The following is a 105,615-nucleotide window of genomic DNA, read 5'->3' on the forward strand; positions in this document are numbered from 1 at the left end:
TGGCAGCGCCAGCATTGGGGAAAGGTGAACGACCTGAAATGAATATTTTGAAGAAACTGTTTGGCACCAGCTCCGCCAAGGAGCTCAAGGCCATTCAGCCCCTTGTGGACAAAATCGAAAATCTGGAGCCGGAGTACGCCGCCCTCAGCGAGGAGGAGCTCAAGGGCAAGACCGCCCAGTTCAAGGCCCGCCTCAGCGCCGGGGAGACGTTGGACGACATCCTGCCGGAGGCCTTTGCCACCTGCCGGGAGGCGGCGTGGCGGGTGCTGGGCATGAAGCCCTACCGGGTGCAGCTCATCGGCGGCATCATCCTCCATCAGGGGCGCATTGCCGAGATGCGCACCGGCGAGGGCAAGACGCTGGTGGCAACCCTGCCTGCCTACCTCAACGCCCTGGCGGGGGAGGGCGTCCACGTCATCACCGTCAACGACTACCTGGCCAAGCGGGACAGCGAGTGGATGGGCAAGGTATACCGCTACCTGGGCCTGACCGTGGGCCTGGTGATCCACGACATCCCGCCCCAGATGCGCAAGGCCTCCTATGAGGCGGACATCACCTACGGCACCAACAACGAGTTCGGCTTTGACTACCTGCGGGACAATATGGCCATCTACTCCGCGGAGATGGTCCAGCGGGGCCACTCCTTCGCCATTGTGGACGAGGTGGACTCCATCCTCATCGACGAGGCCCGCACCCCCCTTATCATCTCCGGCCAGGGGGATCAGTCCACCCAGCTGTACACCATTGTGGACAACTTTGTGGCCAAGCTCACAGGCAAGCGGGTGGCCAGCGTGGACGCCAAGGAGGAGGAGGACCCGGACGAGGACGCCGACTACATTGTGGACGAGAAAGCCCGTACCGTCACCCTCACCGCCCGGGGCATCCGCAAGGCGGAGGAAGCCTTCCAGCTGGAAAACCTCTCCGACGTGGAGAATACCACCCTGTCCCACCACATCAACCAGGCCATCCGGGCCCGGGGCCTGATGAAGCGGGACATTGACTACGTGGTGAAGGACGGGCAGGTCATCATCGTGGACGAGTTCACCGGCCGGCTCATGTTCGGCCGCCGGTACAACGAGGGCCTGCACCAGGCTATCGAGGCCAAGGAGAAGGTGGCGGTCGCCCGGGAGTCCAAGACCCTGGCCACCATTACCTTCCAGAACTACTTCCGCCTGTATGACAAGCTGTCCGGCATGACCGGCACCGCCATGACCGAGGAGGAGGAGTTCGGCACCATCTACTCCCTGGACATTGTGGAGATCCCCACCAACAAGCCCCTGGCCCGGAAGGACCACCCCGACGTGGTATACAAGACCGAGGCGGGCAAGCTGCGGGCCATTGTGAGCCAGATTGAGGAGTGCTACAAGAAGGGACAGCCCGTGCTGGTGGGCACCGTGTCCATCGAGAAGTCGGAGCAGCTGTCCGATATGCTCAAGCGCAAGGGAGTCAAACACAACGTGCTCAACGCCAAGTTCCACGAGAAGGAGGCGGAGATCGTGGCCCAGGCCGGCAAGTTCGGCGCCGTCACCGTGGCCACCAATATGGCCGGCCGCGGCACCGACATCATGCTGGGGGGCAACGCGGAGTATCTGGCCAAGGCGGATCTGAAGAAGGCGGGCCTGTCCGACGAGCTCATCGCCGAGTCCACCGGCTTTGCCGAGACGGACAACCAGGAAATTCTGGACGCGCGGCGTATGTTCAGCCAGGCGGAGGCAAACTATAAGGACGCCATCAAGAGCGAGGCGGAGAAGGTCCGCGAGGCGGGGGGACTGTTTATCCTGGGCACCGAGCGCCACGAGTCCCGCCGCATCGACAACCAGCTCCGGGGCCGCGCCGGCCGTCAGGGCGACCCGGGGGAGAGCCGGTTCTACCTGTCTTTGGAGGACGATATTATGCGCCTGTTCGGCTCCGAGCGGGTGATGGGCATGATGGACCGCCTGGGCGTGGACGAGGATACCCCCATCGACGCCAAGATGCTCTCCGGCGCCATTGAGAACGCCCAGAAGCAGGTGGAGTCCCGGAACTTCCAGACCCGTAAGACGGTGCTGGAGTACGATGACGTGATGAACACCCAGCGCAAGGTCATCTATGAGCAGCGCCGCCAGGTGCTGGACGGGGAGAACCTCTCCGGCGCCATCCAGAAGATGCTCCACACCGTCCTCTCCGGCGCCATTCACGGCCACATGGGGGAGCAGAAGCACCTGGACGCGGAGACCTGGCGGGAGATCTGCGCCCCCTATCGGGGGATGTTCCTCACCGCAGACGAGCTGAAGTTCACCGACGGCGAGCTGGAGCAGTACTCCGCCGACGACCTGTGCCAGCTGCTGCTGGAGCGGGCGGAGCGGGTGTACCGCGCCAAGGAGAAGGAGCTGGGCGAGCCGCTGATGCGGGAGCTGGAGCGGGTCATGATGCTGCGCGTGGTGGACGAGTATTGGATGGACAACATCGACGCCATGACCGAGCTGCGCCAGGGCATCGGCCTGCGGGCCTATGGCCAGAACGACCCCGTGGTGGAGTACAAGCGGGAAGGCTACGAAATGTTTGAGAACATGATCGCCGCCATCCAGGAGGAGACCATCCGCCGGGTATTCCTGGCCCGGGTTCAGGTGGGCGGCGCCGTCAAGCGGGAGCGGGTGGCCCGGGTCACCGGCGAGTCCGGCGGCAGCGACCAGACCGTGAAAAAGCAGCCCGCCAAGAAGGGCAAGCGCATCGGCCGCAACGACCCCTGCCCCTGCGGCAGCGGGAAGAAGTGGAAAAAGTGCGACTGTGAGCAGTATCACGGCCCGGACTATCAATAATCAATCAGAAATGTACTGAAAAGGCAGAATGGAGGGACAAAAACCAGACGTTCTGCCTTTTCTGTTCAGATGAGGACTGTTGAATGAATATTATTGAGTGTGAACACGGCGGCGTCCCTTTTCTCTCCTGTGAGGGCTTTGCCGCCGCCGGCGGAGTGGCCCACGGCTTTTCCACCCGGGCGGGGGGCGTAAGCGAGGGGATCTACGCCTCGCTGAACCTGGGCTTCTGCCGTGGGGACGACCGGGAGAAGGTGCTGGAGAACTACCGCCGGTTCTGCGCCGCCATCGGGGCGGACTATGAGGGGCTGGTCCTGTCCAACCAGGTCCACGGGGATGTGGTGCGCCCCGTCACCACCGCCGACCGGGGCAAGGGCATCCACTCCAAGGGCAATTACGAGGCCGACGGCCTCATTACCGACATCCCCGGCCTCTGCCTGACCATCTTCGGAGCAGACTGCCTGCCCATCCTGCTCTACGACCCGGCGCGCCGGGTGATTGCCGCAGTCCACGCGGGCTGGCGGGGCACCGCCAACGGCATCGCCGCCAAGGCGGTGGAGCGCATGGCGGACAGCTATGGCTGCCGGCCGGGGGACATTCTGGCGGCGGTGGGACCGGGGATCTCCAAGTGCTGCTTTGAAACCGACGAGGACGTGCCCAACGCCCTGAGCGAAGCCATGGGGGCCGCCGCCCTGCACCATATCGAGGTGCGGGGAAACAACAAATTCTATGTGGACCTGAAGGCCCTCAACGCCCTGCGCCTGGAGAAAGCGGGGCTGGCGGCGGAGCACATCGCCGTATCCGATCTGTGTACCATGTGCCAGCATGACCGGTTCTGGTCCCACCGCTACACCAAGGGGGAGCGGGGAAGCCAGGCCGCCATGCTCCAGCTTCTGTAGGCATGGGGCGGCGCGGCGCGTGTTTCGTTCTGGCACTGGCGCTGGCGCTGGGCCTGTGCGCCTGCGGGGAGGAGCCGGAGTACGTCCTCCCCCCGGAGACGCCCCCGCCCCCCGCGCCCACCCAGAGCGCCCAGCCCATGCCCTTTGCCCTGGCCTGCTACCCCGGGCAGGGGCTCCACCCCATCCTGGGGACCAACCGGGCCAATCTGAATTTGGCCGGCCTGATCTACGACGGGCTGTACGAGCTGGACCGGAATTTCGCCCCCCAGAGCGCCTTGGCGGTGGCCCACACCGTGTCAGAGGACGGGCTTACCTGGCAGTTCACCCTGCGGCAAGGAGTGACCTTCTCTGACGGGAGTCCTCTTACCGCGGCGGACGCGGCCTATTCCCTCAACCTGGCCCGGGAGAGCCCCCTGTACGCCCAGCGGCTGGGGGCGGTAACCGCCGTCCGCGCGGAGGGAGAGCAGGTGGCGGTCACCCTGTCCGCCCCCAACGGGGCCCTGCCCGCCCTGCTGGATATCCCTGTCATCCGTCCCAACGGGGAGGAGGGCGCCCCTCTGGGCACCGGGCGGTATGTCCTGGCAGGGAGCGGGACGGAGCTGTCTCTGAACCGCCGGACCGGCGGCTGGCGGGAGGCGCCCCCCAGTCTGGAGCGCATCCCCCTGCGCTCCATGGAGCAGAACGAGGATTTGATCTACGCCTTTGACACCCGGTCCGTAACGCTGGTGGGGACCGACTTCACCAGCCCCGGGACGCTGGGCTTTTCCGGCAGCTTTGAGACGGTGGATTATTCTACGGCAGATATGCTCTATCTCGGCTTCAACTGTTCCTCCGGCCCCTGCCGCAGTCCGGAGGTGCGCCGGGCCCTCAGCCGGGGGCTGGACCGGGACGCCCTGTGCGCCGGGGTGTTTTCCCTCCACGCGGCGCCGGCGGCCCTGCCCGCCCATCCGGCCAGCGGCGTCTACGACAAGGAGACGGCGGATCGGCTGTCCTATGACCCCCAGTCCATGGCGGATCTTCTGCGCCAGGGGGGCTGGACCAACGAGGGGGAGGGCTGGCGCAGCGGACGGCAGACCCTGGCGCTGAGGCTGGTGGTCAATCAGGACAACAGCTATAAAACCAGCGCGGCGGACGAGCTGGGGCGGACCTTTACCGAGGCGGGAATCGCCGTCACCGTAGAAAAGCTGCCCTGGGAGGACTACCTCACCGCCCTGGAAACCGGCGACTTTGACCTCTATCTGGGGGAGACGCGCCTCACCGGGGACTTTGATCCGGCCCTCCTGCTCAACGGCGGGGCGCTGAACTATGGCCGCTACACCGGCGGCGGCACCGACGTTCCTCTGGCGGCGTTTCAGGCCGCCCAGGGTCCCGCCCGGACCGCCGCTGCCAAGGTCTTTTACGGGGCGTGGGCGCAGGAGGCTCCCTTTGCCGTCCTGTGCTTTAAAAACTGGTCGGTCCTCACCCAGTGGGGGCAGGTCTCCGGCCTGACGCCCACCCAGCAGAACTTGTTTTACGGCTTTGAACAGTGGACCATCCGGGGTGGATAGAGGTCCTGAAGCATGTCTGAATACAGAGAAAACAGGCCCTAGGGGGGCCGGTACAGATAAGGGGTTTTGAACATGGGAAAAGTATTCCGCTGCTACGCGGAGAAGAAGCCGGGCTTTGACGTGGAGGCCCGGGGCTTGCTCAATGAGCTGAAAAACGAGCTGGGCCTGGACGGGCTGGAGGGGGTGCGCATTCTCCGCCGGTACGATGTGGAGGGCATCGACGCCGCCACCTATCAGGCCATCCGCACCACGGTGCTCAGCGAGCCCCAGGTGGACGACGTGTACGACGAGACGTTCCCCGACGTGCCGGGGGTCCCCTGCCGCACCTTCGCGGTGGAGGCCCTGCCGGGCCAGTTTGACCAGCGGGCGGACTCCGCCGCCCAGTGCGTCCAGCTCCTCACCGGGGGGGAGCGCCCCCTTACCGCCGCGGCCAGCGTCTACCTCCTGCTGGGCCGGGTGGAGGAGGAGCAGCTGGAACGGGTGAAGCGCTACCTTATCAATCCGGTGGAGAGCCGGGAGGCCCCCCTGGACCGGGTGGACACTTTGGCGCGGGACTACCCCGTCCCCGCCGCCGTGGCCGTGCTGGAGGGGTTCCGAGACAGGGACCAGGCCGGCCTGGCCGAGCTGCTGTCCAGCTATGGCCTGGCCATGGATCTGGCGGATCTCACCTTCCTTCAGACCTATTTCCGGGACGAGGAAGGGCGGGACCCCACCCTCACCGAGCTGCGGGTCGTGGATACCTACTGGTCCGACCACTGCCGGCACACCACCTTCTCCACCCACATCGACAAGGTGGACATCGCCGACGAGGACGTAAAGGCCGCCTATCAGATGTATCTGTCCGCCCGGGAGGAGGTCTACGGCAAAGAGGGGGCCGCCCGCCGGCCCCAGACCCTGATGGACCTGGCCACCATCGCGGCCAAGGTGCTGAAAAAGCGGGGGGTGCTCCAGAACCTGGACGAGAGCGAGGAGATCAACGCCTGCTCCGTCCGCCTCACCGCCCGGGTGGACGGCCGGGACGAGGACTGGCTGCTCATGTTCAAAAACGAGACCCACAACCACCCCACGGAGATTGAGCCCTTCGGCGGCGCGGCCACCTGCATCGGCGGCGCTATCCGGGACCCCCTGTCCGGCCGCTCCTATGTGTACCAGGCGCTGCGCCTCACTGGCTGCGGCGACCCCCGGGCCCCCCTGAGCCAGACCATGGAGGGCAAGCTCCCCCAGCGCAAGCTGGCCCAGACCGCCGCGGCGGGGTACTCCTCCTACGGCAACCAGATCGGCCTGGCCACCGGCCACGTGGCGGAGGTCTACCACAGCGGATACATCGCCAAGCACATGGAGGTGGGGGCCGTGGTGGGGGCCGCGCCGGCGGCCAACGTCCGGCGGGAACGCCCCGCTCCCGGGGACGTGGTCATCCTCCTGGGGGGCCGTACCGGCCGGGACGGCATCGGCGGCGCCACCGGCTCCTCCAAGAGCCATAACAAGGCGTCCCTGGCCACCATGGCCTCCGAGGTGCAGAAGGGCAACGCCCCGGAGGAGCGGAAGATCCAGCGCCTGTTCCGGGACAGCCGGGTCACCCGGCTCATCAAGCGGTGCAACGACTTCGGCGCCGGCGGGGTGTCCGTGGCCATCGGCGAGCTGGCTGACGGCCTGTCCATCGACCTGGACGCGGTGCGCAAGAAGTACGACGGCCTGGACGGCACTGAGCTGGCCATCTCCGAGAGCCAGGAGCGCATGGCCGTGGTGGTGGCCCCGGAGGACGCGGACGCCTTCATCGCCGCCGCCGGGGCGGAAAACCTGGAGGCGTATATTGTGGCCCGGGTTACGGAGGATCCCCGCATGGTGATGACCTGGCGGGGGGAGAAGGTGGCGGATCTGTCCCGGGCCTTTTTGAACACCAACGGCGCGGCCAAGCACACCGCCGTTTCTGTTCCCGACTACTTCACGCCGGAGAGCCTCTTCCACAAGGGGAGCCTGCGCTCCACCGCCGCCAGCCTGAAGACCGCCAGCCGCCGGGGCCTCACCGAACGGTTTGACGGGTCCATCGGCGGGGCGTCGGTGCTCATGCCCTTCGGCGGAAAGACCCAGCGCACCCCCGCCCAGGTCATGGCCGCCCTCCTCCCCGTGGGGCCGGGGCATACCACCGATACCTGCTCCGTCATGTCCTGGGGCTTCGACCCCCACCTGATGGAGCGCAACCCCTATACCGGCGCCTTTTTGTCGGTGCTCACCTCCATCGCCAAGCTCACCGCCGCCGGGTGCGACCCGAAAAAGGCGTACTGCTCCTTCCAGGAGTACTTTGAGAAGCTGCGGGAGGACCCCGCCCGCTGGGGCAAGCCCTTCGCCGCGCTGCTGGGGGCGCTGTCCGCCCAGCTGGGCCTGGGGGTGGCCGCCATCGGGGGGAAGGACTCCATGTCCGGCTCCTTCCTGGACCTGGACGTGCCCCCCACCCTCGTCTCCTTCGCCATTGCCCCCGCCAGGGCGGAGGACGTGCTCTCCCCGGAGTTCAAGGGGGCGGACCACCCGGTCTACCTCTTCCAGGCGGAAAATCCCCTGGACTGCGGGGAGGTCAGCGCCTGCTTTGACCGGTTCCACGCCCTGTGCCAGGCGGGAACGGTGCTGTCCGCCTGGGCGGTGGAGGAAAATGTGGCCGAGGGCATTATGAAGATGTCCTTCGGCAATGCGATCGGCTTTACCGCCCGGGCGGACGCGCCCAACCTGTGGTACGGCCTGCGCCAGGGGGCCATTTTGGCCGAGTGTACCGGAGAAGTGGAGGGCAGCCTGTTGCTGGGCCATACCGCCGCCGATCCTGTCATCTCCCTGGGGGGCGAGGCAGAGGAGATCTCCGCCCTGCTGGCCCTGTCCGAGCAGGTGCTGGAGGAGGTCTACCCCACCCGCGCCGGCGACGCCGGTACGGTGGAAGCCATTTCCTGGGACAGGCGCTCCCCCGCGGTGGCCCAGCATCCGGTGGCCCGCCCCAAGGCGGTGATCCCCGTCTTCCCCGGCACCAACTGCGAGTACGACACCGCCGCCGCCTGTGAGCGGGCGGGGATCGCGCCGGAGATCGTGGTGGTGCGCAATCTGGACAGCGCCGGCCTCACCCAGTCCGCCCAGGCTCTGGAGGGGGCCATCCGGGGGGCCCAGATGGTGATTCTCCCCGGCGGCTTCTCCGGCGGGGACGAGCCAGACGGCTCCGCCAAGTTCATTTGCTCCTTCCTGCGCAATCCCCGGCTCACCGACGCCATCCACGACCTGCTCCACCAGCGGGACGGCCTGATGCTGGGTATCTGCAACGGCTTCCAGGCTTTGCTCAAGCTGGGCCTGCTGCCCTACGGGGCCATCCGTCCCATGGATGAGGACTGCGCTACCCTGACCTATAACAACATCGGCCGCCACCAGAGCCGCTATGTCACCACCCGGGTGGCCTCCGTCCAGTCCCCCTGGATGCTGGAGTGCCAGGTGGGCGACCTCCACGCAATCCCCATCTCCCACGGGGAGGGCCGCTTCGTGGCCCCACAGGCCCTGCTGGATCAGCTCACCGCCGGCGGCCAGGTGGCCACCCAGTACACCGACGCTGCCGGACAGCCCTCCATGGACATCGACGTGAACCCCAACGGCTCCCTGTGGGCCATTGAGGGCATCTTCTCCCCCGACGGTCGGGTCTTTGGCAAGATGGGCCACTCCGAGCGCCAGGGCCCCCTGGTGGGCAAAAACATCCCCGGCAGCAAGCATCAGCCCCTCTTCGAGAGCGGCGCGAAGTATTTCCGATAAGCAAAAAATCGGCAGGGACCGGCAAAATGCCGGCCCCTGCCGATTTGTCTTATTCGGGGGGTTCCCGCCGCCCGGATGGGGTCAATGTAGGCGTGGTTCAGCGCCCCGATCTGGAGGAGGGCATCCTGGGCCGCGCGGTCAAAGGAGGCGCTGAGATACCCCCTGTTGTTCACAAAGAAGGCAGGGTCGGAGGCCTGCACCGTGAGCTCCGAGCCGTCGGCCATGTGGAGGAGAAACCGCTCCGTGCCCCGGCCGGCGGAGGGGGGGTAATCGGGGAGCCGGGTGAGGCGGACCTGCCCCAGAAGGGTGACAAGGGTCTGCTGATCCGCCTGGGTCAGGGTGACGGGGGGATAGGTGCCGAACAGGGCGTCCACCCGGGCCACGTCCTCCTGCCGGAGATGGGAAAAGGGAGCCCAGGGGGCCAGCAGCCAGATGCCGGTGCCGATGAGAAGGCAGATAATTGCCGCGCCAATGCGCCGAAGGGACATAACATCACCACCTATGGCAGGTTGCGCAATCAAGTGTTAGGGCAGCACCAGAATATGAGCTTACATACTTGCTTTTTCATGTACAAGCTCCTTTCTTCTGTTTCCAATAGATGGTTAAAATTATAAGAAAAAATTTCGATTTTGTCAAGTAAATTTAAAAAATAATTTAAATAATAAAAAATTTGTCCTTGCCGGCAGTACGTTCCCAAGTTTACATATTATTCACAAACCCTTTAAAAACTGTCCAATTATAAACAAGCATTCCGTGGTATCCTATAAATGCAGTCAGGGAGTACCCAAATACCGCTGCCCCAGGCTGCGGGGGCAGACAAACAACAACACAGATTGTTCTGTGATTGCATATAGATACGTGTTTTTCATTTTACCTCCTCTCTCTTTTCAAAGCAAAAAGCCCCATCCTTTCGGATGGGGCTTTTTGCCGCGTCTTTTTCCGCCGGTCAGCCTCCCGCCAGGTCGGCCAGGAACTGCTCCCAGGCCTCTGGGTTTTGTACATAATACCGGGGGCACTCCTTGCCGGTGACATCGTAGTGGCGGAGGATCTGGCCGCCGTCCAGGTCGAACTCCTCCTGGAGCCAGCGCACCAGCCGGAGGAGGGACTCATAGGTGGCGGGGGTAAATTCCCCGGTTTCGTCCGGGTGGCAGCACTCAATGGAGATGGTGTCCTTGTTCCGGGCGCTGGTGCAGTAGGACCACTCGTCCAGGGGGATGCACTGGATGATCTCCCCGTCCATGCCGATGACAAAGTGGCTGCTGGCATATGTATTGGGGTCGGGCTCCCCCTCCTCCGCCGGGGTCTGGTCCGCAAGGCTGGCGAAGAAGTCCCGGTTCTGCTTGGCGGAGGTGTTGGGATTCCCCACATAGTGGATCGCCACGCCGTTGACCTCCTCCAGGGCCGTCCCCGGCCGGGAGAAGGGATTTTCAGGGAGGTACTGCCGGGTCACCCACTCCGGCACGGCGATGCTGCTGTCAGATGGCTCCGGCTCCTGGGGCCCTTCCTCCCGGCGGAGCAGAAAGAGCATTACCAGCAGGATGAGCACAATCACGGCCAGCACAATGGGAACAAAGAAGGAATTCCGCCTTTCGCGCCGCCGCTGGCTGTTTGAGGACAGCCGCTTTCCGCCCTGGGGCCTCTGGTCCTGCTGGAGTTCCTGGGACGCCTGCTGTCCCAGGGTCTCTTGGGTCTCCTGCCGCTGTTCCATATCCATCCACTCCTCCATAATCTTAGAGCCTGCATTCACAGCCGCAGAACACTGTCCAGCCGGACCCTTTGCCGCCCCGCGTGTGAATACAGATTCTCTATCGTCTTGCCCCGGCCCCTGCCGGATATTTTCTATTATATCAGTATACCAGTTTTTTCGACAGGGATCCTTAAAATTTTTTGAATTTGTGCCCGTCTGGGTCCCCTTCCATCCTTTTGCACTTTTCACCTCCCGAGAAACGTGATATGATGTAGGAAACGAAGCCGAAACGTGCAAGCTGTACTTTTTCCATGCCCTTCTCTTCGGATCTCCCGTTTTTTGATACTCGGCGGCCCTTTTCCCTCCAAGAAAAAGAGCCGGCAAAGGAATGTGAGACAAATGCCAAACTATTTCGCCCATCTTGTCTTCGGCGCCAAGGTGCTCAAGGAGCTGCCGGAGGAGATGGCTGGCTCCTTCCGGCGGGACCGGGCGGCCTTTAATCTGGGCTGTCTGGGGCCGGACCCTCTGTTTTTCTACCACCCAGCCCTGCCCAACCAGTGCCGCCGGGAGGGAATGAGGATGCACAAGCGCAGCGCCCTGCCGGTGTTCCGCCGGCTGGCCCATGCGGTGGGGGAGGGCGTCCCCCAGGCGGACAGCTACGCCGCCGGTTTTATCTGCCACTTCGCCTTGGACGCCGCCTGCCATACCTTCATTGACAAGCTGGTCAACGCGGGGAAGGTGGCCCATCTGGCGCTGGAGGCGGAGCTGGACCGCCGCCTCATCGAACGGCGGGGCCTGCTCTCCGCAGGGCAGATCTACATGCCGCCCATCACTGAGGAGGCGGTGTACCTGGCGGCCTCTTCGGCCTATCTGTGCGCCGGCCCCCGGGAGATCCGCAAAGGCTACGCCGCCATGCGGCGGGACAGCCTGGTCTTCGCCAAGTGCTACGGCACCCGGGGGGGCTGGCTGGCGGACAAGGTCATGGGGGCCATCCCCGCCTGCCGGGAGCTGGCAGGCGTTATTCTGGGCCCCGCCCCCGCTCCGGGGAGCGAGGCCCACAGCCGCCATATCCTCAAGCTGCTGGAGACGGAGGTGGAGGGCGCCGCCGGCCATATCCAGGACTTCTTCACCGCCGGCGTGGCCCATGGCCAGTTCGCCACCTGGTTCCAGCGTGACTTCAGCGGCAGGCTCACCCTGGACCCGGCCTGAACCCGCCGCGCCCTTCCCCTTTCCTTGTTTCACCGCTGGCAAAAGGCCCAGCGCGGATTTGAAATCGTCCGCGCCGGGCCCTATTTTTGCTGTCAAAACCCCGTCCCCGCCCTCATCCCGGGATTGGGCCGGCGTGTGGTTGTAAGAGGTAAGTGTTCTCGAAGAACGAAGGTGTCACATGTGAACGTCTCGGGCCTGCTATGTTATCTGCGGAGTCGAACCGCCGGACTGCCCTCCGCCCACCATACAAAAGCGGCGTCCAAGGACGCCCGTTCACGCCCGCTCCCGCGCCCCGGGGCTACCGTCAAACAGCAAATGACATTGGTTATTCCACCAGATCCTGGGTCCAGTTCACCCCTTGGATGGCGGTGTCCAGCTCCCGGAACTGCTTGGACAGGGCGTCGATCTCCCGCTGCAGGCCGCCCAGGTCCAAGGTCACCTGCATTTTGACCTCGCTGTGGGTGAGGCGGTAGTCCCGGCTCTGGGCGGACTCCGTCAGCCGGGTGAGGAGCAGGCGCTTTTTGCGCAGCATATCCCGCCGGGCCAGGGCATCGGCCAAAGTCTCCCCGCCCTCCAGCCGGAGCGCCTGATTGGTGCGGTTGATCCGTTGCACCAGAAGACATAGGGTCTCGTTGACCTCCATGGCCTCCCGGAGGAGGGCGGCGGGGTCTTCGTGGGGGGCGTCCCCCTCCTGGACTTTCAGATTCGCCTGGATGCGGCGCTCCAGGGCGTCCAGCTTCTGCTGGCACTCGGCACGCTCCAGCAGCGCCTGGGCCAATTTCATAGATACCTCCCCTTTCGGTTACAGGCGCTTGTCCAGCTCGGCGGCGATGGCCTGCAAAAAGGCCCGGCTGTCCACGGTTTTGGCGGGGACCTCCCCCTCCCACAGGCCGGCCAGGTCCTGGGTCATGGTGCCCCCCTCGATGACGGCGATGGTGGCCCGCTCCAGCGCCTGGGCGAAGGACTGCAAATCCTCCAGGCCGTCCAGCTCCCCCCGCTTGTTCAGCGCGCCGGTCCAGGCGAAGATGGTGGCCACCGGGTTGGTGGAGGTCTTCTCTCCCTTCCGGTGGCGGTAATAGTGCCGGGTGACGGTGCCGTGGGCGGCCTCGTACTCGTACTTCCCGTCGGGGGAGACCAGCACGGAGGTCATCATGGCCAGACTGCCGAAGGCGGTGGACACCATGTCGCTCATCACGTCCCCGTCATAGTTCTTGCAGGCCCAGATGTACCCCCCCTGGGAGCGGATGACCCGGGCCACCGCATCGTCAATGAGCGTATAGAAATAGGTCAGGCCCAGTTCCTCAAACCGGGCGCGGTATTCCCCGTCGTAGATCTCCTGAAAAATGTCCTTGAAGGTGTGGTCGTACTTTTTGGAGATGGTGTCTTTGGTAGAAAACCACAAATCCTGTCTGGTGTCCACCGCGTACTGGAAGCAGGAGCGGGCGAAGGAGCGGATGGAGCTGTCCTTGTTGTACTGCCCCTGGAGCACCCCGGCGCACTCAAAGTCGTAGATGGTCTGGCACATCTGGGCGCCGTCCTCCCCGTGATAGACCAGCTCCGCCCGGCCGGGACCGGGGACGCGGAACTCCGTGGCCTTGTACACGTCGCCGTAGGCGTGGCGGGCGATGGTAATGGGCTTTTTCCAGTTCTTCACCACCGGAGAGATCCCCTTGACCATAACGGGGGCCCGGAAGACGGTGCCGTCCAGAATGGCCCGGATGGTGCCGTTGGGGGATTTCCACATCTCGTGGAGCTTGTACTCCTCCATCCGCTGGCCGTTGGGGGTGATGGTGGCGCACTTTACCGCCACGCCGTATTTCTTTGTGGCCTCCGCCGCGTCCACCGTCACCTGGTCTCCGGTGCGGTCCCGCTCCGGCAGGCCCAGGTCGTAGTACTCCGTCTTTAAGTCCACATAGGGGGTGAGGAGAATGTCCTTGATGTCCTGCCACAGAATGCGGGTCATCTCGTCCCCGTCCATCTCCACCAGGGGGGTCTTCATCTGAATTTTTGCCATGGGAAAGCACCTCCGCCGCCGGAATCCACCGGCTGATTGATTTGTCTGGACTATTATACCGGAGCCCGGCCCGTTTTGCAAGGCGTCACCGCCGGGTGGTGAAACAGACGGCGTTCCCTCCAAGGTCTGGGCGGGTTCTAAACCCGCCTGCGGCCCGCGATTGCGCACACGCCTCGTAATACGTGTGTAGGGCGGGACGACTCGGCCCGCCGCTCCCCCGATCCCCGGCGGGGAACGGACAAAACCGGCCTGCACCAATGTGCAGGCCGGTCAGTTTGGATAGGGCTCCTTTTGGCGGGTCCGCCCCAGCAGGTAGTCCACGCTTACCCCGTAGAAGTCCGCCAGGGCGCACAGCACCTCCGGCGGCAGCGTGCGCTGTCCGCTCTCGTAGTAGGAATAGGTCCGCTGGCCCACCCGGAGGACGGCCCCCAGCTCCCGCTGGGTCAGATCCCGATCCTCCCGCAACCCTCGAATTCGCTCGTAGATCAAGTCATCTCACCGCTTTCCAGAACATCCGTAGGGGCGGGTTCCAGGGCCGGTCAGTGTGTGCCCCTACAAAGTTTAGCAGACCCCTTGTAGGGGCTGTAGATCCGGGCGGCCCTTTCCGCGTGGATAACGAAAACTGATATTATAGAATATAGTCAATAATAGACTGCTATATATCTTGCTTTTAAATACAGATTGACAATTAGAAAATACATGGTATAATTAGAGAAACTGATTAGTTTAATTTTCCACGAAAGGCGGTGAAAGAGTACAGGACGCTGTGATAGAGTAAGAGAGTGTGTATCATAGTTAATAGTTAAAGGAGGACAATATGAAAAGGTTAGTAGAATTTCTTTTGACGCTTTGTCTTTGTGTCTCCCCCTTTGCGGCGCCGACTCATGCGGACACGGTTCACGTTTCCACGGAAAAGCTGCAACCCCTATCTGCTGGCTCCGAAAAAGTGTCGGTCAGCAATCCTATGACTTTTGAGGAAATGGTTGCTGAATATGCCAAGAGTTCTGGCCTGACCTATGAGGAAGCGCTTGAACTGCTTCCTGCTCCGATTGAAACCCGGGCGCCGGTCACTTATCGCACTTTAAAGGCAACATTGGATGTCACGGATTCTTACAAACCTACATTGGATTTCTATTGTCAGACCTCTGAATCCGGGAACTATTGGGGCATTCTGTCCGTCTATTCCGTCCAGCTCAGTCGTAGCTATGATACCGGGATTTTGTCTTGGGTCATAACAAAGCAATTCAACGGTACGGTCGATTTCTGGCTTCGCAGTCCATATGAAATTGAGTACATTATCAATGGTGACTTCTTCAATAACGGAACAACCAGCAATAGCAAAAATACAGGCCTCAATATTGGCGTTAGCGGTGGCTTTTCCATTAACTTTACCCTAAACGGCGGAGATGGGAGCAGCTCTAACCACTACTCCTATTTTTATGAGCGCGAGTGGCTGTCTTTTCAAAGCTGATCTCTTTCTTGACTCTTCGTTCCAATAGGCTCTAAAACAGTCAGGGGGCACACGGAAGTTCCGTGTGCCCCCTGGTTTATGCTTAAAATTCGCTTATTTCACGCTCTCGCCGGCGGCCTGCTTGGCCTTGATCTCCTTGAGGGCGTCCTTATAGGACAGGTTCACCCGGCCCTTTTCGTCGATCTCAGTAACCTTGACCCAGATCATATCGCCGATGTTCACCACGTCCTCCACCTTTTCCACCCGGCGTTCCGCCAGCTTGGAGATGTGGACCATGCCGTCCTTGCCGGGGGCCAGCTCCACGAAAGCGCCGAACTGGAGGATACGCACCACCTTGCCATAGTACAGCTGTCCCACCTCGGGGACGAAGACGATGGTCTCAATGATCTTCTTGGCGGCATCGCAGCTCTCCGCATTCTCGCCGGCAATATAGATGGTGCCGTCGTCCTCGATGTCGATCTTGGCGCCGGTGTCGGCGCAGATCTTCTGGATCACCTTGCCGCCAGAGCCGATGACCTCCCGGATCTTATCCACGTCGATCTTCATCTTCACCATTTTGGGGGCGGTGGGGGCCACCTCCGGACGGGGGGCGGCGATGCAGGGGAGCATAATCTCGTCCAGAATGGCAAACCGGGCGTCCCGGGTGATCTCCAGGGCCTCTTTGATGATGGCGTGGCTCAGGCCGTCGTTCTTCAGGTCCATCTGAATGGCGGTGATGCCCTTCTTGGTGCCCGCCACCTTGAAGTCCATCTCGCCGTGGAAGTCCTCCACGCCCTGGATGTCAATAAAGGTGGTGAAGGATCCGTCGTCGTCCTGGATCAGGCCGGAGGAAATGCCCGCCACCGGGGCCTTGATGGGCACGCCGGCGTCCATGAGGGCCAGCGTAGACCCGCAGATGGAGCCCTGGGAGGTGGAGCCGTTGGAGCTCAGCACCTCGGACACCACCCGGATGGCATAGGGGAACTCCTCCACGCTGGGGATGACGGGTTCCAAAGCCCGCTCCGCCAGGGCGCCGTGGCCGTACTCCCGGCGGTTGGTGGACCGGGCGCCCCGGGCCTCGCCCACGGAGTAGGAGGGGAAGTTGTAGTGGTGCATATACCGCTTCTCCGTCTCCGGCCAGATGGTGTCCAGCTTCTGGGCGGCGGAGAGGGTGTTCAGCGTGGCCACGGACAGCACCTGGGTCTGCCCCCGGGTGAACAGGCCGGAGCCGTGGACCCGGGGCAGCACCCCAACCTCGGCGGCCAGGGGCCGGATCTCGTTTTTGGCCCGTCCGTCCACCCGGTGGCCCTCCAGCAGCCAGGCCTTGACGATCTTTTTCTGGAACTTGTAGGTGATCTCGTCCAGATACTTGTCCATCTCGGGGAACTCCTCCAGGAAGAGCTCGTGCCAGTGGTCCACCAGCTTGTTCCACCGCTCCTCCCGGACGTTCTTGTCGTCCGTGTCCATGGCGGCCTTGGCCTCGTCCATGGTGGCGGCGACGATTTTGTCAAAGAGATCCTGGTCGAAGTCGGCGTGGTCGTACTCCATCTTGGGCTTGCCGATCTCTGCGGTGATCTGGTTGATAAGGGCAACCTGCTTGCGGATCTCCTCGTGGGCCTTCACAATGCCCTCGTACATGATCTCGTCGGGGATCTCCTTGGCGCCGGCCTCGATCATCACCACCTTGCCCTCGGTAGCGGCCACGGTCACATCCATCTGAGAGGTCTCCCGCTGGGCGGCGTTGGGGTTGAAGACGATCGCCCCGTCGCAGTAGCCCACCTCCAGACAGCCGATGGGGCCGGCCCAGGGGATGTCGGAGAAACTCAGGCAGGCGGACACGCCGATCATGGCGGCCACCTCGGGGGAGCAGTCAGCGTCCACGCTCATCACGGTGCAGGTGACGCACACGTCGTTGCGGAAGCCGGAGGGGAACAGGGGCCGGATGGGCCGATCGATGAGCCGGCTGGCCAGCACGGCGGGGAGGGAAGGCCGGCCCTCCCGGCGCATGAAGGAGCCGGGGATGCGGCCCACGGCGTACAGCTTCTCCTCAAAGTCCACGCTCAGGGGGAAGAAGTCCACCCCGTCCCGGGGCCGGGCGGAGGCGGTGACCGCCACCATGACCGTGGTCTCACCGTACTTGACCATGCATGCGGCGTTGGCCAGCTCGGCCACCTTGCCAATCTCCAGCACCAACGGCCGGCCGGCCAGATCCATGGAGTAGGTCTTGTAGTTGGGGAACTGTCTGTGCTTGATGATAGTTGACATAAGTTGTCCTCCCTTTTCTCCGCGCACAGCGCCCGGCGGCCTTTTAGCACTTGAATGGAGGACGGGGCCGCGCCGGCCGGAGTCCGTCCCCTATTCAACTGCTAAAAAAGCGTTTGGGCGCCTGCGTCTGGTTTGTAGAATTTTTTCTGGACGGGAACAAAGGTGGCGCGGAAAACCACGCCACCTTTGATTGGTTGGCTTACTTACGAATGCCCAGCTTGGCGATAATGGCGCGGTAACGCTCAATATCTTTGGCGGCCAGATAGTCCAGCATCTTGCGGCGCTTGCCGACCATCTTCAGCAGGCCCCGGCGGCTGTGGTTGTCGTGGATGTGAACCTTCAGATGCTCGGTCAGCTCCTGAATGCGGGCGGTGAGAATGGCGATCTGCACCTCAGGGGAGCCGGTATCGGTCTCATGGGTGCGGTTGGCCTCGATTACGGCCGTCTTTTCGTCCTTGCGGATCATGGGAAATTCCACCTTTCTGAATCATCTGCCCGGCGGCTGAGTGGAGGGCGGGTGAACCCCCGCGTAGAGCGGCAAAACCCCCTGGACCAAGCCGCGGGCCAGTACACTTGACGTGCTGGTACACTATACCACAGTTTACCCTGTCTGTAAAGAAAAAAATCAGGATTTTGTGCTTTGACGGCATAATTCCGCGGTCGAAATATTCGAAAAATAACGTTTTGCCCCATGCGCGGGAACAAAGTATTTTACACAGCCCGTGGGATACGGTAAAATAGAATTCCAGCACCTGCATTCATAACCGGGGAATGCTGGATTCCCGTGGGATGCTGCTGTCCCGCAAGACAAAAAGCCCGTTTTATATCCTATCATAAATACAAATTAGGAGGACAGCGGTATGCAAAGGAACACGTTCCCCCGCGCCCTCAGGGGGAGCCGGGGTAGATGATGAGCCGTACACATACTTCTCTGCTGAAGACACTGGTATTTTTATCTCTTCCCACCATGCTGGAGGAGATTCTGGCCACGCTGCTGCAATATGTGGACACCGCCATGGTGGGCCAGCTGGGGGAGCAGGCCACGGCGGCGGTGAGCGTTACCACCACCGTCACTTGGCTGGTGAACAGTATTTCCGGGGCGGTGGGAATGGCGGTGCTGGCCCTCATCGCCCGGTCCGTGGGGGCGGGGGAGAGAGACCGGGTGGCCAGGCTGTCCCAGCAGGCCCTCTTTCTGGCGGCGGCCTGCGGGCTGATCTGCGGCGGGGCGTCCATGGCCCTGAGCCCCTTCATCCCCGGCTGGATGGGGGCGGAGGAGGCCGTCCGGGGGCAGGCGTCCCTGTACTTTTTTATCGTCAGCCTGCCCATGGTCTTCCGCTCCGCCAACACCATTTTGGGGGCCGCCATCCGGGCCACCCAGGACACCCGCACCCCCATGCTCATCAGTATGGGGGCCAACTGCCTCAACGCCGGGCTGAATTACGTGCTGATCTACGGCTGCGAGCTGGGGGTCACCGGGGCGGCGCTGGCGTCGGCGGCGTCCTACACCCTCTCCGGCATGCTGATGTTCCTGGCCTACCGGAAGAAAGCCGCCCTGAGCTGGGCGTGGCGGGACTTTTCCATTGACCGCCCCCTGCTGCGCCAGTGCGCCCGGGTGGGCCTGCCGGTGCTGGGCACCAGCGTGACCTCCTGCCTGGGCTATGTGGTCTTCGCGGGGATGGTATCCGGCGGCATGGGGACCACCGTCTTTGCCGCCCACTCCATCGCCGTGACCGCGGAGACCATCTTCTATGTTCCGGGGTACGGCCTGCGCACCGCCACCTCCGCCCTGGTGGGGGCCGCCCTGGGGGAGGGGGACAGGAAAAAGCTGGCTGCGGTGAGCCGTTTGAGCATCGCCCTGACGGTGGGGATGATGTGCCTGAGCGGTCTGGCCCTCTACTGCACCGCCCGGCCCCTGATGGCCCTGTTCTCCCCGGTGGACGCTGTGGTCTCCCTGGGGGCGGAGATGCTCCGGCTGGTGGCCTTCTCCGAGCCCTTTTTCGGCCTGATGGTGGTGCTGGAGGGCATTTTTTACGGCCTGGGCCGCACCCGCAGCGCCTTTGTCATCGAGACGTTCAGCATGTGGGGGGTACGGATCCTGTTTACCTTCCTGTGTGTGTCTGTATGGCGGCTGGACCTGCGGGCGGTGTGGCTGTGCATGATCGCCGACAATGTGTGCAAGGCCCTCCTCTTCTCTCTGGTCTTCCTGCGCGCCCGCCGGCCGCTGGTCTGAATCTAAGAATAATTGGCTATAATCGGTTGACAACCAAATACTTTTATAGTATAATGATAATAAAAAACAGGCTTGTTTCTTGAGGAACAGTTAGAAGTTCACACGAAGAAAGGAGTACAAAATGAAACAACTTTGGTCCTTATGTCTCGCGGCTGCAGTAATGTTGTCTTGTGTGTCAGCAACGGTTTGGGCAGCTGAGCAGGCAGAGGCAGAAACTGTCCAGGAACAGCTCTATGAGATCGATACACCCTATGAGTACCCAATTACACCTGCTTCTCCAGAGTGGAAGACATATCAATCTAGGGCGGAACGGCTTGCCGCCTGTCATGTCGATGACGCGCTCCTTCAGAAGATGACAACCCCAGCCCTGGTAGAGACAGTTCTGACCTACCCCATGCTGCCGGATTGTTATGCCTACGATACCCTTGAGGCCGGTATGCGGTCAGTTTCGACGTATTTTTCCGGAATTGATGAATTGGCCGCACGTCCTGATGCCATTGAGTGTTTAGAGGCTTATGCCGCGGCACAAGGCAGAAGCGGCGGAATCTATTCCATGAACGCCAAGTATGTACAGATTTATCTTGAAGATGAGCTTCAGGAAGATACAGAGGCAGTTCAACCCTATTATATCTAAAAACACCAAATGGCTCTGCTGTGAAGGCAGCAACAAACCAAACCTGGGATGACGTAGGTTTCTCAATCTCGGAGGTGGTAAATGCGCAGGAGTATTATGAAGCAGCATACCCCAATGCAGTGCGTCTTTCCAGAGCAACCCCCTCGTATAACTGTCATTCTTACGCATGGTACAGCCAGTCAATAAGTAATAACTACTGGATCAATGACCCAAAACCTTATATGAACGATGGCAGTTACTCAAAATATGCAAGTCCTAAAATGGCGATATTGCTTATTGGAACGGTGGTTCGCACTCTGGCGTTGTAGCGTCGGTAGGCGGTGGTACAGTAGATCCGGTTCAGGTAAAATCCAAATGGGGAGCCCTTTTTCTTTATCAGTATCACATATTGGACTGTCCATACTCTGGAGTGATGTCATTCTGGAGATAATCAGCAACAAACGACTAATAAGCCAGGGCATTTTTGTCCTACTTAAAACCCCGGAGCGCCTCGCATTGTGAGGCGCTCCGGGGTTTTGTTATTCTCTGCTCAGATAGGTCTTGGCGGCGGTGAGGTCGTGCAGGCGCAGGAGGAAGGGGGGGAAGGCCCCGGCCAGCCGCTCCAGCAGGGGGGAGTCTCCCCGCACCCACAGGTCGCACACGCCGTAAGCGGCGGCGGTGTCCGGGGACAGCAGATTCACCGGGCAGCAGGACCAGCCCCACTGGATCTCCTCCGGGGCTACGCCGCTGTCCAGCAGGAAGCGGACGGCGGCGGGGATGAGGCCCGCCGCCCGGACCGCTGCGGCGCACAGGCTCTCCGGCCCGGCAGTGACCAGATTTCCCTCCGTCTCTGCCTCGCCCTCACAGAAGGCGATGGCATAGGCCCCGTCCCCGTCCTTCTGCCCCAGAACACAAGCGCCGGCGGGAAAGGCTCCCGCGGCCAGCAGAGGGTCGTCGCACAGAATTTCCACCGTGGGCAGCTGGCTGTTCCCCAGCAGCTGCTGGGACAGGTTGACAATGGCCTTCCCGCCGTATAACCCCTCAATCAGACGGCGGGCGCTGCTCCACCCGCCGGGGCTGGCGTGGACCCGGCCGGGGGAGAGGGCCTGGCAGTGGTTGGCGGGGCAGTCCTCCCAGATATCCTGAAAAGCCTGACGGCTGTATTCCAATGGATTCACAAAATTCACCTCTCAAAGATTTATTTTTTCAATAGCTGCCCAAAAAGCTCTTCTCCAGCACCTCGTACCCCAGGCGGCCGGAGGAGAATGTGCGGCCGGTGCGCAGGTTGTGGAAGTTGACCTTGCAGGGGGCGTCCCAATCCCGGGGCACGTTGGCCCAGCTGCGGCCGCTGCGGGCGAAGAGCTCCTCAAAGGGAGTGCCGTAAATATCGGTGTTCTTGTCAAAGGTCAGATCGGGGAGGATGCGCTGGATGTCTCCGTCAGGGCAGTCCACCCACAGGTTGGTCTCCTGGCCGTAGATGAGGCAGTCGTTCACCCGGCCATAGGCCATGTTTTCGTCGTCCCCGCCGTGGATGATGGGGGAGCTGGCGGCGGCCTGAACCACGCAGTTTACGTCAAAGCCCCGGTCCACCAAAGTGGGGAAGGTCTGCTCCACGTTGCGGGCGGTCACCTGCACCGCGCCGGACAGGGTGCCGGTGCGCGCCGCCAGCAGGCAGAGGTTTTGGGGGGAGATGCCGATGGCATCGGCCAGCAGGCCGGTGAGCGCCTCGTCCGGCAGTTCATCGGTCTGGAGGTGGGCCACCGCCAGCTCCCGCCATTCGTCCCGGTAGGGGACCTTGGCGGCGTAGTCGTCAAAGGGGCCCAGGGCGCGGAAGGGGCCGGAGAAGGTGATGCGCGCCCCACGGTAGTCCAGCACGAAAATCGCGTCGTGGGAGGACAGCTCCGCCACGGCAGGCCGGTCCACCGTGACCGTGGCGGCTGGGACGAGATGGGGCCCGATCCACATGGTGGTAAAATCCAGCCGGCCCAGGCCCCCCAGACAGGTGTGGGTAAAGAGCTGTCCGGCCCGCCACCCCGCTTTCTCATGTACGCCCATGTCAATCACCGTGGCGCCGTTGCTCAGATGATGGGCCTTGACTTGAAGCTGCTCCTGGTGGGGCAGAATCTCCCGCCGGATCAGCTCCGCCGCCCTCTGGTTGAGAGAAAATTCCAACGATAAGCCTCCTTTGCGCCTGATTTCTTTAGTAGTACAATCCTGCCAAGCCACTATATCACATGGAACGGTTACTTTCAACACAATTCTGCTTTTTCAGAGAAATGCCTTGTGCAAAACAGCAGAAAAAATACGGCTTTCCCGCTGAACCACTTGGTTCAGCGGGAAAGCCGCATCCAGCCGGCGCTGGGGCTACCAGCCCTTACGGAGCACCTTAATGGGGAGATAGCCCTTCCGGTAGTAGGAGGTGGCGTGACAGATGATCTGGAGGTCCTTGGAGTAGACCTCGTCGTCCATCTGGACAAAGAGCTCCCCGCTGTCCACATGGAAAAGGGACTGCAGCCGGGGGCCGGCGTGGTTGACGTCAAAGGAGGCCAGGCTGTAGGCCACAGGGTGGCCGCAGTATTCCTTCAGGTAGGAGAAGCAGCTCTGCTCCCGCATGCGCCAGATGGTGTCCTCCACGGGCTTGACCAGCTCGCCCAAAATGTGGTCCACACAGAAGGCCACCGGGGTGTCGTCGGCGTAGAAGAGCTTTTCTACCGCCAGATAGGAGACCGACTTGGGTCCCAATACCGGGTCGCGCTCCTCTACCAGCTCCAGGCGCTTGACCTCATAGCGGGGGGTATGCCCCAGACCCTGGATCATGCGGAACAGGCCGGGGTCGGTGTCCAGGCGGCAGGTCTCCCGGGCCACCTTGGGGTTGGCCAGGGTGCCCTTGCTGCGCTGCCGGGTGACGAAGCCCATCTCCTCCAGCGAGGCCAAGGCGTCCCGCAGGGCGTTGCGGCTGACCCCGATCTTCTGGGCCAGCAGGTCCTCGTTGGGCAGCTTGAAGGGGGCGTCTCCCTGGCTGCCCCGGATCAGCTCAATCAGGGCCAGCTTTGTTTTGTAGGACAGCTCCGCGCTGTCAACGGGGGTAATTCGAAAGTTATTTGCCATGATGACCTTCTTTACCTTGCAGGCCGGCGGCCTGGGATCCGCCGCAGCCGGCGAGCGCCTGCACCACGGCGGCCAGACTGTCCTCCAGGCTGGGGCAGTCTCCATCCACAATGATGTCCGCGTACTTTTCATAGAGGGGCGTGCGGTATTCGTAAATATCCTTCAAAGTCTCCCCGGGCTGGAAGGCGATGCCCCGGGAGTCCATATTCTGAATGCGCTGCTCCAGTACCGGGCAGGGCAGGCGGAGATAGACCACCGGCCCCAGCTGTTTCAAATGCTCAATACCCTTGGCGCGGCAGATCACGCTGCCCCCCGGGGCGATGACCTTCCGCCCCCCGGGGACGGAGCAGATGGCCTCCGCCTCCAGGTCCAGGAAGCGGTCGGTGCCGTGGGCGTCCAGCACCTGCTGAAGCGGCGCGCCCTCCCGCCGCTCAATGAGCAGATCGACGTCTACAAAGTCAAAGCCCAGGGTCTTGGCCAGCAGCATACCCACCGTGCTCTTGCCTGAGCCGGGCATACCGATCAGCGTAATCGTATCCATAGAAAAACCTCCTATACAGGGTTCGCGTCTGTTGTCAGGCCCCCTCCAGCTCCCGCCGGCGCCGGTCCAGAATTTTGGGGAACCGGTTCAGGAACATCAGCCCGGTGGCGCTGGCGGCCAGAAAATCCGCCGCCGGCTCCGCCAGGAAGACGGCAAACACTTTGTCGTCAAAGAAATGGGGCAGGATAAAGATGAGGGGAATCAGCAAAATGATTTTGCGCAGCAGGGCCAGGAACAAGGAAACCCTGGCCTGCCCCAGGGCCACAAAGGTCTGCTGGCAGGCAAATTGAACGCCCAGCATAAACAGGCAGCCCAGATAGATGCGCAGGGCCCACACCGCGGTGTCCACCAGGGCGGGTTTGTCATTGAACAGGCCCACAAAGAAGCCGGGAAAGAGCTGTACCAGCGCCCAGGTGAGGCAGCTGGCGGCAATCGCGGCCCGGAACAGCAGCCGGAACGCTTTTTTCACCCGTTCAAAATTCCCCGCGCCGTAGTTGAAGCCGATGATGGGCTGAGCGCCCTGGGCCAGCCCCTGGAACAGCATGGAAAAAACCTGCATGACGCTGCTGCCGATGGTCATAGCGCCCACGGCGGTGTCGCCGCCGAAAGCGCGCAGCGAGGTGTTGAAAGAGATGTTTACCAGGCTCTCGGTGGACTGCATGATAAAAGGGGACACGCCAATGGCCAGCACCGGCAGCAGTACCCTCCCGTTGATACGAAAATACCGCCGCTGCAGCCGGAGCCTGGTTTTGTTCCCCAGCAGGAAGGCCACTACCCACGCCGCGGATACTCCCTGGGCCAGAATGGTGGCCAGGGCGGCGCCCCGCACCCCCATATTCAGGCCGAAGATGAAAATGGGATCCAGAATAATGTTCACCGCCGCGCCGATGAGCACAGTGAGCATGGACACGGTGGAAAAGCCCTGGGTGGTGATAAAGGCGTTGAGGCCCAGGGCGGTCTCCACAAACAGGGTGCCCCACAGGTAGATGGTCAGATAGTCCACCGCATAGCCGATGGTGTTCTCCGTGGCCCCGAAGGCCAGGAGCATGGGCTCCTTGATGAGCTGGAACCCCACCGTCACCGCCGCGGACAGCGCCACCAGCAGGGCGGCGCAGCTGCCCATAATCTCGTTGGCCAGATCCAGCCGGCCCTCCCCAATGCGGATCACCGCCCGGGCGCCGCCCCCCATGCACACCAGAGCCGCGATGGCGGACACGAACATCAGCACCGGAAAGCAGATGCCCAGGCCGGTGAGCGCCAGATCGCCCCCGGGCTTGATGTGGCCGATATACATCCGGTCCACAATGTTGTACAGAGCGTTGACCAGCTGGGCGGTAATGGCCGGCAGGGCCAGGCGGAAGAGCAGCCGGCCCACTGGGTCCTTTCCCAAATTATTTTCCCGTTTTGCCATGGCGGCCTCCAAACTACACAATGTACCGGCGGTTCAGCCCTGCCGGCCCTCCAGGAAATAGGTGGCCTCCATGTCCGCCACGCTCAGGGCGAAAGCCAGGGGGTACTGCTCCAGGGCCTGCCCCACCATCCGGGGGTCCTCCTGTCCGGAGAAGCCCATATGCCAGCGGATGGCCATGGCCTCCTCCCGGGTGAGGCGCATAAAGCCGCTGAGGATGTACACTGACTTCTCCCCGTGGCCGTAGGGGAGCGTGTCCTCATAGTAAAAGGTGGGCACCGCCTGCCACTTGCCGTCGGGGCCCTTTACGTTGCGCGTCCCCGCCTGATAGCAGCCAATCTTGCATACGTCGTGGAGCAGGGCGGCAACAGCCACGGACTCTTCGCTGTACTCCAGGCCGTACAGCTCCCGCACCCGCTCCCGCGCCAGGTACTCCCGCAGGCAGTGGTACACATTGACGCTGTGGTCGCACAGGCCGCCGGCATAGGCCCCGTGGAACTTGGCCGAGGCGGGGGAGGTAAAGAAATCGCTCTTGTTTTGCAGATAGTCCAGCAGGGCGCCGCTGCCCTCCCGGGTGATGTAGGTGGTAAACAGCTCCATAAATTCCTCTCGGGCGCTCATTCTATCCCTCCAGTCAGGCTCCCCCAAGGGGGTACAGATACAATATGATAGTTTAACACAGCGCAGGCCAAAAAACCAGAGCTTGCTGCAAAAGTCCTGGGATTTGTGGGGAAAGCGCCTTGACGGTTTGGCCAAAACCCGTTAAAATGTCAACATCTGCGCAAGCGGGACCTGGAGTCTGTCTGAAGACGGGCCCGGAGAAGACAAGGAGGATTTGTTTGTGAAGGAGAGAGAGACCTTTGCCTCCCGGCTGGGCTTTTTGCTCATCTCGGCCGGCTGTGCCATCGGCCTTGGCAACGTGTGGCGCTTCCCCTATATTGTGGGTCAGTACGGCGGCGCCGCCTTTGTGCTGGTGTATTTATTTTTCCTGATTATTATGGGCCTGCCCATTATGGTGATGGAGTTTGCCGTGGGCCGGGCCAGCCGGAAGAGCGTGATCTGCTCCTTCCAGGCGCTGGAGCCCAAGGGGAGCAAGTGGCACTGGTACGGCTGGTTCGGCATGGCGGGGAACTATCTGCTGATGATGTTTTACACCACCATCGCCGGCTGGCTGCTGCTCTATTTCTGCAAAATGGCCAAGGGGGATTTTCACGGCCTGGACACCGCCGGCGTCACCCAGGCCTTTGTGGACATGACCCTCTCCCCCGGGGTGCAGGTGCTGTTCATGGCCCTGGTGGTGGCCATCGGCATGGGGGTATGTGTCCGCGGCCTGCAAAACGGGGTGGAGAAGGTCAACAAAATCATGATGCTGTGCCTGCTGGTCCTGCTGGTGGTGCTGGCCGTCCGGTCTGTCACCCTGCCTGGGGCGGCGGCGGGCCTGCGCTTCTACCTCATGCCGGACTTTGACAACCTGATCCACGACGCCGGCGGCAATTTCATCCTGGGCGAGACCATCTTCGCCGCCATGGGGCAGGCGTTTTTCACCCTCAGCCTGGGCATCGGCGCCATCGCCATCTTTGGCAGCTACATCGGCCGGGAGCGCCGCCTCACCAGCGAGGCCATCAACGTCACCCTGCTGGACACCGGCGTGGCCTTCATGGCGGGCCTCATCATTTTCCCCGCCGCCTTTGCCTTCGGGGTGCAGCCCGACTCCGGCCCCAATCTGATCTTTATTACCCTGCCCAATATTTTTAACGAGATGTCCGGCGGCCGGCTGTGGGGGGCGCTGTTCTTCCTGTTCATGTCCTTTGCCGCGCTGTCCACGGTAATCGCGGTGTTTGAGAACATCCTCTCCTGCTGGATGGACAAGTGGGGGGTGAGCCGGACCAAAGCGGTGGCGGTGAACACTGTGCTCATCTTTGTGCTCAGCCTGCCCTGTCTGCTGGGCTTCAACGTGCTGTCCGGGGTACAGATCCCTATGGTGGGCAACATTTTGGACCTGGAGGACTTTATTGTAAGCAATAACCTCCTCCCCCTGGGCAGTCTGATCTACCTGCTCTTCTGCGTCAGCTCCGCCCGCCGGGGCTGGGGGTACGAGCGCTTCCTTCAGGAGGCGGACGCCGGTCAGGGCATGAGGTTTCCCGCCAAGCTGCGGTTCTATTTTACCTTCGTCCTGCCCCTCATCGTGGCAGTCATTTTCGTGGTGGGCTATTTGCAGAAGTTTATGCCCTGAGGACGCAAAATTCCCCGCCCGGCACACGCCGGGGCGGGGAATTTCCTGCGTTCAATCAATCTTATAGCCCACGCCCCATACGGTTTTGATGAAGCGGGGATTGCGGGAGGGCTCTCCCATCTTCTCCCGCAGGCGGCGGATGTGGACCATGACGGTGTTGTTCCGGTCCAGATACTTCTCCCGCCACACCGTCTCAAAGAGCTGCTCGGCGGAGATGACCTGCCCCCGGTTCTCGCACAGCAGCCAGAGGATGTCAAACTCAATCGGGGTGAGCACCAGGGGCTTGTCATACAGCCAGCACTCGTGGCTGGAGCGGTTGATCACCAGGCCGTTAAAATCAATTACGTCGCCCGCTCCCCGCTCGCTCTCGTTATAGCGGGTGTACCGCCGCAGCTGGGCCTTCACCCGGGCCACCAGCTCCAACGGATTGAAGGGCTTTGTAAGGTAGTCGTCGGCGCCGATGGTCAGGCCAGTGATCTTGTCCAGATCCTCCCCCTTGGCGGTGAGCATCAGGATGGGGAAGTGGTAATCCTTGCGGATCTCCGCGCAGATGGTAAGTCCGTCCAGATCCGGCAGCATCACGTCCAAAATCGCCAGATCCAAGGGCCGCTCCCCCACGAGGGCCAGTGCCGCCGCGCCAGTGCCGCACTTGTGGACCGTAAATCCCTCGCTTTGCAAATAGACCTCCACCAGGTCCGCAATCTCCGGCTCGTCGTCTACCACAAGGATATCTGCCTGCAAAAAAATCTCCCCCCCGCGTTGATGTCCACCATTATAGCCATGGGTTATGGGGCAAGTCAAGCCGTGGGGAGAATTGTAATAAAATATTCAGAAGCTGGACCGGAGGCCTCAACACCGCTCTTTGCGGCCCAAAGGCCAGATTTCTTTTAAAACAGGCCCCAGAACCGGCGGCGGTAAAAGGGCTGGGTTCCCTGGACCGCCTGGACGCCCAGGGGGCTGTTTGCCGGTACGACCTCCAGGGGCGTTCCCCCCAGATGGGGCTGGGCGGCCCGGGCCGCCTCCTGCGCCGCCGCCCGGTAGACGGCCTCCGGGTCCTCCTCCCCCAGGGCCACCGCCAGGAGATAGCGTTCCTCCCCATTGCGCAGCAGCTTTTTCAAATAGGCCCGCCGCACCCTCTTATGCCGCCGGAAGCAGGCGCTTACCGCCTGGACCAGCGCCTCTGGCCAGGGGTCCGGCGTCCCAAAAACAAGGGCGTCTCTCCGGCTGGGGGCCTCTGGCTGCTCCACCCGCTGGATCTTCTGCGCACCCGCCCGGGCCGCCCGCAGACGCTCCGGCGTGAGCACCAGCGCCGCCCCCATCGGGTTGATGACCACCCCGTCCCAATGCTCCGCCAGACGCTCCAGCCGGTCAAAGCCGGTAATTATCCCCCGGCACTGGCCCTGCCGGTCAAAGCGCCTCAGCTCCGTCCAGTCCGTAAACACCGGGATATGCCGCTTTCCGTCGGTGCGCACAATGCGCGGCATCTCTCCCCCGGCCTCCGCCTCCCAGCGGATGGGGGCCAGAAAGCGTCCCTTCACCAGCTGGCGGAACATCTCCACCTCCAGGGCCTGGCTGGCCTGCCGCCGGCCCGCCGCCTGAAACAGGCGGTGCACGGCCCGCACCAGCTCCGGATTGCGCACCTGCCGCGTCTCCTCCGGCTCCGGCAGGCTGTCCGGGGCGGGGGAGAGATCCTCCGCTGACAGATTGAGAAAAACCTGGCCGCTGTCCACCACCAGACGGCGCACAGCGCACCGGCGGCAGTCCTCCGCCAGGGCGCCGGCATCCCCCTCCAGCCGCCGCGCGGCCATTGCCTCCCCCCGTTCCGCCATACCGCGGATGAACTGGGCGCAGTAGTCCTTTTTGGAGAAGAGATAGGCCGCCGTTCCTCCCTGCTCCTCCCCCAGATAGAGATTGCCGGTGTGGCGGGACTGGGCCGCCCACAGCGGCCGGGTCTGCCGGAGGGCCTCCACTATCTGGGCGTACCGCCCCTCCGACGGGCTGCGGTGAAAGCCCTCAATCAGCTCCTGTATCTCCGCCACGGCAGCTCCCTCCCCTCGCCTTTTGCCCTTCTATCCTATTCCAAACCGCCTTTGCTGTCAACCAAGGCCTGGGCCATAGGGCAAATTTCTCCGGGGAATGGAACCATTTTCCCCAATTTGCGTCTATAAGCAGGAAAGGCGGCTGCCGCGATGAATTTATATGCAGCTCTGTCCGCGTTTCTTATCCTGCTGGCTGGGGGAAGCCCCAACCCTCCGGCCGGCCCCCACACCGCCGGCGCGCACTCTGCCGGCGGATCTGCCGGATACCCTGGCCCGGGCGGAGGGCCTGGACGGCAGCGGGGGATATCTCCTTCTGGGCGTCCTGCCGGAGCTGGATATCGCCCTCTACTGCGATAATGCGCAAGTGCGGGACACCGCCTACCTGCGCTATGGCGAACATTTCCAGTCCTTTGACCAGGAGATCTGGAGCGACCCCACCGTTCTTCCCCGGCTCACCTGGTCCGACGGGGCGGACGGCGCTCTGCCTGGCCTGGCGGTGCATTATCTTTCCCACCAGGGCACTTTTTTCGACGGGGAGCGGTACCATCCCGGCCTGACCGGAGAGGAGGTCGTCTGCCAGTGGGACGGGACCCAGTGGACCGATGTACACTTCCGCTCCCACCCCATCCCATACTCATAGGCCGGCGGGCCGCATCCCCGCTGCCGGAAAAGGCAGCGCCTTTTTCCACAGCCGAAAGCGGCCTGCCGAATCTCCTTCGGCAGGCCGCTTGTTTCCGTTTAGAACCTGTATTCACAACCGCTGAACACTGTCTTGCCGGGTCTTTCGCCGCTGCGCGGCGGCAAAAAATCTTGAAATACACAAAGTATTTCTGCGTTTTTTTGCCTTGCGCAAGGGCAAAATCCCTCGGCAATCCAGCGCCCCCCGGTTATGAATACAGGTTCTTAGCTGTTCTGGGCGGCCACCCACGCCTCGAAGGCGGTCACCGCCTCATCGGAATGCTCCGCGATGACGAAGAGAAGCCAGCCGTCTTTGACCACCAGCTTGGCGTCCTCCACCTTGGGCAGGTTCTGGGACAGGTACCAGGAGAAGGTGTCCGCCTGCTGCTGGCGGTAGGCCTCCAGCCCCGCCTTGACTTCCTCCTCACTGCCGTCGGCCAGCCTGCCCACCAGCAGGGTGTCCGGGCTGATGTTCATGGGGAAGAAAGCCGCCGCCTCGGTAAAGCTCTCTGGATTGATGCCGTAGTACTCCAACAGATCCAGCCCGGTGCGGTTTGCGTTGGCGTTCGATATCTCCATCAGCTCATAGCCCAGCTTAACCACAGGCGCGTTATTGGGGGTTATAATGTCCACCCGATCCACGTCCAGAGCCAAATTCTGGTCCACCGTGTACCCCTCCACCGCGGCCAGGGCGGCCTCCGGCAGGAAGGTGACCCCGTCCACCACCTGGGCGGTGATCCCCTCCAGCACGGTGTCACCCACGGACACAGTGTTCTCCCCGTAGTTGACCCGGATCTGGGCCCCCTGCAAATAGAAAATGCTCTCATTTTCCTCCTCTAACCAGAGGGCGTTGCCGTGGTCCGCCTCGGCAATAAGGCGCATGGGCAGGCCCTGGGCATAGGGCAGGGCGCTGGCGTCCACCTCCTGGCCGTTGACCGTCAGAATCCTCTGGTAGCTCTTGGGCTGGGGCAGGTTCACCACCTCCGGCGCCGGCTCATTGGCCAGGGCGGGCGCCAGCAGGCTCCCCGCCAGAACAGCGGCCGCCGCCGCATATTGATAGCTGTGTCTCATGGCTTCATTTCTCCTTTTCCGCCTGGCTCCCGCCGGGCGTGTTGACATTTTTTGCCCCTGGCCCTATACTGGGCCTTGACAGATCATCTATTCCAATTGGACGGCGGACTGCGGAAAAAGTTCCCCCGCTTCCCCGATTTTTTCTTGCCGCCGGAAGGAGTCCCTATGCCTGTATGCTATCTCTGCCTGTGGTACTTTTTTCTCTACGCCTTTTTGGGCTGGTGCAGCGAGGTATGCTACGCCGCCCTGAAAACCGGCGACTTTGTCAACCGGGGATTTCTCAACGGCCCTCTATGCCCCATCTACGGCTTCGGCGCGGTGACGGTCATCTTTCTGCTCACCCCGCTGCGGGATAACCTGCCCCTGCTCTTTCTGGGCTCCGTGCTCCTCACCAGCGCGCTGGAGTGGCTCACCGGCTTTGTGCTGGAAAAGCTCTTCCACCAGAAGTGGTGGGATTACTCCGACATGCCCTTTCAGCTCAACGGCTACATCTGTCTGATGTTCTCCATCCTGTGGGGCTTTGCCTGCCTCATTGTGGTAGATATGATCCACCCGGCCATGCAGGCCCTGGTGGGCCGCATTCCCTTTGCCGCAGGCGTGGTCCTTCTGGTCCTCCTGATGCTGGCCGCTCTGGCGGATCTGGGGGCCACCGTGGCCGCGATGGTGGGCTTCAACCGCCGCCTGGGTCAGATCGACGAGCTGGCCCGGCGGATCAAGTCCGCCTCCAACGAACTGGGGGAGGGACTGTCCTCCGCCACCCTTACCCTCACGGAAAAGGGCAGCGGACTGCGGGAGGAGCTGAGCGAAAAGCGTGCGGAGCTGAAAGCCGTCCAGGAGAACGCCCTGGCCGAGCTGAAGGCCGCCCATGAGGCCCTTCTCTCCCACCACGGCTTTGGCCAGCGCCGCCTGCTGAAGGCCTTTCCCCGTATGACTTCCACCCGCCACGCCGCCGCCGTGGAGGCCCTGCGGGGGCGGATGAACCGGACGCGGAACAAGAAACGCTGAGTCTGGTGATATTCGGGTAATGGGCCCCCGCGGGCCGCCCCCGGGGCGGGAGTTTCGTGCTCGCCGCACGGGCCGCCTGCGCGGCGGGCGCCAAGGTCCTTTCCCGAAAGGATCCTGGACCCAAAGGGCCCAAGGGGGGCTGGCCCCCCTTGGGAAACCCCCGGGCGGGCGGCCTCAATATTCAGGCAAGAGGCAAGCGCAAAGTCGTTGCGCCCGCGCCCGACGCCTTTATTATGTCAGTCGTTACAAAAAAGCCCGCGTCGACTACACTGTAAAACTTGAAAGCCGCAGCGATTCAAGAACTGGATCTGACGGCCGCCACGAGGCTTGGTGCTTCGCATCCAAAAAGGCGGCCGTCGGACAGCGTATTTGAATTGCTGTGGCTTTCAAGTTTTGCGTTGTATACGACGCGGGCAAAAAATATTGTCCACTGGTTCTTTTCGGGCGGGCGCAACTGCTTTGCCTTGTGTCCGATGAATTCAGAGGCCGCCCGTCTACGCTTTGGGGGAGTCCAGAGGGGGGATGAGCCCCCCTCTGGCCCTTTGGGTCCAGGGCCCTTTCGGGAAAGGGCCCTGGCGCCCCCCGCGCAGGGCCTTCTGGAGGGGCCTCCCGGGAGGCTCTTACCCCTCCATCCAAAAGGCCATTGTAGCCTCCAGCTGATCCGGCGGACAGACCACATAGGACACGGTCAGCCTGTGGTCTGCAGCATCGTACATTTTCCGGGCCAGCTCCTCGCCAAAGGCGCCGCAGACCTCCAGAACGCCAAAGCCCGCGTCGGCCAGCTCCACAGCCTTGGCGACGGCTTCTTCCGGGGTGCGCACGGTGATGATGTGATTTTCTACCTTGGCGGTGTCCAGCCGGGCGTGGTCCTTTTCCGGGTCAAAAAGGGGATTCATAATCATCATGCCGCATTTTTTCTTCATGTTTGCCGCTCCTTTTTCTTAATAGCACTTAGTACCGGTTCACCCAGTTGGAGATGAGCACGGTGGGCACCAGCCACATCAGCAGGAATACCAGCAGGTTGGCCGGGGCCAGAGAGGCGTACGCCTCCGCGAAGGTGAGGTAAAAGGCCAGCAGAATGCCCGCCGCCGCGCCGCCGCAGGCCAGGCAGGCGGACAGCCGCACCGCCAGGCGCAGCCGCTTGCCGCCCACGGCGGCCTCGGTATAGGGGCCCACGCCCTCCCGGCAGAGCACGGCGGTGAGGATGTCGCTGTGCTCCTGGCCGGGATCGGACAGCTCCACCCGCCGCTCCACCGTTGGGAAGTCCATCCGATCCGCCGGCAGGCGGAAGCGCTGCTCCAGCATGGAGGGGATGATGTTAAAATCCCGGGTGGCCAGCACCGGGTGGATGCCGTTGCGGATCAGGGCGTTGAGGGCGGGCTCCACCGTGCCGTGCAGGGCGTATTTTAGGGCAAAAATCCCCGCCAGCTCCCCGTCAATGGCGCAGAACACCGCGTTTTTTACTTTTAGCCCCTGGGGCAGGGCCACCTCCATCATGTGCATGAAGGACGCCCGGCCCACCAGCACGGTCTCCCCCCGGATGACGGCGGATACGCCGCCCCCCTCGTAGCATGTAAACTCACTGCTCCGGCGGTACACCGCCCCCTGACTGCGCAGCAGGTCGTGAAAAATCTTCTCCAGACCGCAGCCGGCGTCCCGGATCATGGTGGCGGTGATGCCCACCACCTTGTCCACCGGGAAGTCCCCAAAGATCTTGATGCCGTTGAGGGACACCGTCCCCGGCGGGAAGAGATCCGTGTCCGTCAGCAGCACGCTGGCCCGCCGGCCCGTGCCGGTGACGCCGTCCCACCCCGCCAGGGCGGCACCGCTCCGGGCCAGCCGCTGGCACAGGGCCTGCCAGGGGATACCGTAGCACAGGTTGGCGGAGAAGGAGGCCCCGGCGGCCAGGGTGGCCGACAGGCACCAGGCCAGCTTGTCCGGCTTGCCCTGCCCCGCCGACGCCATCACGGAGAAGAGCACACAGGCCAGCAGCAGCAGCGGGGTGAGGATGTGGTAGATCCGCTCCGCCCCGTCGGAGGCCTGCATCTGCCGGCCAAAGCCCATGGGCTCCCCCGGCCACTTGGCGTAGGCGTCTTTATTGTTCCACTTGTTCTCGTCCAAGGTGATAAGGTCGGGCTCCGCCGCGGAGGCCGCGGTCCGGCAGGCGATGCGGGATCCCTTACGCTTGAGGTAATTTCCGCTCAAGCTGAACGCCAGAGAGAGCGCGGCCACCCCGCAGTAGGGCATCCGCTCCGCCCCGGGGGTGCGGGCCAGGAGCAGGGCGTCCGCCAGGGCGGCGCCGCAGGACAGCGCCATGAGGCTGTCCAGCTCCACCCGCAGGGTGAGCAGGTGGAGCAGCCCCTGGCTCACCGCGTCCACCCCCAGCAGCATGGCCCCGCACAGCAGCACCGCCTGGACGTAGATCCCCCGGGCATATTCTCCCGCCAGCAGCTCCGGCAGGGGCAGGTCAAAGGCGGGGGCCAGCCCCAGGTAGAGCAGAGGCAGGCACAGCAAAAAGACAAACACCGTGCGCACCTTGCACAGAGCCAGCCCCTTTCCATACCGCCGAAAAAGCTCCAGGGCGGGCAGGTCTGGAGCGGGCGGAGGCTTGCGGCGCTTGCGGCGGGGAGGCTCCTCTTCCTCCGGCTCCTCCCAATCCACGCCGGGGATGAACCGCTCCGCCCGGAGCACCTCGGGGGACGCCTCGCTGCCCTCCTCCTCAAACATCTGCTCAGCGTAGTCGTCCGCCTTCTTTTTCAGCTTGCGCAGCCCCTTGGAGAGGGGGCTCTCCTCCGGCTCGCTGGGGAAGGTGATCACCTTCTCCGGCGGCGGCTTGGGGGGCAGCTCCTCTGCCTGACGCTTGGCCGCCTCCGCCCACATGGCCTCCTTCAGCCAGTCCGGATCCTCCTCGGGCGGGTCCAGCTCCTCTTCGTCTTCGTCTTCTTTTTCCTGACGGTTGAGGATTTCCAGCTGAAGCGCTGCCCGGGGGCCCCGCTTCTTGGGGGGCGGCTGGGGATCCGGCTCCTCCTCCGGCTCCGGCGGCGCGCCCCCACGGCGGGGGAAGGTCACCACCCGCCCCCGCCTGCCCCCCGGCTCCGGCGGCGGCGCAGGGGGCGGCTGCGGATCCACCGGCAGTTCTGGGGGTGGAGCCTCCGCCTCCGGCGTATCCCAGCCGGCCACCTCCGCCAATATCTCCTCCAGGGTGAACTCCTCACCGTCATTGCGTTTGTCCTTGTCCTTCGGCATCTCGTTCTCCTGATACAATGTAAAATTGGGGCCTTTCCCCCTTGTTCTGCTTCCCTATAACTATAGCACAATTCCCCCGCTGGAAGAAAGAGAAAAATGCGTGTTTCCGCCCGTCTCCCTCCCTCTGGGCCGGACGGTATGGCGGCTCCTTACAAGCTTTCCCGATTGTTCACAATTCCTCCGCCAAAAGGCCGGTAATCCACCAGTTTCTTCCTCCGCTTCTGTCGCCTTTTCCGGATTGACAAAACGGAAATATTTTTTATAATAAAAATAAAAAGGTGGTGTCATGAATCGCTGTCAAGCTAGAAAACTCCGCCTGATGAAGCGGTGGGCCCGGGCCCATACCTCTTTTCTCATCGGGCTGCCGCTGTATTTGATTGCCCTGGCCCTGCTGGAGCTGCTGGATCTGACCAGCCTGCCCATTCCCGTCACCCCCATCCGCCATGTACAGGGCTTCCCCTATTTTGATTGAGAAAGATACACAAAGGCCGCCCGGTTTACCGGGCGGCCTTTGGATTTTGCTATCCCAGGCGCTGGCGGACGGCCTCATAGAGGAGGATGGCGGCGGCGGCGCTGGCGTTGAGGGAGTTGAGCTTTCCCCGCATGGGGATGCGCACTTTAAAATCGCAGGTCTCCGCCACCAGGCGGCCCATGCCGTCCCCCTCGCTGCCGATGACGATGGCGGCGGGACCCTTCAGGTCCGCCTCGTACAGGGTCCGCTCCCCGTCCGCCGCAGTGCCGAAGATCCACACCCCCTCCTCCTTCAGCTCCTTGAGCAGGGCGGTGAGGTTGGCCACCCGGGCCACCGGCACATGGCTCACCGCCCCGGCGGAGGTCTTGGCCACCACGGCGGTGAGCCCGGCGGAGCGGCGCTTGGGGATGATCACCCCGTGGGCCCCGGCGCATTCGGCGGTGCGGATCACCGCCCCCAGGTTGTGGGGGTCGCTGAGCTCGTCGCACACCACGATAAGGGGGGGCTCCCCCTTCTCCCGGGCGGCGGCGAGGATGTCGTCCACGCTGGCGTAGGCCCGCACCGCCGCCAGGGCGATGACTCCCTGATGGGCATGGGTGCGGCTCATACCGTCCAGCTTGCGGCGGTCCGCCTCCACCACCACGACGCCCTTCCCCCGGGCCGTGGAGGCGATGTGGCCCAGGGCCTTGTCGCTCTCCCCCCGGGCCAGGTAGATTTTATCAATATTGGTCCCCGCCCGCAGGGCCTCAATCACCGCGTTGCGCCCCTCAATGACGCCGTCGGCCAGGGCCTCCGGATCCTCGTCCCGGCCCCTGACCGGTCCCTTTTCCCTCATAATAAACGCGCCCTCCTCTTTCTTTTTTCATGCGCTCTATTATAATGGCTCTTCAGCCCCGCCGCAAGCCTTGAAACACCGTACTTGTCCCCTCTTTTACAGAAAATTCACAGGTTTCCCCGCCCTCTTTCTTGTATTTTCCATTCTTTTGTGCTATAAATAAAGGAGCTTTGTCTCAGAGATCCCATTCTCCCGTTATATTACTATATTTATTAAGGAGGGCATCGGTTTTGAAGCCCGATCATCAACCTGGAAATGGCGGCGGCAACAACAGGCGCAATCTGATGGGCATTGTCTCCATCATCCTGTGGGCGCTTGTGGTCACCATTCTCATCAATTACTTTACCTCCATGGCCGACTCGGCTCGGTCCACGGAGATCCTCTACAGCGAGTTTTTGCAGCTGATAGAGGAGGACAAGGTGTACTCCGTCTCTATGACCAACACCAAGTTCACCATTTATTTAAAGGAGGACGCCGCCGCCGTGGGGCTGGATCCGGAGGCGCCGGTGCCCCTCACCCCCGCCGGGGTGGACGATCAGCAGCTCTTCAGCAGCATCATGGCCGGGGAGCCCGGCGCCATGTCTGTGGACGAGCGGCTGGCCAAGGCCCGCAATTACTACTGCGCCCCCCTGAGCAACGCGGATCTCATCGGCCTGATGCGGGAGCACGGCGTCCGCTTCGGCACCCCCTATGAGCCGGAGCTCTCCCCGGTGGTCAGCTTCCTGGTGTCCTATCTGCTGCCCATGGTGCTCATGGTGGTGCTGCTCTCCTTCCTCTTCCGGGGCATGGCGGGGAAGATGGGCGGCGGCCTGGGGGGCGTGGGCAAGGCCAACGCCAAGGTTTATGTGGAAAAAAAGACCGGCGTCACCTTCCGGGACGTGGCCGGCCAGGACGAGGCCAAGGAATCTCTGGAGGAGATCATCGACTTCCTCCACAACCCCCAGAAGTACACGGAGATCGGCGCCAAGCTGCCCAAGGGCGCTTTGCTGGTGGGCCCGCCGGGCACGGGCAAGACTTTGCTGGCCAAGGCGGTGGCCGGAGAGGCCAACGTGCCCTTCTTCTCCATCTCCGGCTCGGACTTTGTGGAGATGTTCGTGGGCGTAGGCGCCTCCCGGGTGCGGGATCTCTTCAAAGAGGCCAGCAAAATGGCCCCCTGCATCGTCTTCATCGACGAAATCGACACCATCGGCAAGTCACGGGACAACCGTATGGGCGGCAATGACGAGCGGGAGCAGACCTTGAACCAGCTCCTGGCGGAGATGGACGGCTTTGACCCCACCAAGGGGGTTATCCTCCTGGCGGCCACCAACCGGCCGGAGGTGCTGGACCAGGCCCTGCTGCGCCCCGGCCGGTTCGACCGGCGCATCACTGTGGACCGGCCCAACCTGGCCGGCCGTCTGGCCACCCTCCAGGTCCACACCCGGAACATCCGCCTTGCGGAGGACGTGGATCTGAACAAAATCGCCCTGGCTACCGCCGGCGCCGTGGGCGCGGACCTGGCCAACCTGGTGAACGAGGCCGCCCTGCGGGCGGTGCGCCTGGGGCGCAAGGCGGTGAACCAGAACGACCTGCTGGCCGCCTTCGAGCTGGTCATCGCCGGGGCAGAGAAGAAAAACTCCGTCCTGTCCGAGTTTGAGAAAAAGCTGGTGGCCTATCACGAGGTGGGCCACGCCATGGTGTCCTTCAAGCAGAAGAACACCACCCCGGTGCAGAAAATCACCATTGTCCCCCACACCCAGGGGGCCCTGGGGTACACCCTCCACCTGCCGGAGGAGGACAAGAACCTCCAGACCAAGGACGAGCTGCTGGGGGAGATCGCCACCCTCATGGGGGGCCGGGCCGCCGAGCAGGTGGTGCTGGATACCATGACCAACGGCGCCGCCCAGGATATCCAGCAGGCCACCGGCCTGGCCCGGAATATGGTTGCCCTCTACGGCATGAGCGACGAGTTCGGCATGATGGCCCTGGCCTCCCGCCGCAACCAGTTCCTGGAGGGGGGCTACGGCATCGACTGCGCTCAGGACACCGCCGCCGGCATCGACCGGGCGGTGATGGAGCTCATCCGCACCTCCTACGACAAAGCTGTCCAGATCGTCCGGGACAACCGGGCGGACATGGACAAGGTAGTGGAATACCTGCTCCAAAAGGAGACCATCACCGGCGAGGAGATGATGGCCATTCTGGAGGGCCGGGACCCCGCCACCGCCGACAACTTCGGCGCCCGGCCGGAAACCGCCCTCCCCGAACCGGCGGAGAAATCCGCAGATCCCGTCCATATGCCCGGCGAGCCTGTCTCCGAACCGGGGCAGACCCCGCCCGCTGTGGATCTGGAAAAGAAACCGGAGGAACCCCCGCAGTCCCCGGAAAAATAACCGCTTTCTGGCCCCCGGCCCCTGAACCGCCGGGGGCCATTTTATTTCCCGGCACTCCCAACTTCATCGACTGGAGGTGTTTTTTATGGGCTGTTTTACCATTGGCGAAATTTTAACGGCCCTTCTTGTTTCAATCCATCTGCTGTGCAGCGGGATCAAATTCCTTCCCAAAGAAAAGCCCCTGGGTATCTTCTGCCTCTCCACCGTCCTCCTGCTCCTGGGCGCGGGGCTGGGGAACCCTCTTTTCAAAGGGATAGGCGGGGCCGGAAACATAAAAACTGGCCCTCCTCCTAAAAGGGCAAAAAAGGAACCGTTTTCATCTCTTTTATCGATAAAGAGTCCGGGGACAATAGAATTTACTATGGGTTATATTGGTGGAAAAGAGATAAAATAAGCTGCAAAATAATAAAGATATCGTATAATTTGGTTGGACGATAGAGAGTATGTAGATTTTACCATGTACTGAGGAGACCAATATGTAATAGCAGTGAATGATGCAGAAGACCCAACGGAAATGGTTGTCATTCCAACGGAATGTAGTGATATGATAACATTCCCGGGCCGAAGCCGTCCGCCTGCGCTCCCGCGGCGGCTGAGTTGCCCGCCGCCCGGCGGTGTGTTACAATAGATCCACTTGAGAAAAAGGATGTGGGACGGATGGGACTGCCAAAGCTGATTGTCATTCTTGGCACCACTGCCTGCGGCAAGAGCGGGCTGGGGGTGGCTCTGGCCAGGCACGTGGGGGGGGAGATCGTCTCCGCCGACTCCCGGCAGGTGTACCGGGGCCTGGATCTGGGCACGGGGAAAATCACCCTCCAGGAGATGCAGGGGGTTCCCCACCACCTGCTGGACGTTGTGTCCCCCAACGAGAGCTACTCCGCCGCCCAGTTTCAGCGGGCGGCCTACGCGGCCATTGACGGCATTTTACAGCGGGGGAAGACGCCTTTGTTGGTGGGGGGCACCGGGCTGTATGTCCGGGCGGTGGCGGAGGGATATTCCTTTCGGGATGCCGTCCCGGATCCCGTTCTGCGGGCCGGGCTGGAAAAGCAGCCCGTGGAGGCGCTGCGGGCCATGGTGGAGGAACAGACCGGCTGTGTCCTGACAGGTGGGGAGGAGCGCAACAGGCAGCGCCTGATCCGCACGGTGGAGCGCCTGCGTCAGGGGGATATGCTGGAGCAGGCCCCCCACGTCCCCCGTTACACCGTCCTTTCTCTGGGCATGACCTTCCCCCGGGAAGTGCTCAACCGCCGCATTCAGCAGCGGCTGTGGCGGCGCATTAACGACGGCATGATAGAAGAAGTGGCGGCGCTCCGGGCCGGCGGGGCCACGGACAAATTTCTGGAGGGCCTGGGCCTGGAATACCGCCACATCCTGTGGTATCTTACGGGGAAATACGCCACTGTGGAAGAGATGGCGGATCACCTTGGCCGGGCCATTCAGCACTTTGCCAAGCGGCAGATGGTCTGGTTTAAGAAGGACAAAGACGTCCTCTGGCTGGACACCGCCGGGGACCCTCTGTCCCAGGCCATCCAGGCAGCGGACGCCTTTTTGGAGGAAGCACTCTGATTCCCGTTGACACCGGCGGGAGACGGTGGTACGATAATCGTACATCCGTTCTGTTCCGAGAGGAGGGCCGCCTATGTCCTGGACCCAGGTTTCCTATTGCTACGATGGCAGCTTTGCCGGCTTTCTCACTTGTGTTTTTGAAAGCTATGTCCACCGGGAGGCCCCCGCCCTCTTCTCCGCGCCGGAGGACCCCCGGGTGTCCCTGTGGCCGGAGCGGCGGGTGCAGACTCATCGGGACCACGCCCGGCGGGTGTACCGCTCCCTGGCGCAAAAGATCTCCCCCGCCGCCCAGAAGCTGGTCTCCTACGGCTTTCTCACCTGTCTGCCGGAGCGGGAGCTGGCCCTGTGGCAGTTTATTCGGTACGGGTACCAGCAAGGGGCCGGCGTGCTGAACCATCTCACCGATCCCCGGGTGCTCACGCTGAATCAGGCGGTGGTCCACCTCCACGGGGAGGCCCATCTCCTCAAGGGCTTTGTGCGCTTTTCCGACCAGGACGGGGTGCTGGCCGGGGAGATCGCCCCCAAGAACCGGGTGCTGCCTCTGCTGCGGCCCCATTTCTGCGGCCGGTATCCCGACGCCTCCTTCGTCCTCTATGACCGCACCCACCGGCAGGCCCTCTTTTACCGCCCCGCCCAGTGGGCGATTGTGCCCCTGGCGCAATTTCACTTGGCCGCGCCCGACGGGGCGGAGCGGGATTACCGGGCTTTGTGGCGGCGGTTTTATCAAACCATTGCCATACGGGAGCGGTACAACCCCAAGTGCCGCATGACCCACATGCCCAAGCGGTACTGGGGCACCATGACCGAGTTTCAGACCGATCCCCCGGCGGACGCCGCCCTCCCCGGATGATCAGGCCGGGCTACAGCTGTTCCAGCAGCTCCCGCAGGGTCTGGGCGTGGAGGGCTTCCTCCCCGGCCAGCTCCTGGAAGAGGCTGCACAGCGCCGGATCCGAGTTCTCCGCGGCGGCGGCCAGATAGGCCGCCGCCGCTTTCTGCTCCCCGCAGAAGCACTGGCGCAGGGCGGAGGGCCACGCGCCCTGAAGGGGGGGCACCTTCCGATCCGCCGGCCAGTAGCGTACTCCGGAGATGAGGAAGTAAGCGGCGCTCAGCCGTTTTCCATGGCGGCGCTCCGCGGCCGCAATCGCGGCCAGCACCCGGCTGCCCCCCGCCGGAGAGCGGCGGGACAGGGCTAAGTACCGTTTCCAGTTGGCAATCTCCTGGTCAATGAGCTCCTGGAGCATCCCGCCGTAGACGGCGGAGGCCGCCCCCAGGCAGGGGATGTCGTTGTCCGCCACGCTCTGAGGGGTGACGTGGACCGGGGGCGCCTGGGGCAGACGCTCCACCGGGGGCGCCGGCGTTGGCACGCAGGGACACAGGGCGCCGCCGGCCTCTCCCTGGGGCGGCTGGACCTCCTCCTGTGTCATGGGGGCGTCCTCCTCCGCCGGAGGCGGGGTACAGTTGGTGACAAAGGGGCAGTCCGGCCGGTCCTCGGGCATGACCCGGTTCCACACCCGGGCAAAGGCGTCCGCCTCCCGGTAGTCTGCCGTGGGGACGCTGTTGGATGTTTGCAGCATGGGGATTTCCCTCCCGATTTTATCAGATTTCCCTCTATCCTATGCGGGAACGGGAAAAAATGCCCTTTGCTCCTGCCGTTCCGGCCTGATTTGACGGTCCCTTTTTAAAGTTGAATAGGCAAAATGAGCGGCAGGAACCTTATGGCTCCTGCCGCTCTTAACTAACGCGAGTGAATCAAATTAGAAACTAATACTCACTACACTAGTATCTACAATGCCATCCCAAGACTCGGTATCGAAGATGTGAAGGACAGTTCAACCTCTTCAATAGCGGTAATTCCGCAGGCGTCAAAGTCCGAATCCATGAATGTAATGGCATCGTTTGCTTTTCTGCCATTAACAATGTCAACAGACATCATAGGTTCAACCATATATCCGTTGACAGAGGCATTCCGACACTGAATGGTCAAATCCTTACCGGAATTGTTTTCAATCAGCAATTTAAGTTCTGCACCAAAGATTTCATCCGTGCTCAAACTTTTAGCCGTGATTTTTACGCCGCCCTTGTCAACAAGCACAGTTTCCTCAATGGTAATTTTTGTTTCATTGTTACTATCATTGCTGTTTTCAGGGACGTTAGGATTGTCAGCTGAAACATTAGACGGCTTTTGAACTTCACCACCGGAAGCGCCGCCACAAGCAGCGAATGATACCACCATTAAAACAGCACTAACAACAGTCAAAATTCGTTTCATGACCTCTTTTTTCCAATCATTTACTGTTTGATAGGGACAAAAACCCAATGCCAGACAGCAAAGCGCTGACTGCGCTAACTATAACAAGCAATGCCAGCTTCTTATTTTAAAAGGGACATTTGGCGCCAGCGCTTGTACAACCAGCAGTAAAATGGTATAATAACCCCGTCGCCCCTGACGGGGCAGCCGGCGGCGGGTCCTGCTCCGCCGCCGGGCTGATGTAAGGAGTAGCAAATCTATGCTGGAGATCAAAAATCTGAACTACCAGGTCTCTGACCCAAGCGGCGGCGGCCTGGGCATTTTAAACGACGTGTCTTTGTCCATCGGAGAAAACAAGCTGGTAGTCATTACCGGCCCCAACGGCGGGGGCAAGACCACCTTGGCCAAGGCGGTGATGGGGCTGGTGGCCCCCACCTCCGGCTCCATTGTGTGGAACGGGCAGGACATCACCCAGATGAGCATTACGGGCCGGGCCAGGCTGGGCATCAGCTACGGCTTTCAGCAGCCCCCCCGGTTCAAGGGCCTGCGGGTAAAGGATCTGCTCTGTCTGGCCGCCGGGCGGGACAGCCTGGCCACCGAGGAGGCCTGCCAGTACCTCACCAAGGTGGGCCTGTGCGCCTATGACTATATCGACCGGGAGGTGGACGCCTCCCTCTCCGGCGGCGAGGTGAAGCGGATTGAAATCGCCACCATCCTGGCCCGGAAAAGCGGCCTGATGATCTTTGACGAGCCGGAGGCGGGCATCGACCTATGGTCCTTCGCCAAGCTGACGGAGACCTTCCAGGCCATCCACGCCAAGCGGGAGGCCACCCTGCTCATCATCTCCCACCAGGAGCGGATCATCAATCTGGCCGACGAGATCGTCATGATTGAGGAGGGCAAAGTGGTGCGGCACGGGCCGAAGGAGGAGATTTTCCCCCTGATTCTGGCCAAGACTTCCTCCGGCTGCACCTATCTCAACGGGGAGGCGAACAAGGAATGATGGACAAGACCGACTGGAAGCTGCTCAAGGAGATTGCGGACCTGGAAAAGACCCCCCAGGGGGCGTACAACATCCGCCGCAACGGACAGCTGGATTCCCGATCCACCACCGCCAATATCGACATTACTACCAAAACCGGCGGCAAGTCCGGTATTGATATCCGGGTGAAGCCGGGGACAAAAAAAGAGTCCATCCACATCCCCGTCATCATCCAGGCCACCGGCTTTACCGAGCTGGTCTACAACGACTTCTTCATCGGCGAGGACTGCGACGTGGACATTGTGGCGGGCTGCGGCATCCACAACACCGGGTGTGAAACCGCCCAGCACGACGGCCTGCACACCTTTTATATCGGCAAAAACTCCAAGGTGCGCTATGTGGAGCGCCACTACGGCGAGGGAGAGGGGGAGGGAAAGCGGATCTTCAACCCCCAGACCGTGGTCTACCTGGAGGAGGGCGCCTCCATTCAGATGGAGACCACCCAGATCCGCGGGGTGGACTCCACCAAGCGGGATACCAAGATCGTGGTGGGTAAGGACGCCGAGGCTGTCATCACGGAAAAGCTCCTCACCCACGGCAGCCAGACGGCGCAGTCCGACATGGAGATCGTTCTGGACGGGGCGGGGGCCAGCGGCCGGGTCATCTCCCGCTCAGTGGCCCAGGGCCAATCTAAACAGGTCTTTTACCCCAAGATGACCGGAAACGCCGCCTGCTTCGGCCATGTGCAGTGCGACTCCATCATCATGGATCAGGCCCAGGTGTCCTCCATCCCCGCCATTGCCGCCAACCATGTGGACGCCCAGCTCATCCATGAGGCCGCGATCGGCCGCATCGCCGGGGACCAGCTTCTCAAGCTGATGACGCTGGGCCTCACCGAGGAAGAGGCGGAGGAGAAAATTCTAGATGGATTCCTACAGTAACCTGTGGGCCCGGCACAAGCATAACGGGTTCGCCGCCTACAACGGTATTGAAATCACCCAAATTGAGGAGGGCCGCGCCCAGGGAGTTCTCACCGTCCGGCCCAGCAGCCTCAACCCCATGGGCATGGTCCACGGGGGCCTGCTGGCCGCCCTGGCGGACACGGTTGCGGGGGTGGCCGCCGCCACCTCCGGCCAGGTGGGCGTCACGCTGGACTGCCGCATGGACTACCTGCGCCCAGCCGCGGGCAGCGAAAAGATCTTCTGCGCCGCCGTCCCCCAGCGCCGGGGGAACCACATCGCGGTCTACCGGGCTGAGCTGACAGACGGCAGCGGCGCGCTGGTGGCCTGTGGGGTATTCACCTTCTTTTTCACCGGCCAGCCCCTGCCTGATTTTAAGGCCGGCAGCCCCTGAAGACTGCCGGCCTCAGCGTGTCAAAAAACGCACAATTTGAAGGTTTCGGATGGTGGGATAGTGTGAAAGGGAACCGTCAGGGTTCCCTTTCGCGTCCAGGCAAACCAGTTTTCAGAACTTCTCGAAGTTCTGAAAACTGCCGGCCTTTGGCATGGGCTCTTTTTCCTTCTATTCACGGGGGACGGCCAGCTCCCGCAGCAGGGGCTCGAACTGGACGCCCAGCACAGGAGGGGTGCCCAGCTCCAACGTGGCGGCGGCGCACTTCTGGACGAAGCCGACCGCCCGCTCCATCCCCTGCCGCAGGGAGGCTCCCTGGAGCAGGTCCCCCAACAGCACGCTGGCGAAGAGGTCCCCGGTACCAGGGAAGTGGCCTGCCTCCAGGGGGGCCTGGGCGAAGGAGAAGGTTCTATCCTCCCGGCAGAAGCACCCTGCCCCCACCTGGCCCGGGGCCAGGGACAGGCCGGTGATAATCACCGACCGGGCTCCGCCCAGGGAGAGGCGGTCCAGCCAGCGCCTGACGCCCGCCTCGCCCCGGGGCGCGGCCTCATAGGGCTCCCCCAGCAGCAGGGCGGCCTCGGTGAGGTTGGGGGTGATGATGTCCGCCTGGGCGGCCAGGGCCCCCATGTGGGCGCACATGCCGGGGGTGTAGGTGCTGTAGAGCTTTCCGTGATCCCCCATTACCGGATCCACCAGAATCAGGGTATCCCTCTGCCGGAACCGCTTTATCATATCCTGAATCAGGTCAATCTGCCGCTCTGAACCCAAAAAGCCGCTGTAGATTGCGTCAAAGGAGGCGCCCAGCTCCGCCCAGTGGTCGCAGCAGGCCCCCATCTGCTCTGTCAGATCCAGGAAAACCGCCTTTTCGGAGGGCGGGAAGGCGGTTTGGGCGGAGAGATAGGCGGTGAGCAGGGTGTCGCACCGCACCCCCATCGCCGCCAGCACCGGCAGCACTACGCTGACCGAACACCGGCCAAATCCGGAAAGATCGTGGATAATTGCCGCCTCTTTTGCACGCTGCATAGAAATAAGTCTCCTTTACAATTGGGTCTGAGAGACATTATATGCGCTTTTCCTTCAAGATTCAATTGACAATTTGAGATCTCCGTGATAAAATAATCAAGTCGCCCGGGTGGCGGCGGAAATGCCTCTGTAGCTCAGTTGGTAGAGCAGGGGACTGAAAATCCCCGTGTCGCTGGTTCGATTCCGGCCGGAGGCACCAGCTCAGAATTCCCATCACAGCTCCGTTTCCGCCTTGCGGCGAAAATTGCGCTGTGATGGGAATTTTTTTGCTCTCCGCCGGGGCCCGCTTTTCTGGCTTCCCGGCGGGGACGGGCAGCCGCATGAAACGCAGAACATTTCCCCAAGGCCATATCACCCGCGCATATAAGTGAATATGCCTCCGTACCTCACCTGGATAGAGGGTCCGCCTCCTAAGCGGAATGTAGCGCGTTCGAGTCGCGCCGGGGGTGCCAAAGCGCCGGATATAGCTAAATATCCGGTGTTTTTATAACTTTTATGCGGGAATCATTTTGGCGGTAATAGGCGCATTTTCATTCGCTTCAAGTAAATACTCTGCCTGCAATTTACCAGCATTTTCGGGCTGAAAATCGCTGTTTTTTCGGTCCCCGTTCCACCATTGCGGCCTTGAGCTTATCGGCCAGGGCCTTGGCCTCCGCCTCCAGCCCGGCGATTATGGCCCAGACACTCATCAGGTCCCGGGCGGTGGTGTTCAGTTCGTTCATGCTCATTGTGTGTACCTCCTGTTTTGTTTGAAGGGAGCTCCGGCGACGGATAGCTGTTAAGTATTTCCTGCCTTCGCTGTGTCACTTTCATCCGTTCCCGCTCTTATGTGGCCGTCCATATCACTTCTCCGACATTCGCCGGTGTCTTCCGCTGTTTTCGTTTGTTCCCTCGTGATTAAGGTGTCCAATTATGCGCCGCTCCCCCTAACAAGACAGGAAGTTAAGAGAACATTTGTCAAGGGGGATTTCACCCAAAAGATGAAATCCCCCCTGATAAACTGGAACTGGCTGTTCAGCCAGCAAAACGAATTATTTGCTTTTCCGCATCAACGAATGCCTCAGCACCGAACGGAATGATGCAGCGCGGTGCAGCGTGTCCGATATTGATATTGCAAAGGACAGGCAATTGTGGATTTCCAATTACATTGAGCAAATGCTGCTTGTACTCCTGTGCGTAGGCTTCATCCATAGGTTTGCCTACCAAGACGCCGGAAACGGCATCAAATACGCCCGCTTTTTTGAGATATTCCAAAGCCTTCCGGTATTTTTCCGGGGACAATTTCGCAGATATCCGCAAGGAAACTTTGTCCATAAAAAGTGCGTAAGCCGAGCTTGTGCAGCATAAAGTGATTGATGGTTGCATCTGAAAAGCCAAGAAATACCTTTTGAGTAATGGCATTCTGCAGTTCGCTCTGTTCAAACAAATGGGGCAGTAGGCGGAACGTATCGTCTCCGCCGATGGCACAGAGGATCATATCAATTTCAGGATCGCGGAACGCCTGTAAAAGGTCCTCCGCTCTCTTCTCCGGATGCTCCTTGATGTAATCAATGCCTTTCCGTGCGTTTGGCATGAACTTTACAGCCAGGCCATATTCGCACAGCCTGCGCAGCCCTATTTCTACTTCAAATCTGATGAAATCCTCCCCTATGATACCACTGGAGAGGCTTACGATTCCAACCGTTTTTATCATTTTCATCGCCTCCAAATTCCGATTAGCCGCATTGATATGAGCAAAGTATCGTACCGATGCGGACGATACTCGATGCGTGTTTTTGGACGCAGATAGCAGAAGCAAGCAATGCACCGGTATATACCCGGTACTGCTTGTTGGCGGCCAATAGCCCCCGGTGCATCGCCGCAGCTGCGCCCGATACACAAGCCGCCGGTGCGTAAGTGCGCACTAGCGGAGGGGCGGCAAAGAGAACGGAGCGCCCAGGTCATCCCCGGACGCTCCCGCTTCCCTTCCCTCCTGCTGGTCGGGCACCGCCTTTCCAGCCTGTCTGGCTTTATTTTGTATGTGGGGGCGTTACACCGGGACCACCCAGCCGTAAGGGTCTGGGAGGGTGCCCCACTGGATGCCGGTGAGCGTATCGTAGAGCTTTTGGGTCACGGCGCCGATCTGGCCGTTGTTGACCACGGCCCGGGTCTGGTTCCAGGCCATCTCCCCCACGGGGGAGACCACGGCGGCGGTTCCGGTGCCCCAAGCCTCCTCCAGCCGGCCGGCCTGGGCGGCGTCAAAGAGCTCCTGTGCGGAGATAAGCCGCTCCTCCACCGGCAGGCCCCAGGAGCGCAGCAGCTCCAGGCAGGAGCGGCGGGTGATGCCGGGGAGCACAGAGCCGGTGAGCTTGGGGGTGACGACGGCGCCGTCCACCTTGAACATGACGTTCATGGAGCCCACTTCCTCAATATATTTCCGCTCCACGCCGTCCAGCCACAGAACCTGGGCATAGCCCTGCTGCTCCGCCCGCTGGCCGGCGCGGATGGACGCGGCGTAATTGCCGCCGCACTTGGTGTAGCCGGTGCCCCCCCGGACGGCCCGGACATCCTCGTTCTCCACATAGATGCGCACCGGGTTGATGCCCTCGGCATAGTAGGCCCCCACGGGGCTGCAGATGACGCAGAAGAGGTAGCTGTGGGAGGCGTGTACCCCCAGGGCAGGGTCAGTGGCGATGATAAAGGGCCGGATATACAAAGAGGTGCCTGGGGCGCTGGGCACCCAGTCCGCCTCCAGCTTGACCAGGGCCTGAATCCCCGCCAGGGCCGCGTCCTCGGGGAGCTTGGGGATGCACATCCGCTCACAGGAGTCGTTCATCCGGCGCACGTTGTCCATGGGCCGGAAGAGCTGTACCCCGCCGTCGGGCCGGCGGTAGGCCTTCAGGCCCTCAAAAACCTCCTGGGCGTAATGGAAGACCATGGCGGAGGGCTCCAGTGTCAGGGGGGCATAGGGGACGATGCGTCCGTCATGCCAGCCCTGCCCCTGGTGATAGTCCATCAGAAACATGTGGTCAGTAAACGTGCGGCCAAATACCAAGGTGCTGGGATCGGGCTTGGGCTTGCACTGCCCCGCCCGCTGAATGGGAAATTCGTGCATACTCATTGACCTCCTGCCGTAAAGCATTTCCGCGCCGGGCCCGAAATCAAAATTCACCGCCCGCCGCGCCCGGCAGTTTAGCGATTTAAACTGTCGTCTCGGTTCAAATTATAGCAGTGTCCAGCCGCCGCCGCAAGAGGAAGATCGCCCGGCCGGGGCCTATTTTTCGCTGTATCACGTTAAATTATAGGGGGAGAATGTTGAATAACCTCTTTCCAGAGCGCGGGAACCTGTGGTATAATAGCCGCACAACGGCTATGATACTTTAATCATCTGAGTCTTTTTTCACCCCTGACGGTCCGGCCAGCCGTTTTCCCGCCCTCTTCCCGTTTGGGCCTGTATCGGGGAGATGTGTACCATATGCCGCAAGGCGCGGCGGAAGGGAACTGCCATGCGAAAAAATAAGCTGTCCCGTCTGCTGGAACCTGGATTTCAGCTCTACTTTACCTTTCTGGTGCTGTTTGCCCTGGCCTCCGCCTTTTTCAACCCATACCTGGGCGGGGCAGAGGGGATAATTGTGGTGGCGCTGTACCTCTACTACCGCCGGAGCAACGCCCTGCGCCAGAGGGAGATCCTCAAGTATATCGACAACATTACCTGCAACATGGATGTAGCCACCAAGGACACCATGATCAACGCGCCCCTGCCCATGGTGATCTTCCGGCCGGAGAGCGACGAGGTGATCTGGTCCAACGACCGGTTCCTCCGGCTGACGGGGGAGCGGGAGCATCTCTTTGACACCAAGCTGTCCGCGGTGGTGCCCGGGTTCTCCTCCCGCTGGCTGATGGAGGGAAAGACGGACTGCCCCACCGAGGTGGAGCTGGGGGGGCGGAAGTTTCTGGTCTTCGGCCACCTGGTGCGCACCGACGAGCGGGGGGCACACAGCTTCCTGGCCACCACCTACTGGGTGGATATCACCGACTATTCCGGCGTGCGGGAGGAATTCTATCAGTCCCGGCCGGTGTGCGCCATCCTCACCCTGGACAACTATGAGGAGCTGATGAAAGGGGTCAGCGAGGCGGAAAAGTCCTCCATTCTCAATAATATCGACGAGAAGATCGACAGCTGGGCCTCCCCCGCCGGCGGCCTGCTGTGCCACTACGACCGGGACCGGTACCTCCTTCTCTTTGAAGAGCGGTTCCTCCCCCGGCTCCAGGAGGGGAAATTCGCCGTGCTGGACGCGGTGCGCTCTGTCCACAACCCCAAGGGGATGCAGGCCACCCTGTCCATCGGCATGGGCCGGGACGCGGACTCCTTCCAGGACCTGTTCCAGTATGCCGCCCTGTCGGTGGAAATGGCCCTGTCCCGGGGGGGCGACCAAGTGGTCATCAAGAACAAGTTCAACTTCGAGTTCTTCGGCGGCCACGCCAAGGAGCTGGAGAAGCGCACCAAGGTCAAGAGCCGGGTGATGTCCAACGCCCTGGGGGAGCTGGTGGCCGACGCCTCCCGCGTGTTCGTCATGGGCCACAAATTCCCTGACTTTGACTGCATCGGCGCGGCGGCGGGGGTATGCGCCATTGCCCGGAAAAAAGGCACCCCCGTCTACTTCATCAAGGACTCCAGCCCCAACCCGGCCAGCGGCGTAGTCAGCCGGCTGTCCGCCCTGCCGGAATATCAGAACGTGTTTCTCTCCACCCAGGACGCCATGATCAAGGCGGACTCCCAGTCTCTGCTGGTGGTGGTGGACACCAACCGGCCGGAGCAGACCATGAGCGAGGATTTGCTTCTCTCCTGCAACCGGGTGGCCGTGATTGACCACCACCGCCGGGCGGCCACCTATATTGCCGACGCCGCCCTCAACTTCCACGAGCCCTACGCCTCCTCCGCCAGCGAGCTGGTAACGGAGCTGCTTCAGTACCTGCTGGAACCCGCGGATCTGCTCCGGGCGGAGGCGGAGGCCCTGCTCGCCGGCATTGTGCTGGACACCAAGCAGTTCACCATGCGCACCGGCAGCCGCACCTTTGAGGCGGCCTCCTTCCTGCGCCGGGCGGGGGCGGACACCGGCGACGTGCGCCGCCTCTTCCAAAACGACCTGGAGAGCACCATCGCCCGGTACGAGATCATCCGCACCGCCAACATCTACCGGGACGGCGTGGCGGTGGCCAAGGTGAACCACACGGTAGACCGGGTGGTCTCCGCCCAGGCGGCGGACGAGCTGCTGAATATCTTCGGCGTCACCGCCTCCTTTACCATCTTCCCCGACGGGGATCGGGTGATTATTTCCGGGCGGTCCGCGGGGGAGACGAATGTTCAGCTCATTCTGGAAAAGCTGGGCGGCGGGGGCAACGCCAACGCCGCGGGCGGACAGATTCCAGGCAATCTGGATCAGGTGACCCGGGATCTGCTGCGGGCCATTGATCAGTATTTTGAGGAGGAGTAGCGGGGACGCCCCGCGGGGGGCTTGTGCTCGCCGCACGGGCCGCCTGCGCGGCGGGCGCCAGGACCCTTTCCCGAAAGGGCCCTGGACCCAAAGGGCTCAAGGGGGGATGCCCCCCCTTGAGAATCCCCCATACGACAGGCCCACCCGGCGCACCGCGCCGGATGACTGCCATGCCGTCGTGTCAGTCTGGCAGGTAACGCGATTCCAGCGTAAAGTCTCCAGCCAGACCAAGTCAAATGTGCCGGGCCTCCCTGGTCGGCCCGGGGGGAGGGCAGGCAGGGAACTTGCCCCCGGGCCGGCCAGGGAGGCCCGGCACTTCTATTGTAACGTAAGCACAAGACCCCAGCTGGGGCCGCGTTGACCGGCAGATTATCAGAACGCTGAGGCAGTGGCGGCGGCGCGGTGCGCCGCCTGGACCCCCCGCGCTGGGGGTGTCCAGAGGGGGTCCTCCCCCCTCTGGCCCTTTGGGTCCAGGGCCCTTTCGGGAAAGGGCCCTGGCGCCCGCTGCGTAAGCGGTCCGCCCGGCGAGGGCAATCCCCCCGGGTGTAACCCCGAAACCGGGTTTACACAATTTTTTCCATAGAGAACACTACCCACAGAAAGGAACGATACCCATGAAAGTAATTTTACAGCAGGACGTAAAGGGCCAGGGCAAGAAGGGCCAGCTGATTGAGGCCAGCGACGGCTACGCCCGTAACTTCCTCCTGCCCAAGAAGCTGGCGGTGGAGGCCACCGCGGAGAATGTGAACAAGATGAAGATGCAGGACAAGGCCCGCAAGGCCCAGGAGGCCGCGGAGAAGGCGGAGGCCGAGGCCGTCGCCGCCCGGCTGAAGGACATTACGGTAAAGATTCTGGCCAAGGCGGGCAACGGCGGGCGGCTCTTCGGCGCGGTGACCAGCAAGGAGATCTCCGACGCTTTGAGCGAGCAGTTCCAGATCACCATTCCCAAGGCCAAGATCGTCCAGGAGGAGCCCATCAAGGCGTTTGGCGGCTACGAGCTCAAGTGCAAGCTGGGCTATGAGGTCACCGGTACGCTGAAGGTCATGGTGGCCGAGGAATAAAAGACACAGGGGGAATACGCTGTGGATGAAAGCCTTTTGATCCGTCAGATGCCCCACTCGGTGGAGGCGGAGCAGAGCGTGCTGGGGGCTATGCTCATTGATTCCCGGTGCGTGCCGGAGGTCATTGAGGCGCTGAAGGCAGAGGATTTTTACCTCCAGCAGAACCGGGAGATCTATGAGACCATCTACTCCATGTTCAACTTCTCCCTGACCATCGACCCGGTGACTGTCCTGGACCATATGCGCCAGAACGGGGTGTTTCACGAGAACACCTCCCATAACTACATCCTCCAGCTGATGGAGATCACCCCAACGGCGGCCAATATCAAGGAGTACGTGGCCATTGTAAAGGACCGCGCCCTGCTGCGGCGGATTGCGGAGACCGCCGGGGCTCTCACCGCCATGGTGCAGGAGGGCACCGGCACCGCTCAGGACGTGCTGGAGGCGGCAGAGCAGCGCATTTACGCCATCCGTCAGGGCCGTGCCGCCCAGGGGCTGGAGCACATCTCCAGCGTGATTTTAAACGTATACGACCGTCTGGCGGAGCTGGCCGCCAGCGACTCCATGGTGCCGGGGCTGTCCACCGGCCTGCCGGATGTGGACATGGCCATCTCCGGCCTGAACCGGTCGGATCTGATTCTGCTGGCCGCCCGGCCAGGTATGGGCAAGACCTCCTTCGCTTTAAATATGCTCCTCCACGCGGGGAAGTTCTCCGGCAAGACGGTGGTCTTCTTCTCTCTGGAGATGAGCCGGGAGCAGCTGGCCATGCGCCTGATCTCCGGGGAGTCCTTTGTGGACAATAAAAAGCTGGTGACCGGCCGCTTGGGGGAGGATGATTGGCAGCGCATTGCCGCGGCCTCCGCCGCCCTGAACAAGACCCAGATTCTCATTGATGACAATCCCTCCCTCAGCGTGGCGGACATGAACGCCAAGTGCCGCCGGGTGGATAATCTGGGACTGGTAGTCATAGACTATCTCCAGCTGATGACCTCCGCCGGGGGCAAGATACGCCAGGGGGAGAACCGGCAGCAGATTGTTTCCGACATCTCCCGGGCGCTGAAGATTATGGCCAAGGAGCTTAACGTGCCGGTGGTGTGCCTGTCCCAGCTGTCCCGGGGGCCGGAGAGCCGGTCCGACAAGCGGCCCATGCTCTCCGACCTGCGGGAGTCCGGCGCCATTGAGCAGGACGCGGACATCGTCATGTTCCTCTACCGGGAGGATTACTACAACGAAGACAGCGAAAACCACAATCTGGCGGAGTGCATCATCGCCAAAAACCGGCACGGCGAGACCAAGACCGTGGAGCTTCAGTGGCTCCCCGAGTATACCACCTTCTCCTCACTGGACCGCCGCCATACAGAGTAGGTTTTGACGCTGAGAACTGAAAGGAGATGGGCGGAGTGCAGGAGCGGAGCGCCGCGCTGGCGGCACAGTACGGCATGCTGCCCCCGGGGGCAAGGGTGCTGTGCGCCGTGTCTGGCGGGGCGGACTCGGTGTGCTTGCTCCACCTGCTGAAAAAATGGGCGGAGACAGGCGCTTTTTCCCTGTACTGCGCCCACTATGACCACCAGCTCCGGGGTGAATTGTCCACATCGGACGGCGCCTTTGTGGAAAACTTGTGCGAAATGTGGAAAATTCCTTTTATATGGGGGAGCGGCGACGTGGCCGGGGCGGCGAAGGCCGCCCGCCGGGGGATTGAGGAGACCGCCCGGGCAATGCGGTATGCGTTCCTTGAGGAGACAGCGGAAACATTGGGCTGCGACCGGATCGCCACGGCCCACAACGCCGACGACAACGCGGAAACCATTTTGCTTCATCTGGTCCGCGGGACGGGGCTGCGGGGACTGACCGGCATCCCGCCCCGGCGGGGGAAGATTGTGCGCCCGCTGCTGGCCGTGACCCGGCGGGAGATTGAAGACTATCTGGACCGGAACGGCATTTCTCACGTGGAGGACGCCTCCAATCAGGACCCGTCCTACGCCCGCAACTACCTCCGGCTGGAGATCATGCCCCGGCTGCGCCGGCTGAACCCCCGGCTGGCCCAGCGCATGGGGGAGAGCGCCCAATCGCTGCGGCTGGATCTGGCTTACTTGGAGGACCAGGCGGAGGCGGTCTGCCAGAAGGCGGAGCCGCTGGGGAGGGGGCTGTCCATCCCCGCCCATGCCATCGCCGCCCTGCCTGACCCCGTGGCCTGCCGGGCGGTGGAGCGGCTTCTGGCCCAACTGGGGGGGGCGGCGGGCTGTACCGCCGCCCATCTAAAGGCTGTCACGGCCCTGTGCCGGGCGGAGGGCAGTCCCTCCGGGACGGTCTGTCTGCCCCAGGGCCTGCGGGCCAAGCGCATCTACGGGGGGCTGTATCTGGGTGAATTCACCGACGCCCTGCCCCGGCTGGCCCCGCTCCCCCTGTGTCTGGACGGGGAGACCGCCCCCCCAGGCAGCTTTTGGCGGATCCTCTGCCGCCCGGTGCTCTGTCCCGCCGGCGCCGTCCACACCAGGGACCATTTCTATCTGCCGGCACAGGGGGACGGCCCGCCGGTGGTCCGCGCCCGGCAGACAGGGGACTATCTGCGCCTCCCCTGGCGCCCCGGCAAGTCCCTCAAGAAGCTGATGATAGAGGCCAAGCTCCCCCGCTGGACCCGGGATCTCATTCCCGTTGTGGCGGACCGGCGGGGGGTGCTGGCCGCCGCGGAATTCGGCCCCCAGGCGGACCGGCTGGCCCGGCCCGGGCAGCCCGCCCTTGAGCTGCGCTTCCTCCGGCAGGAAACCATGGAGACGGCGGTGGAGCGGATGCGGGGGCGGGTGGAATGCTGACGGCGCGATTTCGTCAACAGACACACAACGGCCCCGTTCAGGGCCAGGAAAGGATGGGCGTAACATGCTGCATCAGGATATAGAACGAATTTTGTTTTCCGAAGAGGAGCTGAAGGCCCGGGTGGCGGAGCTGGGCGCTCAGATTGACCGGGACTACGCAAATCAGACCCCGCTGTTGATCAGCGTCCTGCGTGGATCCTTCATTTTTATGGCCGATCTGGTGCGCAGCATTACCCGGCCCTGCACGGTGGACTTCATGGCGGTGTCCTCCTACGGCAGCGGCACCACCAGCTCCGGCCAGGTGAAGATCGTCAAGGACCTGTCCGAGCAGATTGAGGGGCGGGATATCATCGTGGTGGAGGATATTCTGGACAGCGGCAATACCCTGTCCTACCTGTTCCAGCTCCTCCAGGCCCGGCACCCCGCCTCCATCCGGCTGTGTACCCTGCTGGATAAGCCGGAGCGGCGCACCAAGCCCGTGGCGGCGCAGTACGTAGGCTTCACCATCCCCGACGCCTTCGTGGTGGGGTACGGCCTGGACTACGACGAGAAATACCGCAACCTGCCCTGCATCGGCATACTCAAGCCCTGTGTCTACGGGGGCGAGTAAACACCCGGATTCAGAACCTGTATTCACGGTTGTGAATACAGGTTCCCATAGCCCCGGCAGTCCAGCGGCCCCGGCTGTGAATCCAGACGCTGAATATAGATTTTTAACAGTATAAACAAGCGGCCCCCCCGGGGGTACGCGGGGGGAGTGTCCGTTTCTTGAACAAGAGAGCAAGCCTGCGCGACATAGGTTTTTCATTACTGGCCGTACTCATTTTGCTGCTGGCCATCTTTACCCTGCGGGGGCTGGACAGCCCGCCGCCCCTGACCTATGGGGACATCCGCCAGATTCTGGTGCAGCAGCGGGCGTCGGAGGTGGTGGTGAAAGGGAACCGGCTGACCCTCACCCTGCGGGACGAGCAGGCGTACGGCTCCAAGACCATTACCTACGACCTGCCCAGCTTTGAGATCTTTTACGAGGAGTTCAACGACATGCTGGTCAGCCAGAAGGCGGCGGGCCTGCTGACCTACGACTACCCGGCGGTCTTCCAAAAGCCCTGGTGGTTTGACGTGCTGGCCTGGGTGGGCGTATTCGGCGTGTTCGCCGTGCTGTGGTACGTCATGTTCCTGCGCCAGAGCGGCGGCGCCGGCGGCGGGGGCGGCGGCGCAGACCGCACCGCCCGGTTTGGCCGGGCCCGCACCCGCACCGTGGAAGATCAGACCAAAAAGGTCACCTTCGCCGACGTGGCCGGGGCCAAGGAGGAGAAGGGCGAGCTGCGGGAGATCGTGGAATTCCTGCAAAATCCCAAGCGGTTTTTGGCCCTGGGGGCCCGCATTCCCAAAGGGGTGCTGCTGGTGGGCCCGCCGGGCACGGGCAAGACGCTGCTGGCCAAGGCGGTGGCGGGAGAGGCCGGGGTCCACTTCCTGTCCATCTCCGGCTCCGACTTTGTGGAGCTGTACGTGGGCGTGGGCGCCTCCCGGGTGCGCGACCTCTTTGACCAGGCCAAGAAGAACGCCCCCGCCGTGGTTTTCATCGACGAGATCGACGCCGTGGGCCGCCAGAGAGGGGCCGGCCTGGGGGGCGGACACGACGAGCGGGAGCAGACCCTCAACCAGCTTCTTGTGGAGATGGACGGCTTTGGCAGCAACGAGGGGGTTGTGGTCCTGGCCGCCACCAACCGGCAGGACATTCTGGACCCCGCCCTGCTGCGGCCCGGCCGGTTTGACCGGCAGGTCTACGTGGGTCCCCCGGACAGCAGAGGCCGGGAGGAGATCCTCCGGGTCCACGCCCGGAACAAGCCCCTGGCGGAGGACGTGGACCTGGAAGAACTGGCCAGGGGCACCGGCGGCTTTACCGGAGCGGATCTGGAAAACCTGATGAACGAGGCGGCTCTGCTGGCCGCCCGGCGGCATGAGCGGTTTATCCACATGGCGGACCTGCGGGAGGCGGTCATCAAGGTGGTGGCCGGTCCGGAGAAAAAGAGCCGGGTGGTCATTGAGCGCGAGCGCAGGCTCACCGCCTACCACGAGGCGGGCCACGCCATTGTCATCCACGAGCTGGAAACCCAGGATCCCGTCCACCAGATCACCATTATTCCCCGGGGCATGGCGGGGGGCATGACCATCTCCCTGCCCAAGGAGGACGTGTCCTTCCAGTCCCGGCAGGCGCTGATGGAGCGCATCGCGGTGTGTCTGGGGGGACGGTGCGCCGAGGCCATGGCTCTGGGGGACATCTCCACCGGCGCGGGGAACGACCTGCAAAAGGCCACCGCCATTGCCCGGAACATGGTGGTGCGCTACGGCATGAGTGAGCAGCTGGGCAACGTGGTCTTCGACTCCGGCCACGACGAGGTATTTATTGGCCGGTCCATGGCCCAGACCAAGAATTATTCCGAAAAGGTGGCCGCCCTCATTGACGCGGAGGTCAAGGCGCTCATCGACCAGGGCTACGCCCGGTGCGAGGCCATCCTCAGCGGCCGGCGGGAGGAGCTGGAGCGCACCGCCCAGTACCTGCTGGCCTATGAGAATATGGACGCGGCCACTTTCGAGCTGGTCTTCACCGGCCAGCCTCTGCCGCCCCCCAGCCAGCCCTCCGCCCCATCGGTATTCACCATGGACGACGGCGTAGAGGTTATGCCTGGCTTTGACGACAGCGGCGAGGAGGAGGAAGAGGAATAACCCCCGCCCTCAAAACACAAAAAAGCGCCTGTCCAGACGGTTCCGTCTGGACAGGCGCTTTTTTATCTGAAAAAATCACTGGATGCCGGGGATCTGGGGGAGCTGGGACAGGCTTTGGGCCAGCGCCTCGTCGGTGGGGATAAAGTCCCCCATGGCGCCGCTGTTGAAGTTGGCGTAGGCGGTCATATCGAAGTAGCCGGTGCCGGTGAGGCCGAAGAGGATGGTCTTGGCCTCGCCGCGCTCCTTGCACTTGAGTGCCTCGTCAATGGCGCAGCGGATGGCGTGGGCGGACTCGGGGGCGGGGAGGATGGTCTCCTGCTTGGCGAAGAGTACCGCCGCTTCAAAGACCTTGGTCTGCTCTGCGGTGACCGCCTTCATATAGCCGTCGTGGTACAGCTTGGACAGGATGGGGGACATGCCGTGGTAGCGCAGGCCGCCGGCGTGGCTGGCGGAGGGCATGAACTGACTGCCCAGGGTGTACATCCGGGCCAGGGGGGTGATCTTTCCGGTGTCACAGAAGTCGTAGGCGTATTTGCCCCGGGTGAGAGAGGGGCAGGAGGCGGGCTCTACGGCGATGATCTCCGGATTTGCCTTTCCGGTGAGCTTATCCCGCATAAAGGGCGCGATAAGGCCCCCCAGGTTGGAGCCGCCCCCGGCGCAGCCGATGACGGTATCGGGGTACTCGTCAATGAGTTCCAGCGCGGCGGCGCTCTCCAGGCCGATGACGCTCTGGTGGAGCACCACCTGGCTGAGCACCGAGCCCAGCACATACCGGTACCCCTGGGTGGACACCGCTTTCTCCACCGCCTCAGAGATGGCGCAGCCCAGGCTGCCGGAGGTGTCTGGATTGGCGGCCAGAATGGCCCGGCCGGCGCTGGTGGTGCTGCTGGGGCTGGGGATGACCTGGGCGCCGAAGGTCTCAATGACCGACTTGCGGAAGGGCTTCTGCTCATAGGAGCACTTGACCATGTACACCGTCAGGGGCAGGCCGAAGAAGGAACAGGCCTCCGCCAGGGCGGTGCCCCACTGGCCCGCGCCGGTCTCGGTGGTCAGGCCCTTGAGCCCCTGGGCCTTGGCATAGTACGCCTGGGCCGCGGCGGAGTTGAGCTTGTGGGACCCGGAGGTATTGTTGCCCTCGAACTTATAGTAGATCTTGGCGGGCGTGTCCAGATATTTTTCCAGGTTGTAGGCCCGGATCAGGGGGGAGGGGCGGTACATCCTGTAAAACTCCAGCACCGGCTCGGGGATGTCGAAAAAAGGGGTGCTGTCATCCAGCTCCTGCTTGGCCAGCCCGGTACAGAACACCGGCTCCAGATCCGCCAGGGTGACGGGCTTGCCCGTGCCGGGATTGAGCAGGGGATCGGGCTTCTCCTTCATATCCGCCCGGAGGTTATACCACTGCCGGGGGATGCGGTCTTCCGGCAGATAGATGCGGTGAGGTACTTGTTTCATGGGAAACGCTCCTTTCCAAATAAAAAAGCCCCTGTCCCAGCGGACAGGTTCTGTCCGCCGGGACAAGAGCTCAAATCACTCCTGCGGTGCCACCCGGTTTGGCGCGGCTGCGCCCACTCGACCGTATGCCAACACATACGCTCCCGGATAACGGGGGGAGAAGCCCGACAGGTACTACTGGCCGCACAAATATAATACAGCCCTTCGCCCCGCCCTCGCGAGTCCATTCGGCAATCCGCCTGCCTGCCGCGCTCCCACCTGTCCGCGGCTCTCTGTGAGGTGGCCTGTCTGCCTACTGCTCTCGGTCAACGGTTTTCTTTCGCTTTAGTATAGTACGTTGATAAAGAAAACGCAACTGTGACTTCTGATAAATCACGCCTTATGTTCCATGTCATTTTTGTTGAAAAGAGAGACATCTTGTGGTCTGCCGGCTGTCTCCGCTCCGCCTATGCGTAAAAAAACCGGGTCCGCCCAAAGATTTAAAACTCTTGTAACACCTTTTCGTTTCTTTCTTAACATCTCCAGATTATTATAATACCTGCAAGAGACAGTTTCTTTTCATTTCATTGTATCCTCTTTCCTAAGGCAGAGACCGGACGTCAGGAGCAGGCGTCCGGTCTCTGCCTGTTTTTTGTGCAAGCGCCTCTCCCCAGGCTGAGGCGCTGTTCTATTTCCTCCGGTTGACGAAGTCCACCTCGATCTTGCCGCCGCAGACCATACCCAGCTCCGCCGCCGCGTGGGAGAGGTCGTAGAGCCTGTGGTCCTTCTGCACGCCCTGCTTCATCATGGCCAGGGCGTCCAGCTTGGCCTGGTACTCCACCGCGCCGCCGCCGATGGTGCCCAGGCAGGCGCCGTCGGGCCGAACCAGCATCCACGCGCCCTTTCCCCGGGGGGCGGAGCCGCTCTTGCGGGTGATGGTACACAGCACGCCGGGCTCCTGCTCCGGCGGGGGGGCCACCCCGGGGCCCTTCCTGGCCCGCTCCTGGATGATCTCCCCCAAAATGGACACGGCGATCTCCGCCGGGGTCTGGGCCCCAATCTGAAGGCCCACGGGGGTGTGGACCCCCGCCAGCACCGCGGAGCTGTACCCCTGCTCCCGCATGGTCTTCATCACCGCCGCCACCTTGATTTTGCTGCCGATCATCCCCACATAGGCGTAGTCCCCCTGGAGCACCCGGGCCAGACAGGCCCCGTCAAAGGCGTGGCCCCGGGTGAGGATGACGAAGAAGTCGTCCGCCCGGCTGCCCACCAGGTCCAGGGCCTGCATAAAGGGCATACACAGCACCTGGGACGCCATGGGGAAGCGGTTCTGGTTGGCGAACTCCTCCCGGTCGTCGATGACCACGATCTCAAACTCCAGGCGGCTGGCCATGTAGGCCACCTCCAGGGACACGTGTCCACCGCCGCATAAAATCAGCCGTTCCATGTTCTTCTCTCCTTTTATCTGGTCCCGTTCCGCCGGGCCTGGAACCGGAGCAGCGCCTCCAGCACGCCGCCGCCGATGGACCGGGCTTTGTCCGAGATGGTAAAGCAGTGGTTGTACTCGCACCGGGGGTCGATGTCCCCGGACTTCATCCCCTCCGTGACGGCGAGGCCGTCGGGGAGCATCCCCCGCACGATCCCCGGCATCAGGGCGTAGACCGGCTGGCCGTCCACCGTGGCCACCACGTCCCCCTCCGCCACCGTGTCGCCGATTTGGGCCACGGGATGGAAGATCCCGTCCCGGCAGGCCCGGATAATCCGCTGGGTGCTGTATCCCCCGATGTCCCCAGGCACGCCGGTGTCGGGAATGGCGCTCCCCTCCTCAATCACCCGGCCCAGGTAGTGGCCCCGCTTGGTCTCAATGACCGCGTGGCAGTCCACCCCGGCGGTAAAGCCCGGCCCCAGGGCCAGGACAATGGGGGCGTCGTCGATTTTTGTGTTGAGGTTGCGCTTTGCCAGAATGCCGTCCACCTCTGCGTCAAAGGGCAGCTGGGCGCGAATTTGGGCCGGGGGGTCCACCAGCACGGGGATCTCCCCCCGGGTGAGGCAGTCCTTTGCCTGCTGCGCCGTCTCCACCCGCCGGGCGGTGATGCCCTCCACCACGGCGGTCCCATCGTAGACGCACTGGCAGAAGGCCACCGTCCGCCGTACCGCCGTGGGCTGGGCGATATCCGTCATCACCACATCCATCCCCGCCCGGTGCAGCCGGGCCGCTACGCCGGAGGCCAAATCCCCCGCGCCTTTAATTAAAACCAGCATAATCCGCCTCGCTCCTTCTCTGTGTAGTGCTTTACAATGGAATCGATCCCCAGCCCGGCCAGCGCTTTTTGGATCTCCGCTCCCCGGCGGGCCAGGTCCGGGCCGTCCGCCTTGTTCAGAACGCACCGGTAGGCCATATGCGGCGCCACCTGCTTGCGTCCACCCAGGGGGCTGGAGAGAATGTGCAGCATGTCCTCCTCCGTCACCAACGCCTCCATGGGCTTGTCCAGAAAGGCGGCCACCCGCTCCGGCCGGTGACAGGCGGCGGCGATGGGCTTGTCCAGGGCGTCCAGCCCCGCCACGGCGATGACCGCGTCGCTCTCCGGCGGGATCACCGGCTCATGATCCGCCGGGATTTTCAGAGGCATCAGCCGGGCGCCGTCCGCCTCGATGAGAACCACTCCCGCCGCCTGTTTGCATACCCCAATCTCCCCCGTGCCGCACAGCTTGTCCGCCCGGCCCAGGGTGCCCAGGGTGATCACCCCGTGCTCCGCCAGACAGGCGCGCAGATGATCCGGATCCGGGTTGTCGGTGAGGAAGAGGCCAGGGTGGGGCATGATGTGGGTGGAGGTGGTGACAATCACCCGCCGCCCGCCGTCCGCCGCCTCCCGGGCCAGGGCGTACATGGTGCTGCTCTTCCCCCCGCCCCCCACCAGGGCCACCGCCCGGTGGACATCCATATTCAGGCGCAGCGCTCCCCAAAGGCCCATAACATTCCCTATCCTTCCAGCAGAATTTTAATGCCGATGCCGATCAGAACCAGCCCGCCCGCCAGACCCGCCTGCCGCTGGACCGCCCCGCCCAGCCGCCGGCCCAAAATCCCGCCCGCCGCGGAGAGGGCAAAGGCCACGGCCCCGATGATCCCGGCGGCGGTCAGGATGTCCGTCCCCAGAAAGGCCATAGACACCCCCACTGCCAGCGCATCGATACTGGTGGCCAGGGCCAGCAGGGTCAGCCGCCTCCAGGTCAGCCCGGCGGGGAGGCTGGCCTGGGCTTCCTCAGACCGGCTCTCCCACACCATCCGCCCGCCGATGAGGGCCAGCAGGCCAAAGGCGATCCAGTGGTCCACCGCCTGGATACAGGCGCTCACCGTGCTGCCCAGCCGCCACCCCGCCAGGGGCATCAGAAACTGGAAGGCGCCGAAAAACATCCCCAGCTTCACCCCGTCCCGCCATCCAAAGCCAGGCGTTGAAATGCCGCTGGATACCGAAACCGCAAAGGCGTCCATCGCCAGACTGAATGCAATCAGAATCAGCTCAATCAAGTCCCAAACCTCCGTCTCCCTGTTGTGCCGCTTGTTCGGCGTGTTCTCTCAGGTACGGCCCGCCTGGGGCGCTTCAGTCCTTATATCTCTATATATCGTCCCTATATTATAGCAGATTTCCCCCGGGTATGCCAACGGTTTCTGTTTTTTGCCGCTATTTTGTAGAACCGCTCTATTTTTGCTTGCCCCAGGCCCCCGGATGCGGTATGCTTTATATAGTGGAAGCACTCGAGAATGGAAAGATAGCAGGTGTCGCCCGTGGAATTCGACCATGAGAACTATATGCGTCAGGCCCTGGAATTAGCCCGCCAGGCGATGGAGGAGGGGGAGGTCCCCGTGGGCTGCGTGGTGGTGTGGGAAGACGGCCGGGTGGTGGGCCAGGGCCGCAACCACCGCGAGAGGGGCAGGGACGCCCTGGCCCACGCCGAGCTGGAGGCCATCCGCCAGGCCAACCAGACCCTGGGGGGGTGGCGGCTGCACAAGGCCGCGCTCTACGTCACGCTGGAGCCCTGCCCCATGTGCGCCGGGGGCATCATCAACGCCCGCATCCCCCAGGTGTGGTACGGGGCGGCGGACCCAAAGGCGGGGTGCTGCGGCTCGGTGCTGGATCTCTTCGCCCAGCCCTTCAACCACCGGCCCCAGGTGCGGGGCGGCCTGCTGGAGGAGGAGTGTACCGCCCTGCTGCGCGCCTTCTTCCGCAGCCTGCGCCAGCGCCGCCAGGCCCGGACCCCTTAGAAATCCGGAGAATTCAGACTCCTGTAACAAATTCACTTTCTTTGTTTACATTTCTTCGGTAACATAGTATCTGCAAGGGCAAGTTTCTTCATTTCATTCTTACTCCTCCAATTTTTAGAGAACAGGGACCGCCGGAAGGCGGTCCCTGTTCTCGTCCGGAGAAAGCAGATCTCAGAACTTTTTGAAGGTCTGAGATCTGGTCACAGCCTGCGTCCGCTATGATTCGCCGCGTTCACCCTGCCGCCGTTTGCAGCGGCGGGCTTTGCAGAGAGATTCACACAAAAGACAATAGCCCACGCCCCCGATGCAAAAAAACAAAAAGGTACCATCTGGGTTTCTTTTTCATGCCTCAGCGCTTGGCGGAGCGGCGCCAGACGCCCATTTTGCCGGCCTCGGCGATGAGCTGATCCCGGAAGTCCGGGTGGGCGATGGAGATGATCTTCTCCGCCCGCTCCCAGGTGGAGGCGCCCTTGATGTTCACCTTGCCGAATTCAGTGACCAGCCAGTGGGTGTTGGCCCGGGTGTCGGTGACGATGGAGCCGGGGTCCAGGGTGGGCTTGATGCGGCTCTCCAGCTGGCCGGTCTTTTTGTTCAGGAAGGTGGAGGAGCAGCAGATAAAGCTCTTTCCCCCCTTGGAGAGGTAGGCCCCCATAACGAAGTCCAGCTGTCCGCCGGCGCCGCTGATGTGCCGCACCCCCGCAGACTCGGCGTTGACCTGTCCGAAGAGGTCCACGTCCACCGCGTTGTTAATGGACATGAACCGGTCCAGCTGGGCCACCACCCGGACGTCGTTGGTGTAGTCCACCGGGGCGGACATACAGGCCGGGTTGTCGTTGAGGTAGTCGTACAGCTTCTGGCTTCCGGCGGCAAAGGCGTAGGTCTGGCGGCAGCGGTCAATGGTCTTGCACACGCCGGACAGCTTTCCCGCCAAGGCCATATCCACAAAGCCGTCCACGTACATCTCGGTATGGACCCCCAGGTCCTTTAAATCGGACTGGGCGATGAGGGAGCCCACCGCGTTGGGCATCCCGCCGATCCCCAGCTGGAGGCAGGCCCCATCGGGGATCTCCTCCACAATGAGCTTGGCCACCGCCTGATCCACCTCGCTGGCGGGTCCGCCGGAGGGCAGGCAGCCGATGGGGGAGGTGTGCTCCACAATCATGGACACCTGATCCATGTGGATGCAGTCCTCCTTGCCCCCCAGGCAGCGGGGGATGTTGGGGTTGACCTCCACAATGATAACCTCAGAGCGCTCACACACGGCGGCCATGTGTGAGGCGCTGGGGCCGAAGCTGAAATAGCCGTGGGCGTCCATGGGGGCCACCTGGAACATGGCCACATGGATGGGGGCCACATTGTCCCGATAGTACCGGGGCAGCTCGGAATAGCGGATAGGAGCATAAAACGTGGCCCCGCCGGCAATCATTTTCCGTTCCACACCGGACATGTGCCACGAGTTCCAAGTAAAATGCTCCGCCACGTCAGGGACGGACATCACCGCCGGCTTGTGGAAGAGAATTCCACCCCGGATCTTCACGTCGGTAAGCTCCTGGTACCGCTTGGCCAGGGCCTGATCCAGGGCCTCCGGCGTGGTGGTACACCACCCGAAGTCCACCCAATCCCCGGACTGTACAACTTTGACCGCCTCCTCCGGAGTGGTCAGCTTGCTTTGGTACTGCTCCATGTAAGTCATATTGCCACACCTCTATTGTCTATTTTTTAACAATGTGAGCTTATTATAGCACTGTGAAGCGGCCTTGGCAAGGTGGAATGGGAGAAATGCCGGGACCCCCCGGGGCGCCCCTGCGGGGGGATTTGTGCTCGCCGCACGGGCCGCCTGCGCGGCGGGCGCCAGGGTCCTTTCCCGAAAGGACCCTGGACACAAAGGGCCAGAGGGGGGCTAACCCCCCTCTGGACTCCCCTATACGATAAGCCCACCCGACGCACCGCGCCGGATTTCTGCCATGCCGATGTGTCAGTCTGGCACTCCCCGTAATTTCAGCGCAAAGTCTCCAGCCAGACCTGGTTTTCTGTGCCGAGCCTCTCTGGTCGGCCCGGGGGAACGGCAGGCAGGGAACAAACCCCCGGGCCGACCAGGGAGGCCCGGCACTTCTATTGTAACGTAAGCGCAAGACCCCAGCTGGGGGCTGCGTTGACCGCCAGATTATCAGAACGCCGAGGTAGCGGTGGCGGCGCGGTGCGCCGCCTGGGCCCCCGCGCTGGGGGAGTCCAGAGGGGGGATAATCCCCCCTCTGGCCCTTTGGGTCCAGGGCCCTTTCGGGAAAGGGCCCTGGCGCCCGCTGCGTAAGCGGCCCGCCCGGCGAGGGCAATCCCCCCGCAGGGGCCGCCCCCAAGGATCCCCTTACACGTTAAACCGGAACAGGACGATATCCCCATCTTTCATGACATAATCCTTCCCCTCGGAGCGGACCAGCCCTTTCTCCCGGGCGGCGGCCATGGTCCCGTGGGCCTTCAGGTCGTCAAAGTTGACCACTTCGGCCCGGATAAAACCACGCTCAAAGTCAGTGTGGATTTTACCGGCGGCCTGGGGGGCCTTCGTTCCCTTGGTGATGGTCCAGGCCCGGCACTCGTCCTCCCCGCTGGTGAGGAAGGAGATGAGGCCCAGCAGGGCATAGGAGGCTTTAATCAGCCGGTCCAGGCCGGACTCGGCAATGCCCAGGTCGTCCAGGAACATAGCCTTCTCCTCGCCGTCCAGCTCGGCGATCTCCGCCTCCAGCTTGGCACAGACGGGGATGACCTGGGCCCCCTCGTTCTCGGCGATGGCCGCCACCTGCTGGTAGTAGGGCACGCCCTGGTAGTGGGAGAAGCCCTCCTCATCCAGGTTGGCGGCGTAGATGATGGGCTTCAGGCTGAGCAGCTCGCAGTCCGGGTACTCCGCAGCGATGTCGATCTCATAGGTCCGGGCGGACTTGCCGTCGTTGAGCCACGCCCGCAGGCCCTGGAAGACCTCTACCTCCTGGAGGAACTTCTTGTCCCCCTTGGCGGCCTTCTGGGCCTTGTCAATGCGGCGGTCCACCATCTCCAGGTCGGCCATGATCAGCTCAATGTCAATGATGCCGATATCCCGCTCCGGGTCGGTGGAGCCCTCCACATGGATCACGTTGCTGTCATCAAAGCAGCGGACCACATGGACAATGGCGTCGGTGGCCCGGATGTTGCCCAGAAACTTGTTGCCCAGCCCCTCTCCCTTGCTGGCTCCCTTCACCAGGCCGGCAATGTCCACAAACTCGATGACGGCGGGCGTGGTCTTCTTGGGCTGGTAGAAGTCGGACAGCCAGTCCAGGCGGCTGTCCGGCACCGCCACCACCCCCACGTTGGGGTCAATGGTGCAGAAGGGGTAGTTGGCGCTCTCCGCGCCGGCGTTGGTAATGGCGTTGAACAGGGTGGATTTGCCCACGTTGGGCAGGCCCACAATGCCGAGTTTCATATCAAAAACGTCCTTTCGGTGTGCAGCGATTGGGACAGGCCCAATCCTCATAGAATCGAACCCTATTATAGCCGAAGGCCGGGAAAAAGACAAGAATCCGCAGCTGATACCGGTGAAAATTTTGCGCCCTTAAAACACCAGCGCGCCCTCGCCCCCCATCAGCCGGGTCATCTCCTCCAGGCGGTCCAGGGGGAAGGGGGGCAGGCACAGGGGCTTCATGGCGATGGACATCAGCTTCATCGGATTGTCGTCCGCCGCCACCCGGTTGGAGCTGAGGGCCCCGCACCGGCGGCAGCGGTGGATAATGGCCCACTCGCCGCTCTTGCGCACCCAGACGGCCACCGGCTCCATCAGGCCCCCGCAGTCCGCCGCCCGGTCCCCCGGCTCGATGTCCACGTGCAGGCTTACCAGACAGTTGGGACAGTGGTTGCGGTGATCGCTGCCCGCCCCCGCCGGCACAACCGGCCGGCCGCAGCTCTTGCAGGTAAAGCTGTCGCTGCAGGGGTGGGTTTTATAGTAGCCTTTTTCGTATTTTTTCCGTTTATTTTCTCGGTTCATGGTCTGATTGTTCTCCTTAACACAGCATTCTCCATTCCTCGCTCTGTCAGGACAACTTCCCGCGTCATCTCAATGGGCGCCGGGGAAACAAAAAGACAGCCCCCGGCTGTCCTGTCCATACCATTTCCCTGTTGTTACGCGGTCAAACCGCCCCGCCCGGCGCATACGGCCCCCACAGCGGGGCCCGCCCAGGCGGAGAGGGTGGATCGGTCTCGTAACTGTCCGCAGATCGGTACGGCAAAACAGCCCATTTCGGTTCCGAGGAACCCAAATGCGCTCGTCCTGACACTCACTTATCTGCAAACAGCCGTCATCCACACACCTCCTGGTCATATTTTGCTCAGGATACCCCATCGCGCGGGATTTGTCAAGAGGGAATCGCCGCCCTCTCTTTTCCCTTTGTGTTGATAGAACGTTGTCAATGGATCACTTTATAGCGCAGCCTGAGGTATGAATCCTCCAAAACCACGCATTCCTGCAATTTCAACACCCCTAATTGCGTTAACTCACGTTCTGACAGCAAGGATGTTCCGTCAATCAGGGTGGAGGTGTCCTTGCCGCCGATTAAAACAGGAGCAACAACAATATCAATATAATCCAACAGTTTTTCCCGAAGAAACCGTCCGTTTAATGTACCACCGCTTTGTACGGTAATCCGCTGGCATCCAAATTCCGACTTGAGCTTTGCAAGCGCGTCCACCAAGGACAACCCGCTTTGGCAGATGATATGAAGGTTGTCCTCATCCACCTGAAAGGCCGGATGAGCCGCATTGGATGTAATCAGCACAAATTCTTTTGACAGGGCACAAAAATAGCGAATACCGTGTTCGTTCAAATGGCTGTTGTCAATCACCACAAAGGAAACAGGCGTCTTGTTTGGTATTTTCTTCGTGTTAACGCCCATCTTCTCCTGTACTCTGCCGGAGTTAAGCGCCCACAGGTCCGTCGTCTGCTCGATTTCATAATATTGATGCAGGCCCTCCCTCACGCCCGCAATGTTAGGAAAATCTTTATCCATATCCAACTGGTCCGTTGCTCCAGTGCTGATCTTCCCGTCAACCGACATAAGCATAAACAGCGTCACAATTGGTCTATCCACTTTATTCCTATCCCTCCAAATTAAGTTTTGTCATCCTGATTATATCACGGCGGATTCCCGGCTTCAAGCCGCGATTCGTAAAATCGCTGGGACATTTGCAAGCCGGGGGCCGGTTTGTTATAATGCCCTTATCGCCACAGGCGGAACAAATGACAGGAGGGAAGGCAGTATGCTGTATTTTGACAGCGACTATAGGGAGGGGGCCCATCCGGAGCTCCTGGCCCGGCTGGGGGAGGAGAATTGGGAGCCCATGCCGGGCTACAGCGAAGACCCCATCTGTGAGCGGGCCCGGGAGAAAATCCGCGCGGCCTGCGGCTGTCCGGAGGGGGAGATCTATTTTCTCACCGGGGGCACCCAGACAAACGCCGTGGTAATCCGCGCCCTGCTCCGGCTGTACGAGGGGGTTATCGCTGCGGACACCGGCCACATCGCCACCCACGAGGCCGGGGCCATTGAGGCCGGCGGGCACAAGGTAATCCCCCTGCCGGAGCACGCCGGCAAGCTGGACCCCGGGGAGGTGGCGGACTGCCTGGCCGCCTTCCAGGCGGATCCCAACCGGGCCCACACCGTCAAGCCCGGCATGGTCTATCTCTCCCATCCCACCGAGTACGGCGCCCTCTACACCCGGGAGGAACTGGAGGCCCTTCATCAGGTGTGCCAAAGCTATCATGTGCCCCTCTATCTGGACGGGGCCCGGCTGGGGTACGCCCTGGCCGTCCCCGGGAGCGATGTGACCCTCCCCGTGCTGGCCCAGACCTGCGACGTGTTCTACATCGGCGGCACCAAGGTGGGGGCCATGTTTGGAGAGGCGGTGGTCTTTCCCCGCCCCCTGGCGGACCAGTTCTTTACTGTTATGAAGCAGAGCGGCGCCCTGCTGGCCAAGGGCCGTTATCTGGGGATTCAGTTTGACGCCCTCTTCTCCAATGACCTCTACCTCCGGTGCGGGCAAGCGGGCATCCAGGCGGCGGACCGGCTGCGGGCGGCCTTCCGCCGGAAGGGATACCAGTTCTATGTGGACTCCCCCACCAACCAGCTCTTTGTCGTCTTGGACCGCCGGCGGCTGGCCGCCCTCCGGGACAAGGTCTCCTTCGCCCACTGGCGCGCTCTGGATGATGGCCGCGCCGTGGTCCGCTTCGCCACCAGCTGGGCCACCCGGCCCCAGGATGTGGACGCCCTCATCGCCCTGCTGTAGCGCCGGACGCGGTATGCGTTGATCCGGCGGGGAGGCTTTGATAGAATAGGGGAGAATCAGACAAGGGGGAGGGCTGTGGATGAACAAAACGGAGCTGCTGGACAAGCTGGCCCGGGACGGGGAGGAGCGGCTTGTGCTGGCCCGGGCGCTGGACAAGCTGAACACCGCCCAGCGGAAGAATATCCCCGCCTATACCGGCTTTCTCTCCCCGGCGGAGCGCTCCGGTGTGGAGCGGCTCATCGCCGCCGCCCAGTACCCCCGCCACCTGTTCTGGGGCGGCTTTCCCCAGGCGGAGCGGACGGTGTGCGTCTTCCTCCCCGACTGGCAGGAGGAGGAAGAGTTCCTCGCCCTAGGGGAGGAGGGGCCCCTGTCCGCCCTGCGGTGTACCTTTCCCCGGGGAAGCGGGCTCACCCACCGGGATTTTCTAGGGGCCATTCTGGGCCAGGGGATCACCCGGGAGAAAATCGGCGACCTTCTGGTGGGGGAGGACCGCTGCGATATCATCGTCCTGCGGGAGCTGGAGGACTATCTCCGCCTCAATCTCACCAGCGCCGGCCGGGTCTCCCTGAAGGTAAGCCCCCTCCCTCTCAGCGAAATTCAGGTTCCCCAGCAGAGGGTGTCCCTCGTCCGGGACACCGTGGCCGCGCCCCGGCTGGACGCGGTGGCGGCCAGCGCCTTCTCCCTCTCCCGGGGGAAAGCGGCGGACCTCATCTCCGCCGGCCGGCTGCTGCTCAACTACCGGGAGTGTACCAAGCCGGACCGCGCCGTGGCGGAAGGAGACGTGCTCTCCTGCCGTGGGCTGGGCAAGTGCAGCGTGAAGCGGCTGGGGGGCCGGACCAAAAAAGGCCGCCTGCTGCTGGAATTGGAGCGTTACAGGTAAAAACGGCAGTCTGCCGGAAAGAAGGGATTTTTTGAACATCACCCAGGCCCAGATCGACCGCATCAATGCCCTGGCCAAGAAGGCCAGGACCCCCCAGGGGCTTACCCCGGAGGAGACGGCGGAGCGGGACGCCCTCCGCCAGGCCTATGTCGCCTCCGTCCGGGCCAATCTGGCGGGCCAGCTGGACAACACCTATATTGTAGGGCTGGACGGCGCCAGGCGGCGCCTCACCCGCAAGGACCCGTAGGGGCGGGCGCCTGCCCGCGGCAAACAGAGAGGAGCGAGTTGTATGTCCTTTTTTACTGAAAATACCTTAGAAAAGCGGCTGGCCCGGGTAGACGCCGCCATTGCCCTCACCCAGGGCGACCGGGTCCCCTTCGCCCCCAAGGTGGGCATGGCCTACGCCCAGGCCGCCGGTATCGACCGGTACGAGGCCCTCAGCGACGCCCGCCTGCTCAAGCCGGGGGTGGAGGCTTTCCTCCAGCGGTATGAGTGCGATATCTTCTGGGGCGGGTCCAGCTACCCCTCCCCGGTGCTGGAGACCTTGGGCACCACCGCCATCCGCTGGCCCGGGGCCACCTGCGGCCTGCCCCTGGACCAGGGGTTTCAGATTGTGGACGAGACCTATATGGAGGAGGAGGAGTACGACGAATTCCTTCGGGACCCCTCCCACTTCTTTCTGACCAAGGTTTTCCCCCGGCGGCACAAGAAGCTGGCCGGTCTGGCCAAGGCCAGCTTTCAGGACGTGGTGGAGTTCGGCCACTACGCCTCCATGGCCGTCTTCGCCGACCCGGAGGTCCGCCAGGCCCTGCTTACGTTAATGTTCGCCGGGGAACAGGCCGCCGCCTGGCAGCGCAGCGGCGCGGTCCTGCGGGAGGCCGCCCTGGCCTGCCAGACCCCCCTGGGCTCCCTGGCGGGACAGAACGCCCCCTACGACATGCTGGCCGACAACATCCGGGGCTTCCTCAACGTGCCGATGGACATTTTCGAAATCCCGGACAAGGTGAAGGCCGCCATTGACGTGATGACGGATTTCGCCCTGAAAAACGTGCGGCGGATGAAAGAATTCGGGTCCAAGTACTGCTTTATCCCCCTCCACGGCGGCACCGACGACTTTATGAGCAACGACACCTATCGGGAATTCTACTGGCCCTCCCTGCGCCGGGTGATGGAGGAGATCATCGCCTGCGGCATGATCCCCTACGTCTTCTGCGAGGGCAAGTACGACAGCCGGCTGGAGATCCTTGGGGAGGTCCCCAGGGGCAAGGTCATCTATATGTTCGAGCAGGTGGACATTGCCCGGGCCAAGGCCGTTTTGGGGAATACCGCCTGCATCTGCGGCAACCTGCCCACCGCCCTGCTCCTCTACGGCAAGCCGGCGGAGGTGGCGGACGAGACCAAGCGCCTGCTGGACGCCTGCGCCCCCGGCGGCGGTTTTCTCATGGACTGCTCCATCGTGCTGGACCACTACAAGGAGGAGAACATGGACGCCTGGTTCGACACCACCCTTCAATACGGAAAATATTAGCATAATAAAAGCGGCCGGCGCACGATTAGGTGCGCCGGCCGCTTTATTAGGCGCACCGGATATTTCGCCCCAAAAATCCGCTAAATTCCGTGCAGTTCGATGTATTTTTTAATATACCGGCCCAAAAGGTCCAGATAGGGTTTATTGTCCCCCTCGATGGCCGCCGCAAAGGGCGCGGCCCGCCGCCGGATCCGCTCCGCGTCCTTCAAAACAGCCGCCTCCAGCTCCTCGTCGCTCTGAAAGCAGGCGCTTGGATCCGTCAGCCCTTCATCCAGCATGATCTCATCCAGCAGATGCTCCATCATATCCTCTGCCCGCAGGATCACGGGCGGCATCTGGAACATCTCCTTCGCCACATCCAGCTTGAGATAGCCGATTTTTGGCGAATAGACGATATCGAAGTCGGGATGTTCCTCGATATAGGACCGAAATCCCTTCAAAACCGCGTCGATCTCCTGTTTTTCCTCTGGTGTAAAGATCATTGTACCTCTCCTCTCTATAGTTCCTTCTGCTGCATAAAAGGTCTACCCCCAGGGCCATTCCCGGCAGTCAGGCCGTCACCTCTGCTCTTTAAGGTATTAAATACAATATTATACACTATAATAAAGGATACAATACCATAAGTCAAGCGGGATGGAGGATATAATATCGTATTATGACAGTATATACGATATGAAATAAAAAGGGGGTGGTGTGATGTATGAGGAATTTACCCAGGAGCGTATTGCGCAGCTCAGGATGCAGCGGGAAGTATCCGCCCGTGATATGTCTTTATCGCTTGGGCAGAATAGCAGTTATATCAATCAAATTGAAAACAAAAGAGCACTGCCCTCTTTGCAGGGATTGTTCTACATCTGCGAATATTTCGGCATTACGCCACAACAGTTTTTTGATGAGGAAACTGTGTACCCGGCACAGCTTGCAGAACTGATAGAGGATTTGAAGAAGCTGGATTCTGGGACACTGGAACATGTTTCAGCGTTGGTAAAACGGTTTTATTAAACTGCTTCACTTTCAACAGAATTTTATTGATTTGCGTAATTTTTCTGCTATGCTCTAGAGCATGGGGTGATACTATGACTACATTAGCAGATCGAATTCGGGATATCATTTCAGAAAACCAACTCAAGCAAAAAGACTTTGCCAGCAGCATCAATGTCTCAGAAAGCTATATCTCTCAACTCCTTCACGGCGCCAGCGGCCTGTCCAACTCCACTGCTACTCTCATTGCGGAACGATATGGCTATTCCCTCGCCTGGATTTTGGATGGCGAAGAACCAAAAATAAGCCAAAAAAGCAAGTCCCACACCCTGGCCCCTCTCCAGAGGAAGATTATCTCCGAAATTGAACAGATGGACGAGGCAGACCTCATCGCCGTAAAAATTTTTATCCGTTCGATGGGTGAATATAAAGCAGAGCTTGGGCTGCTTGTTAATCGTGACCCTGTAAGCCGGTGAAGGCGCAGGCTGCGCGCTGGGTATCCGCATTCACCGTTTTCTCATCTACCTATTGTTGAAAAAGTGGGGTGAGGCAATGCAATTCGACAGTAATGCAGTTGGGAGGACAATACGCCGTCTTCGAAACAAGAAGGGTATGTCACAGGATGTTTTAAGCGGATTTGCCAGAATTGCACGAACTCACCTGACGATGATCGAGAACGGGAATAAGAAAGCAAATTTTGAAACGCTGTGGAAAATTGCGAATGCACTGGACTTACGTCCCAGCGAGCTTGTCGCCTTGATCGAGGCTGAAATAGAGCGGAACTGTTGATACCGGTGAGCTCATTGTATCTCTCCTCGAAAACAGAGCGTTTCAGCCAACCGGTTGTAGGGTGGGATGGTTCCGGCCCGCCGCATCTGCAAGAGAAAGAAGCACGAAACTCGTGGATTTCATACGGGTCTCGTGCTTTTGTCTTGTCTGATAACCCCAGCGCACCTCCTTAAATACCCCTCAATCAACATATAATAATATGTATTATACATGATTAAATAGTTAAAATCAATACGTAGTATTATATGTGTAGTACGCTTTACAAAAAAGGGGGACCGGCTTTGAAAAGCGTAATAGAGCTATTTCGGGAGCTTCGTGAAGATCATGATTATTCACAGCGCGATATCGCGGCAGTTTTAGGCATTTCCCAACAGCATTATTCCAAATATGAAACCGGTGAATATGAGCTTCCGCTGCGGCATTTTATCACATTGGCGGAATACTATGGCGTTTCCGCCGATTATCTGATTGGCCGGCGCTCCTATGACGAAAAGAGGCCGTTAGAAATAACTTATGTTACCCGTGATTGTTCCTGTGGAAACTTGGTGCGGGACATTCTTTCCTTGAGCGAGCATGGACGGCAATCTGTTGTAGAATATGTCGCGCTTCAAAAATTACGTGAGAACCTGTAAGGCGGCTGATCCAGATGAGGACGACTTACAAAAATTAGATCTATTTATTGATTAGATATTAAGAAGCTATAGCCGTCCTTTTCACAAATTGATGATAAAAACATGAATTGTATTTTATATTTATGATTATATCATTAATTTATATAAGATCAAGTGTAATTTTAATGATTATATCATCATATCTCTGTGCGAATTAAGGCTATAATGTCTGATAAGTCACGGAGGTGTACGATGGAAGCAAATGAACGGTATGAGGTGTTTCTGCGCCGCCGTATTTCAGAGCTGCTTGCACAGCGGGGAATATCAGAGCATCGGATGAGTTTGGAGCTGGGAAAAAGCGGCTCTTACATTCGAGCGATTACAAATGGATTGGCGTTGCCTTCGGTCAAGGAATTATTTAACATTATCACTTATTTTGAAATTGGACCGGCAAAGTTTTTCGAGGGGCTGGACGATGATAATTCTTTGCGCGCCAGTCTCTGTAATAAGTTGCAGGAATTAGACGAGGACGATTTGCAGAAATTGGCTCTGTTTATTGATTGGATTCAGAAGCCCTAGGGGCGGTCCGCGTCCACCGCCGCAAAAAAGGAAAAAGCACGAAACCCGTTTAAAATCCGCGGGTTTCGTGCTTTTTGCCTTGTCTGAAACTGGACTCAGCGCATTTCCTTTTCAAAATACTCGCCGGTTTTGGGGCCCAGGCTGCCCCTGCGGCCAGTCCAGATGAGGACGATGATGGTCATGACATAGGGGATCATCTGAAAATACTGATAAGGGGCGCCGGATATGGCGATCTGCATCCGCAGCTGGAAGGCGTCGGACAGGCCGAAGAGCACAGAGGCGGCCAGCACCCCCAGGGGAGACCACCGGCCGAAGGAGACCGCCGCCAGGGCGATCCACCCCTTGCCGCTGCTCATGTCCTCCACAAAGGTGTTAATATTGCCGATGGACAGGGCCACGCCCCCGATGGCCGCCAGGGTGGAGGAGAGGACAGTGGCGAGATAGCGGGTCTTGACCACCTTCACCCCCAAAGAGTTGGCGGCGCTGGAGTTCTCCCCGCAGGCCCGCAGGTTGGTGCCTGCCATGGTGTGATACAAAAACACATGGGTCACAGCCACCATGGCGAAGGCGAAGTAGACCAGCACATTATGCCCGAACAGGATCACGCCCAGCACGGGGATATCCCGGAGCAGGGGGATGCCGTCCGGAGAAAAACCGTTGACCTTTACCGTTGTGGTCGTTGTGGCGAAGATGGCCCGGAACACATAGGCGGTGATGCCGGTACAGAAAATGTTGATCCCCGTGCCCACTACGGCCTGGTTGGCCCCGAAGGTCAGAGAAAACACCGCCATAATCAGGCCCAGAAACACTCCCGCGGCGATGCCCAGCAGCAGTCCCAGCCAGGGGCTCTGGGTGTAGTGGGAGCCGATGACTCCGGCCAGCGCGCCGGTGAGCATACAGCCCTCCAGGCTGATATTGAGCACGCCGGACCGGCTGGCGTAGACGCCCCCCAGGGCGGCCATTAAAATGGGGGCGGACAGGCGGATGGCCTGGGCCGCCAGGTTGATGAGATACTCAGCCATGGGCCGCTTCCCCCTCTCCCCGCTTTGGCTTGATATAGCGGATCCGGTAGCGAACAAAGAAGCTGCTCCCCAGGGCGAAGAGCACCACCATGCCCTGGAGCACGCTGGACAGGTTGTTGGGCACGCTGCACGCGGTCTGCATGGCGTTGCTGCCCACCTTCAGCGCCGCGAAGAGCAGCGCGGACAGGAGAATCAGCAGAGGGTTCTGCCTGCCGATGAGGGCCACAGGGATGGCGTCCCAGCCGTAGTTGGCGGAAATCCCCTCCATCAGCCGGTGCTGTACCGCGCCGATCTCCAGACAGCCGGCCAGCCCGGCCAGCGCACCGCTGATGGCCATGGCCAGGATCTGGAGCTTCACCACGTCGTACCCCGCGTACCGTGCGGCGTGGATATTGCTGCCGGTGGCCCGGAATTTGTAGCCCAGGGCGGTGTGGAACAGGACCACGTAGGCCGCCGCGGCCAGCGCCACCGCCCCCGCGAAGCCCCAGTGGAGCCGGGTGCCCTGGATCAGGGTGGGGATATACAGGGACTTGTCGATCATGGCCGTCTGGGGCAGGGTGCCGTTGGGATCCTTGAGCACGCTGTTGAGCAGCCGGCTCAGCCACAGGGCGGCCACGTAGTTGAGCATAATATTGATGATGGACTCGCTCACCCCGAATTTAGCCTTCATCGTGGCGGGAAAGCCGCAGTAGACTGCCCCCGCCGCCATGGCGGCCAGCATAGCCAGCGCCGTGGTGAGCACCGGCCCGGCGGGGACATAGAGGTAGACCACCGTACCTGCGATCATGCCCATAATGAACTGCCCCTCGCCCCCCATGTTGAACATACCGGTGCGGTAGCCGATGGCGATGCCCAGGCTGATCAGCAGCAGCGGGGTCATGCGCAGCAGGGTTTCGCTCAGGCGGTAGGTACTGCCAAAGGCCCCCTTGAACAGAGCTCCGTAGGCCTCCAGGGGGCTGACCCCAATGGCGGCAATAAACAGGCCGGCAATGAGGAATGCCAGCAGAATGGCGGCCAGCATGGCTCCGGCGGAGCGGATGACTCCGGCCCGGCCCGCCAGCGCGGCGCGTTTTTCAAGTTTCAGCATGGTCTCCCTCCTCCGTGCGCACGCCGGCCATCAGCAGGCCGAGGCGGTCCATGTCCCGTCCGTCCACCCCGCCCAGAATGGCTCCCTCATAGATGACCTCAATCCGGTCGGACAGGGTGAGGATCTCCTCCAGCTCGGTGGAGATGAGCAGCACCGCCACCCCCTGGGCCTTGGCCCGCTCGATGCAGGTCCACATATATTCCACCGCGCCGATGTCCAGGCCCCGGGTGGGCTGGGTGGCGATGAGGAGCTTGGGCTTACGCTCCAGCTCCCGGGCGAAAATGACCTTTTGCTGGTTGCCGCCCGACAGCAGCTTCACCGGCTGGGTGGAGCTGCTGGCCCGGATGTCATATCCCTCCATCAGCCGCCGGGCGTTGTCCCGGATGCTCCGCCGGGAGAAAATCCCTTTGCGGGTAAAGGCCCCGGTAGTCTGAAGGATCAGGTTGTCCTCAATGCTGAACTCCCCCAGAAGCCCGTCCTTGATCCGGTCCTCCGGGATGTAGGACACCCCCTCGTCCAGAATGGCGCGGACGGATCGGCCGGCGCAGTCCCGGCCGTTGATTTGGATAGATCCCTTCTGTACAGGCAGCAGGCCCACAATGGCCCGGGCCAGCTCCCGCTGGCCGTTGCCGTCCACTCCGGCGATGCCCAGCACCTCGCCGGCCCGGACGCGGAGGGAGAGCCCCTGGAGCTTCTCCACCCCGTCCACCGTACAGTGAAGATTCTTCACCTCCAGCACCACGCCGCCGATCTGGTTTTCCTGGCGCTGGATGTCCAGCAGCACCTCGTGGCCCACCATCATCTGGGCCAGCTGGGCCTGGGTCACGCCGGCGGTCTGGACGGTGCCTGCCAGCTTTCCCCGGCGCAGGACGGTGACCCGGTCAGTGACCGCCAGGACCTCCTCCAGCTTATGGGTGATGATAATGATAGAGATGCCTCCCTGGGCCAGGCTGCGCAGGCTGTCAAAGAGATCCTCAGTCTCCTGGGGAGTGAGCACGGCGGTGGGCTCGTCCAAAATGAGGATATCCGCTTTCCGGTACAAAGCCTTGACAATCTCCACCCGCTCCTGCTCCCCCACGGACAGGGCGGACACCTTGGCCTTTGGGTCGATGATCAGCTTGTATTTCTCGCTCAGGGCGGCCAGCTCCCCCTCCACCTGGGACAGATTGGTCCAGAACCGGTCCTTGATGCCCAAGAGCATATTCTGGGCCACGGTGAAGTTATTCACCAGCATGAAGTGCTGGTGGACCATGCCGATGCCGTGGGCGATGGCGTCCCCGGGGGAGCGGATTTCCACAGGCTGTCCGTTGACCCGGACGCTTCCCTCGTCACAGCCGTAGATGCCGTAAAGGATGTTCATCAGGGTGGTCTTTCCCGCGCCGTTCTCCCCCAGCAGGGCGTGGATCTCCCCCTTTTTCAGGGAGAAGTCTACGTGGTCGTTAGCGCAGAACGGGCCAAAGCGCTTGGTAATGCCCTTCATCTCAACGCTGTACATCGCAATCCCCTCTTAGTCTCAGCACGGTGTGCGCCATGCGCCGCCCGATATCCACGGCGCCCGCGCAGCCCGGCTCGTCCTCCTGGGCGCCCTGGCGGTCCCGGTTGCCGGTCCAGATCTTGGGCCCAGTGTAGAAGCCGGCGGACCCCCCGATGACCACCATTCCCCTGGCCAAAAACATGCTGATAATGGCGCTGGTGGTCATCTCCTGACCGCCGTTGCGGGTCCCCGCCACGCTCAGGGCCGCGCCCACCTTGCGGTTCATATTTTCCGCGGGGAACCGGTTGCGCCACACCCGCATCCGGTTGAAGAACATGATGGACTCCGGCGTGGGGTTGAAGGAATAGACCGGAGAGCCGAAGATTACCCCGTCCGCCGCCAGGAATTTCTCCAGCAGCACAGGCATGTCGTCCTCCAGAACGCAGGCGTCCCTGCGCATACAGGCGTCGCAGTGGACGCAGGGGAGAATTTTGTAGTCCTTGAAGGACACAAAGTCTGTCGTAATCGCGCCGCTGGTCTGTTCCGCCGCCTCCAGGGCCAGCTTCACCGCAAATTCCGTGGCCTGGTGCCGCGGACTGGCTGAAATGCCGAGAATTCTTGCCATTGCTCCCTCCAAAAAACAAGGGGGCATGGGAGCGCGCCCCATACCCCCGGGATAAGTTCAATCCAGGTTCTTACTCGTTGGGGCGGCCGAAAGCAGAGTAGTCGCAGGGCAGCTGCGCGTTGAGCTTGCCGGCGGACATGTCCGCCACCAGCTGCTCCACAAAGGCCTTGTCCTCGCTGCTCAGGGCGTCCGCTTTGTCGTGATAGGGGGCATAGCTCATAACGCCGTTGGCCACGGTGCCCATGGTGATCCCGCCCGTAAAGGTGCCTGCCATCACCTGGTCAATGGGGATACGGAAGGCGGCGGGGAAGTCGATGACGCAGCTGGTGAGCATGAACTCAGGGGCGTCGTCATACTGGTCCCTGGTGTTGCCGATGAGCATCAGTCCGGAGTCAGTCCCCTGCTCGTAGGTGGCCTCGATGATGCCGGCGGAGCCCTGGTTGGCGTTGGACTGGATCACGTCGGCCCCCTGCTCAAACATAGTCAGGGCCAGCTCCTTGGCCTTGGCGGTGTCGTTGTAGCTGCCCACGTAGGCGGACAGGACGTTGATGTCCGCTCTGGCGTACTTGGCCCCCGCCTCGTAGCCGTAGAGCACGTCGGAGGTGGTGGGCACCTCCACCGCGCCGATCCAGCCGATGGTGCCGGACTTGCTGGCCAGGGCGGCGATGGCGCCGGCGATAAAGGCGTTTTCGTCGGAGGCGTTGCGGATGGAGGCCAGGTTGTCCCCGGATACCTCGCCGTTGTAGACGAAGAACTTGATGTCCGGATAGCCGGCGGCCACGGCGGTCATGGCGTCGTCAAACTGGGAGCCGTGGGCCATAATCAGGTTGTAGCCCTGCTCACAGAAGTCCCGGATGGTGGCTTCCATGTCAGCGGCCTGGACGTTTTCGATATAAGTCCACTCAAACCCCAGCTCGTCGGCATTGGCCTTGAGGCCGTTGTACCCGTTGGCGTTCCAGCTGGCGTCGGTGATGGAGCCGTTGAGGATCAGCGCCACCTTCAGATCCCCGGCGGCGATGGCGCCCCCGGCAGACTGGCTGGGCTGGGGGGTATCCGGCCCGGCGGGGGACGCGCTGGGGCCGGCCTTCTCCCCGGAGCAGCCGGCCAGCAGGCCCGCGGCCATTACCAGGGCAATGGCAAGAGAGGTCCATCGTTTCTGCTTCATATTGAAATCCTCCTTTTGTCTGTGATTGTGAACATCCAAGCCGCTGCCCGCGGGGTTCAGCTGGCAAAGAACCTGTTAAAGGCGGGATCCAGTACCGGGTTGTGGGTCATGTAGCCAATGGCCATCTCCCGGTTGGTCATCTCCATAAAGGTGTCAGCCATCTCCTTGGTGAAGGCGCCGCACAGCTCCAGGGCGCCGTAGCCCTCCTGGTACAGCCGCTCCACCACAGGCTTGGCCTCCTCAAAGCTGCCCACGGTGTAGATGCTGGTGCGCATCCCCCCGTGCTCAAAGGTGGCGGTGTGTTCGGGGAGATAGTCCCCCATAAAAATGAATCCATAGCGTTTCATTGTGATACGTTCCCCTTTCTGTGTCGTCAGCGGCTGCACTCCAAGGTGCAGCACAGGTAATCCAGCATACTCTCAATCTGAACGTTTGGCTTTTTCACGCTGACCGCCCCGTGGGTGATGCTGGGGTGGAGGGCCATGACCTCTTCCAGCAGGCGGGCCGTGATCTTCTGGATCAGGTGGTAATGCTCCTCACAAATCACCCGCCGGGTGGTATGGAAGACGTCGGTAATGCTCAAAGAGGAGTCCATCCGGTCGGTCTCGAACATAGGGGACATATCGTAGTCCACCGCCACATCAACCCGGTATTCCTGACCAATCTCCCGCTCCTCCGGGGAGCCGTGGTGCCCCCACAGGCGCATGTTCTTTAGGGTGATACGGTTGATCTTCTCCGGCGCGCCGTCGCTGCTGACGGTGACGGCCACATAGTCCAGCATACAGGGGAAGACCACAAACTGCTTGCGGATGGTCACCACCGCATGGTCCGCCTTGGGATAAGCGCGTACCAGCTCATTGGCGATGTCCCGGGCCGCAGGCTGGAGCAGGTTGTAGTGCTTGGCGTCAAACATCTTTTTAATGGTGGCGTCCACGTCGTAGTAGCTGATGCCGTCGGGAATCTCGTCAGTTTCAATCTGGCGCTCCATGTCGTACCACACGTCGCAGTCCACGCGGTACTTCTCCCCGTGGAGGATGTTGAGCCGCTTTTCCCCGTGGTGGCCCCACATCTCAATCCCCTGTGCGCTGAGCAGGCCCATCTTTGCCATAGTATTCCCCCTTTTTCTCAGGCGCCCGCAGAAGTGTGGCGCCTTTATCTGTTTCAAATTAAGAAACAGTATTTCTTAAACTGCATTTATCATAGCACGTTCCCGCCCACTGCGCAAGTGCTTTCGGCTTAATCCACAAAAGTTTTCCCATCACTCCAAAATTCGTTGGTCAGTTTTGTTCATTTTGCCTTGTCATATAATGGCTTTGCCGCATTGCATTTTTACCGCCTTATTGCTATAATAGGGCTTGTTATGTCCGCGGAACCGCCCTGTTTTGCGGGTGATTCCTGCGGATTTGCCGCAGACAGAGACTATGAACCTGGAGGGACACGAATGGGGGCCAATTCTCGCGTTAAATCTTTGGAGTCCGCCCTGCACGTCCTCAATGCCATCCCGGAGGACAGCAGCATCTCCGTCACACAGCTCAGCAAGGACACCGGGCTGTCCAAAAGCACGGTATGTAAAATTCTGGCCACCTACTGCGACTACGGCTTCGTGGCCCAGGATCCCGCCAGCAAGCTGTTCAGCCTGGGCCCCATGCTCATCACCAAGGGGCAGCGGGCCCTGAAAAACGTCAACCTCCGGCAGGTCATCCGCCCATACCTGAAGTACCTGTCTGGGAAATTTAATGAAAACTCCATGCTTATGACCCAGTACGGCAACGCCGCCCTCATCTCGGAGTACTGCGAGGCAGAGGTTCCGGTCCGCCTGGCCATGCGCCTGTCCCAGGTCCACGAGCTCTACTATGGCGCAGCCCCCAAGGTGATTTTGGCTAACAAAAAGCCCGAGGAGCAGGCCGCCCTCATCGACAGCATGGTCTTCGTCAAGCACACCCCGGCCACGATTACCTCCAAGGAGGCTTTGTATGAGGTCCTGACCCACATCCGTGAGACTGGGTTCTGCTACAGCGGGGGCGAGTTCGACAGCAGCGGCGTGGGCATCGCCGTACCTATCTGGGACGGCGCCAAGACAGTGGCAGGTGGCATGGCCATGAACATCCCTGTGTTCCGGGTGAGCGAGGAACGCCTGGTGGAGATGATCGCGGAGATGAAGCGCTGTGCCGTCCAGGTGTCCGAGGCCCTGGGGGCTGACCCCGGCGAGATTGCCCAGATGATCCACCTGGACCAGAGCATTCACATCGACATCAACTTACCCCAGGCATAGAGAAAAACAGCAGGGCCGGGCGTCTGCATATGCAGACGCCCGGCCTTAAAACCGATAAAAATATTCGCTGATTCCCGATCTTAATCGGAGATACAGGGGTTTTCCATAAACTCCACAAACACACCGTCCGGGTCGCGCAGGAAGAAGTACCGGTTGCCCAGGCCTCCGTCCATCACGTCCACATCGGTACACAGACCGCTGGCGCGCAGGTGTGCCAGGGCGTCGTCCAGGTTTTTCACCCGGAAGGCCAGGTGCTTGAGGCCAATCTGGGGCAGGTCCTCCTCAATGGCCTCCCCATCCCGGGCGTAGTGGCTGCCCACTGTGTCCGGGGCGGGGATGGGCTGAGCGAAGTGGAACAGCTCAATGCACTTGCCCTCCTGGTTCTTCATCATACAGGCGTCCATCCCCCGGGGGATGTAGCTCCAGCGCCGCAGAATGGAAAAGCCCAGCGCGGTGTAGAAACGGATACTCCGCTCCAGGTCCGCCGCGGTAATGCTCATGTGGTCAAAATAAAACATCGTTTCCTGCCTCCCATTTTTTGAAGGGCCGTTCCCTCCGCTATGTCTCTGACACATTGGAGTATCTACTATATTACCTAAAAATCAGCTTGAAATCAAGTAAATTGAGGACGGCAGAAGAAGCCCTTCTGGAAGACCGCTTCCGGCTAAATGTAGGCAAGTGTAGGCAAAATACCGTTTTCCAGCCGAAAAACGCCCCTGGATAGGAAGTATTCTGACGCAGCAGCTCCACTGTGTGTTGGTATTTCCTTCCCATAATATACACCCCCTGATGTAGTCTTATTTTTCTGCATCAGGGGGCTTTTGTCTATTGTCCGTTTTTACTGGAGCGGCACACCGGCGCCCCCCGCGGGACTCCCGAAGGACGGCCCGAAAGACTCTGCCTTGACGCTTGTAATTTGAAAAAAATATGATATACTGGATGTTGTTCCATACGTCCCACGCCCGCTGGTCCCACCGGCGGGCGTGGATCGTCGTACAGACAGGGCAGCGTCTGTGCAATCTATTGAAAAAGGACTCGAAACACATGACATTCCAAGAACTTGGCCTGATTCCGCCCATCCTGGGGGCGCTGGCCGCACTGGGCTATGAACAGCCCTCCCCCATCCAGGAAAAGGCCATCCCGCCGGCCCTCACAGGGCGGGACGTACTGGGCTGCGCCCAGACCGGCACCGGCAAGACCTGTGCCTTTGCGGCGCCTATTCTCCAGCGGCTCCACGCCGCGCCGGTGAAGGGCCGCCCCATCCGGGCGCTGATCCTCACCCCCACCCGGGAGCTGGCCCTTCAGATTCAGGAGAGCTTTGAGGCTTACGGCAAGGACCTGCCGCTGCGCTCCACCGTAATTTTCGGCGGCGTGGGACAGGCCCCCCAGGTGGACCGCCTCAGGCGGGGGGTGGATATTCTGGTGGCCACCCCGGGCCGTCTGGCGGACCTGTACCAGCAGAAGCTGCTGGACTTCTCCCGGCTGGAGATCCTGGTGCTGGACGAGGCGGACCGGATGCTGGACATGGGCTTTATCCATGATGTGAAAAAGATCCTCAAGTGGCTCCCCCGCCAAAAGCAGACCCTCTTCTTCTCCGCCACCATGCCTCCAGAGGTTGCCGGCCTGGTGGACCAGCTCCTCCGCGACCCAGCGCGGGTGGCGGTGGATCCGGTGTCCTCCCCGGTGGAAGTCATCGACCAGAAGCTGTACTATGTGGACCGGGGCAACAAGACCAAGCTGCTGGCCTCCCTCCTGGTGGCCGGAGACGTGAGGAATGCCCTGGTCTTCACCCGCACCAAGCACGGGGCCAACAAGGTGGCCGGCGATCTGCAAAAGGGGGGCATTACCGCCGCCGCCATCCACGGCAACAAGAGCCAGACCGCCCGGCAGCAGGCCCTGTCCGACTTCAAACGGGGCAAGATCAAGGTGCTGGTGGCCACGGACATCGCCGCCCGGGGGCTGGATATTGAAGAGCTGTCCCATGTCTTCAACTATAACCTGCCGGATGTACCGGAGACCTATGTCCACCGCATCGGCCGCACCGGCCGGGCGGGCCGCGGGGGCACCGCCGTCTCCTTCTGCGACATCAACGAGAAGGGGGATCTGAGGGCGATTGAAACGCTGTTGGGCCGGCCCGTCCCTGTGGTGGAGGACCATCCCTGGCCCATGGAGGTGCTGGAGCCCACCCCCCGTGATAAGAAGGGCCGTCTGATCAATCCCGAGGACGCCGAGGCCCGGGCTGCCGCCCGGGAGCGCAAGAGCCAGCGCCGGGCCGCCCAGGTTCAGCCCCCCGCGCCGCCTCAGGCCGCCCCCCAGGGCCGGAAGGAGACCCCCGCCGTCCCCCCCTCCGCTGCCAAAAAGCGGGGCCGGGGCCACCGGGCCAGCGCCACTTTGGAGGAGGCTTTGACCGCCACCGCCCCCGCGCAGCCGGCCCGGCCCGCGGCGGACTCCATGCGCCACCGGGACCCCCTGGCAGGAGACACTATTCTGGACGCCACCGCCCGCCTGCTGGCTCCCCGGCCCCGGATGTTCCAAAAGCCAGCCCCCAAGGCGGAGCCTCCCCGTTCCAAACAGAAAAAGCCCGCCGGCCGCAGGGCTCAGAGCCAGGCGCAGCCCCAGAGCGCCTCCAAGCCCAGCCGGTCCGCTCCCTCCAAAAGCGGCCGGGAGCCCACCGCCCTGGAGGTCCTGGGCGGCGGTAAACACAAGAGAAAGAACCGGCGCACCGGCGGCGGTCCCAGAGAGGTGGAGCTGCGCACTGGCAGCGTGAAGGACTCCACCGAGCTCTCCGCCAGCCTTATGAAGCCCTATTACCTCAGCGATGAATAGACGCGCAAACAAGCGGGACGGATCCTTCTCCGTCCCGCTTTGCTCTGTCTCAAGACCATCAGGCCGCCTCGTCCAGCTCCTGCAGCGCCTCCCACTCGCTGTCCGCCGAAAAGCAGAACCGCCCGGCGTTGTCGTAGACCTCCACATGTCCGCATACCCATCGAAACTCGTAATTCATTGAAGACGCTCCCCTCTTTGTGGTTTATGTCCACAGTATAGCAGGGAAGCTGTCCCATAAACCGGACTGTATTTGGCGTTCCGCCCCCGATTTTTATCTATTTTTAATGTGCCCTTTAGGACCGTTTTAACCTGAGATGCTATACTGAGTACAACAAAACAAAAAGGAGCGAGGTATTATGCTGTCACTGTCTGTGGGGCTCATCTCTTTGGTCTTCGCGCTGCTGGGCGCTGTTCTGGGCATCGTCTTTGCCATTATCAACATCCCCCTGGCCCTGTTTTTCCACCTGGTTCTCCCCACCTTGGCCTTCCTCTACGGGGTGTATCTGCTGGTCCGGGGGCTGTCTAAGAAGCCTTTTGTCTGGACGGAGCTCATCCCCGGCGGGGTGGTGCTGGCGGTTTGGTACTTGCTTTGGCATTAGGCACGGGGGGCCCCCTTGGGGAACCCCCATACGATAGGCCCACCCGGCGCACCGCGCCGGATATCTGCCATGCCGATGTGCCAGTCTGGCAGACAACGCGGTCCCAGCTGGGGTTCTACAGAAAACGTTACAACAGGAGTGCTGGGCCTCCCTGGTCCGCCCGGGTGGTTGTCCACAGAGGACGTTCCCCCGGGCCGGCTGGGGAGGCCCGGCACATAAAACCTGGTCTGGCAGAAGACTTACGCAGGGATCACCTGTCCTGAACGCCTGTCAGGACGCTGAGGCAGTAGTGGCGGCGCGGTGCGCCCCCCGCGCAGGGCCCTCTGAAGGGGCGGCCCGCCCGGCGAGGGCAAATCGGAATTCCCTCTTGACAGAAAATCAAAAAGCAGATACAATAACCCATCATACCGCAATACGCGCAGATGAGGAAGAGTAGCGCCGCACTTGCTGCACAGAGAGCCGCCGTTTTGGTGTAAGGCGGACAGCAACCCGGCGGGAAGATCCCCTCGGAGCGTCCGGCTGAACCAGAATGCAGTAGGCCAGGACGGCCGGCGGCCGTTATACCGCCCCCGTGTTTCTGCACGGACTGAGGGGCCGCACTGTGCGGCAAAAAGAGTGGTACCGCAGAGGTTTTGAACGCCTTTGTCTCTTGTAATAGGAGACAAAGGCGTTTTTTGGCGTATCATTCCCTATATGTGAAGTGCGCCTAGGCTTTGTTTGATAAATGGCGAAATGACCAACGGTGAGGAATTTTTTCGCTGAACAAGGCAAAAATGCGCAGGAATACTTTGTGTATTGCAAGCATTTTTAACGCAGTACAGCGAAAAAAGAACCGCTGTTTGGGCGTTTTGACATTTTTCAAACAAGGCCTAAGCAGCGGGAGCCAACTGCGTCCGTTCTTGTGGCCATGGCGGAGTTTTATCATGGCAGCGTGGACTGCCTGCTGGGCCGCAGCGAGGAACGGGGACAGGGACGGCCGGAGGCTGTCCGCCGGAATAAGAAGACACAACTATATTTCATAGTAGGAGGAATAAACCAATGGATTATAATGAGACCGTCCATCTGCCCCAGACAGACTTCCCCATGCGGGCGGGGCTTCCCAAGCGGGAGCCAGAGATGCTCAAGGCCATGGAGGAAGCGGATCTGTACCACCAGCTGATGAAGAAGAACGAGGGCAAGCCCCGCTTCGTCCTCCACGACGGCCCGCCCTACGCCAACGGCGACATCCACATCGGCACGTCCCTGAACAAGATCCTCAAGGACATCATTGTCAAGCACCGGAATATGACCGGCTACTGCGCTCCTTACGTCCCCGGCTGGGACACCCACGGCCTGCCTATCGAGACTGCCGTCCTCAAGGACAAGAGCGTCAAGCGCAGCGAGATGACCACTGCCCAGTTCCGGGACAAGTGCCAGGAGTTCGCCACCCAGTATATCGGCCGGATGACCGGCCAGTTCCAGCGCCTGGGCGTGATCGGCGAGTGGGAAAACCCCTATATCACCCTTCTGCCTGAGTTCGAGGCCAAACAGATCGAGGTCTTTGGCAAGATGGCGGAGAAGGGCCTGATCTACAAGGGAATGAAGTCGGTGTACTGGTGCCCCCACGACCAGACCGCTCTGGCGGAGGCGGAGATCGAGTACCAGGACGACCCCTGTACCACCATTTTTGTGAAATTCCCCGTAAAGGACGACAAGGGCCGGCTGGGACGGTACTGCGATCTCAGCAAGCTGTTCTTCGTCATCTGGACCACCACCCCCTGGACCATTCCCGGCAACGCCGCCATCTCCCTCAACGCGGACTTTGACTATGTGCTCCTCCAGGTCCCCGGCGGCGAGGTATACGTCATGGCCAAGGAATTGGCCGAAGGGGTATGCAAACAGGCAGGCATTGACTTCGCTGCCTGTCAGGTGCTGGCCACCCTGAAGGGCTCCGACTTTGAGCTGATGGTGGCCAAGCACCCCCTGCTGGACCAGGACTCCGTTATTCTCAACGGCGATCACGTCACCTTGGACGCGGGCACCGGCTGCGTCCACACCGCCCCCGGCTTCGGCGCGGAGGACTTCGACGTATGCAAGCGGTACGACGACGCGGGGCTGACCCATATCGGCGTGCCCGTGCCGGTGAACGCCAAGGGCGTGATGACCGACGCGCGCTATCACGGCCAGTTTTACGCCAAGGGTAACGACATGGTAGTCCACGACCTGGAGGCGGAGGGCTTCCTGCTGGCCAGGGAGGAGATCACCCACTCCTATCCCCACTGCTGGCGCTGCAAGCACCCCATCATTTACCGGGCCACGGAGCAGTGGTTCTGCTCTGTGGACGCCATCAAGGACGCGGCGGTAAAGGCCTGCGACGGCATCTCCTGGCACCCCGCCTGGGGCAAGGAGCGTATGGTTTCCATGATCACAGAGCGCAGCGACTGGTGTATTTCCCGCCAGCGGGTGTGGGGCGTGCCCATCCCGGTGTTCTACTGCGACGACTGTGGGGAGGCCATTATTACCCCCGAAACCATTGCCCATGCGGCGGAGCTGTTCCGCCGGCACGGCTCCAACATCTGGTTTGATAAGACCGCCGGCGAGCTGGTGCCGGAGGGATTTGCCTGCCCCAAGTGCGGCAAGACCCACTTCTCCAAGGAAAGCGACATTATGGATGTGTGGTTTGACTCCGGATCCACCTGGGCCGCCGTGGCGGACGAGCGGGAGTGCCTCAAATACCCCGCCGACGTGTATCTGGAGGGGGGCGACCAGTACCGGGGCTGGTTCCAGTCCTCCATGCTCACCTCTATCGCCTGCAACGGCGTCGCCCCCTACAAGCAGATCCTCACCCACGGCTGGACCGTGGACGGCGAGGGCAAGGTCATGCACAAGTCCCTGGGCAATGCCGTGGGGCCGGAGGAGGTCATCAAGGACTACGGCGCGGACATGCTCCGCCTTTGGGTGGCCTCCGCTGACTACACCCAGGACATGCGCATCTCCAAGGATATTTTGAAGCAGCTCTCCCAGGCCTATCTGAAGATCCGCAACACCGCCCGGTATATGCTGGGCAACCTGTGGGACTTCGACCCGGACCGGGACCGCCTGCCTGTGGCGCAGCTGGAGGAGCTGGACCGGTACGCCCTGCACACCTTCGGCCAGCTGGCCGGAACTGTCCGGGCCGCCTACGAGCGGTATGAGTTCCACGCCGTCTACCGGGCGGTATACAGCTTCTGCGTAGTGGATATGTCCAACTTCTACCTGGACATCATCAAGGACCGGCTGTACTGCGGCAGTGAAACCGCCCGCCGCTCCGCCCAGACCGCCCTGTACGCCATTCTGGACGGCATGACCCGGCTCATTGCCCCCATCCTGGCTTTCACCAGCGACGAGATCTGGAAGGCCATGCGGCACGGCAGCGATGCCGACGCCGGGAGCGTCCTCTTTAACGAAATGCCCGACGCCGTCCAGAGCCTCTCCCCTGAGGAGCAGGGCCGGTGGGAGCGGCTGGTTTCCCTGCGGGACGGGGTAAACAAGGCTCTGGAGAACGCCCGGGCGGCCGGCGTATTCAAAAAGGCCCAGGATACGGAGATCACCTTGTCAGTGTCCCCAGAGGACGCCGCTTTCCTGGCGGGGGTGGATCTGGCCGCTCTGTGTATCGTGTCCAAGGCCACTGTGACGACGCAGGAGCTCCAGGGCGAGGCGGCCCAGGACTGCCTGATCCCCGCCGTCATCGCCGTCAAGCTGTCTGAGGCCCCCAAGTGCCCCCGCTGCTGGAATCACAGCGAGCACATCGGTACGCCCGGCCACCATGCCGAGCTGTGCGACCGCTGCGCCGCCGTGGTGGAGTAACCATACCGAAAAACCCGCCCCGCTCTGTAGAAACAGAGCGGGGCGGCTTAAACCGCCGGCAAAGGCGAAGCCTTTGCCGGCGGGAAAGCAGCGGCCTGACTGCGCGCAAAAATCGTCCGCTACAGGCGGAACAATTTTCACACTTGCAGGCCGATCGGTGTTTTCCCCGACGTACACGCCGCCGGGGAAAACGGATTTTATTTTTTTCGCGCCTGTGGGCGCGAACTCTGCGAGGCTTTATCTACGCTCTGAGCCGCCCCGCTCTGTTTTTACAGGGCGGGACGGCTGTTTTTCCACATGACGGGTTCTATTTGTGGAAAAGTATCCGGCGCGGCCGGGTCAGGGGGCCAGCGTGTACAGGCAGGGCTTGCCGGAGGGGGCAAGCTGAATCCACTGAATTGTGCCGTTCTGGACCACCGGCTGGGTGGGCGGCATGGGGGTATTGGGGACGGAAGCGGCCGGGGCGGCAGGCTGTCCGCTTCCGTTCAGAAGCTGGTAGTGCAGCATACCGTCCACCCCCCACATGGCCACAAACCTGTTCTCGTCCAGCTTGACCAGCCGGGCGCAGTCTACATTGGCGCTGCCGTCGGTGAGCCAGGTCTGTCCCGTCTTGCTCCCGTTTTTATCTGCGGTGAGGAGCAGCACCCGCCAGTTCTGGTCAGGGTTGTCCTGGGGGGCGGAGCAGGCCAGGAAGAGGGCGCCGCTGCCGGACAGCTCAAACCCGCTGCCGATGGCGTTGGTGACGTTTTCCCCAATCGCCCCGGTGAAGGGGAACAGCTCCTCTTCCTGCGTCCCTTTCTGAAGGACGAAGGAGCGGGGGTAGGCGTCCCCGTGGTCCACAGTGACCATCTCACTGCCGTCAAACTGGATGAACTGGCCAAAGGAGTGGCTGACGTGGTTGGAGGGGAATTCTTCTCCCATCACAGTCTTCATCTGGAAGGGGGCGGTATTCATGATAAAGGTGATATTGGACTGGTGGCCGTCATACCGGGTGCGGGAGGCGTACAGGGCCACCTGGCCGTCCCCGCTCTCCGCCATACGGGCCACCGTGGAGCGGAAGGGCTCCTTGGTATAGGTCTGGCCGCCATTGGCAGAGACGGCGCCCAGCCGGTTCCAGTCCTTGTCATACTGGACGATGCGCCACACCTCCTGGCCGTCCAGCATGGTGTCATTCTTCTGGCCGTAGGCGATGTAGTTGTACTGCTTCCCGGCGAGGAAAGCGCCGAACATAGGCAGCTCCTGGGGCAGGGTCTTTCGGGACACCGCCGCTCCGCCGGCGTCAAACCGCTCCACGGAGATGGTGTGGCTCCCGTCGTCCACCACCAGGCCGGAGACCGTGCCGTCCCCGTTGGCGATGGTGTAATAGCCCGTGGCGTAGCCGGTCTTGGGCCGGGAGACGCTGTAGTCCAGCCGGCCGAAGCGGTTGGCCTCGCCCCAGTCCAGGTTGGTCTGAAGGGGAGTGACGGTGGAATTCTGAGGCCGGACATCCCCGTCCAGGTCCATCAGCCGGGTGATGACCGCGGCGGCCTCCGCCCGGGTCATGAAGTTCCCGCCGTTAAACTTTCCCCCGTCTCCGCCAGAAAGCAGCTTGGCTGCGTAGCAGGTGGCCACGGCGGTCTGGTACTGGCTGGGAATAGAGGGAAAGTCGGAAATGCCGCTCTTTGCAGCCTGGACTGCGGCGGCGTCCGGCAGGGCAAAGCCCCGCTTCACCGCCAGATTATACATCAAAGCCGCCATTTCATTGCGGGAGATAGACTCCTCCGTCACCCGGAGCCAGGCGGTGGAATCCGCCAGCTTGGTCCCGCTGGTGACGCCCTGGTCGTTCAGCACCCACAGGTAGGGCATCCACCAGGGCGTGCTCATGGTCTTGGACGCGTTTGACGACTCGGTGGGATAGAAGGTCCTGGCCAGCATGGTGCTGAAGGAGGCGTAGTTCAGCGTCTGCCCCGGGGCAAACCGGTCGTTGCCCACCCCCTTTATGATCTGCTCCTGGGCCATCCGCTCCACCGCGTTATAGGCCCAGTGGCTGCTGGGTACATCGCTAAACCGGGCCGCCCCCGCCGCAGAGGCCGCCATGGTCAGGCACAAAGACAGACAAACCAGTTTTTTCATATGCGCAACACTCCAATCTCTTTATGATCCGCTATTTTTTCCTGAAGACCAGTTTGCCGGAGTCGTACTCCAAGGTAAGGGTTCTGCCGTCCAAAGCAGCGTACAGCTTTACGCTGTAATAGTCCAGGGCAACGTCCTTTCCGCTGGCCTTCCAGGTACCCTCCAGGCCGCTCTCGCCGTCCGATTTCATGGAGAAGCCGCCGCCCTGCTTCAGCTTCAGGGTGACGTCGGGGTCTATCCCCAGGGTATCCTTTATGTCTTTTACGTCTATGGTGACGCCGTTGATCCCCATGCTTTTCAGCTCATAGGTGCCGGCCGCGCCGCAGGCAGTGAGACTCAGCATCAGCGCCAGGGCCGCTAGGAGAGGAAGTATATGCCGCTTGACAGACCTCAAATCACATCATCCCTCTCTGTCTTTATATACAGACGGCCCGGCCAACTTGACCGGGCCGTCTCAGCCTGGATCTGGCGAACCCCTTGTTCCACAGGCTGGCGCTTATTTCTTCTCGAAGGTGAGGGACTCGGATCCCTGCTTGAGCACCAGGGTCTTCCCGTCCAGGGTGCCGGTGACGTCTTCCCCGTCAGAGGTGAGCGTCAGGTTGTTGCCGTCAGCTTTCCAGGTGCCGCTGAGGGAGTCGCTTTCATCCAGGGCGGCCATATCCAGGGAAAAGTCGCCGTTCTTCTTCAGTTCCAGGGTAATGTTCATCTCTACGCCGGACAGCTCCTCCAGCTGCTTGATGTCCATGGACATGCCCTCCAGGTCCATGCTGGTGAGCTTGTAGGTACCGGCGGCAGATGTGTCGCCGCCGCCGCAGGCGGCTAGGCTCAGCATCAGGATCAGGGCCATGAGCAGGGAGATTGCGGTCTGCTTGGTGTGTTTCATGTGTTTTGCATCCTTTCTCACTCTCAAAAATAGCTGTAGAGCCGGTAGAATACAGGAACGCTTCCACCGGCTTTTCGCGAATTTCAGTATAGCACGGCCGCAGGAAAAAGACAAGAAAAAAAGAGAGATTTTGTCATTTTTCCGAGATAAAGAGGGAAAAACAGGGGTGTGAGGCCTCAAAGACCGCACACCCTAAGAACCTGTATTCACAGCGTTGCGCGCAAATCCTCCGGATGGTCGATGTCGTCCAGCTCCTGGGGGTGGTCTGCCTCAACCAAAAGCAGGCGTTCCGGACAGCGGCGGATAACCTGTCCGCCGCCGGTGTCCCCGTGGAGGGCGGCCAGCGCGGGAAAGAGATCCTTTGGGAACAGCGCGGGGTTGCCCCGGTGTCCTCCGGAGGACAGGGCGCAGATGGCTCCCGGCCGGGCGCGGAAGGCGGCCAGCAGCCGCTCCACACTGCCGGCGGTGAGCCAAGGCTGATCACACACGGCGAAGAGGGCGCCGTCCAGCCCCGCCATCGCCCCGGCGCCCAGGCGGACGGAGGCGGAGATACCCTGGGCCGCCTCCTGGTTGGCGATGGGGGAAAACCCATGGTCCACCGCCATGGCCAGGATATCGGGATACTGGCTGACCAGCACCCGGCGGGCGAAGGGGAGGCCCTGGTAGAGCTCCATGGCCCGCTGGACCAGAGGGACGCCCTGGGCCGGGGCCAGCAGCTTATTGCCCCCAAACCGGCGCCCGAAGCCGGAGGCCAGCAGAACACAGCCCACAGACAGGGCCATAACTTATCTCCAGAACTGGGCGGGGCCCCGGGGCACAAACCGGCCCAGCCCCTCCCGGACTACCCTGCCGCCCTTTACGGCCACCTCGCCCCCCAGCAGGACCACGTCGGCCCGGCCCCGAACCTCCATCCCCTCATAGGGGGTGTAGTCCACATTCTGATACTGCTCCGCCGCGGTGATGGTCCAGGCGGCCTCCGGGTCGAAGACGACAATATCCGCGTCGCTCCCCACAGCCAGGGTCCCCTTCTGGGGGAACATGCCGAAGAGCCGGGCGGGCCGCTCTGACAGGGCCTTCATCATCTGGAGCACGTTGATGCGCCCCGCATTTACGCCATAGGTGTACATCAGGCAGGGGCGGTGCTCGACGCCGGGGATGCCTGGGGGAATGGCGGAGAAGTCGTCCCGCCCCAGCTGCTTGGCGGTGCCGTAGCAGAAGGAGCAGTGGTCGGTGCCGATGGTGTCGATCTCGTCGTCGCTGAGGGCCTCCCACAGGGCATCCACATCCTCCTGCCTGCGCAGGGGCGGCGAGAAGACGAACTTGGCGCTCTCAAACCCGGGGAGCTGATATTTCTCGTCGGTAAGGGTGAAGTACTGGGGGCAGGACTCCAGGTAGAGGGCCTGTCCGTGGGAGCGGGCCAGCAGGGCGGCGTCCAGCCCCCGCTGGGTGGACAGGTGAACCACGTTTACCGGATAGCCCGCCTGCTCCGCCAGGGCCAGCCAGCGGTTCACCGCCTCCGCCTCGATGACGGCGCTGTGGGCCAGGGGGTGGGAGGAGGGGTCCAGCTTCCCCGCCGCCTTCAGCTCGGCGATGGAGGCGTCGATCAGGTCCCCGTTTTCGCAGTGGCAGCCCACGATGCCTCCCTCTTGGGCCACGGCCTTGATGATCTCATAGGCCACGCCGTCGGAGATGCGCATCCCGTGATAGGCCAGATAGACCTTGTAAGAGGTGATCCCCTGCCGGGTCATGGCGGACAGCTCGTCCGCAATCCGCCGGTCCCAGTCCACAATGGTCATATGAAAGCTGTAGTGGCAGCAGGCGCGGCCGTCCGCCCGGCGGCGCCACTCGTCCAGGGCGGATTGCAGAGAGCAGCCGTGATCCGGCTCGGCAAAGTCCAGCACGCAGGTGGTGCCCCCTGCCAGCGCCGCCCGGGTGCCAGTCTCCCAGTTGTCCGCAGTCTCGTTGACCTGGCCCTTGTTCATCTCAAAGTGGGTATGGGTGTCAATAAAGCCGGGAAACACCAGCTTGCCGCCGGCGGGAATCACTTCACTGCCGTCCACAGGCAGAGCGGGGCCGATCTGGGCAATTTTCCCGCCGTCCACGCGCAGATCGGCCTGCACCGGGCCGTCGGGAAGCACCAGCGTACCGTTTTGAATGAGGATGGACATAAACAGACCTCCTTTGAAACATGAACTCAGAACCTGTATTCACCGCCGCAGAACGGTGTTCCCCGGTTATCAACACAGGTTCTTAACAAAAAAAGCGCACCACACCCAAATAGGGGTGCGGCCCGCCTCCTGAGAGCTTCGTTACAGCCATTCCTACACTGTTATTGTATCATATGGAAAACGTAAACGCAACAGTTCAGAAGACTGGAAGACTTCAGGCTATCCCCTGGTGGCCCTGCGGGGGGTCCCCCGCAGGGCCACCGCGGCATCCTATTTTACATCCCTCCGCCGAACTCCTCCAGCGTGAGCTGTTTATTCCGCTCAGCCGTCCAGTTGATGGCCCACTGAGAGCCGAAGAGGAGCAGCTGGCGGCCCTTGTAATCCTCCACCAGCTTGGTGTCGGTCCCCAGGATGAGGTCCTCCTCCTTGATGGGCTCCGCGTCCTCCTCCCGCACAATCCACCGCAGGTACTCATAGGGCAGGCCCTCCATATAGAGGTCTACGTTGTACTCATTTTTCAGCCGGTACTCCAGCACGTCGAACTGGAGGGTGCCCACCACCCCCACAATCACTTCCTCCATGCCGGTATAGGGGGTTTTGAAGATCTGGATGGCGCCCTCCTGGGCGATCTGCTCCATGCCCTTCAAAAACTGCTTGCGCTTCATGGTGTCCACGCTGCGCACCCGGCGGAAGTGCTCCGGGGCGAAGGTGGGGATGGGGTCAAACTGAAACTTCTTCCCCGGGGCGCACAGCGTGTCCCCGATGGAAAAGATCCCCGGGTCAAAGACGCCGATGATGTCCCCGGCGTAGGCCTCCTCGATGATCTCCCGCTCGGCGGCCATGAGCTGCTGGGGCCGGGAGAGGCGGATCTTCTTCCCCCCCTGGACGTGGTAGACCTCCTTATCCGCGTCAAACCGGCCGGACACAATGCGCAGGAAGGCGATTCGGTCCCGGTGGGCCTTGTTCATGTTGGCCTGGATTTTGAAGACGAAGGCGGAGAAGCTCTCCTCCAGGCAGTCAACGCGCTCCTCCCCCGCCTGCCGGGGCAGGGGGGCGGTGGTCATGCGCAGGAAGTGCTCCAGAAAGGGCTCTACCCCAAAGTTGGTCAGGGCGGAGCCGAAGAACACCGGGGAGAGCCTGCCGTGGCGTACCCGGTCCAGGTCGAACGCCGCCGCCGCCCCGTCCAGCAGCTCCACCTCCTCCGCCAGCTTCTGGTGGAGGGTCCCGCCGATGAGCCCGTCCAGGTTGGGGTCCCCCAGCTCCACTTCCGTAGCGGTGGCCGCTTTGGCCCCGCCGTTGCTGGTGAAGTGGATGATCTTCCCGCTCTCCCGGTCGTACACCCCCTGAAAGTCCTTGCCGCAGCCGATGGGCCAGTTGACCGGGTAGGTCTCGATGCCAAGCTCTTTCTCCAGCTCCTCCAGCAGCTCGAAGGAGTCCCGGGCCTCCCGGTCCATCTTGTTGATGAAGGTGAAAATGGGGATGTCCCGCATGGCGCACACCTTGAAGAGCTTACGGGTCTGGGCCTCCACGCCCTTGGCGGCGTCGATGACCATCACCGCGCTGTCCGCCGCCATGAGGGTGCGGTAGGTATCCTCTGAAAAGTCCTGGTGGCCGGGGGTGTCCAGAATGTTGATGCAGAAGCCCTCGTACTGGAACTGCATCACCGACGAGGTCACAGAAATGCCCCGCTGCTTCTCAATCTCCATCCAGTCCGAGGTGGCCGCCCGGGTGTTCTTCTTCCCCTTCACCTGCCCGGCCTGGGCAATCGCCCCGCCGTAGAGCAAAAACTTCTCTGTCAATGTGGTCTTGCCGGCGTCCGGGTGGGAGATGATAGCGAAGGTCCGCCGGCGGCTGATTTCAGTCTCGTAATTTGACAAGGAAAATCCCTCCATGATGTTGGTTTTATTCACTGTCTCTCTTCCGTCACATTGGAATTCTCCTTTGCTTTAAAATGGTCAACTCATTATAATCAATTTTCGGCCGCTTGTAAACCGCGGGAATGTCCGCGGGGAAAAAAAGCGCAAAACCCTCTTGACTTTCTCCCTGTGTCAAGGTGTACCCTATCTTCAGGAACCGGTTCCGCAACTTACACAGGAGGGATGTCATGCTCACAATCGGCGAATTTTCCCGGCTGGCCCGGGTGTCCACCCGGGTGCTGCGGCACTATGACGCCCTGGGTCTGCTCTGTCCGGAGCAGGTGGGGGCCAACGGCTACCGCTACTACCGGCAGGAGCAGCTGGCGGTGCTGGGACAGATCCGGCGGCTGAAGGAATACGGGTTTTCCCTGTCCCAGATCCGGCAGCTGCTCCCCTTGCCGGACCCCCAGCTGGTCCACCGGCTGCGCCTGCGGCGGATGGAGCTCTGTCAGCAGCTGGAGGCCCAGCGGGCGCTCCTTCGCCGGATGGAGGGGGACATCCTCCGTATGGAGGGAATCGAAATGAGCGCAGAAACCTATCCCGTTATTTTGGCCGAGGATCCGGCCCAGAAGGTCTTCTCCGTCCGCCGGCAGACGGGGACGGATCAGTTCCACATCCTCTTTCACGAGCTGCGGGAGCAGGCGGCGAAGCAGGGCCTGCGGCAGGCGGGACCCATTCAGATGCTCTACCACGATCCGGAGTTCCGCCACGACAGCTCCGACGTGGAGGCCCAGATGGTGGTGGCCCAGGACGGCCCCGGGGTCATGGAGAAGCCCCCCTTCTCCTGTATCTCGGTGCTCCACAGGGGGTCTTACGCCCGCCTCAGCGACGCCTATGACGCCCTGTGCGCCTGGCTGGCGGAGCACCCGGAGTACCGCATCTGCGGCCCGGCCATGGACCGGTATCTCAACGACCCCGCCCTGGTGTCCTCCCCTGACGAGCTGGAGACCATGGTGCTTTTCCCCGTAACCAAGGCGTAAACACAAAAAAGGGAGCGGCGCTGCCGCTCCCTTTTGATATGCCGGAAAACCGGTCAGTCATCTTGGGCCCTGAGCAGGCCCTCCAGCTCCTCCAGGCCGCGGATGGCGGGGACGCCCTCCACCCGGCCAAAGCCGTAGGCCGCGTGGACAAAGGGCACGCCGGCTGTGTCCGCGGCGTCCCGGTCCCCCTGGGTGTCCCCCACGTAGACCGGATGCCTCAGCCCGTTTCGCTTTGCCACCAGGGCAATATTCCCCGCCTTGTCCAGGCCGGTGCGCCCAGGACACTCGAAATCTCTAAAATACTTCCCCAGACCGGTAACCGCCAAAAAACCCTCGATATAGCCCCCCTGGCAGTTGCTGACGATAAACAGGGGCCAGCGCCGGGAGAGCGCCTTCAGCGTCTCCTCCAGATGGGGGTACAGCGCTCCGCCGTGGACGGCCAGATAGTCCGCCTGCTTCTGCGCGCACACCGCCATGGTCCGCTGCCGCTCCTCCGGCGCCAGCTCCGGCATCAGCCGGTCCGCGATGGCAGGCAGCAGCATTCCCATGCACGAGCGCACCTCCTCCGCCTTCAAATGGCCGGGGTGGCCCCGCTCCTCCAGCCCCAGGTTCCAGGCGGCGCAGATGTTGTCCACCGCGTCCCACAGGGTGCCGTCCAGGTCAAATAAAATCCCGTCTGTCATGCCGCCGGTTACTCCTTTGCCTCGTCGATGTAGCTGTACAGGGTGTACTTGGAGATGCCGAAGAATTTGCACACCTTGTCCCCGCTCTTGGTGATGAGGAAGGCGCCGGTATTGTTGAGAAACTGGATTGCCTTCACCTTGTCCTCTTTATTCATCAGGGCCACCGGCTTGCCCACCACCTTGACGCTCTGCTCAATGAGCTCCTCCAGCAGGTCGCTGACGTTGTGGGCGATGGGCTCCGGCTCCCGGCTGTCCTGGGCGGTGGAGGTGAACTGCTTCAGGGTGGTCTCCATGGCCAGCATCAGGGTGATGTCGTAATTGATGGAGAAAATGCCGATGGCCTCTCCCCCGTCGTCCCGGATATACAGGGTGCTGGACTTGAGAATCTTCCCGTCCTTGGTGCGGGTGAGGTAGCTCAGGTGGTCCTTGAGCTTGGTGCGGTCGCTGTTCAGCGCCTCCAGCACCACATGGGAGGGACCATCCCCCACCTTCCGGCCGCTGACATGGCCGTTTTCTATGGCGACAATGGAGCGCTCCACATCGTTGGACACCAGGTCGTGGACCACCACCTCGCAGTTTGGACCGAATTGCTGGGCAATCCCCTTGGCCAGCCGGAAGAGAAACTGCAATGTGGACGCGTCAGGCACGGCGGCCCCTCCTCTCTGTTCAAACATAGGGTTATTATATCACGGGACAGGGAAAAAACAAGAAACAACGTACGAGCTAAAAAAAATTCTGGTCAGCTAAAAAAGGGTTGATTTTTTCGGGGAGGTGTGTTAGACTGGAGGTGCGAAAGGGGATTTGCCTGTACAAATCCCACAAAATCGGATATCGGTTGTGGCTGCAACGAAGTGCTCTCGCGCACGGGCTGGATGAACGTCTGACTTTTCGGCCGCGCCCGGCCGCAGGACTGGAAGACGCTCATTGGGATGAGTGTCTTTTTTGTTTGCCCCGCCGAGGTAAGGAGGAATATCCATGCTGCTGATAGGAAATGGTAAGCTTATCACCCGGGATCCCGCTCTGCCCTATCTGGAGGACGGCGCGGTCGTGGCTGACGGCCCGGTGATTCAGGAGGTGGGGGACCGGGCCGCTCTGGCGGCCAAGTACCCAAACGCCCAATTTGTGGACGCCAAGGGCGGCGTGATTATGCCCGGCCTCATCAACGCCCACACCCATATCTACAGCGGGCTGGCCCGGGGGCTGAGCATCCGGGGCAACAACCCAAACAACTTTTTAGAGGTTTTAGAGGGGTTATGGTGGAACATCGACCGGCACCTCTCCCTGCCCTTCACCCGGGCCTGTGCCCAGGCCACGGTGCTGGAGTGCATCCGCTGCGGCGTGACCACCATCTTTGACCACCACGCCAGCTTTGGGGAAATCCCCGGCTCCCTCTTTGAGATCGCCAAGGTCACCGGTGAGATGGGCATCCGGGCCAACCTGTGCTACGAGGTCTCCGACCGGGACGGGGAGGAGAAATGCCTCCAGGCCATTCAGGAGAACGCGGACTTCGCAAAATACTGCCGGGAGCAGGACAGCGATATGCTCCAGGCCATGTTCGGCGGCCACGCCCTGTTCACCCTGTCGGACAAAACCCTGGAGCGCATGGCCGCTGCCAACAGCGGCATGACGGGCTACCACATCCACGTGTCCGAGGGGCTCAACGACGTGTACGACTCCATGCAGAAGTACGGCACCCGGGCGGTGAACCGCCTGCTGTACAGCGGTATGCTGGGGGAAAAGACCATTTTGGGCCACTGCATCCACCTCAGCCCCGCCGAGATGGACATCGTGGCCCAGACCGGCTCCGCCATTGTCAACAACTCCCAGTCCAATATGGGCAACGCGGTGGGCTGCGCGCCGGTGCTGGAGTTCTTCAAGCGGGGCATTCTGGTGGGCCTGGGCACCGACGCCTACACCCACGACATGCTGGAGAGCCTGAAGGTCCTGCTGGGCATCCAGCGGCACAACGCGGGCCATCCCAACGTGGCCTGGGGGGAGGCCACCTCCATGCTCTTCCAGAACAACGCCAAAATCGGGGCCAGGTATTTCAAGAAGCCCTTGGGGATTCTGGCCGCCGGGGCAGCCGCCGACGTGATTGTCATGGACTACCAGCCCTTTACCCCCTTCGACCACACCAACGTGGACGGCCACATGATCTTCGGCATGACCGGCCGCCACTGCACCACTACCGTCATCAACGGCCAGGTCGTTATGGAAAACCGCAGGCTGACCCGGATCGACGAGGAACAGCTCAACGCGGATATCATGGCCCAGGCCAGGGAACTGTGGGGCATTCTCAACCCCTGATACCAACGACGGAAGACAACCAACAAAACCGCGGATGGAGGAACGACTTATGAGCGATATCATGCGCCCCATGCCCTTTGGACATCTGATAAACTGGATTTTAACCGAGTACCACAGCCAGGGCTCCATTTTCGGCGTCTCCAAGCTGGCCAGGCACGCCGGCGGCGGCGCCCAGCCCATTTTCAAGGAGAAAATTGAGTCCCCCTTCGGCCCCGCCGCCGGCCCCCACACTCAGCTGGCTCAGAACCTCATCGCCGCCTATGCCGGGGGCAGCCGGTTCTTTGAGGTAAAGACCGTGCAGGTTATGGACGGGGAGGAGCTGTCCAAGTGCGTGGCCAAGCCCTGCATTACCGCCGGGGATGAGTGCTATAACTGCGAGTGGTCCACCGAGCTCTACGTGCCCCAGGCCTTTGCCGAGTATGTGAAAGCCTGGTTCGCCTGCAAGCTCATCGCCAAGGAGTACGGCCTGGGGGATCCCGACGGCTTTGTCTTCAACATGAGCGTAGGATACGACCTGGCCGGCATCCAGTCCCCCAAGATTGACACCTATCTCAACGACATGCGCCACGCCGCCCACACCCAGGCGTGGAAGGACTGCGTGGACTGGACCCTGGCCCACCTGGATCGCTTCCAAAACGTGGACGAGGCCTTTGTCAAGGCCATCTCTCCCCGGATCAGCGACTCTGTGACCATCTCCACCCTCCACGGCTGCCCCCCCGACGAGATTGAGCGCATCGCCACCTATCTCATCGCGGACAAGGGCTTCCACACCTTCATCAAGTGCAATCCCACTTTGCTGGGCTATGACTTCGCCCGAAAGACCCTGGACCGGCTGGGCTTTGACTATATCCAGTTTGACGACCACCACTTCCGGGAAGACCTCCAGATGGAGGACGCCCTGCCCATGCTCCGCCGCCTGATGGAGCTGAGCGCTCAGAAGGGGCTGGAATTCGGCGTAAAGCTGACCAATACCTTCCCGGTGGACGTGGCCGCGGGGGAGCTGCCCAGCGAGGAGATGTATATGTCCGGCCGGGCGCTGTACCCCCTCACCCTCTCGCTGGCCGGGAAGCTGTCCCACGCATTTGACGGGAAGCTGCGCATCTCCTACTCCGGCGGCGCGGACTACCACAACATCGCCCGGCTGGTGGACTGCGGCATCTGGCCGGTGACTATGGCCACCACGCTGCTCAAGTCCGGCGGCTATAACCGGCTCAAGCAGATTGACGGACAGTTTGACCACGGCGCGGACGGCGCGTTCCAGGGGGTGGACACCGCCAAGGTGGACGCCCTGCTGGCGGAGCTGTTCACCGACCGCCACTATCAGAAGCCCATGAAGCCCCTGCCCAGCCGCAAGCTGGACCAGCAGGTCCCCCTTATCGACTGCTTTACCGCCCCCTGCCGGGGCGGCTGCCCCATCGGGCAGGATATCCCCGCCTATCTCATGCTCAACGCCGCGGGCAAGTATGAGGAGGCCCTGGCGGTGATTACCCACCGCAACGCCCTCCCCTTCATCACCGGCACCATCTGCTCCCACCGCTGCCAGGACAAGTGTATGCGCAACGCCTACGAGGAGAGCGTACACATCCGCAGCCAGAAGCTGAAGGCCGCCCAGGGCGGGTTTGACGCCCTGCTGCCCAAGCTGAAGCCCGGCGCAACGGCGGCCGGGGTCAGAGCGGCTGTAGTGGGCGGCGGTCCCGCCGGCCTCTCCGCCGCCTATTTCCTGGGCCGCGCCGGCGGGGACGTCACCGTCTTTGAGCGCAAGGCCTCTCTGGGCGGCATCGTCCGCCACGTGATCCCCGCCTTCCGCATCTCGGACGAGGCCATCGACAACGACGTCAAGCTGGCCCAGGCCATGGGGGCCAAGTTCGTGCTGAACACCGAAGTCACCAGCGCCAAGGACCTCTTTGCCCAAGGCTTCACCCATGTAATCTTCGCCACCGGCGCCTGGCAGAAGGGGGACGCCGGCCTGTCCTGCGGCGAGGCCATGAACGTCATTGAATTCCTGGAACAGGCCAAGAAGAACCCCGGCAGCCTGAATCTGGGGGAAAACGTGGTCATTATCGGCGGCGGCAACACCGCCATGGACGCCGCCCGGGCCGCCAAGCGCATCCCCGGCGTCAAGAACGTCAGCCTGGTCTACCGCCGCACCAAGCGCTATATGCCCGCCGACCAGGAGGAGCTGGAGCTGGCCCTGGCGGACGGGGTAGAATTCCGGGCGCTTCTGGCCCCGGTGGGCCACAAGGACGGCGTGCTCACCTGCCGCGAGATGGCGCTGGGCGCCCCCGACGCCAGCGGACGCCGCGCCCCGGTGGACACCGGAACGGTGGTGGAGATCCCCGCCAGTACCGTCATCACCGCCGTGGGCGAGCGGGTGGATACAAAATTGTACACCGACAACGGCCTCAATGTGGATAACCGGGGCAGGGCGGTGGTCAACCCGGATACCCTGGAGAGCAGCGTGAAGAACCTGTTTGTCATCGGCGACGGCCAGAAGGGCCCCGGCACCGTGGTAGAGGCCATTGCCGGCGCCGCGAAAGCCGCCCAGGCCATCCTCCCCTGGGATGCGGACCTGTTCGCGGATAAGAACGTCAACCCCGACTACGGCAAGCCCCTGGCCAAGCGGGGAGAGCTGTGCGGCGACTGCGCCGGCTGTGAGGACAGCCGCTGCCTGGGCTGCGCCACCGTCTGCGAGACCTGTACCGAGGTCTGCCCCAACCGGGCCAACGTGGCCGTCCGGGTCCCCGGCAAGCGGATGCGCCAGATTGTCCACATGGACGGCATGTGCAACGAGTGCGGCAACTGCGCCACCTTCTGCCCCTACTCCAGCCGGCCTTACAAGGACAAGTTTACCCTCTTCTGGAGCCAGGAGGACTTTGACCACAGCGAAAACGACGGCTTCCTCCCCCTGGAAGGAGATCTCACCCGGGTCCGTCTGGGCGGGCAGGTGAAAGACTACCATGTGGACAACGCCGCCTGCGGCCTGTATGAGGACCTGCGCCGGCTGATTTGCGCCGTCTACGCCGATTACCCTTACCTGCTGGGCTAACCCAGAACCCGCCATAGCCTGTTCAGACAAAGAGCCGCGTCCTTCATAAGGACGCGGCTCTCAGGCTGTCCAAAATTGTTTTCAGTGCGTATGGTTTCACGTATTTGATCTGAATATCACTCACAAAGACAGTATCCTCCGCCCTTGGTTTTGCCCAGCGCACCGGCCTTGGGCCCAAACCGGGCTGCCCGACAGATCCAGCCGGAGAACGGAAGGAGCCGCTCCAGCGGCCGCAGAAGGCTTTTTTGCTGTTCGCCGGACAGGGCGGGCGCCCTGCTCCCCGTCTCGCCCCAATCCAGCAGGTCAAGGGCAGATTTCCGGTCGAGGGCACTGTGAATGTACTGATTCCGATAGTGCTTCAGGCATTTGTGGCAGGCGCTGTCGCAGGTGCAGCCAGCCAGCAGCTGCCGGGTCTTGGCCAGAAGCGCCTCCGCAAGGGATTGGCCGGCGCGGTTAAGCCAGGCTTGTACGCATATACTTGCGTCCCTTGATTCGATCATGAACCAACTGCCCTCTGGGGCCATAGCCATACTCTCGAT

92 protein-coding genes, 2 tRNA genes, 1 pseudogene and 1 other annotated feature are annotated in these 105,615 nt (G+C 61.8%); of the genes and pseudogenes, 43 read left to right on the top strand and 52 right to left on the bottom strand.

Annotation, left to right across the window (positions count from 1 at the left end; translation table 11 throughout):
* Positions 1-38 precede the first annotated feature (38 nt).
* The 4 genes from secA (at position 39) to D1159_RS00715 (ending at position 9,012) form a co-directional block, all read left to right on the top strand.
* Positions 39-2,798, top strand: a complete 2,760-nt coding sequence (gene secA / locus D1159_RS00700) for a preprotein translocase subunit SecA (protein ID WP_161843780.1) — start codon at positions 39-41, stop codon at positions 2,796-2,798.
* Positions 2,799-2,881: 83 nt separating this feature from the next.
* Positions 2,882-3,694: a peptidoglycan editing factor PgeF gene (pgeF, locus tag D1159_RS00705; RefSeq protein WP_161843781.1), complete on the top strand. Its 813-nt coding sequence runs from the start codon at positions 2,882-2,884 to the stop codon at positions 3,692-3,694.
* A 2-nt stretch (positions 3,695-3,696) separates the two neighbouring features.
* Positions 3,697-5,241, top strand: a complete 1,545-nt coding sequence (locus D1159_RS00710; protein ID WP_161843782.1) for an ABC transporter substrate-binding protein — start codon at positions 3,697-3,699, stop codon at positions 5,239-5,241.
* Between the two features lie 72 nt (positions 5,242-5,313).
* Positions 5,314-9,012, top strand: a complete 3,699-nt coding sequence (locus D1159_RS00715) for a phosphoribosylformylglycinamidine synthase (RefSeq protein ID WP_161843783.1) — start codon at positions 5,314-5,316, stop codon at positions 9,010-9,012.
* Here the strand turns inward: D1159_RS00715 and D1159_RS00720 are convergent.
* Positions 8,973-9,500: a hypothetical protein gene (locus D1159_RS00720; RefSeq protein WP_161843784.1), complete on the bottom strand. Its 528-nt coding sequence runs from the start codon at positions 9,498-9,500 to the stop codon at positions 8,973-8,975. The genes D1159_RS00715 and D1159_RS00720 overlap by 40 nt on opposite strands.
* 458 nt (positions 9,501-9,958) lie before the next feature.
* A complete protein-coding gene (locus tag D1159_RS00725; RefSeq protein ID WP_243152037.1) occupies positions 9,959-10,720 on the bottom strand; it encodes a peptidoglycan recognition family protein in 762 nt (253 codons plus the stop codon).
* 378 nt (positions 10,721-11,098) lie between these two features.
* On the opposite strand from D1159_RS00725, the gene D1159_RS00730 reads away from it, so the two are divergent.
* Positions 11,099-11,908 carry a zinc dependent phospholipase C family protein gene (locus D1159_RS00730; RefSeq protein WP_161843785.1) on the top strand — a complete coding sequence of 270 codons (810 nt, stop codon included), beginning with the start codon at positions 11,099-11,101 and terminating at the stop codon, positions 11,906-11,908.
* Positions 11,909-12,233: 325 nt separating this feature from the next.
* Here D1159_RS00730 and D1159_RS00735 read toward each other — a convergent pair whose 3' ends face one another.
* The 3 genes from D1159_RS00735 to D1159_RS00745 all read right to left on the bottom strand — a co-directional run bounded on the left by D1159_RS00735 (position 12,234) and on the right by D1159_RS00745 (position 14,411).
* Positions 12,234-12,692 carry a DIP1984 family protein gene (locus D1159_RS00735; protein ID WP_161843786.1) on the bottom strand — a complete coding sequence of 153 codons (459 nt, stop codon included), beginning with the start codon at positions 12,690-12,692 and terminating at the stop codon, positions 12,234-12,236.
* An 18-nt stretch (positions 12,693-12,710) separates the two neighbouring features.
* On the bottom strand, positions 12,711-13,922 hold the full coding sequence (locus D1159_RS00740; protein WP_161843787.1) for an NADP-dependent isocitrate dehydrogenase: 1,212 nt from the start codon (positions 13,920-13,922) through the stop codon (positions 12,711-12,713).
* Positions 13,923-14,192: 270 nt separating this feature from the next.
* Positions 14,193-14,411, bottom strand: coding sequence for a helix-turn-helix transcriptional regulator (locus D1159_RS00745; RefSeq protein ID WP_161843788.1), 219 nt, complete (start codon positions 14,409-14,411; stop codon positions 14,193-14,195).
* Between the two features lie 328 nt (positions 14,412-14,739).
* Here D1159_RS00745 and D1159_RS00750 point away from each other — a divergent pair, with 328 nt between their 5' ends.
* The gene (locus tag D1159_RS00750) at positions 14,740-15,393 is read left to right on the top strand and encodes a hypothetical protein (protein ID WP_161843789.1); all 654 of its coding nucleotides are present in this window, start codon (positions 14,740-14,742) and stop codon (positions 15,391-15,393) included.
* 93 nt (positions 15,394-15,486) lie between these two features.
* On the opposite strand, the gene D1159_RS00755 is transcribed toward D1159_RS00750, so the two are convergent.
* Complete coding sequence (locus D1159_RS00755) at positions 15,487-17,637, bottom strand: polyribonucleotide nucleotidyltransferase (RefSeq protein WP_161843790.1); 2,151 nt, start codon at positions 17,635-17,637, stop codon at positions 15,487-15,489.
* A 199-nt stretch (positions 17,638-17,836) separates the two neighbouring features.
* Positions 17,837-18,103, bottom strand: a complete 267-nt coding sequence (gene rpsO / locus D1159_RS00760; RefSeq protein WP_087263108.1) for a 30S ribosomal protein S15 — start codon at positions 18,101-18,103, stop codon at positions 17,837-17,839.
* 441 nt (positions 18,104-18,544) lie between these two features.
* Here rpsO and D1159_RS00765 point away from each other — a divergent pair, with 441 nt between their 5' ends.
* Positions 18,545-19,867, top strand: a complete 1,323-nt coding sequence (locus tag D1159_RS00765) for an MATE family efflux transporter (protein WP_161843791.1) — start codon at positions 18,545-18,547, stop codon at positions 19,865-19,867.
* A 121-nt stretch (positions 19,868-19,988) separates the two neighbouring features.
* On the top strand, positions 19,989-20,501 hold the full coding sequence (locus D1159_RS00770) for a hypothetical protein (protein ID WP_161843792.1): 513 nt from the start codon (positions 19,989-19,991) through the stop codon (positions 20,499-20,501).
* A 518-nt stretch (positions 20,502-21,019) separates the two neighbouring features.
* On the opposite strand, the gene D1159_RS00775 is transcribed toward D1159_RS00770, so the two are convergent.
* From D1159_RS00775 to D1159_RS00800, 6 genes are all read right to left on the bottom strand, one after another.
* Positions 21,020-21,658, bottom strand: a complete 639-nt coding sequence (locus D1159_RS00775) for a hypothetical protein (RefSeq protein ID WP_161843793.1) — start codon at positions 21,656-21,658, stop codon at positions 21,020-21,022.
* 28 nt (positions 21,659-21,686) lie between these two features.
* On the bottom strand, positions 21,687-22,652 hold the full coding sequence (locus tag D1159_RS00780) for a methenyltetrahydromethanopterin cyclohydrolase (RefSeq protein ID WP_161843794.1): 966 nt from the start codon (positions 22,650-22,652) through the stop codon (positions 21,687-21,689).
* Between the two features lie 192 nt (positions 22,653-22,844).
* Positions 22,845-23,588: a GntR family transcriptional regulator gene (locus D1159_RS00785; protein WP_161843795.1), complete on the bottom strand. Its 744-nt coding sequence runs from the start codon at positions 23,586-23,588 to the stop codon at positions 22,845-22,847.
* A complete protein-coding gene (locus tag D1159_RS00790) occupies positions 23,578-24,129 on the bottom strand; it encodes a shikimate kinase (RefSeq protein WP_161843796.1) in 552 nt (183 codons plus the stop codon). The genes D1159_RS00785 and D1159_RS00790 overlap by 11 nt, the downstream gene beginning before the upstream one ends.
* Before the next feature lie 34 nt (positions 24,130-24,163).
* A complete protein-coding gene (locus D1159_RS00795) occupies positions 24,164-25,540 on the bottom strand; it encodes an MATE family efflux transporter (protein ID WP_161843797.1) in 1,377 nt (458 codons plus the stop codon).
* Positions 25,541-25,573: 33 nt separating this feature from the next.
* Positions 25,574-26,158 carry an HD domain-containing protein gene (locus tag D1159_RS00800; protein ID WP_161843798.1) on the bottom strand — a complete coding sequence of 195 codons (585 nt, stop codon included), beginning with the start codon at positions 26,156-26,158 and terminating at the stop codon, positions 25,574-25,576.
* A 220-nt stretch (positions 26,159-26,378) separates the two neighbouring features.
* Here D1159_RS00800 and D1159_RS00805 point away from each other — a divergent pair, with 220 nt between their 5' ends.
* Positions 26,379-27,770, top strand: a complete 1,392-nt coding sequence (locus D1159_RS00805) for a sodium-dependent transporter (RefSeq protein WP_161843799.1) — start codon at positions 26,379-26,381, stop codon at positions 27,768-27,770.
* Between the two features lie 51 nt (positions 27,771-27,821).
* Here the strand turns inward: D1159_RS00805 and vanR are convergent, their stop codons facing one another.
* A complete protein-coding gene (vanR, locus tag D1159_RS00810) occupies positions 27,822-28,511 on the bottom strand; it encodes a VanR-ABDEGLN family response regulator transcription factor (protein WP_161843800.1) in 690 nt (229 codons plus the stop codon).
* Positions 28,512-28,657: 146 nt separating this feature from the next.
* The gene (locus tag D1159_RS19405) at positions 28,658-29,809 is read right to left on the bottom strand and encodes an enhanced serine sensitivity protein SseB C-terminal domain-containing protein (protein ID WP_161843801.1); all 1,152 of its coding nucleotides are present in this window, start codon (positions 29,807-29,809) and stop codon (positions 28,658-28,660) included.
* Between the two features lie 160 nt (positions 29,810-29,969).
* Here D1159_RS19405 and D1159_RS00820 point away from each other — a divergent pair, with 160 nt between their 5' ends.
* Positions 29,970-30,449 carry a hypothetical protein gene (locus D1159_RS00820; RefSeq protein WP_161843802.1) on the top strand — a complete coding sequence of 160 codons (480 nt, stop codon included), beginning with the start codon at positions 29,970-29,972 and terminating at the stop codon, positions 30,447-30,449.
* Between the two features lie 263 nt (positions 30,450-30,712).
* Here D1159_RS00820 and D1159_RS00825 read toward each other — a convergent pair whose 3' ends face one another.
* A complete protein-coding gene (locus tag D1159_RS00825; protein ID WP_161843803.1) occupies positions 30,713-31,558 on the bottom strand; it encodes a DUF4358 domain-containing protein in 846 nt (281 codons plus the stop codon).
* 165 nt (positions 31,559-31,723) lie between these two features.
* Between D1159_RS00825 and D1159_RS00830 the strand changes: the two genes are divergently transcribed.
* On the top strand, positions 31,724-32,563 hold the full coding sequence (locus D1159_RS00830; protein ID WP_161843804.1) for a putative ABC transporter permease: 840 nt from the start codon (positions 31,724-31,726) through the stop codon (positions 32,561-32,563).
* Positions 32,564-33,183: 620 nt separating this feature from the next.
* Here D1159_RS00830 and D1159_RS00835 read toward each other — a convergent pair.
* Both D1159_RS00835 and D1159_RS00840 read right to left on the bottom strand, forming a co-directional pair.
* Positions 33,184-33,486 carry a DUF6506 family protein gene (locus tag D1159_RS00835; RefSeq protein WP_161843805.1) on the bottom strand — a complete coding sequence of 101 codons (303 nt, stop codon included), beginning with the start codon at positions 33,484-33,486 and terminating at the stop codon, positions 33,184-33,186.
* Between the two features lie 28 nt (positions 33,487-33,514).
* Positions 33,515-35,809 carry a hypothetical protein gene (locus tag D1159_RS00840; protein WP_161843806.1) on the bottom strand — a complete coding sequence of 765 codons (2,295 nt, stop codon included), beginning with the start codon at positions 35,807-35,809 and terminating at the stop codon, positions 33,515-33,517.
* Between the two features lie 286 nt (positions 35,810-36,095).
* Between D1159_RS00840 and D1159_RS00845 the strand changes: the two genes are divergently transcribed.
* Entirely contained in the window at positions 36,096-36,281 is a 186-nt protein-coding gene (locus D1159_RS00845) for a hypothetical protein (RefSeq protein WP_161843807.1), read from the top strand.
* A 49-nt stretch (positions 36,282-36,330) separates the two neighbouring features.
* On the opposite strand, the gene rlmB is transcribed toward D1159_RS00845, so the two are convergent.
* On the bottom strand, positions 36,331-37,116 hold the full coding sequence (rlmB, locus tag D1159_RS00850; protein ID WP_161843808.1) for a 23S rRNA (guanosine(2251)-2'-O)-methyltransferase RlmB: 786 nt from the start codon (positions 37,114-37,116) through the stop codon (positions 36,331-36,333).
* A gap of 230 nt (positions 37,117-37,346) precedes the next feature.
* Here rlmB and ftsH (D1159_RS00855) point away from each other — a divergent pair, with 230 nt between their 5' ends.
* The 4 genes from ftsH (D1159_RS00855) (at position 37,347) to D1159_RS00870 (ending at position 41,904) form a co-directional block, all read left to right on the top strand.
* Positions 37,347-39,488 (top strand): ATP-dependent zinc metalloprotease FtsH, encoded by a 2,142-nt coding sequence (ftsH, locus tag D1159_RS00855; RefSeq protein ID WP_279279978.1) that lies wholly within the window; start codon positions 37,347-37,349, stop codon positions 39,486-39,488.
* 85 nt (positions 39,489-39,573) lie between these two features.
* Complete coding sequence (locus tag D1159_RS00860) at positions 39,574-39,882, top strand: hypothetical protein (RefSeq protein ID WP_161843809.1); 309 nt, start codon at positions 39,574-39,576, stop codon at positions 39,880-39,882.
* Positions 39,883-40,145: 263 nt separating this feature from the next.
* The gene (gene miaA, locus D1159_RS00865) at positions 40,146-41,054 is read left to right on the top strand and encodes a tRNA (adenosine(37)-N6)-dimethylallyltransferase MiaA (protein WP_161843810.1); all 909 of its coding nucleotides are present in this window, start codon (positions 40,146-40,148) and stop codon (positions 41,052-41,054) included.
* A gap of 73 nt (positions 41,055-41,127) precedes the next feature.
* Positions 41,128-41,904, top strand: coding sequence for a TIGR03915 family putative DNA repair protein (locus D1159_RS00870; RefSeq protein WP_161843811.1), 777 nt, complete (start codon positions 41,128-41,130; stop codon positions 41,902-41,904).
* A 10-nt stretch (positions 41,905-41,914) separates the two neighbouring features.
* On the opposite strand, the gene D1159_RS00875 is transcribed toward D1159_RS00870, so the two are convergent.
* Both D1159_RS00875 and D1159_RS00880 read right to left on the bottom strand, forming a co-directional pair.
* Positions 41,915-42,628: a rubrerythrin gene (locus tag D1159_RS00875; RefSeq protein ID WP_161843812.1), complete on the bottom strand. Its 714-nt coding sequence runs from the start codon at positions 42,626-42,628 to the stop codon at positions 41,915-41,917.
* Between the two features lie 209 nt (positions 42,629-42,837).
* Complete coding sequence (locus D1159_RS00880; RefSeq protein WP_161843813.1) at positions 42,838-43,323, bottom strand: hypothetical protein; 486 nt, start codon at positions 43,321-43,323, stop codon at positions 42,838-42,840.
* A 238-nt stretch (positions 43,324-43,561) separates the two neighbouring features.
* Here D1159_RS00880 and D1159_RS00885 point away from each other — a divergent pair, with 238 nt between their 5' ends.
* From D1159_RS00885 to D1159_RS00895, 3 genes are read left to right on the top strand one after another with little or no spacing between them, the layout of a single operon-like run.
* Positions 43,562-44,305: an ATP-binding cassette domain-containing protein gene (locus tag D1159_RS00885; RefSeq protein WP_161843814.1), complete on the top strand. Its 744-nt coding sequence runs from the start codon at positions 43,562-43,564 to the stop codon at positions 44,303-44,305.
* Complete coding sequence (locus tag D1159_RS00890) at positions 44,305-45,225, top strand: SufD family Fe-S cluster assembly protein (RefSeq protein ID WP_161843868.1); 921 nt, start codon at positions 44,305-44,307, stop codon at positions 45,223-45,225. The genes D1159_RS00885 and D1159_RS00890 overlap by 1 nt, the downstream gene beginning before the upstream one ends.
* Complete coding sequence (locus tag D1159_RS00895; RefSeq protein ID WP_161843815.1) at positions 45,209-45,637, top strand: PaaI family thioesterase; 429 nt, start codon at positions 45,209-45,211, stop codon at positions 45,635-45,637. Before D1159_RS00890 ends, D1159_RS00895 begins: the two co-directional genes overlap by 17 nt.
* Positions 45,638-45,805: 168 nt before the next feature.
* Here D1159_RS00895 and D1159_RS00900 read toward each other — a convergent pair whose 3' ends face one another.
* Positions 45,806-46,657: a pyridoxamine kinase gene (locus D1159_RS00900; protein ID WP_161843816.1), complete on the bottom strand. Its 852-nt coding sequence runs from the start codon at positions 46,655-46,657 to the stop codon at positions 45,806-45,808.
* A gap of 123 nt (positions 46,658-46,780) precedes the next feature.
* Here D1159_RS00900 and D1159_RS00905 point away from each other — a divergent pair.
* Positions 46,781-46,856 (top strand) — tRNA-Phe (locus D1159_RS00905).
* Between the two features lie 176 nt (positions 46,857-47,032).
* A tRNA-Arg gene (locus D1159_RS00910) sits at positions 47,033-47,109 on the top strand.
* Positions 47,110-47,220: 111 nt separating this feature from the next.
* Here the strand turns inward: D1159_RS00910 and D1159_RS00915 are convergent.
* The 3 genes and pseudogenes from D1159_RS00915 to D1159_RS00925 all read right to left on the bottom strand — a co-directional run bounded on the left by D1159_RS00915 (position 47,221) and on the right by D1159_RS00925 (position 49,751).
* Positions 47,221-47,385 (bottom strand): hypothetical protein, encoded by a 165-nt coding sequence (locus tag D1159_RS00915; protein ID WP_161843817.1) that lies wholly within the window; start codon positions 47,383-47,385, stop codon positions 47,221-47,223.
* A gap of 286 nt (positions 47,386-47,671) precedes the next feature.
* A pseudogene (locus tag D1159_RS00920) lies at positions 47,672-48,350 on the bottom strand (LD-carboxypeptidase).
* 336 nt (positions 48,351-48,686) lie between these two features.
* Complete coding sequence (locus D1159_RS00925; RefSeq protein ID WP_161843818.1) at positions 48,687-49,751, bottom strand: branched-chain amino acid aminotransferase; 1,065 nt, start codon at positions 49,749-49,751, stop codon at positions 48,687-48,689.
* Between the two features lie 391 nt (positions 49,752-50,142).
* Between D1159_RS00925 and D1159_RS00930 the strand changes: the two genes are divergently transcribed.
* The 6 genes from D1159_RS00930 to ftsH (D1159_RS00955) all read left to right on the top strand — a co-directional run bounded on the left by D1159_RS00930 (position 50,143) and on the right by ftsH (D1159_RS00955) (position 58,729).
* Positions 50,143-52,131, top strand: coding sequence for a DHH family phosphoesterase (locus D1159_RS00930; protein ID WP_161843819.1), 1,989 nt, complete (start codon positions 50,143-50,145; stop codon positions 52,129-52,131).
* Positions 52,132-52,745: 614 nt separating this feature from the next.
* Entirely contained in the window at positions 52,746-53,192 is a 447-nt protein-coding gene (rplI, locus tag D1159_RS00935; RefSeq protein ID WP_161843820.1) for a 50S ribosomal protein L9, read from the top strand.
* Positions 53,193-53,240: 48 nt separating this feature from the next.
* Positions 53,241-54,557 carry a replicative DNA helicase gene (gene dnaB / locus D1159_RS00940; protein WP_161843869.1) on the top strand — a complete coding sequence of 439 codons (1,317 nt, stop codon included), beginning with the start codon at positions 53,241-53,243 and terminating at the stop codon, positions 54,555-54,557.
* Between the two features lie 35 nt (positions 54,558-54,592).
* Positions 54,593-56,002 (top strand): tRNA lysidine(34) synthetase TilS, encoded by a 1,410-nt coding sequence (gene tilS / locus D1159_RS19945; RefSeq protein ID WP_347563612.1) that lies wholly within the window; start codon positions 54,593-54,595, stop codon positions 56,000-56,002.
* A 64-nt stretch (positions 56,003-56,066) separates the two neighbouring features.
* On the top strand, positions 56,067-56,612 hold the full coding sequence (gene hpt, locus D1159_RS00950; RefSeq protein WP_161843822.1) for a hypoxanthine phosphoribosyltransferase: 546 nt from the start codon (positions 56,067-56,069) through the stop codon (positions 56,610-56,612).
* 158 nt (positions 56,613-56,770) lie between these two features.
* Positions 56,771-58,729 carry an ATP-dependent zinc metalloprotease FtsH gene (gene ftsH, locus D1159_RS00955; protein ID WP_202620879.1) on the top strand — a complete coding sequence of 653 codons (1,959 nt, stop codon included), beginning with the start codon at positions 56,771-56,773 and terminating at the stop codon, positions 58,727-58,729.
* 75 nt (positions 58,730-58,804) lie between these two features.
* On the opposite strand, the gene D1159_RS00960 is transcribed toward ftsH (D1159_RS00955), so the two are convergent.
* The 5 genes from D1159_RS00960 to D1159_RS00980 all read right to left on the bottom strand — a co-directional run bounded on the left by D1159_RS00960 (position 58,805) and on the right by D1159_RS00980 (position 63,686).
* On the bottom strand, positions 58,805-60,181 hold the full coding sequence (locus tag D1159_RS00960) for a TrpB-like pyridoxal phosphate-dependent enzyme (protein WP_161843823.1): 1,377 nt from the start codon (positions 60,179-60,181) through the stop codon (positions 58,805-58,807).
* A 667-nt stretch (positions 60,182-60,848) separates the two neighbouring features.
* Complete coding sequence (locus tag D1159_RS00965; RefSeq protein ID WP_161843824.1) at positions 60,849-61,607, bottom strand: XdhC/CoxI family protein; 759 nt, start codon at positions 61,605-61,607, stop codon at positions 60,849-60,851.
* A 14-nt stretch (positions 61,608-61,621) separates the two neighbouring features.
* Positions 61,622-62,422, bottom strand: a complete 801-nt coding sequence (gene yqeB, locus D1159_RS00970; protein WP_161843825.1) for a selenium-dependent molybdenum cofactor biosynthesis protein YqeB — start codon at positions 62,420-62,422, stop codon at positions 61,622-61,624.
* Positions 62,410-63,132 (bottom strand): selenium cofactor biosynthesis protein YqeC, encoded by a 723-nt coding sequence (yqeC, locus tag D1159_RS00975; RefSeq protein WP_161843826.1) that lies wholly within the window; start codon positions 63,130-63,132, stop codon positions 62,410-62,412. The genes yqeB and yqeC overlap by 13 nt, the downstream gene beginning before the upstream one ends.
* An 8-nt stretch (positions 63,133-63,140) precedes the next feature.
* Positions 63,141-63,686, bottom strand: coding sequence for a manganese efflux pump MntP family protein (locus D1159_RS00980; protein ID WP_347563613.1), 546 nt, complete (start codon positions 63,684-63,686; stop codon positions 63,141-63,143).
* Positions 63,687-63,944: 258 nt separating this feature from the next.
* Here D1159_RS00980 and tadA point away from each other — a divergent pair, with 258 nt between their 5' ends.
* Positions 63,945-64,421 (top strand): tRNA adenosine(34) deaminase TadA, encoded by a 477-nt coding sequence (gene tadA / locus D1159_RS00985; RefSeq protein ID WP_347563614.1) that lies wholly within the window; start codon positions 63,945-63,947, stop codon positions 64,419-64,421.
* A 349-nt stretch (positions 64,422-64,770) separates the two neighbouring features.
* On the opposite strand, the gene D1159_RS00990 is transcribed toward tadA, so the two are convergent.
* The 4 genes from D1159_RS00990 to D1159_RS01005 form a co-directional block, all read right to left on the bottom strand.
* On the bottom strand, positions 64,771-66,114 hold the full coding sequence (locus tag D1159_RS00990; RefSeq protein ID WP_161843827.1) for a butyryl-CoA:acetate CoA-transferase: 1,344 nt from the start codon (positions 66,112-66,114) through the stop codon (positions 64,771-64,773).
* Between the two features lie 669 nt (positions 66,115-66,783).
* Positions 66,784-67,869, bottom strand: coding sequence for a redox-regulated ATPase YchF (gene ychF, locus D1159_RS00995; RefSeq protein ID WP_161843828.1), 1,086 nt, complete (start codon positions 67,867-67,869; stop codon positions 66,784-66,786).
* Positions 67,870-67,998: 129 nt separating this feature from the next.
* Complete coding sequence (locus D1159_RS01000) at positions 67,999-68,427, bottom strand: RNHCP domain-containing protein (protein WP_161843829.1); 429 nt, start codon at positions 68,425-68,427, stop codon at positions 67,999-68,001.
* Positions 68,428-68,845: 418 nt separating this feature from the next.
* Positions 68,846-69,526: a dihydrofolate reductase family protein gene (locus D1159_RS01005; protein ID WP_161843830.1), complete on the bottom strand. Its 681-nt coding sequence runs from the start codon at positions 69,524-69,526 to the stop codon at positions 68,846-68,848.
* A 169-nt stretch (positions 69,527-69,695) separates the two neighbouring features.
* Here D1159_RS01005 and D1159_RS01010 point away from each other — a divergent pair, with 169 nt between their 5' ends.
* The 4 genes from D1159_RS01010 to D1159_RS01025 all read left to right on the top strand — a co-directional run bounded on the left by D1159_RS01010 (position 69,696) and on the right by D1159_RS01025 (position 73,126).
* The gene (locus tag D1159_RS01010; protein WP_161843831.1) at positions 69,696-70,718 is read left to right on the top strand and encodes a beta-eliminating lyase-related protein; all 1,023 of its coding nucleotides are present in this window, start codon (positions 69,696-69,698) and stop codon (positions 70,716-70,718) included.
* A 79-nt stretch (positions 70,719-70,797) separates the two neighbouring features.
* Complete coding sequence (locus tag D1159_RS01015; RefSeq protein ID WP_161843832.1) at positions 70,798-71,598, top strand: YlmH/Sll1252 family protein; 801 nt, start codon at positions 70,798-70,800, stop codon at positions 71,596-71,598.
* Positions 71,599-71,635: 37 nt separating this feature from the next.
* Complete coding sequence (locus tag D1159_RS01020) at positions 71,636-71,845, top strand: DUF896 domain-containing protein (RefSeq protein WP_161843873.1); 210 nt, start codon at positions 71,636-71,638, stop codon at positions 71,843-71,845.
* Positions 71,846-71,887: 42 nt separating this feature from the next.
* Positions 71,888-73,126 (top strand): uroporphyrinogen decarboxylase family protein, encoded by a 1,239-nt coding sequence (locus D1159_RS01025; RefSeq protein WP_161843833.1) that lies wholly within the window; start codon positions 71,888-71,890, stop codon positions 73,124-73,126.
* 80 nt (positions 73,127-73,206) lie between these two features.
* Here D1159_RS01025 and D1159_RS01030 read toward each other — a convergent pair whose 3' ends face one another.
* Positions 73,207-73,608 carry a hypothetical protein gene (locus D1159_RS01030; protein WP_161843834.1) on the bottom strand — a complete coding sequence of 134 codons (402 nt, stop codon included), beginning with the start codon at positions 73,606-73,608 and terminating at the stop codon, positions 73,207-73,209.
* A 214-nt stretch (positions 73,609-73,822) separates the two neighbouring features.
* Here D1159_RS01030 and D1159_RS01035 point away from each other — a divergent pair, with 214 nt between their 5' ends.
* The 4 genes from D1159_RS01035 to D1159_RS01055 all read left to right on the top strand — a co-directional run bounded on the left by D1159_RS01035 (position 73,823) and on the right by D1159_RS01055 (position 76,086).
* Positions 73,823-74,128, top strand: a complete 306-nt coding sequence (locus D1159_RS01035; RefSeq protein WP_161843835.1) for a helix-turn-helix transcriptional regulator — start codon at positions 73,823-73,825, stop codon at positions 74,126-74,128.
* 74 nt (positions 74,129-74,202) lie between these two features.
* Entirely contained in the window at positions 74,203-74,583 is a 381-nt protein-coding gene (locus D1159_RS01040; RefSeq protein ID WP_161843836.1) for a helix-turn-helix transcriptional regulator, read from the top strand.
* A gap of 594 nt (positions 74,584-75,177) precedes the next feature.
* Positions 75,178-75,528, top strand: coding sequence for a helix-turn-helix transcriptional regulator (locus D1159_RS01050; protein ID WP_243152038.1), 351 nt, complete (start codon positions 75,178-75,180; stop codon positions 75,526-75,528).
* Between the two features lie 231 nt (positions 75,529-75,759).
* The gene (locus D1159_RS01055) at positions 75,760-76,086 is read left to right on the top strand and encodes a helix-turn-helix transcriptional regulator (RefSeq protein ID WP_161843839.1); all 327 of its coding nucleotides are present in this window, start codon (positions 75,760-75,762) and stop codon (positions 76,084-76,086) included.
* 95 nt (positions 76,087-76,181) lie between these two features.
* On the opposite strand, the gene D1159_RS01060 is transcribed toward D1159_RS01055, so the two are convergent.
* The 7 genes from D1159_RS01060 to D1159_RS01090 all read right to left on the bottom strand — a co-directional run bounded on the left by D1159_RS01060 (position 76,182) and on the right by D1159_RS01090 (position 82,567).
* On the bottom strand, positions 76,182-77,108 hold the full coding sequence (locus tag D1159_RS01060) for an ABC transporter permease (protein ID WP_161843840.1): 927 nt from the start codon (positions 77,106-77,108) through the stop codon (positions 76,182-76,184).
* Positions 77,101-78,195 carry an ABC transporter permease gene (locus D1159_RS01065; RefSeq protein ID WP_161843841.1) on the bottom strand — a complete coding sequence of 365 codons (1,095 nt, stop codon included), beginning with the start codon at positions 78,193-78,195 and terminating at the stop codon, positions 77,101-77,103. Before D1159_RS01065 ends, D1159_RS01060 begins: the two co-directional genes overlap by 8 nt.
* Complete coding sequence (locus tag D1159_RS01070) at positions 78,182-79,690, bottom strand: ABC transporter ATP-binding protein (RefSeq protein WP_161843842.1); 1,509 nt, start codon at positions 79,688-79,690, stop codon at positions 78,182-78,184. The genes D1159_RS01065 and D1159_RS01070 overlap by 14 nt, the downstream gene beginning before the upstream one ends.
* Complete coding sequence (locus D1159_RS01075; protein WP_161843843.1) at positions 79,677-80,294, bottom strand: flavodoxin family protein; 618 nt, start codon at positions 80,292-80,294, stop codon at positions 79,677-79,679. The genes D1159_RS01070 and D1159_RS01075 overlap by 14 nt, the downstream gene beginning before the upstream one ends.
* Positions 80,295-80,364: 70 nt before the next feature.
* Positions 80,365-81,459 carry a BMP family protein gene (locus tag D1159_RS01080; protein ID WP_161843844.1) on the bottom strand — a complete coding sequence of 365 codons (1,095 nt, stop codon included), beginning with the start codon at positions 81,457-81,459 and terminating at the stop codon, positions 80,365-80,367.
* 56 nt (positions 81,460-81,515) lie between these two features.
* The gene (locus D1159_RS01085; RefSeq protein ID WP_161843845.1) at positions 81,516-81,806 is read right to left on the bottom strand and encodes a DUF6506 family protein; all 291 of its coding nucleotides are present in this window, start codon (positions 81,804-81,806) and stop codon (positions 81,516-81,518) included.
* Between the two features lie 26 nt (positions 81,807-81,832).
* Positions 81,833-82,567 carry a dihydroneopterin aldolase gene (locus D1159_RS01090; protein WP_161843846.1) on the bottom strand — a complete coding sequence of 245 codons (735 nt, stop codon included), beginning with the start codon at positions 82,565-82,567 and terminating at the stop codon, positions 81,833-81,835.
* A gap of 333 nt (positions 82,568-82,900) precedes the next feature.
* Between D1159_RS01090 and D1159_RS01095 the strand changes: the two genes are divergently transcribed.
* Complete coding sequence (locus tag D1159_RS01095; RefSeq protein WP_161843847.1) at positions 82,901-83,731, top strand: IclR family transcriptional regulator; 831 nt, start codon at positions 82,901-82,903, stop codon at positions 83,729-83,731.
* Between the two features lie 80 nt (positions 83,732-83,811).
* On the opposite strand, the gene D1159_RS01100 is transcribed toward D1159_RS01095, so the two are convergent.
* Positions 83,812-84,249, bottom strand: a complete 438-nt coding sequence (locus tag D1159_RS01100; RefSeq protein WP_161843848.1) for a VOC family protein — start codon at positions 84,247-84,249, stop codon at positions 83,812-83,814.
* Positions 84,250-84,775: 526 nt separating this feature from the next.
* Here D1159_RS01100 and D1159_RS01105 point away from each other — a divergent pair.
* The 3 genes from D1159_RS01105 (at position 84,776) to ileS (ending at position 90,981) form a co-directional block, all read left to right on the top strand.
* Positions 84,776-86,557 carry a DEAD/DEAH box helicase gene (locus tag D1159_RS01105; RefSeq protein ID WP_161843849.1) on the top strand — a complete coding sequence of 594 codons (1,782 nt, stop codon included), beginning with the start codon at positions 84,776-84,778 and terminating at the stop codon, positions 86,555-86,557.
* A 356-nt stretch (positions 86,558-86,913) separates the two neighbouring features.
* Positions 86,914-87,156, top strand: coding sequence for a hypothetical protein (locus tag D1159_RS01110; protein WP_161843850.1), 243 nt, complete (start codon positions 86,914-86,916; stop codon positions 87,154-87,156).
* A 410-nt stretch (positions 87,157-87,566) separates the two neighbouring features.
* Positions 87,567-87,809: a binding site (T-box leader), on the top strand.
* Between the two features lie 385 nt (positions 87,810-88,194).
* Complete coding sequence (ileS, locus tag D1159_RS01115; protein WP_161843851.1) at positions 88,195-90,981, top strand: isoleucine--tRNA ligase; 2,787 nt, start codon at positions 88,195-88,197, stop codon at positions 90,979-90,981.
* 339 nt (positions 90,982-91,320) lie between these two features.
* On the opposite strand, the gene D1159_RS01120 is transcribed toward ileS, so the two are convergent.
* The 6 genes from D1159_RS01120 to D1159_RS01145 all read right to left on the bottom strand — a co-directional run bounded on the left by D1159_RS01120 (position 91,321) and on the right by D1159_RS01145 (position 98,021).
* Entirely contained in the window at positions 91,321-93,093 is a 1,773-nt protein-coding gene (locus tag D1159_RS01120) for an S-layer homology domain-containing protein (protein WP_161843852.1), read from the bottom strand.
* Between the two features lie 31 nt (positions 93,094-93,124).
* Positions 93,125-93,487, bottom strand: coding sequence for a hypothetical protein (locus D1159_RS01125; RefSeq protein WP_161843853.1), 363 nt, complete (start codon positions 93,485-93,487; stop codon positions 93,125-93,127).
* Between the two features lie 102 nt (positions 93,488-93,589).
* Positions 93,590-93,976, bottom strand: a complete 387-nt coding sequence (locus tag D1159_RS01130) for a lipocalin family protein (RefSeq protein WP_161843854.1) — start codon at positions 93,974-93,976, stop codon at positions 93,590-93,592.
* Between the two features lie 206 nt (positions 93,977-94,182).
* Positions 94,183-94,758, bottom strand: coding sequence for a nucleotidyltransferase family protein (locus D1159_RS01135; RefSeq protein WP_243152039.1), 576 nt, complete (start codon positions 94,756-94,758; stop codon positions 94,183-94,185).
* A 3-nt stretch (positions 94,759-94,761) separates the two neighbouring features.
* The gene (gene hydA / locus D1159_RS01140) at positions 94,762-96,144 is read right to left on the bottom strand and encodes a dihydropyrimidinase (RefSeq protein WP_161843855.1); all 1,383 of its coding nucleotides are present in this window, start codon (positions 96,142-96,144) and stop codon (positions 94,762-94,764) included.
* 275 nt (positions 96,145-96,419) lie between these two features.
* A complete protein-coding gene (locus D1159_RS01145; protein ID WP_202620884.1) occupies positions 96,420-98,021 on the bottom strand; it encodes a peptide chain release factor 3 in 1,602 nt (533 codons plus the stop codon).
* Positions 98,022-98,248: 227 nt separating this feature from the next.
* On the opposite strand from D1159_RS01145, the gene D1159_RS01150 reads away from it, so the two are divergent.
* Positions 98,249-99,040, top strand: coding sequence for a MerR family transcriptional regulator (locus D1159_RS01150; RefSeq protein WP_161843856.1), 792 nt, complete (start codon positions 98,249-98,251; stop codon positions 99,038-99,040).
* A 53-nt stretch (positions 99,041-99,093) separates the two neighbouring features.
* On the opposite strand, the gene D1159_RS01155 is transcribed toward D1159_RS01150, so the two are convergent.
* Positions 99,094-99,723, bottom strand: coding sequence for an HAD family hydrolase (locus tag D1159_RS01155; protein ID WP_161843857.1), 630 nt, complete (start codon positions 99,721-99,723; stop codon positions 99,094-99,096).
* Between the two features lie 8 nt (positions 99,724-99,731).
* A complete protein-coding gene (locus D1159_RS01160) occupies positions 99,732-100,370 on the bottom strand; it encodes a helix-turn-helix transcriptional regulator (RefSeq protein WP_161843858.1) in 639 nt (212 codons plus the stop codon).
* Positions 100,371-100,698: 328 nt separating this feature from the next.
* Between D1159_RS01160 and ssnA the strand changes: the two genes are divergently transcribed.
* A complete protein-coding gene (gene ssnA / locus D1159_RS01165; protein WP_161843859.1) occupies positions 100,699-102,030 on the top strand; it encodes a putative aminohydrolase SsnA in 1,332 nt (443 codons plus the stop codon).
* Positions 102,031-102,079: 49 nt separating this feature from the next.
* A complete protein-coding gene (gene ygfK / locus D1159_RS01170; RefSeq protein ID WP_161843860.1) occupies positions 102,080-105,076 on the top strand; it encodes a putative selenate reductase subunit YgfK in 2,997 nt (998 codons plus the stop codon).
* Positions 105,077-105,192: 116 nt separating this feature from the next.
* Here the strand turns inward: ygfK and D1159_RS01175 are convergent.
* Positions 105,193-105,615: DUF1998 domain-containing protein (locus tag D1159_RS01175; protein ID WP_207709187.1), on the bottom strand; the 423-nt coding region annotated here is incomplete at its 5' end.

It is taken from the genome of Pseudoflavonifractor sp. 524-17 (genome assembly GCF_009935845.1).
Classification (GTDB): domain Bacteria; phylum Bacillota; class Clostridia; order Oscillospirales; family Oscillospiraceae; genus Pseudoflavonifractor_A.

Bases quoted from the DNA above. Each gene is read 5' to 3' on its own strand.
- secA (WP_161843780.1), top strand. From the start codon at position 39: ATGAATATTTTGAAGAAACTGTTTGGCACCAGCTCCGCCAAGGAGCTC.
- pgeF (WP_161843781.1), top strand. From the start codon at position 2,882: ATGAATATTATTGAGTGTGAACACGGCGGCGTCCCTTTTCTCTCCTGT.
- D1159_RS00710 (WP_161843782.1), top strand. From the start codon at position 3,697: ATGGGGCGGCGCGGCGCGTGTTTCGTTCTGGCACTGGCGCTGGCGCTG.
- D1159_RS00715 (WP_161843783.1), top strand. From the start codon at position 5,314: ATGGGAAAAGTATTCCGCTGCTACGCGGAGAAGAAGCCGGGCTTTGAC.
- D1159_RS00720 (WP_161843784.1), bottom strand. From the start codon at position 9,500: ATGTCCCTTCGGCGCATTGGCGCGGCAATTATCTGCCTTCTCATCGGC.
- D1159_RS00725 (WP_243152037.1), bottom strand. From the start codon at position 10,720: ATGGAACAGCGGCAGGAGACCCAAGAGACCCTGGGACAGCAGGCGTCC.
- D1159_RS00730 (WP_161843785.1), top strand. From the start codon at position 11,099: ATGCCAAACTATTTCGCCCATCTTGTCTTCGGCGCCAAGGTGCTCAAG.
- D1159_RS00735 (WP_161843786.1), bottom strand. From the start codon at position 12,692: ATGAAATTGGCCCAGGCGCTGCTGGAGCGTGCCGAGTGCCAGCAGAAG.
- D1159_RS00740 (WP_161843787.1), bottom strand. From the start codon at position 13,922: ATGGCAAAAATTCAGATGAAGACCCCCCTGGTGGAGATGGACGGGGAC.
- D1159_RS00750 (WP_161843789.1), top strand. From the start codon at position 14,740: ATGAAAAGGTTAGTAGAATTTCTTTTGACGCTTTGTCTTTGTGTCTCC.
- D1159_RS00755 (WP_161843790.1), bottom strand. From the start codon at position 17,637: ATGTCAACTATCATCAAGCACAGACAGTTCCCCAACTACAAGACCTAC.
- rpsO (WP_087263108.1), bottom strand. From the start codon at position 18,103: ATGATCCGCAAGGACGAAAAGACGGCCGTAATCGAGGCCAACCGCACC.
- D1159_RS00765 (WP_161843791.1), top strand. From the start codon at position 18,545: ATGATGAGCCGTACACATACTTCTCTGCTGAAGACACTGGTATTTTTA.
- D1159_RS00770 (WP_161843792.1), top strand. From the start codon at position 19,989: ATGAAACAACTTTGGTCCTTATGTCTCGCGGCTGCAGTAATGTTGTCT.
- D1159_RS00785 (WP_161843795.1), bottom strand. From the start codon at position 23,588: ATGGCAAATAACTTTCGAATTACCCCCGTTGACAGCGCGGAGCTGTCC.
- D1159_RS00790 (WP_161843796.1), bottom strand. From the start codon at position 24,129: ATGGATACGATTACGCTGATCGGTATGCCCGGCTCAGGCAAGAGCACG.
- D1159_RS00795 (WP_161843797.1), bottom strand. From the start codon at position 25,540: ATGGCAAAACGGGAAAATAATTTGGGAAAGGACCCAGTGGGCCGGCTG.
- D1159_RS00800 (WP_161843798.1), bottom strand. From the start codon at position 26,158: ATGAGCGCCCGAGAGGAATTTATGGAGCTGTTTACCACCTACATCACC.
- D1159_RS00820 (WP_161843802.1), top strand. From the start codon at position 29,970: ATGCAGCTCTGTCCGCGTTTCTTATCCTGCTGGCTGGGGGAAGCCCCA.
- D1159_RS00825 (WP_161843803.1), bottom strand. From the start codon at position 31,558: ATGAGACACAGCTATCAATATGCGGCGGCGGCCGCTGTTCTGGCGGGG.
- D1159_RS00830 (WP_161843804.1), top strand. From the start codon at position 31,724: ATGCCTGTATGCTATCTCTGCCTGTGGTACTTTTTTCTCTACGCCTTT.
- D1159_RS00835 (WP_161843805.1), bottom strand. From the start codon at position 33,486: ATGAAGAAAAAATGCGGCATGATGATTATGAATCCCCTTTTTGACCCG.
- D1159_RS00840 (WP_161843806.1), bottom strand. From the start codon at position 35,809: ATGCCGAAGGACAAGGACAAACGCAATGACGGTGAGGAGTTCACCCTG.
- D1159_RS00845 (WP_161843807.1), top strand. From the start codon at position 36,096: ATGAATCGCTGTCAAGCTAGAAAACTCCGCCTGATGAAGCGGTGGGCC.
- rlmB (WP_161843808.1), bottom strand. From the start codon at position 37,116: ATGAGGGAAAAGGGACCGGTCAGGGGCCGGGACGAGGATCCGGAGGCC.
- D1159_RS00860 (WP_161843809.1), top strand. From the start codon at position 39,574: ATGGGCTGTTTTACCATTGGCGAAATTTTAACGGCCCTTCTTGTTTCA.
- miaA (WP_161843810.1), top strand. From the start codon at position 40,146: ATGGGACTGCCAAAGCTGATTGTCATTCTTGGCACCACTGCCTGCGGC.
- D1159_RS00870 (WP_161843811.1), top strand. From the start codon at position 41,128: ATGTCCTGGACCCAGGTTTCCTATTGCTACGATGGCAGCTTTGCCGGC.
- D1159_RS00875 (WP_161843812.1), bottom strand. From the start codon at position 42,628: ATGCTGCAAACATCCAACAGCGTCCCCACGGCAGACTACCGGGAGGCG.
- D1159_RS00880 (WP_161843813.1), bottom strand. From the start codon at position 43,323: ATGAAACGAATTTTGACTGTTGTTAGTGCTGTTTTAATGGTGGTATCA.
- D1159_RS00885 (WP_161843814.1), top strand. From the start codon at position 43,562: ATGCTGGAGATCAAAAATCTGAACTACCAGGTCTCTGACCCAAGCGGC.
- D1159_RS00890 (WP_161843868.1), top strand. From the start codon at position 44,305: ATGGACAAGACCGACTGGAAGCTGCTCAAGGAGATTGCGGACCTGGAA.
- D1159_RS00895 (WP_161843815.1), top strand. From the start codon at position 45,209: ATGGATTCCTACAGTAACCTGTGGGCCCGGCACAAGCATAACGGGTTC.
- D1159_RS00900 (WP_161843816.1), bottom strand. From the start codon at position 46,657: ATGCAGCGTGCAAAAGAGGCGGCAATTATCCACGATCTTTCCGGATTT.
- D1159_RS00915 (WP_161843817.1), bottom strand. From the start codon at position 47,385: ATGAGCATGAACGAACTGAACACCACCGCCCGGGACCTGATGAGTGTC.
- D1159_RS00925 (WP_161843818.1), bottom strand. From the start codon at position 49,751: ATGCACGAATTTCCCATTCAGCGGGCGGGGCAGTGCAAGCCCAAGCCC.
- D1159_RS00930 (WP_161843819.1), top strand. From the start codon at position 50,143: ATGCGAAAAAATAAGCTGTCCCGTCTGCTGGAACCTGGATTTCAGCTC.
- rplI (WP_161843820.1), top strand. From the start codon at position 52,746: ATGAAAGTAATTTTACAGCAGGACGTAAAGGGCCAGGGCAAGAAGGGC.
- dnaB (WP_161843869.1), top strand. From the start codon at position 53,241: ATGCCCCACTCGGTGGAGGCGGAGCAGAGCGTGCTGGGGGCTATGCTC.
- hpt (WP_161843822.1), top strand. From the start codon at position 56,067: ATGCTGCATCAGGATATAGAACGAATTTTGTTTTCCGAAGAGGAGCTG.
- D1159_RS00960 (WP_161843823.1), bottom strand. From the start codon at position 60,181: ATGAAACAAGTACCTCACCGCATCTATCTGCCGGAAGACCGCATCCCC.
- D1159_RS00965 (WP_161843824.1), bottom strand. From the start codon at position 61,607: ATGGAACGGCTGATTTTATGCGGCGGTGGACACGTGTCCCTGGAGGTG.
- yqeB (WP_161843825.1), bottom strand. From the start codon at position 62,422: ATGCTGGTTTTAATTAAAGGCGCGGGGGATTTGGCCTCCGGCGTAGCG.
- yqeC (WP_161843826.1), bottom strand. From the start codon at position 63,132: ATGGGCCTTTGGGGAGCGCTGCGCCTGAATATGGATGTCCACCGGGCG.
- D1159_RS00990 (WP_161843827.1), bottom strand. From the start codon at position 66,114: ATGACTTACATGGAGCAGTACCAAAGCAAGCTGACCACTCCGGAGGAG.
- ychF (WP_161843828.1), bottom strand. From the start codon at position 67,869: ATGAAACTCGGCATTGTGGGCCTGCCCAACGTGGGCAAATCCACCCTG.
- D1159_RS01000 (WP_161843829.1), bottom strand. From the start codon at position 68,427: ATGAACCGAGAAAATAAACGGAAAAAATACGAAAAAGGCTACTATAAA.
- D1159_RS01010 (WP_161843831.1), top strand. From the start codon at position 69,696: ATGCTGTATTTTGACAGCGACTATAGGGAGGGGGCCCATCCGGAGCTC.
- D1159_RS01015 (WP_161843832.1), top strand. From the start codon at position 70,798: ATGAACAAAACGGAGCTGCTGGACAAGCTGGCCCGGGACGGGGAGGAG.
- D1159_RS01025 (WP_161843833.1), top strand. From the start codon at position 71,888: ATGTCCTTTTTTACTGAAAATACCTTAGAAAAGCGGCTGGCCCGGGTA.
- D1159_RS01030 (WP_161843834.1), bottom strand. From the start codon at position 73,608: ATGATCTTTACACCAGAGGAAAAACAGGAGATCGACGCGGTTTTGAAG.
- D1159_RS01035 (WP_161843835.1), top strand. From the start codon at position 73,823: ATGTATGAGGAATTTACCCAGGAGCGTATTGCGCAGCTCAGGATGCAG.
- D1159_RS01040 (WP_161843836.1), top strand. From the start codon at position 74,203: ATGACTACATTAGCAGATCGAATTCGGGATATCATTTCAGAAAACCAA.
- D1159_RS01055 (WP_161843839.1), top strand. From the start codon at position 75,760: ATGGAAGCAAATGAACGGTATGAGGTGTTTCTGCGCCGCCGTATTTCA.
- D1159_RS01060 (WP_161843840.1), bottom strand. From the start codon at position 77,108: ATGGCTGAGTATCTCATCAACCTGGCGGCCCAGGCCATCCGCCTGTCC.
- D1159_RS01065 (WP_161843841.1), bottom strand. From the start codon at position 78,195: ATGCTGAAACTTGAAAAACGCGCCGCGCTGGCGGGCCGGGCCGGAGTC.
- D1159_RS01070 (WP_161843842.1), bottom strand. From the start codon at position 79,690: ATGTACAGCGTTGAGATGAAGGGCATTACCAAGCGCTTTGGCCCGTTC.
- D1159_RS01075 (WP_161843843.1), bottom strand. From the start codon at position 80,294: ATGGCAAGAATTCTCGGCATTTCAGCCAGTCCGCGGCACCAGGCCACG.
- D1159_RS01080 (WP_161843844.1), bottom strand. From the start codon at position 81,459: ATGAAGCAGAAACGATGGACCTCTCTTGCCATTGCCCTGGTAATGGCC.
- D1159_RS01085 (WP_161843845.1), bottom strand. From the start codon at position 81,806: ATGAAACGCTATGGATTCATTTTTATGGGGGACTATCTCCCCGAACAC.
- D1159_RS01090 (WP_161843846.1), bottom strand. From the start codon at position 82,567: ATGGCAAAGATGGGCCTGCTCAGCGCACAGGGGATTGAGATGTGGGGC.
- D1159_RS01095 (WP_161843847.1), top strand. From the start codon at position 82,901: ATGGGGGCCAATTCTCGCGTTAAATCTTTGGAGTCCGCCCTGCACGTC.
- D1159_RS01100 (WP_161843848.1), bottom strand. From the start codon at position 84,249: ATGTTTTATTTTGACCACATGAGCATTACCGCGGCGGACCTGGAGCGG.
- D1159_RS01105 (WP_161843849.1), top strand. From the start codon at position 84,776: ATGACATTCCAAGAACTTGGCCTGATTCCGCCCATCCTGGGGGCGCTG.
- D1159_RS01110 (WP_161843850.1), top strand. From the start codon at position 86,914: ATGCTGTCACTGTCTGTGGGGCTCATCTCTTTGGTCTTCGCGCTGCTG.
- ileS (WP_161843851.1), top strand. From the start codon at position 88,195: ATGGATTATAATGAGACCGTCCATCTGCCCCAGACAGACTTCCCCATG.
- D1159_RS01120 (WP_161843852.1), bottom strand. From the start codon at position 93,093: ATGAAAAAACTGGTTTGTCTGTCTTTGTGCCTGACCATGGCGGCCTCT.
- D1159_RS01130 (WP_161843854.1), bottom strand. From the start codon at position 93,976: ATGAAACACACCAAGCAGACCGCAATCTCCCTGCTCATGGCCCTGATC.
- D1159_RS01135 (WP_243152039.1), bottom strand. From the start codon at position 94,758: ATGGCCCTGTCTGTGGGCTGTGTTCTGCTGGCCTCCGGCTTCGGGCGC.
- hydA (WP_161843855.1), bottom strand. From the start codon at position 96,144: ATGTCCATCCTCATTCAAAACGGTACGCTGGTGCTTCCCGACGGCCCG.
- D1159_RS01150 (WP_161843856.1), top strand. From the start codon at position 98,249: ATGCTCACAATCGGCGAATTTTCCCGGCTGGCCCGGGTGTCCACCCGG.
- D1159_RS01155 (WP_161843857.1), bottom strand. From the start codon at position 99,723: ATGACAGACGGGATTTTATTTGACCTGGACGGCACCCTGTGGGACGCG.
- ssnA (WP_161843859.1), top strand. From the start codon at position 100,699: ATGCTGCTGATAGGAAATGGTAAGCTTATCACCCGGGATCCCGCTCTG.
- ygfK (WP_161843860.1), top strand. From the start codon at position 102,080: ATGAGCGATATCATGCGCCCCATGCCCTTTGGACATCTGATAAACTGG.